Source organism: Ramlibacter sp. GCM10027632, assembly GCF_042675325.1.
In the GTDB taxonomy this organism is placed as follows: domain Bacteria; phylum Pseudomonadota; class Gammaproteobacteria; order Burkholderiales; family Burkholderiaceae_C; genus Ramlibacter.
Window position 1 is genome coordinate 57,672 of the sequence record NZ_JBHTGW010000002.1, and the last position, 111,104, is coordinate 168,775.

A 111,104-nucleotide genomic window follows, 5' to 3' on the forward strand; every position below is an offset into this window, starting at 1 on the left:
GCGCGCCGAGACGGCCAGTCCCGAGCTGCGCGCGCTGCGCGCCCGCCTCGAGGCCTCGCGCGAGGAGGTGGCCAAGGCCAAGGCCGGCCATGCGCCCACCGTCGACGCCTTCGTGCAGCGTTCGCGCAGCGAGAGCGAGAACGTCACCCGCATCAGCAGCATCTACGACCAGCGCCAGGTCGGCGTGCAGGTCAACATTCCCCTCTACCAGGGTGGCTACGTGAACTCGCAGATGCGCGAGGCCATCGCCCGCCGCGACCAGGTCGAGAGCCAGCTCGAGGCCGCCCGCCGCGACCTGGGCGTGCGCGTGCTGCGCGAGTTCCGCGGCGTCTCCGAGGGCGTGCTGAAGGTGCGCGCGCTGGAGCAGGCGGTGCGCTCGGCCGAGGAGCTCGTCACCTCCAACCAGCGCTCCTTCCAGGCCGGCGTGCGCACCCGCGTGGACATCCTGAACGCCGAGCAGCAGCTGGCCACCGCCCGCCGCGACCTGGCCCAGGCCCGCTACGTCTACCTCGCCTCCAAGGTGCGGCTCGCCGCCCTGGCGGGCCAGGACAGCACGGCGGCCATCGCCGACGTGTCGAAGGCCCTGGCGCCCTGAGGTCCCGAGGGCCGGCCTGGGGTGGCCGGCCCCGTGCGGCCAGCCCGGCCAGCCCGGCCACCCCGGCCACGCCGGATTCCGGCCGCGCCCGGGGCCTGCGGCGGCCCGGCCCCCGCGGCCCGGCCGGCGGTGCGAAAATCGCCCGCTCTGCTCCAGCCCGCCGCATGCTCCTTCCCCTCATCCTCAGCTGCGTCATCGCCTCCCTGGCGTGCGCCTTCCTGCTGAGGTTCGGCGCCGCCAGCGCCTCCCGCTACAGCCTCGCCATGCCCCAGCGCTTCCACGCCGGGGACGTGCCCCGCATGGGCGGCGCGGCGATGCTGCTGGCCTGCGTCGGCGGCTGGGCGCTGCTGGGGCTGCCGCCCGGCGTGGCGCTGGCCTGGTGGGCCGTGGCGGTGATCGCCGCCGGCACCGGCCTGGCCGAGGACCTCACCCTGCGCGTGCCGGTGCGCTGGCGCCTGCTGCTCACCCTGCTGGGCGGCGCGGTGGCCACCCTGTCGCTGGACCTGCACATCGGCCCGCTCGGCCTGCGGGCCCTGGAGTCCCTCTGGATCGCGGCGCCCTGGCTGGGCACGCTGCTGGCGGTGGTGGCGGTGGGCGGCCTGCCCCATGCCTTCAACCTCATCGACGGCTACAACGGCCTGGCCGGCAGCGTCGCCCTGATCTGCTGCGGCGCGATCGCCCTGGTGGCGCTGCAGCTGGGCGACGCCCAGCTCGCCGGCATCGTGCTGGTGGCCGCGGGCGCCACGGCCGGCTTCCTGGCCTGGAACTACCCCCGCGGCCTGATCTTCGCGGGCGACGGCGGCGCCTACCTCTGGGGGGCGGTGATCGCCGTCGCCTCGGTGCAGCTGGTGCAGCGCCATGACGCGGTCTCGCCCTGGTTCCCCGCGCTGCTGCTGATCTACCCCGTGTGGGAGACGGTGTTCTCCGCCTACCGCAAGCTGGCCCGCGGCCAGTCGCCGGGACTGGCCGATGCGCTCCACCTGCACCAGCTGGTGTTCCGCCGCATCGTGCGCGGCGTCGACCACGAGGACCCGGCCGTGCGCATGCGCCTGCGCAACAACCGGACCGCGCCGTACTTCTGGGCCCTGGCCCTGCTGGCGGCCGTGCCGTCCACGCTGTTCTGGCGCTCGACGCCCGTGCTCATGGCGTTCTGCGCGCTCTTCATCGTCTCCTACGTGGCGGCCTACCTGAGCATCGTGCGCTTCAAGGTGCCCGGCTGGCTGCGGCGCTGAGCGCCTGGCCGGGGTGCCGGGGCTGGCACAATTTCGCATCCTTTTTCCGTCCGCCCGACTGCCCTCCCATGCCCGACGCCACCCCCATCGCCCCCCGTGACAAGGCCGAGATCCTCGCCCAGGCCCTGCCGTACATCCGCAAGTTCCATGGCAAGACCATGGTCATCAAGTACGGCGGCAATGCCATGACCGACCCGGCCCTGCAGGCCGCCTTCGCCGAGGACGTGGTCCTGCTCAAGCTGGTGGGCATCAACCCGGTGGTGGTGCACGGCGGCGGCCCGCAGATCGAGACCGCGCTCAAGCGCCTGGGCAAGAAGGGCGAGTTCATCCAGGGCATGCGCGTCACCGACGCCGAGACCATGGAGGTCGTCGAGTGGGTGCTGGCCGGCGAGGTGCAGCAGGACATCGTGGGCCTGATCAACCAGGCGGGCGGCAAGGCCGTGGGCCTGACCGGCCGTGATGGCGGCCTGATCCGCGCGCGCAAGCTGCGCATGGTCGACCAGAACGACCCGACCCGGGTGCATGACGTCGGCCAGGTCGGCGACATCGTGCGCATCGAGCCGGCGGTGGTGAAGGCCCTGCAGGACGACCAGTTCATCCCCGTCGTGAGCCCGATCGGCTTCGGCGAGCACAACGAGAGCTACAACATCAACGCCGACGTGGTCGCCGCCTCCCTGGCTACCACGCTGCAGGCCGAGAAGCTCCTGATGCTGACCAACATCCCCGGCGTGCTCGACAAGCAGGGGCAGCTGCTGCCCGAGCTGGACATGCCCCGCATCGACGCCCTGGTGGCCGACGGCACCATCTCCGGCGGCATGCTGCCCAAGATCGCCGGCGCGCTGGACGCGGCCCGCAGCGGCGTGAACGCCGTCCACATCATCGACGGCCGCGTGCCGCACGCCCTGCTGCTGGAGATCCTCACGGACCAGGCGTTCGGCACGATGATTCGCGCCGCTTAATTCAAAATGACTCTTTTCTGACGCCGACTCGTCTGCTACTGTAGTGCGAAAGGAGGGGTGGTCATGAGACTCCTGCTGGTGGAAGACGATGTCATGGTGGCCAGCGGCATCAAGCTCGGCCTGACCGACGCGGGCTATGCGGTCGACTGGGTCGGCAGTGGCGAGCGGGCGGAGGAGGTGCTGCGCACCGACACCTTCGACTGCGCCATCATCGACATCGGCCTGCCCAACATGGACGGGCTGGAACTCACCCGCCGGCTGCGCAAGCCGGAGACGGCCAACGCCTCGATGCCGGTGATGATCCTCACCGCCCGGGATGCGCTGCACGACCGCGTGCAGGGCCTGGACCTCGGGGCCGACGACTACATGGTCAAGCCCTTCGAGCTGCCCGAACTGCTGGCCCGGCTGCGCGCGCTGCTGCGCCGCTCGCAGGCCGCCACCTCCTCGGTGCTGAGCTTCGGCCCGATCGAGCTGGACACCGCGACCCGCCGCGCCGGCGCCCGCAAGGACGCCGAGACCTTCGTGCCCATCGAGCTCGGCCCGCGCGAGTGGAAGGTGATGGAGTACCTGCTGCTCAACGCGCCCAAGCCCGCCAGCAAGGAGAAGATCCTGCAGGCCCTCACCGGCTGGGACAAGGAGATCACGCCCAACGCGGTCGAGGTCTACATCTCGCGCCTGCGCGGCAAGCTGGAGCCGCACGGGGTGGCGCTGCGCTCGATCCGCGGCTTCGGCTACCGGCTCGAGACCGTCGAGACGCCGACGCCGTGAGGGCCACGCCCGTCGCCGCGGCCGGTGGGGGCGGCGGGCACATGCTGCTGGGCCTGCGCCGGCGCCTGCTCATCATGATCATCGGGCCGCTGCTGGCCCTGGCGCTGCTCAACGCCTGGTTCGAGTACGAGTCGGCCGACAACGTCGCCGAGCTGCAGGACCAGCGGATGGCCGAGCTGCTGCCCCTGCTGGCGGACTCTGTCATTCCCAGCCCCAGCGGGGGCGAGCACGCCTCGGTGCTGCTGCTGGTGCCGGCGGTGGAGCAGTTCCTCGAGGCGCGCCGCAACACCTCGGCCTACGCGGTCATCGACGCCGACGGCCGTGTCATGCACGGCAGCGCCTGGCTGGCCGGGCTGCCGCTGGCGTCGTCGGGCACCGAATTCCATTCCGAACCCTACGCCGGGGTGAACTGGCGCATTGCCCGCGAGCGCCAGCAGACCGTGGTGGGCGAGGTGGTGGTGGCGCTGGCCGACGGCTCCAACCCGCAGCAGCAGTGGCTGCGCTCCATCCTGTTCAAGGTGCTGCTGCCGCACCTGTTCATGGTCGCCGCCGCGGCCTTCACCGTGCGCTGGGCGGTCGACTGGGCGCTGCGTCCCCTGCTGGCGCTGACCGACGTCGTCACCCGCCGCTCCCCGCACGACCTCAGCCCCATCGATGACCAGTTCTCGCCGGTCGAGGTGCGCCCCATGGTGGCCGCGCTCAACCGTCTGCTCGGCCTGGTCGATGCGCAGGCCGAGAGCCAGCGCCGCTTCATCGCCGACGCGGCCCACCAGCTGCGCACCCCGCTGGCCGGCCTGCAGGCGCAGGTGGAGGCCTGGGCCCAGGCCGCCCGCCGCATCGCGCCGCCGGGCGGGCCGGGCACCATGCTGCTGCCGGTCGAGCAGATCGAGAAGCTGCGCGGTGCGACCCGCCGCACCTCGCAGCTCGCCAACCAGCTGCTCGCGCTCTCCCGGGCCGACTCGCGCGTCATGGCCGCCCAGCCCATGCAGCCGGTGGAGCTCAAGGCGCTGTGCGAGTCCATCCTGGAGGCGCACCTGGACGCCGCCAGCGCCAAGTCCCTGGACCTCGGCCTGGAGGCCGCCCCCTGCAGCGTCCCGGGCCACGAATGGCTGCTGCGCGAGCTGCTGGCGAACCTGGTCGACAACGCGGTGAAGTACACCCCGCCGGGCGGCACCGTCACCATCCGCTGCGCGCCGGTGGGGCGGGGCGCCTCGCTCGAGGTGGCGGACGACGGCCCCGGCGTGCCCGCCCAGGAGATGCCGCACCTGATGCAGCGCTTCTACCGCGTGCCCGGCACGCCGGGCGAAGGCAACGGCCTGGGCCTGGCCATCGCGCAGGAGATCGCCCGCGTGCACCGCAGCCAGCTGCGCCTGCACCAGGGCGCCGGCGGGCGCGGCCTGAAGGTGAGCCTGCTGCTGCCGGGGTGAGGTCTTTCCCAGGTAAGCGGGCGCTCGCTCCTGTCATCTGGCTGTGCGAGAATGCCGCGAACCCATCCGCTGAGCCCGCCATGTCCGACGCCGAAACGCCCAGTCTGCCTGCCGCTTCCGACGACGCTCCCGCCGCGGCCGAGCCCGCGCGCAAGCGGCCCAAGCCGGGCGAGCGCCGCGTGCAGATCCTGCAGGCGCTGGCCACGATGCTGGAGCAGCCGGGCGCGGAGCGCATCACGACCGCCGCGCTCGCCGCCAGGCTGTCGGTCAGCGAGGCCGCCCTGTACCGGCACTTCGCCAGCAAGGCGCAGATGTTCGAGGGACTGATCGATTTCATCGAGCACAGCGTCTTCTCCCTCGTCAACCAGATCCAGGAGCGCCACGCCAGCGAGCCGGCGCGCGCCGCCGCGGCCATCGCCGCGATGCTGGTGCAGTTCGCCGAGCGCAACCCCGGCATGACGCGGGTGATGGTGGGCGACGCCCTGGTCTTCGAGAACGAGCGCCTGCAGCAGCGCATGAACCAGTTCTTCGACAAGATCGAGGCGGCCCTGCGCCAGTGCCTGCGCGGCGAGGGCGTGGGCGATGACCCGGCCACGCCGTCGGTGAATGCGCAGGTCAAGGCCTCGCTGCTCACCGCCTTCCTCGCGGGCCGCCTGCAGCGCTTTGCCCGCTCCGGCTTCCGCCGCCTGCCCTCCGAGCACCTGGACGCCTGCCTCGCGCGCATCGTCTGAGAGATCGGTGCCCTCGGCGCGGCAGCCGCCCGGCATCCGGGTGTAAATCCCTAGGAAAAGTTCGCCCCAGCCCATGGGGCGACTCTTTTTTTGCCAGAAAATAGAACGACCGTTCGTTTTATAGCCACCATGTCCGACCGATCCCTCCCCAAAGGCCAGCAGACCAAGGCCGCCATCCTCGACGCCGCCCTCTCGCTGGCCGGCAACGTGGGCCTGGAGGGCTTGTCCATCGGCGCGCTGGCCGAGGTCACGGGCATGAGCAAGTCGGGCGTGTTCGCCCACTTCGGCTCGCGCGAAGAGCTGCAGATCTCGGTGATCCGCGAGTACCACCGCCGTTTCGAGGACGAGGTGTTCCGCCCCGCGCTCCAGGCCCCGCGCGGCCTGCCGCGCCTGCGGGCGCTGTTTGCGCGCTGGATGCAGCGCAGCTCGCAGGAGATCGACTCGGGCTGCATCTACATCAGCGGCGCGGTGGAGTTCGACGACCGGCCCGGCCCGGTGCGCCAGGCGCTGGTCGACACCGTCAACACCTGGCTGGCCGCCCTGGGCCGCTGCATCGCCCAGGCCAAGGCCGAGGGGCACCTGCGCGAGGACACCGACGACGCGCAGGTGCTGTTCGAACTGCACGGCCTGATCCTGGCGCTGCACTACGAGGCGCGCTTCCTGCGCGCGCCCGGCTCGGTCGCCCGCGCCGAGTCCGGCTTCGAGAACCTGTTGCGCCCGCGGCTCGCGCCGGGCGAGGCGCCGCCCCCGGCGCGCCCATGACCCGCCCCTGATCCCCACCCCGATCCCCACCCACTCCGGAGACTGTCCATGCCCACCTACACCCCGCCCTTGCGTGACATGCAGTTCGTGATGCACGAGGTCCTGAAGGTCGCCGACGAATTCAAGGCCATGCCCCGGCATGCCGAGACCGACGCCGACACCATCAACGCGATCCTGGAGGAGGGCGGCCGCTTCGCCAGCGAGGTGGTGCAGCCGCTCAATGCGGTGGGCGACGCCGAGGGCTGCCGCCTGGACCGCGAGACCCACGAAGTCACCACGCCCACCGGCTTCAAGGAGGCGTACGCGAAATACGTCGAAGGCGGCTGGCCCTCGCTCGCGGCCGACCCTGCCTACGGCGGGCAGGGCCTGCCGGTGGTCGTCAACGAGTGCTTCTACGAGATGCTCAATAGCGCCAGCCAGGCCTGGACCATGTACCCCGGCCTCACGCACGGCGCCTACGAGTGCCTGCACGCGCACGGCACCGAGGCGCAGCAGCGCCTCTTCCTGCCGAAGCTCACCTCGGGCGAGTGGACCGGCACCATGTGCCTGACCGAGCCGCACTGCGGCACCGACCTGGGCCTGCTGCGAACCAAGGCCGAGCCCCAGGCCGACGGCACGTACCGCCTCACCGGGCAGAAGATCTTCATCTCTGCGGGCGAGCACGACTTCGTCCCGAACATCGTGCACCTCGTGCTGGCGCGCCTTCCCGACGCGCCCCCGGGCAGCAAGGGCATCAGCCTGTTCGTGGTGCCCAAGTTCCTGGTCAATGCCGATGGCTCGCTGGGCGCGCGCAACGGCATCCACTGCGGCGCCCTCGAGCACAAGATGGGGATCCATGGCAACGCCACCTGCCAGATGGTGCTCGATGGCGCCGTCGGCACCCTGGTGGGCCAGCCGCACAAGGGCCTGCAGGCGATGTTCGTGATGATGAACGCGGCCCGCCTGGGCGTGGGCATGCAGTCGCTGGGCCTGACCGAGGTGGCCTACCAGAACGCGCTGGCCTATGCGAAGGACCGCCAGCAGATGCGGAGCCTGTCCGGCCCCAAGGCCAAGGGCCAGCCGGCCGACCCGATCATCGTGCACCCCGACGTGCGCAAGATGCTGCTCACCGCCAAGGCCTACGCCGAGGGCGGCCGCGCGCTGAGCCTGTTCTGCGCGCTGCTGCTCGATCGCGAGAGCGCGCACCCCGACGAGAAGGTGCGGCAGGACAGCGCCGAACTGGTGGCGCTGCTCACGCCCATCGTGAAGGCCTTCCTCACCGACAACGGCCACATCGCCACCCATGCCTGCCTGCAGGTGTTCGGCGGCCACGGCTACATCCGCGAGTGGGGCATGGAGCAGTTCGCCCGCGATGCCCGCATCAACATGATCTACGAGGGCACCAACACCATCCAGTCGCTCGACCTGCTGGGGCGCAAGGTGCTCGCGAACAACGGCGCCACGCTGAAGAAGTTCGGCCGCCTGGTCGCGCAGCTGGTGGAGGAGGAGGGCGTCAACGAGAAGATGGCCGAGTTCATCAACCCGCTCGCGTACCTGGGCGACCAGATGACCAAGTTCACCACCGAGATCGGCTTGCGCGCCTTCCAGGACCCCGATGAAGTGGGCGCCGCGGCGGTGGACTACCTGCGCGTCGCCGGCCACCTGGTCTTCGGCTACTTCTGGGCCCGCATGGCGCAGGTGGCGCTGCGCCAAGTCCAGGCCGGCAACCCCGACCCGTTCTACCGGGCCAAGCTGCAGACGGCGCGCTTTTACTTCGCGCGCCTGTTCCCCGAAACCGCGACGCTGGTGCGCACCGCCCGCAGCGGCGCGCGCGTGCTGCTCGATACCCAGGAGGCCCTCGCATGAAGCGATTCCAGGTGAAGAAGGTCGCCGTGCTCGGCGCCGGCGTGATGGGCGCGCAGATCGCCGCCCACCTCGTGAACGTGCAGGTCCCGGTGGTGCTGTTCGACCTGCCGGCGAAGGAAGGGCCGAAGAACGGCATCGTCACGCAGGCCGTCGAGGGCCTGAAGAAGCTCAAGCCCTCGCCCCTGGGCCTGGCCGACGACGCGGCCCTGATCCAGGCCGCCAACTACGAGGAGCACCTGGAGCTGCTGAAGGACTGCGACCTGGTGATCGAGGCCATCGCCGAGCGCATGGACTGGAAGCTGGACCTGTACCGAAAGATCGCGCCCTTCGTCGCGCCGCAGGCCATCGTGGCCTCCAACACCTCGGGACTGTCGATCACCAAGCTCGCCGAGGCGCTGCCGGCGTCGATCCGCCCGCGCTTTTGCGGCATCCACTTCTTCAACCCGCCGCGGTACATGTTCCTGGTGGAGCTGATTCCCACGCCGGCCACCGACCCCGCCATCCTCGACGACCTGGAGACCTTCGTCACCACCGGCCTGGGCAAGGGCGTGGTGCGCGCCAAGGACTCGCCCAACTTCATCGCCAACCGCGTCGGCGTCGCCGGCATGCTCTCGGTGATGAGGGAGGCGCAGGCCTTCGGCCTGGGCTTCGACGTGGTGGACGACCTCACCGGCCGCAAGCTGGGCCGCGCCGCCAGCGGCACCTTCCGCACCGCCGACGTGGTGGGCCTGGACACCCTGGCCCACGTGATCCGCACGCTGCAGGACAACTTCACCGAGGCCACCGACCCGTTCTACGCGAGCTATGCCACGCCCGAGGTCCTGTCCACCCTGGTCGGCCTGGGCCACCTGGGGCAGAAGGCCAAGGCCGGCTTCTTCCGCAAGGCGGGCAGCGACATCCTGCGCTTCGACGCGTCCCGCAAGGACTACGTGCCCGCCGGCGAGAAGGCCGACGAGGTCTATGCCCGCATGCTGAAGAGACCCGCCGCCGAGCGCCTGAAGCTGCTGCGCGAGTCCGAGGGGCCGCAGGGGCAGTTCCTCTGGGCCATCCTGCGCAACGGCTTCCACTACGCCGCGGTCCACCTGGCCGCCATCGCCGACACCGCGCGCGATGTCGACCTCGCCATGCGCTGGGGCTTCGGCATGCAGCAGGGGCCGTTCGAGCTGTGGCAGGAGGCGGGCTGGCTGCAGGTGGCGCGCTGGGTGCAGGAGGACATCGACGCCGGCAAGGCGCTGTCGCGGGCGCCGCTGCCCGCCTGGGTCTTCGAAGGCCCGGTGGCCGAGGCCGGTGGCGTGCACACGCCGCAGGGCTCGTGGAACCCCACCACCGGCCGCTTCGAGCCCCGCCGCCTGCTGCCGGTGCATGCGCGCCAGCATTTCCCCGAGAGCGTCCTGGGCAGCCAGGCGCCGCGCTTCGAGGCCGCGGGCCGCACGCTCCATGAGGACGCCGGCCTGCGCCTGTGGACGCTCGATGGCGAGGTGCTGGTCGCCAGCCTCAAGACCAAGATGCACGTGATGGGTCCCGAGGTGCTCGCCGGCCTGGACCGCGCGGTCGACCTCGCGCAGGCGCAGTTCCAGGGCCTGGTGGTCTGGTCCGGCGACGAGCCGTTTTCCGCGGGTGCCGACCTGCAGGCCCTGATGCCGGCCTTCATGGCGCGCGGCGTCGCGGCCATCGACGAAGCCGAGCGGTTCATGCAGCAGACCTTCCTCAAGGTGCGCTATGCGCAGGTGCCGGTGGTGGCCGCCATCCGCGGCATGGCCCTGGGCGGCGGCTGCGAACTCGCGGTGCACTGCGCGCGCCGCGTCGCGGCCATGGAAAGCTACGTGGGCCTGGTCGAGGTCGGCGTGGGCCTGGTGCCCGGCGCCGGCGGCCTGACCTACATCGCCCGCCGCGCCGCGGAGAACGCGCGCCTGTCGACGGGCAAGGACCTGCTGCCTTTCCTCACCGAGGGCTTCACTGCCGCGGCCATGGCCAAGGTGGGCACCAGCGCGCTGGAGTCGCGCCAGCTGGGGTACCTGCTGGAGTCCGACGTGATCGTCCCGAACAAGGACGAACTGCTGCATGTGGCGCTGCAGCAGGTGCGCGCCTTGGCCGACGCCGGCTGGCGCCCGCCGCAGCGCCGGCCCTTCCCGGTGGCAGGGCGCGGCGCCAAGGCCACCATCCAGGGCCAGCTGGTGAACATGCGCGACGGCGGCTTCATCAGCGCCCACGACTTCCGCATCGCCAGCCTGATCGCCCATGTGGTCACCGGCGGCGACGTCGACGCCGGCACCCTGGTCACCGAGGAGTACCTGATGGCCCTGGAGCGCCAGGCCTTCTGCCAGCTCGTGACCCACCCCAAGACCCAGGAGCGCATCCTGGCCATGCTGTCCACCGGCAAGCCGCTGCGGAATTGAGGAACGGAGGGACCCGAGATGACCAAGCAACTGCAAGACGCCTACATCGTCGCCGCTACCCGCACGCCGATCGGCCGCTCGCACCGCGGCTACTTCCGCAACACCCGGCCCGACGACCTGCTGGCCACCGTGATCCGCGCCGCGCTGGCGCAGGCCCCGGGGCTGGACCCCGCAGCCATCGAGGACGTGGTGTGCGGCTGCGCCATCCCCGAGGCGCAGCAGGGCCTGAACGTGGCGCGCATCGGCGCGGTGCTCGCCGGCCTGCCCAAGACCGTGGGCGGCATCACCGTCAACCGTTTCTGCGCCTCGGGCCTGTCGGCGATCCAGATCGCCGCGGACCGCATCCGCGTGGGCGAGGCCGACGTGATGCTCGCGGCCGGCACCGAGAGCATGTCCATGGTGCCGATGATGGGCAACTCGCCCTCGCTCTCGCCCGCCATCTTCGCCAACCCCGACGACCTCGAAAGCTACGGCATCGCCTACGGCATGGGCCTGACCGCCGAGAAGGTGGCGCAGCAATGGAAGGTGGGCCGCGAGGCGCAGGACCGCTTCGCCTTCGACTCGCACATGAAGGCCGTCGCCGCCATGAAGGCCGGCGAGTTCGCCGACGAGATCACGCCGGTGGAGGTGCAGGAGCGCGCGGTGGACCTGGCCGCCGGCAGCGTCGCCGTCACCGCCCGCACGGTGAGCCTCGACGAGGGCGCGCGGCCCGACACCACCCTCGAGGGGCTGGCCAGGCTCAAGACCGTGTTCGCTGCGCGCGGGACCGTCACTGCAGGCAACAGCTCGCAGACCTCCGACGGCGCAGGCGCGCTGCTCCTGGCCAGCGAGGCCGCGATCAAGCGCTTCGGCCTGGTGCCGCTGGCGCGCTTCGTGAGCTACGCCAGCCGCGGCGTGCCGCCGCACATCATGGGCATCGGCCCGGTCGAGGCGATCCCGGTGGCGCTGCGCGCCGCCGGCCTGAGGCAGGACGACCTCGGCTGGATCGAGCTGAACGAGGCCTTCGCGGCACAATCGCTGGCGGTCATGAACACGCTGGGCCTGGACCCGGCACGGGTCAACCCGCTGGGCGGCGCGATCGCCCTGGGCCACCCACTGGGCGCCACCGGCGCGATCCGTGCGGCCACGGTGGTCCACGGCCTGCGCCGGCGCAACCTGAAATACGGCATGGTCACGATGTGCGTGGGGATGGGGCAGGGCGCTGCCGGCATCTTCGAGCGCGTGTGACCCTGCCACAGACAACGAAACGACACGACATGAGCGACATCCTCGTCCACGCCGAATCCGGCGTCTTCACCATCACCTTCAACCGCCCGCAGCGCAAGAACTCCATCACCGCCGCGATGTACGCTGCCCTGGCCGACGCGCTGGAGGCCGCGCGCGCTGACGAGGCCGTGCGGGTGGTGGTGTTCCAGGGCAACGAGACGGTCTTCTCCGCGGGCAACGACATCGCCGACTTCCTGGAGACGCCGCCGTCCTCGCACGACGCCCCGGTGTTCCGCTTCCTGCGCGCGCTGGCCGGCTTCCCCAAGCCCGTGGTCGCCGCGGTGTGCGGGCCGGCCGTGGGCATCGGCACCACGATGCTGCTGCACTGCGACCTGGTCTACGCCGGCGACAACGCGATGTTCTCGCTGCCCTTCGTGAACCTGGGCCTGTGCCCCGAGGCCGCCTCCAGCCTGCTGCTGCCCCGCCTGCTCGGGCACCAGCGCGCCGCCGAGGCCCTGATGCTCGGCGAGCCCTTCATGGCCGAGGCGGCCCTGGAGGTGGGCCTGGTCAATCGCGTCGTGCCGCCCTCCGAGGCGGCGGCCCTGGCCCAGGCCCAGGCGCGCAAGCTGGCCGCCAAGCCGCGCACCTCGCTGCAGGAGACCAAGCGCCTCATGAAGCAGGGCCAGGCCGCCCTCGTCGCGCAGCAGATGCAGGAGGAAGGTGCTATCTTTGGCCGCATGCTCACCGAGCCCGCGGCCAAGGAGGCCTTCGGCGCCTTCCTGGACAAGCGCAAGCCCGATTTCTCCCGGGTCTGAAGCGCCCGCCACCGGGCGCGCCGGCGGGCAGGAAAGGCCGGCCATGCCCCACACCCGCTGCTGCCTGTGGTTCGACACCGAGGCCGAGGAGGCCGTGACGCACTATGTCTCGGCCTTCCCCAATTCCCGAGTCACCGCCGTCACCCGCCACGGCGCGGGCGGGCCGCTGCCGCAGGGCGCGGTGCAGACGGTGGATTTCGAGCTGGACGGCCAGCCCTTCGTGGCCCTGAACGGCGGCCCGCCTGCCGGCTTCACGTCAGCCCTGTCCCTCGTGATCGACTGCGATTCGCAGGACGAGGTGGACCACTACTGGGCGCAGCTGTCGGCCGACCCGGCCGCCGAGCGGGGCGGCTGGCTCCGGGACCGCTGGGGCGTGTCCTGGCAGGTCGTGCCCACCGAACTGCGCGAGATGCTGCAGCACCCTGACGCGGCGCGCCGCCAGCGCGTGCTGGCGGCGGTGCAGGCCATGGGAAAGCCCGACATCTCCCGGCTGCAGGAGGCCTTCGACATTCCCTGACCCGGCCCGCCGGCACCGGGACCCGCCAGGAATGGCAAGGGGCGCCGAGCGCCCCTTGCGTGAACCTGCGTCAGTGGGTGACCACCGGCGGCGCCTCGTCGGGCTCGTCGACGTGGTTCATCTCGGCGAGCTTGGCGGCGGCCTCCCGCTTGCCGAGCTTGCGCGCGGCGGCAATGGCCTGCAGCTGGCTGGCCCGGGGACGGGCCTTGCCGTCCTCCCATTTGTAGACGGACTGCGCGGTCACCCCCAGCAGGGCACCCATGGCCGCGGCGGACAGGCCCAGGCGCTGGCGCAGCTTGGCGAAGCCCTTGGCGGAAAACCGCAGCGGGTGGGCCTCGGCCTCGCTCGGGTCGATCTCCACCAGCGCCTTGGGCCGCGGCGCGCGGGGCGCACGCGGGGGCAGGGCCTTGGCCGGTTCATCGCGCAGTCGCTCCAGCAGGCGCTCGAGCATCTCGACGCGGCGCTGGAGGGCGGCGATCTCTCGGTGGTAGCTGGCGGTGGCTTTCTTGAATTGCTGCGCCTCGTCGCGCAGGGCCTTGTGGGCCACCAGGGTGATCTCGCTCTTGAGAGCGTTCGCCAGATTGGTCATGTCAGGGCCTTTCCTTTGTCTGGTATGTAGCCGCTTCGGTCTAGGAGGCAGGTCAACAACAGATTTGTGGAACGTTAAGTCTGACCCAATGATAGACGAGATCACATGATCATGGGGATGGCGTGGGCGAAAAATCGCCCCTTCGATGACAGTTACGAAGTAGTCAAGGCCGGCGCTGCGACGGCCGTGCAGGCCGCTTTCCGGTCAGGCGCCGGGGCTGCCGCCGTCCGGGCGGCGGCGCAGGCCGGAGAGGAGGTTCCAGGCCACCAGGAACATGGCGGCGATCACCGGCCCGATCACGAAGCCGTTGATGCCGAAGACGGCGATGCCGCCCAGGGTGGCCACCAGCACCAGGTAATCCGGCATCCGGGTGTCCTTGCCCACGAGGATCGGCCGCAGGAAGTTGTCGACCAGGCCGATCACGAGCACGCCCCACAGGGTCAGCCCGAGGGCGGACAGGACCTGCCCGTTGAAAACGAACCAGGCCGCGACCGGCCCCCAGACCATCGCCGCGCCCACCGCCGGCAGCAGCGACAGCAGGGCCATCAGCGTCCCCCACAGGAGCGCACCGGGCAGGCCCAGGAAGGCGAAGGCCACGCCGCCGAGCAGGCCCTGGACCAGGGCGATCAGGAGGTTGCCCTTGACCGTGGCCCGCACCACGGTGACGAACTGCGCCATCAGCTGCCGGACATGGTCGTCCTCCAGCGGCGCGGTGCGCACGATCCGCGCGGCCAGCTGGCGGCCGTCCCGCAGCAGGAAGTACAGCACGTACAGCATGACGAACAGGGCCACGACGAAGTCCAGCGTGCCCTGGCCCAGGCCCACCAGGTGGGTGGTGATGAACTGGCCGCTGCCGGCCAGCAGGGTGGACAGCTGCCGCTGCAGCGCCGCGAGGTTGAACAGCCCGAACCGGTCCATGATGGAACGCACCCAGGCGGGCAGGGCATCGAACAGGGCCTGGATCTGGCCCGCGAAGTCGATCTGGCCTGAGCGCACCCGCTGCACCACGTCCGCCGTCTCCTGGACCACCGCGGTGGCCACCATGATCAGGGGCAGGATCACGATCAGCACCACCAGCGTGAGGGTGAGGAACGCCGCCAGGTTGGGGCTGCGCCCGCCCACCTGCTGCTCCACGCGCCGGTGCAGCGGGTCGAAGACGATGGCGATGAACACCGCCCAGAGCACCGCGCCGAACAGGGGCCAGACGATCAGGACGAAGCCCGCCGACAGCGCCATGGCCAGCCAGGCCAGGTTGCGGTGTTCCAGGGACGGCGGGCTGTGGGGGTCGGGGCGGGACATGGCCGGCAGTATCGGGCAACCGGGGCGTCAGGCGGCCGGGGCGGCCGGCAGGGGCCGCGGCTGGCCGCGCTCGTCGATGGCCACGTAGGTCAGCCGCGCCTCGGTCACCTTGACGAAGCGGCCCTGGGCGCCGAAGGCCTCGGCATAGACCTCGACCTTGATCGTGACCGAGGTGCGGCCGGTGCGCACCACCTCGGTGAAGAAGGAGAGGATGTCGCCCACCCGCACCGGGTGCTTGAACAGGAACTCGTTCACCGCCACCGTGGCCATGCGGCCCTGGGTGATGCGCGCGGCGGCCACCGCGCCGGCGATGTCCACCTGCGCCATGACCCAGCCGCCGAAGATGTCGCCGTTGGCGTTGGTGTCGCTGGGCATGGGCGTGACCTTGAGGGCCAGCTCCTGGCCCGTGGGCAGGGGCGCGTAGGGGCGGGCGGTCGGGGGCTCGCCGGGGCGGCCGGCAGGGTCCAGGGGCGGCGCGGACATGGGCACAATCTCCATTCAATTCACCTGAGCAGATTCTCCGCCATGCGCCGCTACGGCGATTCCACCCAAGCCCTTCCCGTCCCCGGCCAGCCGCGCACCCGCAGCGACTGGACGACGCTGCGCCGGCTGGCGCCCTACCTCTGGCAGTACCGCTGGCGCGTGCTGGCGGCCCTGGCCTTCATGGTCGGCGCCAAGCTGGCCAACGTGTCCGTGCCGCTGGTGCTCAAGGACCTGGTGGACACCATGACGCCGAAGCTCGGCCCCGCCGCCGTGATGCTGGCGGTGCCCGCGGGGCTGCTGGTGGGGTACGGGATGCTGCGGCTGTCGACCTCGCTGTTCACCGAGCTGCGCGAGCTGGTTTTCGCCAAGGCCACCCACGGCGCGGCGCGCAGCATCGCGCTGCAGACCTTCGAGCACCTGCACGCGCTGAGCCTGCGCTTCCACCTCGAGCGCCAGACCGGCGGCATGACCCGCGATATCGAGCGCGGCGTGCGCGGCATCGAGTCGCTGATCTCCTACTCCCTCTACAGCGTGGTGCCCACGCTGATCGAGACCGCGCTGGTGCTCACCATCCTGGCGGTGAAGTTCGACCTGTGGTTCGCCGGCATCACGGTGCTGGCGCTCGCGGTCTACATCGTCTTCACCGTGACCATCACCGAGTGGCGCACCAAGTTCCGGCGCGAGGCCAACGAGTTCGACTCCGCGGCCCACACCCGCGCGGTCGACTCCCTCCTGAACTACGAGACGGTCAAGTACTTCAACAACGAGGGCTTCGAGGCCCGCCGCTATGACGAGAGCCTGGAGCGCCTGCGCCGGTCGCGGCTGAAGTCGCAGACCACGCTGTCCATCCTCAACACCGGCCAGCAGCTGATCATCGCGGTGGCCCTGGTGGCGATGCTGTGGCGGGCCACGCAGGGCGTGGTCGAGGGGCGCCTGACGCTGGGCGACCTGGTGATGATCAACGCCTTCATGATCCAGCTGTACATCCCGCTCAACTTCCTGGGCGTGCTGTATCGCGAGATCAAGCAGAGCCTCACGGACCTGGACCGCATGTTCGCGCTGATGGAGCGTGAGCGCGAGGTGGCCGACCGCCCCGGTGCGCCGGCGCTGGCGGGCCTGCACCAGCCCACGGTGCGCTTCGAGCATGTGCGCTTCGGCTACGAGCCGGCACGCGAGATCCTGCACGACGTGAGCTTCGAGATCCCGGCCGGCCGCACGGTGGCGGTGGTCGGGCCCTCCGGCTCGGGCAAGAGCACCCTGGCGCGCCTGCTCTATCGCTTCTACGACGTGCAGGGCGGCTGCATCCGCATCGCCGGCCAGGACATCCGCGAGGTGACCCAGGCCAGCGTGCGCGCCGCCATCGGCATCGTGCCGCAGGACACGGTGCTGTTCAACGACACGGTCGAATACAACATCGCGTACGGCCGCCCCGGCGCCTCGCATGCCGAGGTGGAGGCGGCGGCGAAGGCGGCCCACATCCACGCCTTCATCGCCGCCACGCCCAAGGGGTACCAGACCATGGTGGGCGAGCGCGGGCTCAAGCTCTCGGGCGGCGAGAAGCAGCGCGTGGCTATCGCCCGCACCTTGCTGAAGGACCCGCCGATCCTGATCTTCGACGAGGCCACCTCGGCGCTGGACTCGGCCAACGAGCGCGCCATCCAGGCCGAACTGAAGTCGGCTGCCCGAGGCAAGACGGCGCTGGTGATCGCGCACCGGCTGTCCACGGTGGTCGACGCGCACGAAATCCTGGTGATGGACGCCGGCCGGATCATCGAGCGCGGCACCCACGCGCAGCTGCTGGCGCTGGGCCAGCGCTATGCCGCCATGTGGGCGCTGCAGCAAAGCCAGCGTGAGCAGGGCCAGGAGGCCGAGGCTTAACATCCGGCCATGGAAACCAAGTGGCTCGAGGACTTCGTCAGCCTGGCCGAGACGCGCAGCTTCAGCCGCTCCGCGCAGCTGCGGCACGTGACCCAGCCCGCGTTCTCCCGGCGGATCCAGGCGCTGGAGGCCTGGGCCGGCTGCGACCTGGTGGACCGCAGTTCCTACCCCACGCGGCTGACCCCCGCCGGCCAGACCCTGTACGCGCAGGCGCTGGAGATGCTGCAGACGCTGCAAAGCACCCGCGCCATGCTGCGCGGGCAGTCGGCCGCGGGCAAGGACGTGATCGAGTTCGCCGTGCCCCACACCCTGGCCTTCACCTTCTTCCCGGCCTGGGTCTCCAGCCTGCGTGAGCGCTTCGGCCCCATCAGGAGCCGGCTGATCGCGCTGAACGTGCACGACGCGGTGATGCGCCTGGTCGAGGGCGGCTGCGACCTGCTGATCGCCTACCACCACGAGGCCCAGCCCCTGCCGCTGGACGCCGACCGCTACGAGATGGTCAGCCTCGGCCAGGAGATCCTGGCCCCCTTCTGCAAGCCGGACGATCAGGGCCTGCCGATGTTCCCGCTGCCCGGGCGCGCCGGCCACCCGCTGCCCTACCTGGGCTATGCGCCCGGCGCCTACCTCGGCGGGGTCGCCGACCTGATCCTGAAGAATGCGCCCACCCCCGTCCACCTGGACCGGGTCTACGAGACCGACATGGCCGAGGGCCTGAAGGTGATGGCCCTGGAGGGCCATGGCGTGGCCTTCCTGCCTGCCAGCGCGGTGCGCCGCGAGCTGCGCGAGCGGCGGCTGGTGCATGCCGCGCCGCCGGGCGAGCCGGCGGCGCTGGAGATGGCGATGGACATCCGCGCCTACCGCGAGCGCCCCGCGGCCGGCCGCGAACCGGCCAAGCGCAGCGCGCAGGGCCTGTGGGACTTCCTGGCCGAAGGCGGGGGCGCGGCGGCCCGATAACCTTCCGGCATGGGGGGCAGCCGAAGCGGCATTGGCCAGCCGGTCCGGGCGGGCCTACAGTTGCCTCACCGGCCAGCACGGAGGTGGCCCGCCATGACCCAGAACCCGCCCGCAGGCTTTCGCATCGAGCACGACTTCCTGGGCGACAAGCCCATCCCCTCCAGTGCCTACTGGGGCGTGCACACCGCCCGCGCAGTGGAGAACTTCCCGATCTCCGGCACCACCGTTTCGGCCATGCCGGACCTCATACGCGCCTTCGGCCACGTGAAGAAGGCGGCGGCGCGCGCCAACCTGCAGCTGCGGGTGCTGGACGAGGCGCGGTGCTGGGCCATCCTGCACGCCTGCGACCGCCTCATCGCCGGCGAATTCCACGACCAGTTCGTGGTCGACGTGATCCAGGGCGGCGCCGGCACCTCCACCAACATGAACGCCAACGAGGTCATCGCCAACCTCGCGCTGGAGAAGATGGGGTTCGAGAAGGGGCGCTACGACGTGCTGCACCCCAACGACCACGTCAACGCCTCCCAGAGCACCAACGACGTCTACCCCACCGCGGTGCGGCTGGCGCTGTGGGCCGGCATCGACCGGCTCCTGGTGTCGATGGCCGACCTGCGCCAGGCCTTCGAGGCCAAGGCGGAGGAATTCAAGGACATCCTCAAGATCGGCCGCACCCAGCTGCAGGACGCGGTGCCGATGACGCTGGGCCAGGAGTTCTCCACCTATGCGGTCATGCTCGAGGAGGACGAGGACCGCCTGCGCGAGGCGCGCGCCCTGATCCAGGAGATCAACCTGGGCGCCACCGCCATCGGCACCGGCATCAACGCGCCCCACGGCTATGCCGACCTGGCCTGCAGCCTGCTCGCCGAGGTCAGCGGCATCCCGGTGGTGAAGTCGAAGAACCTGGTCGAGGCCACGCAGGACACCGGGGCGTTCGTGCAGCTGTCCGGTGTGCTCAAGCGGGTGGCCACCAAGCTGTCCAAGACCTGCAACGACCTGCGCCTGCTGTCCAGCGGGCCGCAGGCCGGCTTCGGGGACATCCGCCTGCCGCCCCGGCAGGCCGGCTCGTCGATCATGCCGGGCAAGGTCAACCCGGTGATCCCGGAGGTCATGAACCAGGTGGCCTTCGAGGTGATCGGCAATGACATGACCGTCACCATGGCCTCCGAGGCCGGCCAGCTGCAGCTCAATGCCTTCGAGCCGATCATGGGCTGGAGCCTGTTCAAGAGCATCGAGCACCTGGCCAATGCCTGCCGCACGCTGCGCGAGCACTGCGTGGTGGGCATCGAGCCGAACCTGCCGCTGCTGGAGCGGCGGGTGCGTGACTCGGTGACGCTGGTGACGGCCCTGAACCCCATCATCGGCTACGAAAAGGCGGCCCTGATCGCCAAGACCGCCATCGCCACCGGCCGGCCGATCGACGAGATCGCCGAGGCGCTGGGCATCCTCACCCGTGCCCAGGTCGAGGCCCTGCTGGTGCCCGAGAAGCTCACCCAGCCCTTGCGGGACGAGGGGTGATCGGGCCAGGGTGAACCAGGGGGATCGAGGCACGACTCCTGCTATAAGCTTGCGGTTCTTTCCCGATTCCGCCGGTTGCCGCGGATATCGAACGTTCCTACTAGGAGAAGATGATGAAGAAGCAGATCCTCGCCCTCGCAGTGGCCACCCTCGCCACCGGCGCGGCCTTCGCCCAGGCCAACGACACCCTGGCCAAGGTCAAGGCCTCGGGCGTCATCACCATGGGCGTGCGCGATTCCTCCGGCGCGCTGTCGTTCACCCTCGGTGACGGCAAGTACGCGGGCTACCACGTGGAGATCTGCCAGCGCATCATCGGCAACGTGGAAAAGGCCGTGGGCCGCAAGCTGGACGTGAAGTACCAGCCGGTCACCTCGCAGAACCGCATCCCCCTGGTGCAGAACGGCACCGTCGACATCGAGTGCGGCTCCACCACCAACAACGCCACCCGCCAGAAGGACGTGGCCTTCGCCCTGACCACCTACGTCGAGGAAGTGCGCATCGCGGTCAAGGCCGCCTCCGGCATCACCTCGATCGCGCAGCTCAAGGACAAGAACGTCGCCACCACCACCGGCACCACCTCCGTGCAGCTGCTTCGCAAGCACGAGCGCGCCAACAACGTCGACTTCAAGGAGGTCTTCGGCAAGGACCATGCCGACAGCTTCCTGCTGCTGGAGTCCGGCCGCGCCGATGCCTTCGTGATGGACGGCCAGATCCTGGCCGGCAACATCGCCACCGCCAAGAACCCGGGCGAGTTCCGCATCGTCGGCGAGGTCCTGAGCGTCGAGCCCATCGCGATCATGCTTCGCAAGGACGACCCGGCCTTCAAGAAGGTGGCCGACGACACCATCCGCGACCTGGCCCGCACCGGCGAGATCGCGAAGATCTACGACAAGTGGTTCATGCAGCCGATCCCCCCGAAGAACACCCGCGTGGGCCTGCCGGCCAGCGAGGCCACCAAGTCGGCCTGGGCTGCCCCCAACGACAAGCCCGTCGAGGACTACGCCAAGAAGTGATCCTGGCCTGACCCGCGAGCCGAGGCCCCGCCCGCCACTTGCGCCGGCGGGGCTTTTTGTTTCCACTCCATACACGACGGACGCCCCGACGGAGGCCAGAGCACATGACATGGGATTGGCAGGTATTCCTCAATGACGACGGCAGCGGCCGCACCTACCTCGAGTGGATGTTCGAGGCCTGGCGCTGGACCCTCGCGGTCGCCGGCTGCGCCTGGGTGGTGGCCGTGGTCACCGGCGCGGTGATCGGCACGCTGCGCACGCTGCCGAACAGCCCCTGGCTGGTGCGCCTGGCCAATGCCTGGGTCGAGTTGTTCCGCAACATCCCGATCCTGGTGCAGCTGTTCATCTGGTACTTCGTGCTGCCCAAGGCCTTCCCGGCGTTCCAGCAGGTGCCGGGCTTCCTGCTGGTGGTCTTCGCCCTGGGCTTCTTCACCTCGGCGCGCATCGCCGAGCAGGTGAGGGCGGGCATCCAGGCCCTGCCGCGCGGCCAGCGCTATGCCGGCATGGCCATGGGCTTCACCACCTGGCAGACCTACCGCTACGTGCTGCTGCCGATGGCGTTCCGCATCATCCTGCCGCCGCTGACCAGCGAGTCCATGAACCTGCTGAAGAACTCCTCGGTGGCCTTCGCGGTGTCCATCGCCGAGCTCACCATGTTCGCCATGCAGGCGCAGGAGGAGACCTCGCGCGGCATCGAGATCTACCTGGCGGTGACCGGCCTGTACGCGCTGTCGGCCTTCGCTGTGAACCGGGTCTTCGCCTTCGTCGAGAAGCGGCTGGCCATCCCCGGCTTCATCGTCGCCGGCGGCACCGGGGGAGGGCACTGACATGAGTCCCCACGCTCGCCACTTCGTGTGTTTCGCTGCCCCCCGGGGGGGCGCAGGCCTGCCTTGGGGCGGCCCTACGGAGGCCTGACATGGGCAACCTCGACCTGAGCTTCGTGAGCTGGGAGGTCATCTCCAAGTTCGTCGTCAACGGCTTCATCTTCAGCGTGCAGCTGACGGTGATCGCCACGCTGGGTGGCATCTTCTTCGGCACGCTGCTGGCGCTGATGCGGCTGTCCGGCCGCAAGGCGCTGGAGATCCCGGCCACCATCTACGTCAACGGCATGCGCTCCATCCCGCTGGTGATGGTGATCCTGTGGTTCTTCCTGCTGGTGCCCCTGATCATCGGCCGCCCGGTGGGCGCCGAGGCCTCGGCCATCATCACCTTCATCGCCTTCGAGGCGGCCTACTTCAGCGAGATCATGCGCGCGGGCATCCAGTCGATCCCGCGCGGCCAGGTGTTCGCCGGGCAGGCCCTGGGCATGACGTACGCGCAGAACATGCGTCTGGTGGTGCTCCCCCAGGCCTTCCGCAACATGCTGCCGGTGCTGCTCACGCAGACCATCATCCTGTTCCAGGACACCTCGCTGGTCTACGCCATCGGCGCCTACGACCTGCTCAAGGGCTTCGTCACCGCCGCCAAGATCTACGGGCGGCCCGAGGAGGCCTACCTGCTGGCGGCACTGGTCTACTTCGCCGTCTGCTTTGGCCTGTCGACCCTGGTGCGCCGCCTGCAAAAGCGCATCGCCATCATCCGCTGAGACCGGAGCTTCGCAAACATGATCGAGATCAAGAACGTTTCCAAGTGGTACGGCCCGGTGCAGGTGCTCAATGAGTGTTCGGTGAGCATCGCCAAGGGCGACGTGGTGGTGGTGTGCGGGCCCTCGGGCTCGGGCAAGTCCACCCTGATCAAGACCGTCAATGCGCTGGAGCCGATCCAGAAGGGCACCATCACGGTGGACGGCGTGCAGGTCAACGACCCCAAGACCGACCTGCCGAAGCTGCGCAGCCGCGTGGGCATGGTGTTCCAGCACTTCGAGCTGTTCCCGCACCTGTCGGTGACCGAGAACCTCACCCTGGCCCAGGTCAAGGTGCTGGGGCGCAGCCAGGACGAGGCCAAGGCACGCGGGCTGAAGATGCTCGATCGCGTGGGCCTGATGGCGCACAAGGACAAGTTCCCCGGGCAGCTCTCGGGCGGCCAGCAGCAGCGCGTGGCGATCGCACGCGCGCTGTCGATGGACCCGGTGGTGATGCTGTTCGACGAGCCCACCTCCGCGCTCGACCCGGAGATGGTGGGCGAGGTGCTGGACGTGATGGTGGGCCTGGCCAAGGAAGGCATGACCATGATGGTGGTCACGCACGAGATGGGGTTCGCGCGCAAGGTGGCCAACCGCGTGATCTTCATCGACGTGGGCGGCCGCATCCTCGAGGACTGCACGAAGGACGAGTTCTTCGGCAACCCCGAGGCGCGCCAGCCGCGCACCAAGGAATTCCTGGCGAAGATCCTGGCGCACTGAGGCCGCCGCCGGCCGCGGTCAGCGTCGCGGCCTCACGCGGCCAGCGTGGCCAGCGTGGCCAGCGCCGCCTCGGCGCTGGCGAAGCGGGGCCGCTTCGTCAGCGCGGGTGCCGCCAGGTGCAGCCCCCGCAGCGGCCGGCCGGCGCGGTCCACCCCGCACAGCAGGGTCTCGATGCCCTGGACGGCGATGCGCTCCATCGCGTGGTCGAGGGCATGGAGGGCGGTGAGGTCCAGGTAGTGCGTGCGCGAGAGGTCCATCACCACGTGCGTGGTGCCCGCGGGCAGCCGCGCCAGGGCCTGCGTCAGGCCGCTGACGTTGCCGAAGAACACCGCCTCCCCCACCCGCAGCACCTGCACCTTCGCGCGGCCCAGCCCGGTCATCACCGCCTCGCAGGCCGCGAAGCGGTCGCGCCAGCGCCGGCCCGCCGGCGTGCCGGCCGGGTGCCGGCGCGGCAGGTTCCACAGGAACAGCAGCACCTCCAGGGCCAGGCCCAGGCCGATGCCCAGCACCACATGGCCTGAGACGGTGAGCCCCGCGACGGCGGCGATGACGCCCAGGTTGGCTGCCGCCTGCCAGCGCGCCGGCCCGCGCCACGCCCGTCCCGCCAGCGCGGCGATGCGGCTGTCGATGGTCCGCGCGCCGCTGACCACCAGCACGCCCGCGAAGGCCGCCAGCGGCAGCTGCCCGATCGAGCCGGTGGCCGCCACCGCCGCGACGAGCAGGAAGCCGCAGGCGAGCACCGCCAGGCGCGGATAGGGCGCGAAGCGCACCGCCAGCAGCGACAGCGGCGCGTTGGTGCACACCGGCAGGGCGCCCAGGCCGCCGCACAGCACATTGGCCACGCCCTGCGCCTGCAGCACCCGGTACAGGTCGGTGCGGGTGGCGAGCACGGTGCCCAGCGAGGCGGCGGTCACCGCGCCGTTCATCGCTGCCTGGAAGGCCAGCACCAGCGCGAAGGGCAGCACCTCCAGCAGCGCCGGGCCGAGCCACTCGGGGGACGACAGGTAGGCCGGCAGCACCGCCGAGCTCCAGGCCAGGCCGGCGGCCAGGTCCACGCTGCCCAGGGTCGGCCCCACCCAGGGCAGCGGACCGGGCAGCCCGTCCAGCGCGTGGTGCAGCGCGGTGCCGGCCGCCAGCGCCGCCAGCGGCCCGTAGGCGCCATGGCGGTGGCGCGGCGCGCGCCAGGTGATGAGGGCCGCCACCCCGCCCACCAGCAGCGCGCCCGGGCGGATCGACCCGGCCGCCGCCGCCAGCGCCGCCCCGTCCTGCAGCAGCCCGGGCCGCCCGCCCAGGAGCGAGGGCACCTGCGTGTCGATCACGAGCAGGCCGATGCCGCTGATGAAGCCGATGCTCACCGGCAGCGGCAGGTAGTGGACCGCGTCGCAGGCCCGCAGCGTGCCGGCCAGGATCAGCAGCATCCCGCAGACCACCACGCACAGCGACAGCAGGGCCCAGACCTCCGGCGCCGGCCGGCCGGCGAGGGTCGCAGCCAGCCCAGCGTAGATCACCGCGATCGAGGAGGAGGGGGCGGTGACCTGGGCCCGCGGCGCGGCCAGCAGCGTCACCAGCAGACCGCCGGCCAGCGCCGAGACGATCGCGGCGGCCACGCCCACCGGGGTGAGCGCCGGCCCGAGCGGACCGGCCGCGAGCGCCCCCACGCCCAGCATCCAGCACAGGGTGATCAGCGCCATCGTGCCGGCGCCGACCACGGCCTTGTGCACATCGACCTGCATGCCCACCTCCTCGGACGGGCGGGTCTGCGGAATGCCGCGGCGTGCGCCAGCTACCCCCGTCAAATTGATGAGCTTATGGGGCGGCGGAGGGGGCGGATGTAGGACGGCTCCGACTGAAGGCGACCCTGCCCGGCGGGGCCTCGCCGTCGTGCCGCGCCATGAAAAAAAGCCCCGCGATGCGGGGCTTTCCAGGGATGCGGCGCGATCAGCGCTTGCGGGCGGCGATGGCCTTCTCGGCGGCGTTCACCAGGTCGGCGCCGATCTGCGGCTTCCACTTGTCGTACACGCCGCGGGTGGCCTTGACGAAGGCCTCGCGCTCGGCGGCGGACAGCTCGGTCACGGTCACGCCGGAGGCGGCCACGTCCTTCAGCAGCGGCTTGCCGGCTTCCACCAGGCCCTTGCGGGCCAGGGCGATCTGCTCCTTGGCGGCGTCCAGGGCGGCCTGGCGCACGATGGCCTGGTCGGCCGGGGTCCAGGAGTTCCAGACGTCCTTGTTCACCACGAACACCAGCGGGTCGGCCATGTAGCCCCACATCGTCAGGTGCTTCTGGCCCACGGTGGGCAGCTTGGCGGCGATGAAGATGGACAGCGGGTTCTCCTGGCCGTCCACCGCCTTGCTCGCCAGCGCGGGCTGGGCGTCGGCCCAGCTCATTTGCGTGGGGTTGGCGCCCAGGGCGGTGAAGGTGTCGATGAACAGGGGCGAGCCGACCACGCGGATCTTCATGCCCTTCAGGTCCTCGGGCTTGCGGATGTCCATCTTGGAGTTGGAGATCTCGCGGTAGCCGTTCTCGCCCCAGGCCAGGGGCAGCACGCCGGCGCTGTCGATGGCCTTGAAGATCTGCGCGCCCACCTCGCCCTGGGTCAGGGCGTCGACGGCGGCGTAGTCAGGCATCAGGAAGGGCAGCGAGAACAGGTTCAGCGCCTTGACCTGGGGCGACCAGTTGATGGTCGAGCCCACGGCCAGGTCGATCACGCCCTGGCGGATGGCGGTGAACTCGCGGGTCTGGTCGCCCTGGACCAGGGAGGTGCCCGGGTACAGCTTGATGTTGATGCGGCCCTGGGTGCGCTCGCGCACCTTGTCGGCCCAGATCTCGGCGCCCTTGCCCCAGGGGAAGGCGGTGCTGACCACGATGGACAGCTTGTACTCGGGCTTGTAGGTCTGGGCCGGGGCGACGGCGCTGGCCGCGAGGGCCACGGCCGCCAGGGCAGCTTTCAGGAAGGAACGGGTCTTCATGGGTTTCGGTCTCCTTGGGTCAAGAAAGGGTCACGGGACTCAGTAGCCGAGGGCGCGGGGCAGCCACAGGGCCAGCGGCGGCCAGGCGATCACGGCCACCATCACGAGGAACATCGAGAACAGCATCCAGCCGACCCAGGGCACGGTCTGCTCCATGCGCACGCGGGCGATGCGGCAGGAGACCATCAGGTTCACCGCCAGCGGCGGGGTGAACTGGCCCAGGGCCACCTTGAGGGTCAGGATCACGCCGAACCACACCGGGTCCCACTGGTAGTGGTTCACGATCGGCATCAGCAGCGGCACGAAGATCAGGAAGATGGACACGCCGTCGAGGAACATGCCCACGGTGATCAGCATCAGGATCAACAGCGCCATCACGCCCCACTCGCCGAGGCCCGAGTTGACGATGGCCTTGGTGATGGGGTCGATCACGCCCAGCGTCGACAGCGAGTAGGCGAAGATGCCTGCCAGCGAGACCACGATCAGGATCACCGCCGACAGCTCGCCCGACTCGCGCAGGATGGTGAACAGGTCGCGTACCTTGATCGTGCGGTGGATCACCATGCCCACGAACAGGCCGTAGAACACCGCCACCACGGCGGCCTCGGTGGGCGTGAACCAGCCGGCGCGCATGCCGCCGAGGATCAGGACCGGCGCGGCCAGGCCCCAGATCGCCTCGACGAAGCTTTTCAGCAGCGGCGGGCGGGGCAGCGAGGCCTCCAGCGCGCCCATCCTGTGGCGGCGGGCCATCCAGACGGCGGGGATGATCAGCGCCAGGCCGGCCAGCACGCCCGGCACCATGCCGGCGGCGAACAGCGCCGGCACCGAGGCGCCGGGCACCAGCACCGAGTAGACGATGAAGGCCACCGAGGGCGGGATCAGGATGTCGGTGGCGGCGGCGGCGCCGACCACGCTGGCCGAGAACGGCGCCGGGTAGCCGGCGCGGCTCATGGCGGCGATCATCACCCCGCCGACGGCGGCGGCGTTGGCCGGGCCCGAGCCGGAGATGCCGCCCAGGAACATGGCCACGACGATGGCCACCAGGGGCAGCATGCCGGGGCCGCGGCCCACCAGCGCGATGGCGAAGTTCACCAGGCGCAGGGCCACGCCGGAGCGGTCGAAGATGGAGCCGACCAGCACGAACATCGGGATCGCCAGCAGCGGGTACTTGCCCAGGCCGGCGTAGAAGTTCTGCGGCACGGCCAGCAGGCCGAACCACTGCGTGCCGGCGTTGGCCAGGCCGATGGCGGCGGCGCCGGCAATGCCCAGGGCCACGCCGATCGGCACGCCCGCCAGCATCATCGCGATGAACAGGACGAACAGGAGGGTCGCGATCATCGGGCGTCCTCCCCGGCCTCCGCGGCCCGGCGGCCGCGGCGCACGAACAGGCCGATGGCCCGGCCCATGATGGCGAAGGACACCAGCGGCAGCCACACCGAGTACCACCACTGCGGCACGCCGATGCCCGGCGAGGTCTCCTCGAAACGGAAATCGTCCCAGACCACGCGCACGCTGAGGACGCCGATCAGGCCGAACAGCAGCGCCACCATCGCCGCCGAGAAGCGCACCAGCCGGCGCTTGCGCTCGGCGCTGCCGCCCTCGGTGAAGTACTCGATGCGGATGTGCTGGTCGCGCGCGAAGGCGGCCGAGCCGGCCACCAGGGCCAGCAGGATCATCAGGAAGACCGAGATCTCCTCGGTCCAGGCGAAGGAGGCGCTGGTGAAGTAGCGCACCAGCACGTTGGCGAAGGTGATCAGGGCCAGGGCGGCCATGATGATCACGGTCAGCCAGTCTTCGATCGCCAGGGGCACTCGGGCGGGCTCGTCGGGGAATTCGACGACGGGTTCGGCAGCGTCGCCGGGTCTTTCTTCTTCGGGGCGGGACATCGGGGCGTGTGGGGCTGGGGGCCGGCCGGCGCTGGCGCCGGGCAAGCTGATGAGTATACGAACCGGGTCTGGCCCGGACGGCGGCCGCTCGGCCGTGGCCTGCCGCTGCGCCTGGCCGCACCGCCGCCGCCCGTTCCCCGCCCGTTCCCCGCCCGTTCCCCGCCCGCCACGCCCGCCACGCCCGCCACGCCCGCCACGCCCGCCACGCCCGCCACGCCGGTCGATGTCCTGTCCGGGCGCCCTCGCGCCGCGTCAGGTGGCCGCGTAGACCGCGTCGAGCAGGGGCCGGGGGGCGCCGAAGGCCGAGGCGGTACGCTTTTCCTCGGCGCGGGCGGCGTGGCGGCGCCAGGCGTGGCCGTCGCGCAGCCGCTCCCACAGGTAGCGGTGCCAGCGGCGAGCCTGCTGGGCCTGGCGCAGCGCGTCGCTCGGGGCCCAGGGCGCCTCGGGCGCCGGCGCCGGGGACCGGCGCAGCACCACCCGCAGGTTGCCCCGGCTGGCGAAGTTGTCGGCCTCCACCTCGAAGCCCGCGGCGTGCGCCACGGCGCGCAGCGAGTGCGGGCTGAAGTACAGCGTGTGGGCCCGGAAGAACGTGTTGCGCGGCGCGCTGGTCCCGGCCGCGTCCGGCACCTCGATGAACAGCCGCCCCTGCGGGGCCAGCAGCCGGGCGATCGCCCGCAGCGTACCCAGCGGGTCCGTGAGGTGCTCCAGCACGTGGAACATGCTCACCAGCTCGAAGCCCCCGTCGGGCAGGTCCGGCAGGTGCTGCTGCAGGGTGCCGGCGGCCACGTCCAGGCCCAGCGCGTCCCGGGCAAAGCGCGAATAGCCGGCGTGCGGCTCGATGCCGCGCGCCGCCACCCCCCGCCGGCCGAGCAGGTAGACGAACTCGCCGCTGGACGCGCCGATGTCCAGCGCCCGCGCCGGCGGGGTGAAGCCGGGTCGGGCCGCCAGCCAGTCCCAGCGCGCCCGCGCGATCCGGGCCGCCCGCAGCACGTGGCGCAGGTGGGGTACCTCGGCGGCCTTGTAGTCCTGCCGGTACTGGTGCGTGTACCAGGCTTCCAGCGTCTCAGCGGTCGGCATCGGGTGCACATGGCCGAGGCCGCAGCCGCCGCACTCGACCACGGTCAGCGGTTCCCCGGTCTTGCCGTCGCGGTCGCTGAGCACATGACCCCGGTCGGCCCCGCAGGCCGGGCAGGAAGTGCGGACGAGGGTTTCCGTCATGCTTACAATTTGTAAGGAATTGAGGCCGCGCAGGATAGCGCGGCCGTATGACGCCCTGAGGCGTCGCCGGGAATGCCCATGGCCGGTCGGCGACAATCCCCGGGTTTTCCCCTGACCCACCGGACCCGGCATGACCCAGCAGCTCACCATCACCCGCCCCGACGACTGGCACCTGCACCTGCGCGACGGCGACGCCCTTGCCACCACCGTGCCCCACACCGCGGCGCAGTTTGCCCGCGGCATCGTCATGCCCAACCTCAAGCCGCCGGTGACCACCGCGGCCCAGGCCGTGGCCTACCGTGAGCGCATCCAGGCCCAGGTGCCGGCCGGCGTGGCCTTCGAGCCGCTGATGACGCTGTACCTGACCGACAACCTGCCGCCCGATGAGATCCGGCGCGCCAAGGACGCCGGCGTGGTCGCCCTCAAGCTCTACCCGGCCGGCGCCACCACCAACAGCGACGCCGGCGTGACCGACCTGCGCAAGACCTACGCCACGCTGGAAGCGATGCAGCGCGAAGGCGTGCTGCTGCTGGTGCATGGCGAGGTGACCTCGAGCGACATCGACCTGTTCGACCGCGAGGCGGTGTTCATCGAGCAGCAGCTGATTCCCCTGCGCAAGGACTTCCCGGGCCTGAAGATCGTGATGGAGCACATCACCACCCGCGAGGCCGCGCAGTACGTGGCCGAGGCGGGCCCCCTCACCGGCGCCACCATCACCGCGCACCACCTGCTGTACAACCGCAACGCCATCTTCACCGGCGGCATCCGCCCGCACTACTACTGCCTGCCGGTCCTCAAGCGCGAGGTGCACCGCCAGGCCCTGGTGGCCGCGGCCACCTCGGGCGATGCGCGCTTCTTCCTGGGCACCGACAGCGCCCCGCACCCGGCGCACCTGAAGGAGCACGCCTCCGGCTGCGCCGGCTGCTACACCGCGCCGGCGGCGATGGAGATGTACGCCGAGGCCTTCGACGCCGTCGGCAAGCTGGACAAGCTCGAGGGCTTCGCCAGCTTCTTCGGCGCCGACTTCTACGGCCTGCCGCGCAACACCGGCACGCTGACGCTGCGCCGCGAGGCCTGGCAGCTGCCCGAGGCCTATCCCTTCGGCCAGGCCGAGATCAAGCCGCTGCGCGGCGGCGAGTCGCTGCCCTGGAAGGTCGTCGCCTGAGCCCGCACGAGGCGGCTGGCGCGGCCGGTGCAGCCGGCCTCCCCGGGGGGCGGGTGGAGGGCCTGGACGTGGATTGGTCCGCGCCCTGGTACCTGCCGTGGCGCGAGGCGGGGGAGGGCCCGGCCCGCGCCGTCGCCGCCGGCCGGCCCGTGCACGCGGCGCTCGATGCCTGGCCCGGCGCGCCGGTGCGCTTCGTGCCGCAGGACGCCCTGCCCGAGGGCCGGGCCTACGAGGACTTCATCTTCTCCAGCGGCCAGTGCCCCACGCGCGACAACGCGCACGACTTCTTCAACGGCCTGTGCTGGCATGCCTTCCCGCGCACCAAGCGCCGGCTGAACCAGCTGCAGGCCGCCGAGATCGCCGCGCGCGGCGTCGGCGCACAGCGCGGACCGGTGCGCGACGCGATCACCGTCTTCGACGAGAACGGCGCCCTGCTCCAGGCGCCGCCGGTGCTGTGGGAGGCGCTTCTGGCGCGCCAGTGGCGGCGGCTGTTCGTGGAGCTGCGCCCGCTGTGGGCGCAGGCGCGGCTGGTGGTGTTCGGCCACGCGCTGCTGGAGAAGCTGGCCGCGCCGCGCAAGGACATGACGGCCCATGTCTGGCGCGCCGACGCCCCGCTGGCCCGCCTGGCCGACGCCGACGCCTGGCTGGCCGGCGAGCTCTCGGCGCCGGCGCTGGCGGCCAAGCCCTTCACGCCGCTGCCGGTGCTCGGCGTTCCGGGCTGGTGGCCCGGGAATGCCGACGCGGCCTTCTACGACGACGCGCAGGTCTTCCGGCCGCCCCGCGCGCCGGCGGCAAGACCGTAGACTGCGTCCGTGAATCGGCGGCCCCCTCTTGCAAAGCCCGGCCGGGCCCTTATCTTCGCGCCGGGTGATCCTTCGCCCCCCTGACTTCCACTCTCCGGAGCCTGAATGAAACGCATCTTCCTGTTCGTCGCCACCAACCTCGCTGTCGTGGTGGTGCTGGGCATCGTCGCCAGCCTGCTGGGCGTCAACAAGTACCTCACGGCCAACGGCCTGAACCTCGGTGCGCTGCTGGGGTACGCGCTGGTCATGGGCTTCGGCGGCGCGATCATCTCGCTGCTGATGTCCAAGACCATCGCCAAGTGGTCCTCGGGCGTGCACCTGATCACCGGCCAGGAAGGCCCTGACGAGCGCTGGATCGTCGAGACCGTGCGCGGCTTCGCCGACAAGGCCGGCATCGGCATGCCCGAGGTCGGCATCTTCGAGGGCGAGCCCAACGCCTTCGCCACCGGCGCCTTCAAGAACAGCGCCCTGGTGGCCGTGTCCACCGGCCTGCTGCAAGGCATGACCCGCGAGGAGGTCGAGGCGGTGATCGGCCACGAGGTGGCCCACATCGCCAACGGCGACATGGTCACCATGACCCTGATCCAGGGCGTGATGAACACCTTCGTCGTGTTCCTCTCGCGCGTGATCGGCTACGCGGTGGACAGCTTCCTGCGCCGCGGCGACGACCGCTCCAGCGGCCCGGGCGTGGGCTACATGGTCACCACCATCGTGCTGGACATCGTGCTGGGCTTCCTGGCCGCCATCATCGTGGCCTGGTTCTCGCGCCAGCGCGAGTTCCGCGCCGACGCCGGCGCCGCCCAGCTGATGGGCCGCAAGCAGCCCATGATCAACGCCCTGGCCCGCCTGGGCGGCATGGTCCCCGGCCAGCTGCCGCAGGGCCTGCAGGCCTTCGGCATCACCTCGGGCGTGGGCAAGCTGTTCTCCACCCACCCGCCGATCGAGGAACGCATCGCGGCGCTGCAAGGCGCCTGAGCGGGCCGCCGGCCCGTCCCGCGAACCAGGCCGCCTCCGGGCGGCCTGTTCGTTTGGGGCCCCCCGCGCCGGCCGGGGCACTATGCTCGAGCGGTTCAACCCGACCCGCGCGATGGAGCATTCGACCCCCCTTCCTTTCCTCAGCGAGACCCTGCTGTTCCTCGTGCTCGCAGGGCTGCTGATTCCCTTGCTCCAGCGCTTTCGCATCAACCAGGTGCTGGGGTTCCTCACCGCGGGGCTGCTGCTGGGGCCGCACGCGCTGGGCGCGCTGGTGCCGCAGGCGCCCTGGCTGAAGCACCTGACCTTCACCGAGGTCGGCGGGGTCCAGGCCCTGGGCGAGCTGGGGGTGGTGTTCCTGATGTTCCTGATCGGCCTGGAGCTCTCGCCCGAGCGGCTGTGGGCGATGCGCCGCTGGGTCCTCCTGGGCGGGGGCGTGCAGGTGGGCGCCACCGCCGTGGTCCTGGGCCTGCTGGCATGGGCCTTCGGCAACACCGTGCCGGCCGCCATCGTGCTGGGCCTGGTGCTGTCGCTGTCGTCCACCGCGGTGGTGATGCAGCTGCTGTCGGAGCGGCGCGCGCTGGCCACGCCGGTGGGCCAGGCCGGCTTCGCCATCCTCATGCTCCAGGACTTCGCCGTCGTGCCGGTCCTGATCCTCGTCGACCTCCTGGGCCAGCCGACCTCCTCCGGCTTCGCCCTCGTGCTGGGGACGGCCGCCCTGAAGTCGGGCATCGCCATCCTGCTGATCTTCCTGCTCGGGCGGCGGGTGCTGGTGCCGGTGTTCCGCTACTTCGCCGACCGCCGCCAGCCCGAGGTCTTCATGGCCTTGACCCTGCTCGTGGCCCTGGGCACGGCGGGCGCGACCGGGGCCGCCGGCCTGTCGCCGGCGCTGGGTGCTTTCCTCGCCGGCCTGCTGCTGGCGGAGACCGAGTACCGGCACGAGGTCGAGGTGACGATCGAGCCGTTCAAGGGCCTGCTCATGGGCTTGTTCTTCATGTCGGTGGGCATGGGCATCGACCTGGCCGAGGTGGGGCGGCACCCGGGGTGGATCCTGGCGTCGGTGCTCGGCCTGATGGCGATCAAGGCGGTGGTGGCGGCCGGGGTCCTGCGGGCCGGCGGGCTGTCGTCCGGCCGCGCGGTCGAGGGCGGCCTGCTCCTGAGCCAGGGCGGCGAGTTCGCCTTCGTGGTGATCGGCGCGGCGCTGGGCACAGGCCTGCTGGAGCGGCCGGTCGGCCAGTTCATGCTGCTGGTGGTGGGCTTCAGCCTGATGCTCACGCCGGCCGCCAGCCGCCTGGGCCGGTGGTGGGGGCGGCGGCTGGATGCCCGGGCGCCGGCACCGCAGGACGCCGGGGCCGGGGAGGCCGACCTGCCGGAGACGCTGGCGGGCCATGTGGTGATCGCCGGGTTCGGCCGCGTCGGGCAGCTGCTGGCGGACGTGCTGGAATCGCAGGGCGTGGCCTATGTGGCCGTGGAGCAGGACGCGCGCGCCGCCGCCCGCCTGCACCGGGAGGGGCGGCCGGTGTACTACGGCAACGCGTCGCGGCCGGAGATGCTGGTCAAGTTGCACACCCGCGACGCGGCGGCCCTGCTGGTCACCATGGACCAGCCCGCCGCCGCGATGCATGCGTTGCGTTGCGCCCGCGCTGCCTGCCCGGACCTGCCGATCTACGTGCGCTCGCGCGACGAGCGCCACGCCCGCGAGCTGCGCGAGGCCGGCGCCACCGGCGTGGTGCCGGAGACGCTGGAGGCGGGGCTGCAGCTGTCGGCGATGGCGCTGCAGGCCGCCCGGGTGCCGTCGGCCCGGGTCGCGGAGGCGCTGGTGCGGGAGCGGGAGGCGCGGACCTAGCGCGGGCCTGGGGCGGACCTAGCGCGGGATGGCGAGCGCCACCGCCTCGCCGACCTTGATGCCGTCGACACCGGCCGAGAGGATGCCGCCGGCATAGCCCGCGCCTTCGCCGGCGGGGTACAGGCCCTTGACGTTCAGGCTCTGGAAGTCCTCGCCGCGCGTGATACGCAGGGGCGAGGAGGTGCGTGTCTCCACCCCGGTCAGCACCGCGTCATGCCGGTCGAAGCCCTTGATCTTGCGGCCGAAGGCCGGGAAGGCCTCGCGCATCGCCTCGATGGCATAGGGCGGCAGCGAGGGATGCAGGTCACCCAGCTTCACGCCCGGCTTGTACGAGGGGACCACCTCGCCCAGCGCGGTGGAGGGGCGGCCGGCGATGAAGTCGCCCACCAGCTGGCCCGGCGCCTCGTAGTTGCCGCCGCCCAGAACGAAGGCGCGCGACTCCAGCTCGCGCTGCAGGCGCATGCCCGCCAGCGGGTCGGTGCCGGGGTAGTCGGCCGGGGTGATGCCCACCACGATGCCGGCGTTGGCGTTGCGCTCGTTTCGCGAGTACTGGCTCATGCCGTTGGTGACCACGCGCTCGGGCTCCGAGGTCGCCGCCACCACCGTGCCGCCCGGGCACATGCAGAAGCTGTAGACGGCGCGCCCGTTGGCCGCGTGGTGCACCAGCTTGTAGTCGGCGGCGCCGAGCAGCGGGTGGCCGGCATGCTTGCCCCAGCGGGCGCGGTCGATCATGCCTTGCGGGTGCTCGACCCGGAAGCCGATGGAGAAGGGCTTGGCCTCCAGGTACACGCCGCGCTCATGCAGCTTCTCGAAGGTGTCGCGCGAGCTGTGGCCCAGGGCCAGCACCACGTGGTCGGCGCGCAGCTCGTGCGACTGGCCGGTGGCCTGGTCCAGCACGGTCAGGCCGCGCAGCTGGCGGCCGGCGGGGCCGTCCTCGATGTGGAAGTCGGTGACCTTCTGCTGGAAGCGCACCTCGCCGCCGAGGGCGATGATCTGCGCGCGCATGTTCTCCACCACCTTCACCAGCTTGAAGGTGCCGATGTGGGGGTGGGCGACGTAGAGGATCTCCTCGGGCGCGCCGGCCTTCACGAACTCGCCCATGACCTTGCGCCCCAGGTGGCGCGGGTCCTTGATCTGGCTGTAAAGCTTGCCGTCCGAGAAGGTGCCCGCGCCGCCCTCGCCGAACTGCACGTTCGACTCCGGCTGCAGCACGTGCTTGCGCCACAGGCCCCAGGTGTCCTGCGTGCGCTGGCGCACGGTCTTGCCGCGTTCGAGCACGATGGGCCTGAGGCCCATCTGGGCCAGCACCAGCGCCGCGAAGATGCCGCAGGGGCCGAAGCCGATCACCACCGGGCGGGGCTCGGGCGCGCGGTCGGCCAGTACCGGCGGGCGCCAGGTCATGTCGGGCGTGGCGGCGACATGCGGGTCCTTCTCGTGGCGGGCGAGCAGGGCGGCCTCGCGGGACGGGTCGGCCAGGGTGATGTCGACGATGTAGACGGCCAGCAGGTCGGCCTTGCGCGCGTCGAAGCTGCGCTTGAAGACATCGACGCGTTCGATGTCGGCGGGCTGCAGGGACAGCACCGCGCAGGCGGCCTCGCGCAGGGCGGCGTCGGGGGATTCGGCGGCGGCCAGGGGCAGCCGGAGCTCGGACAGGCGGATCATGGTCTTGCGGGCCCGTGTCGATCGGGCCAAAGCCGTTGCAGGAAGGCCGGGATTATCGCCGGCGCGGCTCAGAAGCGCTCGTGAGGCTGCAGCGCGCGCCACTGGCCTGCCGGCAGGCCTGCCAGCGGCAGCCGCCCCAGGCGCAGGCGCCGCAGCTGCGTGACCTGCAGGCCGACCTGCTCGCACAGCCAGGGCACGGCCTGCGGCGGCAGCGCCTTGAAGGCGAGCCGCAGCCGCCGCTCGCTTTGCCAGCTGGCCTTCACCGGGGGCAGGGGGCGGCCTTCCATCGGCAGGCCCCGCGCGAGCCGCGCGAGGCCGCCCTCGGCCAGGGTGCCGGTGACGTCGGCGACCAGCTCCTGCTCGATGAACGCCGCATCCTCGGTGAGCCGGCGCAGGATGCGCCGGTCCTGGCTGTAGACCGCGAGGCCGCCCGCGCCGCCGGGCAGCGGCATCAGCGGCTGGAGCTGGCGCAGCTGGCCGCGGGTGACGCGCTGGCCGCCGGCCTCGTGCGGCCAGCGGTTGTCCAGCGTGGGCAGCAGCGGCGGCTCGCCGGCGGGCTGGTGCAGCAGCACCGTCAGCGGCGCCAGGGCCAGCAGGCTCGCGCCCGGGTCGAGGGTGACCGCCTGGTGCGGCTCGACGCGGGCCTGGGGCTCGTCCACCACCGCGCCGTCGACGCGCACCCAGCCGCCGTCGATGTAGCGCTCGGCGTCGCTGCGCGAGCACGGCACCAGGGCGGCGACGCGCTTGGACAGGCGGACCGCGTCGGGCGGGTTCGGGGAGGTGGGGACGGACATGTCGGCGGCGCGCGGCGCGTGGCGTGGTCGGGCGGCGATAATAGCCCCGTGGAGCCCGCCAGACCGCCGCTGGTGCAAGGCCCGAAAGGGTGCACTGGAGGAACGTCCGGACTGCGCAGGGCAGCGTAGCAGGTAACACCTGCCCACCGTGAGGTGAGGATCAGAGCAACAGAGACGAGTCCTCACGGGGTCTTCGGATCCCGCGAGGGGTGAAACGGGCAATCTCTACGCGCAGCAATACCAAGTAGGCCAGCGTCGACCTGTGTCCCGGGGAGCTGGCGGGTAGGTAGCATCGAGCCGTTGCGGCGACGCACGGCCCAGAGGAATGGCGGTCACGTCACGGGCAACCGTGATGCACAGAATCCGGCTTACCGGCGGACTCCACACTTTCTTCCAGGCGCTGGACGCGCTCCCCCGTGCCGGGGTGCGTCGAGAGCCATCCCGCGAGCCGGGCGCGGGGCTTGTCGTCGAGGCGAGCCAGCAGGCGCGCCAGGGGCTGCGGCGGCACGCCGGCGCGGCGCATCAGCGCCCGGCCGTAGCAGTCCGCCTCGCGCTCATGTTCGCGCCGGTACGACAGGTGGGCCAGCGTGGACGCGGCGGTCGTGAGCGCGCCGGCCACGTCCCCCATCACCAGCGTGCTGCCCGCCGCCATCACGACCTGCTGCACCAGCAGCTGCGTGCCGTGGCGGTGCATGCCGTGGCCGATCTCGTGCGCCATCACGCCGGCAATGGCCTCGTCACCGAGGCCGAGCCGGTCCGCCTCCTGCACCAGTCCGTCGGTGACGATGACCGTGCCTCCCGGCAGCGCGAAGGCATTGGCGCCCAGGCCGCGGCGCCAGTGCAGGACCCAGTGCGGCCGGTACCCGCTCCCTGGTGTGCCGGCGTGCGCGAGCAGGGCCTCGAAGCGCGCCTGCAGCGCCGCCTGCCGGTCCGCGGGCAGGCGTGACGGCAGCAGCCACGCGCCATCGAGATGCGCGAGGGCCTGCCGCGACAGCGCCTGCTCCCAGGCGGCAGGCACCTCGTGCGCCACCCGCGCCGCCACCCAGGGCAGGCCCCAGCGGTACAAGGCCAGCAGCAGCGCCGCTGCCGCGGCCGCGGTGGCCAGGAGCAGCGGCCAGCGGGCCTGCAGCCGCTGCGCGATCGAGGGAGCCGCGCCGGCGGCGGCCACCGCGGCCTCCCAGGCCGAGGCGTCGGGCAGGTGCAGGCAGCCCTGGCCGCGCAGTTCCAGCACCAGGGCCCGGGGCCGCGCGCTCACGCAGGGCCAGGGCTCGGGCCAGTCGACCGCCTTCCCCTCGAACTGCGCCAGCAGGGGGCAGCGCCCCTGCGTCGCGTGCAGGCGCAGCTGCGGGCCGCGCGCGCCCCGGGCCAGGGCCACGAGGACCGGCCGGCCGCGGCTGCTGCGGCCGTCGAACCAGCGGCCGGCGAGCAGCGCGGGGACTTCAACCGACAAGTTCCAGCCCCATCAGCTCGGCCACCGCATCGCCCAGCGCCTCCTGCTGGCGCTCGAGGTCCCCGGTGATGTGGTCCAGGCCGCCCTTGACGTGGAGCGTCACCGACTCGACGCGCATGCGGTATTGGCGCACCGCGGCCCACGGCGACCACAGGCCCAGCGTCACCGCGCAGAGCATGGCGTTGCGCACGCACAGGCGCACGTAGGGGCCGGCCTCCAGGTCGCAGCGCACGCGCGCGACGGAGCTGATGGCCAGGTGGTCCCAGGTCAGGCGGAAGATGCGCGCGCGGCGCAGGCCTGCGGCGGCGGCCCAGCTCGCCCAGGCCACCGGCAGGCTGGCCATGGCGGCGATGACGCCCAGGGTGCCGGGCGCGGCCCGGCCCGTGAGCGCCAGGCCGGCGAGGCCGGCGCCGACGAAGATCACCAGGAAGGCCGCGAACTGCAGGACGGCGAACAGGGCCGCCGCCTGCAGCCAGGCGCGCAGGAAATCGGTATAGCGCGGCGCGCCCGGCCGCCAGTGGCAGGGGAGGTGGCCGACCTGGGTACGCTGCACGAGGAGCCGGGTGCCGTTGCAGTCGAGGCGGGCGGCCAGGAGCAGGAGCAGCGCGAGGCCGCCGGCGAAGGTCGCCACCAGGGGCGCGGCCCGCATCGCCCCGGCCTGGGACGACTCGACGAAGTGCTGCGCCAGCAGCGGCGTGAACAGCAGCAGCGCCGCCAGCGGCAGCAGCGGCCACAGGGCGAAGTAGGTCTCGGCCCAGGTCGCGGTGAAGCGCAGGCGGATGCCGCGCCAGCGCGTGTGGGCCAGGCGGAACCGCCAGCGGCTGCCCCAGGCCCAGGGCGTGAGCAGGGCGATACCGGCCAGCAGCGCCTGCACGGCGCCCGCCTGGCCGCTGTGGCTGGCGATGCTGTAGGCCAGGTACAGCCCGGCCACGACGAGGAAGCCCTTGAGCATGCTGCGCCAGGGGCCGGTGAATTCCAGCGGGCTGCCGGCGACCTCGGTGAGGCCCAGGAAGTAGCGCAGCCGGCGGCGGCGCGCGAAGGGCGTGTACAGGCCGAAGGTCAGGACCGTGAGGATCAGGTTGGTCGACCAGATCCTGCGGTACTCGTGTTCGCTGCCTTCGAAGCGGACGGCGAACGACTCGATCGGCTCGTCGGCCGGGGTGTCCAGGGGTGGGTTGTGCATGCGGCCTCCGCGTCCCGGGATGGGACGAAAAGGCGCGAGGCTATTGCTTTGGTATTAATGCGCCAAGCCCAGCGTCAGCAGGCGATCAGCGTGGGCCTGCAGCGAGCGGCGCGCCACGGGCCAGAGGGCGGGCGCGACGTCGTCGTAGGCCAGGGGCAGCCAGTCGTCCAGGCTGCCGCCGGGTCGCGCGCGCATCGCGGCCAGCACCTTGGCCTCGCGCTGCAGGCGGTGGGCCTTGAGCCGGGCGATCGCCTCGGGCGCGCCCCCCAGCACGTGACCATGGGCCGGCAGGATGAAGCGGATGCCGTGCGTGCCGCACAACCCCGCGAGGCGGTCGAGCGAGTCGAGGTAGTGCGTCATGTCGCCATCGGGCGGGGCGACGACGGTGGTGCTGCCATTGAGGATGTGGTCGCCCGAGAACAGCAGGCCGTCCTCCTCGAGCACCAGGCAGACATGGTTGGCCGCGTGGCCCGGCGTGTGGACGGCGGACAGGGTGTGCGTGTGCCCGTCGCCGGCGAGCACGAGGCGCTCGCCGTCGGCCAGGACGCGGTCGGGCGCGAAGGCGCTGTAGGCGCGGGCGGTGGGCCGCGAGGGCAGGCCGAGCACCGGGGGCCGGCCCGCGCAGCGCGCCTGCAGCGGCCGGGCGGCGGGTGAGTGGTCGGGGTGCGAGTGGGTGCAGACGATGGCGCGCACGTCGCCGCCGGTGGCCTGCACGATGCGCTCCACGTGGGCCGCGTCGTCCGGTCCGGGGTCGATCACGATCCAGCCGCAGCCCGGCTCGCCCACGAGGTAGGTGTTGGTGCCGGGCCCGGTCATCACGCCGGGGTTGGCGGCGGTCAGCCGCTGCACGTGCCGCAGCAGGGGCACGGGCTGCGCGTGCTGCCAGTCCAGCGGGTGCAGGGGCTGGCCGTCGGGGCAGACGAGTTCGAGCTCGCCGAAGGCCGGCTCGTGCTCCATCAGGCGCACGCGGCGGCCGCCGCGCAGGCCGCTGCGCGGGCAGCTGGTCCACAGGGGCAGCTCGCCGGAGCAGGCGTCGAGCACGTCCTGCACGCTGCGCCAGCCTTGCAGGCGCTCCAGTGTGCGTACCGTGGGGAAGATCATGGCGAAACCGCCCTGCGCATGGCGGGCCAGGGCGTCGGCGGGGCGTACCCACACCGGCTCGAACTGCTCGCCCTCGTCGGCCACCGGCTCCTGGCCCGCGGGCATGCGGGCCACCAGGAAGGGGACATCGAACCGCTTGGGTTCGTCGCGGTCGGCGATCCAGCGCGCGAGCTTGAAGACCTCGTCGGCGGCCAGGGTCAGGCCGCGCGCGGCGCACTGGGCGAAGAAGTCGCCCTGCCGGTCGAGGGCGGCGATGTCGGCATCGGTGGCCATGCGGCCGGAGGCATCGCGCGCGAGCAGCACGCCCAGCTCCTCGAAGCTCTCGCGGATGGCGGCGATGCACTCGGTGAGCAGGTCGTCGGGCTGGGTGGGGCGGCGCGCGGCCAGCGCGTGGGCGCGGGCGTCGGCCGCATCGATGCCGCCGCCGGGAAAGACATAGGCGCCGGGCGCGAAGCTGGCCTGGTCGGAGCGGCGGGTCATGAGGACCTCGAGTCCGCGGGCGGTGTCGCGCAGGAGGAGGACCGTCGCAGCGAAGCGCGTGGCTACGGGTTCTCGCGGGGGGTGCAGCAGGTGCGTCGCTCGTACCATGCGCGCCATTACAACATGGAGACACGCAGTGAAATTCGCAGTGGCAAGCACGCGGCGGGCCCTCGCCGCCTTCGGCCTGGCCCTCGTCGCCGGCGCCGCCTTCGCGCAGGCCGGGGGCGCGGCGGGTGACTGGCCCCGCCGCCAGCCGATCAAGCTGGTGGCGGTGTTCCCCCCGGGCGGCTCGGTGGACCAGGTGGCGCGCGTGCTGGCGCCGGTGCTGCAGCAGCAGCTCGGGCAGAACGTGATCGTCGAGAACCGCGGCGGCGCCTCGGGCGCCATCGGCACCGCCGCCGTGGCGCAGGCCCCGGCCGACGGCTACACCCTGGCCGTGGTGTTCGACACCCACGCGGTGAACCCCAGCCTGATCCCCAACCTGCCCTTCGACACCCGCAAGGACCTGGTGCCCGTGGCCCTGGTGGGCACCTCGGCGATGGTGCTGGCGACACACACCAGCACCGAGTACAAGACCTTCACCGACGTGGTGGCCGCGGCCCGCGCGAAGAAGCCCCTGAACTACGGCACCATCGGCAACGGCAGCCTGGGCCACCTGGCGATGTCGCTGCTCGGGAAGAACGGCGGCATGGAGTTCACCCACGTGCCGTACCGCGGCGGCGGCCCGCTGATGCAGGACGCGGTGGCCGGCCATGTGCCGCTGGCGATCGGCTCGGTGTTCCTGGTCAAGCCGCACATCGACGCCGGCCGCGTGCGCCCGCTGGCGGTCACCACCCCGCGCCGCGCGCCCGACCTGCCCAACGTGCCCACCATCGCCGAGAGCGGCTTCGCCGGCTTCGAGGCGCCGGCCTGGTGGGCGGTGCTGGCCCCGGCGAAGACGCCGCCCGAGATCGTGCGCCGCCTCAACGAGGAATTGAACAAGGCCCTGAAGAACCCCGAGGTCGCGAAGAAGCTCGACGCCCAGGGCATCGACGTGGTCGGCGGCACGGTCGAATCCGCGCAGCGCTTCATCGACCAGCAGGTCGAGACCTGGGCGCGGGTGGTGCGCGAGAACGGCATCAAGGCGGACTGAGCGCCCTGGCGCCCGCCGGCCCGGCCCGCTCCGGCCGGGCGCCGGCCGTTCAGGCCTCGGGCGTCACGCCCAGGGCCACGAGGAAGCGCGCCACCATGTTGTAGGTGGCGATGGCGGCGGTCAGCTCGACCAGCTCGGTGGTGGAGAAGCGCTGCTTCATCTGCGCGAACAGCGCGTCGTCCACCTTGACCTGCTGGGTCATCTGGGCGGCGTAGCGCACGATCAGCGCGCCGTCGGCGTCCAGGCCGGGCGGCACGGCCCCCGCGGTGTCCTGGCAGAACCGGCCGAGCGCGTCGAGCTCGCCCTGGGTGCCGCCGGCGGCCAGGAAGTCCGGCGCATGGTGGTGGTACTCGTAGTGCGCGCCCGTGAGCAGGGCCACCGCGCAGATGCCCAGTTCGCGCAGCTTGCGGCTGGTGGGCAGGCCGGTGCGCACGTTCTTCAGGTAGGTGTTCCAGCCGCGGGCCACCGGCTCGCTCCAGAGGAGGGCCAGGTCGAGGTTGATGAACTGGCCGCCGCGGCGCTCCAGGATGGCGTCGACCAGGTCCTGGGGCTGGGGGTGGGCTTCGGGGGTCCAGGCGGGAATGCGCATGGGGCGGTGTCTCCTTGGGTGTCTGGTTTCTCGGGGGGCGGTCCGGCGCGAGCATAGCCTGCCGGATAATCCCGGCCATGCGAATCCGCTTCACCAAGATGCAGGGCGCCGGCAACGATTTCGTCGTGCTCGACGAGACCCGCGGCCCGCTGGGCCTGACCCCCGCGCAGTACCGGTGGCTGGCCGATCGACACTTCGGCATCGGCGCCGACCAGATCCTCTGCGTGCGCCCCTCGCCCGCCCCGGGCGTGGACTTCGCCTACGCGATCCACAACGCCGACGGCGGCGAGGTCGAGCACTGCGGCAACGGCGCGCGCTGCTTCGTGCGCTTCGTGCGCGAGCGCGGGCTGACCGACAAGTCGGTGGTCAAGGTACAGACCGTCAACAAGCTGATCGAGCTGCGCATGCTCGAAGACGGCCGCGTCACCGTGGACATGGGCGCGCCGGTCTTCGACCTGCCCGCCATCCCGTTCGACCCCGCCGGCCTGCAGCCGCAGCCCGCGGGGAACTGGCAGCAGTGGCCGGTCGCCGTCGACGGCGCGGCCTGGCCGGTGGCGGTGCTGTCCATGGGCAACCCGCACGCGGTGCTGCTGGTGGACGACGCCGAGGCCGCGCCGGTGACCACGCTGGGCCCGCGCATCGAGACGCACCCGGCGTTCCCGCGCAAGGTCAACGTCGGCTTCCTGCAGGTGCAGGACCGCGGCACGGTGCGCCTGCGCGTGTGGGAGCGCGGCTCCGGCGAGACGCTGGCCTGCGGCACCGGCGCCTGCGCCGCGGTGGTCGCGGGCATCCGCCTGGGCCGCCTGGACCGGCGCGTCGACGTGCACACGCACGGCGGCCTGCTGACGATCGAATGGGGCGGTGAAGGCCACCCGGTGCTCATGACCGGCCCGGCCACCACCGTCTTCGAGGGCGAGGTGGAGATTCCTGAATGAACAACGACCAGATGAACCCGATCACCGAGGACGACATCGCCAACTACCTGGCGAACACGCCCGACTTTTTCCTGCGCCACGCCGAGCTGCTGGCGAGCGTGCAATTGAACAGTCCCCACGGCAACCGCGCGGTGAGCCTGCAGGAGCGCCAGGCCGAGATGCTTCGCGAGAAGATCAAGGTGCTGGAGATGCGCGTCATGGAGATGATGCGCAACGGCAATGACAACATGGTCATCGCCGACCGCCTGCACCGCTGGGCCCGCCAGCTGCTGCTGGTGCGCGATGGCAAGGCCCTGCCCGCCGCCATGGCCGCCGAGATCCGCAGCCAGTTCATGGTGCCGCAGGTGGCGCTGAAGGTGTGGGGCGTGACCGGTCCCTACCTGGACGAGCCCTTCGCCCTGGGCGTGAGCGAGGATGCGCGAAGCTTCGCCTCCTCGCTGACCCAGCCCTATTGCGGCGTGAATTCCGGCTTCGAAGCCGTGGGCTGGCTGGAGGACCCGGCCACCGCGATGTCGGTGGCCATGATCCCGCTGCGCGAGGGGCCGATCACCGGGACCACGCCGGCCTTCGGCATGCTGGTGCTGGCCTCGCCCGACCCGCAGCGCTTCTCCAGCGGCATGGGCACCGACTTCCTCGAGCGCATGGCCGAACTGGCCAGCGCCGCCCTCTCGCGCCTGCGCACGGCGTAACGGGCACCGCCATGCAGGCCGAGGACGCGGCACGGGTCGAGCAGTACCTCGAACACGTGCGCGTCGAAAGGCGCCTGGCGCAGCGCACCGTCGAACTCTATGCGCTGGACCTGCACAAGCTGCAGGCCTTCGCCCGTGACGCCGGCGTGGACCTGCTGCGGGTCCAGGTGGCCCACATCCGGCGCTGGGTGGCCCAGATGCACGGCGCCGGCCGCAGCGGCCGCGGCATCGCCCTGATCCTTTCCGGCTGGCGCGGTTTCTATGCCTGGCTCGGCAAGCGCGGCGAGGTGCCGACCAACCCGGTGACCGGCGTGCGCGCGCCCAGGTCGCCGCGCCCGCTGCCCAAGGCGCTGAGCGTCGACGACGCGGTGCAGCTCGCCGCCTACGACGACGACGGCGCCGATGCCTGGACCGAGGCGCGCGACGCCGCCATCGTCGAACTCATGTACGGCTGCGGCCTGCGCGTGGGCGAGCTGGTGGGGCTGGACGCCGCCGCCAGCGCGCAGGCGCTGGGCTGGGTGGACCGCGAGGCCGGCGAGGCCCAGGTGCTGGGCAAGGGCTCGAAGAAGCGGCTGGTGCCGGTGGGCGCCAAGGCGCTGGAGGCGCTGGACGCCTGGCTGGCGGTGCGCGCCGGGCGCTGCCCGCCGGGCGAGGCGGCGCTGTTCCTCGGCGCGCGGGGCGGGCGCATCACGCCGCACGCGGTCTGGAAGATGCTGCGCGAACGCAGCCTGCGCGCCGGCCTGGCCACGCCGGTGCACCCGCACATGCTGCGCCACTCCTTCGCCAGCCACGTGCTGCAGTCCAGCGGCGACCTGCGCGCGGTCCAGGAGCTGCTGGGGCACGCAAGCATCTCCACCACGCAGGTCTACACCCGGCTCGACTTCCAGCACCTGGCCCAGGCCTACGACGCGGCGCACCCGCGGGCGCGGCGCAAGGGGTAGTTCACCAAGGCGCCGCGGCCTCGGCGACGCAGTCCGCGAAGCCGGCCAGGCGCAGGCGGTCCGCCGGCGGCAGGAAGTCGAGGGCCTGCGCCAGGGCCCGCGCCTGCCGCGCGCATGTCCCGGCCGGCCCCAGCGCCTCCCCGAAGTCGGCCAGCCGCCGCACCTGCCCGGGGGTGGCGCCCGCGGCGATGGCGCCGATTTCCAGCGCAAGGCGGCCGCCCGGGGCGGCTGGCCGTTGCGTGCCGGGGGGGCCGGCCATGCCGTTGGCCCAGTGCGCCCAGGCGAGGGCGTCGACCAGCCGGGCGGCGGTGGCGTCATCCAGCCCCGGCACGGGGTGGGCGAGCAGCTCGAAGCCGGCGTTGAGCCACGTGGCGGCGGCGTCCGCCACGTGCGCGTCGATGGGCCGACCCCCCGCGGTGCCACGACCCCAGGGGGCCTCGCCGTCCAGCGCGAGTGACGCGGCGTGGAGGATCGCAGGCAGCGCCACGGCTACCGGGGCCTCGCGCGGATCGCGGCCGAAGGCCTGCATCAACAGGCACACCAGCAGCGGGCGGAGCAGGGCGCCCCCGAGGGCGGGGGCGCTGCGGCATGGCGCCGCCCAGGCCGCCTGGAGCGCCTCGTGGGCTGCCGCGGGCAGGCAGCTGCCGGCCGCGCGATCGATGAAGCCGGGGTTGGACAGCGTATCGAGCAGGTCGAGCACGGCGTCGCGGCACCACGCCGACCACTGCCGGCGGAAGCCGTCGAAGGCGAGGGCGGCGCCGGCCGGGGCCTGCCCGGGGCGGGGGCGGGCGGCGGTCAAGCTGCGGCCTGCGGGGAGGGGGCGGCTTCGGTGCCGGCTTCGAAGTGCGCCGCGAAGCGCTCCAGGGCCAGCGCGCCGGCGGGTGCGAGCCGTGCCGCGCGCCGGACGGCCTGGTCGCCGCGTGCTCGGGCTTCGGCCCGCAGGGCGGCGCGGTCGGCCGGGCCCGGGTGGCGCAGCCCCGGTTCGCATGAGGCGAAGCGGCCGGCCCCGAGCCGCCGCGTGTCGCCGCGCGCCAGGGCACCCAGGCGCAGCGCCGTGCCCAGGGCGTGGCCTGCGTGCGTCCACCCCGCGCGCCCGGCGCGGTCGACGCCCGCGCACAGCGCGGCGGCGTGGCAGGCCAGCCCGAAGCCCCGGGTCCCCGCGCACAGGCCCAGGTGCCGCGCCAGGGCGGCGGCCGACGTGTCGGCCGGCGGGTGGCCCTGCGCCCACAGGTCCAGCGTGCGGCCGAGGCCCTGCACGAAGAGGCTGCGCGAGAACGCCGCCACCAGCGCGCGCCGCGCCTCCCCCGCAAGGCTCGGGCAGGCGCGCGCGGCGAGGACCGGCGTGAGCTGGCCCAGGTGGCGGGCGAGGGCTGCTGGGTCGGGGTGATCGGCGTGGCCGGGCGTCGCCGCGCGCGGGGCGCCGGCGGCGGGGGCTGGCGCATCGCTGGCGGCATCCAGCAGGAGTGCGGCCAGGTGGTGCAGCTCCACGAGGGCCAGCACGTCGGCATGGCGGGTGGGGTCGGCGCCGAGCGCCTCCATCAGCTGGGCCGCCAGCGCCGGGCGCAGGCGGGCGTCATGCCGCGCGGCCCACTGCGCGAGGGGGACCAGGAGGCCGCGCGCCAGCGTTTCCCGGTGCAGGCCGGGGTGGCGCAGGTCGGTGAGCGAGGCCAGCCAGGCGCCGCCAGGTACCGGCGGCAGGTGCTGCGCCAGCGAGCGTTCGGCCAGCCGGCGCGCGGCGTCCAGGGTCAGGCCCATGCTGCGCGGGCGGCACCGCCGGCGGGTGCGTCATCGATCCATGCGGTCAGGTCGTTCAAGGTCTCCTCCCCGCGCACCTGGCGCATGGGCCGGAGAGGGAGGTTACGGCCCGGGCAGCCTGTCCCGGCCGCCGGACGTCCTAGCCGACGGCGGCGCCCGTCGGCTCTCAGCGTCCCGGGTCGCGCACGCGTTCGAAGCGGTCGAACTCCACGTTCACCAGCTGTCCGCCCACCTTCTCGACCCGGCGGATGTAGACGGTCTGCACCACGTCGCGGGTCGCGGCGTCGATCTCCACCGGGCCGCGCGGGCTCTCGAGGACCAGGCCCCGCAGCGCCGCGACCAGCCGTTCGCCCGAGGTGTCGCCACGGGTCTTCGCCATCGCCGCGGCGAGCGCGCTCATGCCGTCATAGGCGGTGACGGCGAAGTAATTCGGCCGCAGGCCGGCGCCGGCCTCGGCCTCGAAGTTGCGGACGAACTGCCGGTTGCGCGCGGCCGGGTGGGCGTAGGAGTAGTGGTGGCTGGTCACCAGGCCCAGGGCGATGTCGCCGGTGGCCTGCAGGAAGGAATCGTCGGTGGCCTCGCCGGTGGCGAACAGGCGGATGCCCGCGGCGTCCATGCCGCGTTCCTTCCAGGCCTTGAGGAAGGCGGGCGGCATCACGCCCGAAGGGAGGAAGAAGAACACCGCCTGCGGCTTCGCGTCGCGAATGCGCTGGAGGAACGGCGCGAAGTCCAGCGTGGACATCGGGGTGCGCAGGCCCCCTGTGACCTGGCCGCCGGCCGCCTCGAAGGCCTTGCGGAAGGCGGCCTCGGCATCGTGGCCCGGCGCGTAGTCGGCGACCACGGTCCACGCGCGGCGCAGGCCCTGGCGCGCCATCCAGGTGCCCATCGGCGCCGAGACCTGGCCCACGGTGAACGACAGGCGCGCGAGGTAGGGCGAGGCCGCCGGGATGCCCGACGAGGCGGCGTTGAGCACCAGGCCCGCCACCTTCGCCTGCGTGAGCACCGGCGCGACGGCGTAGGCGTTGGGGCTGAAGTCCAGGCCGGCGATCAGGTCCACCTTCTCCCGCACCACCAGCTCCTGCGCGGCGCGGCGCGCCACCTCGGGGGCGGCGCCGGGGGTGTCGCGGCGCACGATCTCCACCGGGCGGCCGGCCAGGCGGCCGCCGTTCTCGCGCAGCCAGGTGGCGATGCCGGCGTCGAACTGGCGGCCGTAGTCGGCGTAGGGGCCGGAGTAGCTGGCCATCAGGCCGATGCGCACCGGCGCAGGCTCCTGGGCCGGCGCCGCCAGGGGCGCCAGCGTGGCGGCGAGCAGGGCGCGGCGTGACAGGTGCGTGGGCATGGTCATGTGGTTCTCCCCCGTGGATCGAGGCCGCGATTGTGGCGTCCAGCGGCGACAATCGGGGCATGAAAGTCATTCGCCTGAAAGAGGGCAAGGAGCGCTCGCTGCAGCGCCGCCATCCGTGGATCTTCGATTCGGCCATCGCCAAGGGCGGCGGCGACGCCGGCGAGACGGTCCGCGTCGAGTCCCACGACGGCCAGTTCCTGGCCTGGGCCGCGTTCAGCCCGGCCTCGAAGATCCGCGCGCGGGCCTGGAGCTTCCGCGCCGAGCAGCGCATCGACGCCGCCTTCTTCGCCGACACGATCCGCCGCGCCGTCGCGGCGCGTGCGCGTTTCCCGATCGCCAGCGACAGCCTGCGCCTGGTGCACGGCGAGTCCGACGGCCTGCCCGGGCTGATCGTGGACCGCTACGGCGACACCCTGGTGGCGCAGTTCCTGTCCGCCGGTGCCGAGCGCTGGAAGGCGGTGATCGCCGACGCCCTGCTGGCCGAGACCGGCCTGGCCCGCCTGTACGAGCGCTCCGACGCCAGTGCCCGCCAGCTCGAGGGCCTGCAGCCCGCCACCGGCTGGCTGCGCGGCGAGGGCGGGACCGCGCTGACCATCACCGAGCACGACTGGCGACTGACGCTCGACGTGGCCACCGGCCACAAGACCGGCTTCTACCTGGACCAGCGTGACAGCCGCCACAAGTTCAGCCAGTACACCCGCCGCCTGGGCTTCCAGCGCGTGCTCAATTGCTACTGCTACACCGGCGGCTTCAGCGTGGCGGCCCTGGCCGGCGGCGCGGGCCACGTGACCTCGATCGACTCCTCCGGCCCGGCGCTGGAGCGCGCCCGCGCCCACGTGGCCCTCAACGGCTTCGACCCGGCCCGTGCCGAGTTCATGGACGCCGACGTCAACGCCTCGCTGCGCCGGTTCATCCAGGAGGGGCGCACCTTCGACGCCATCATCCTGGACCCGCCCAAGCTGGCGCCCACCGCGGCCCACGCCGAACGCGCGGCGCGCGCCTACAAGGACATCAACCGGCTGGCCTTCAAGCTGCTGGAGCCGGGCGGCGTGCTGTTCACGTATTCCTGCTCGGGCGGCATCAGCGCCGACCTGTTCCACAAGATCGTGGCCTCGGCCGCGATCGACGCCGGCGTGGACGGCTACATCACCGAGCGCCTGGGCGGCGCGCCAGACCATCCCATGACCCTGGTCTTCCCCGAGGGCGAGTACCTCAAGGGGCTGGTGGTCCAGGCCAAATCCTGAGCCCGCGGCCGTCACCCGACCCCGGCATTGCCCGCTACACTCCCGCACCTTCGAAAAGCGAACCCGACCATGAGCCTGATCCCCGCCACCATCCTCACCGGCTTCCTCGGCTCCGGCAAGACCACCCTCCTCAAGCGCGTGCTCACCGAGGCGCACGGCCAGAAGATCGCCGTGATCGAGAACGAGTTCGGCGCCGAGAACATCGACAGCGACATCCTGGTGTCCGACACCGAGGAGCAGATCGTGCAAATGAGCAACGGCTGCATCTGCTGCACCATCCGCGAGGACCTGCGCAAGACGCTGCAGCTGCTGGCTGCCAAGAAGCGCAAGGGCCTGCTGGACTTCGACCGCGTGGTGATCGAAACCACCGGCCTGGCCGATCCCGGCCCGGTGGCCCAGACCTTCTTCATGGACGACGAGATCGCCGAGTCCTTCCTGCTGGACTCGGTGCTCACGCTGGTCGACGCCAAGCACGCCGCGCAGCAGCTCAATGACCGCCAGGAGGCGCGCCGCCAGGTGGGCTTCGCCGACCAGATCTTCATCAGCAAGACCGACCTGGTCGCCGCCGACGAGGTGGAGGCGCTGATGCACCGCCTCAAGCACATGAACCCGCGCGCGCCGCAGCAGAAGGTGCATTTCGGCGAGGTGCCGCTGTCGCAGGTGTTCGACCTGCGCGGCTTCAACCTGAATTCCAAGCTGGAGATCGACCCGGACTTCCTGAAGGAGGACGACCACGATCACCACGACCATGACCACGAGCACGGCGAGCACTGCGACCACCCCTCGCACGCCCACGGCGGCCATGGCCACCACCATCACCACGACGACGACGTCAAGAGCTTCGTCTTCAAGTCCGACCGCCCCTTCGACCCGGCCAAGCTGGAAGACTTCCTGGGGGCCATCGTCAACATCTACGGCCCGCGCATGCTGCGCTACAAGGGCGTCCTGAACATGAAAGGAACCGAGCGAAAAGTGATCTTCCAGGGTGTGCACCAGCTGATGGGGAGCGACCTCGGGCCGAAATGGGCCGAGGGCGAGACCCGAACCAGCAAGATGGTGTTCATCGGGATCGACCTGCCCCGGGACATCCTCCTGCAGGGCCTGGAGCAGTGCCTGGACTGACCGGCTGGCTTGAAATAAGGACGCTGCCTAAATTGAGGTAGGCTTGCGCGGTTTCACCGATGGCGGAGGGTTCGATGCTTGTCTCGCTACTGCAAATGATGGGGTTTCCCGCCGGGCAGGAGCGTGGACGGGCCGGTGAGCCCGGCAATCAGGGTATAACTCCGCTTGATCGGACTTTGAAGCCGACGCAAAAGAAACGGCTGGAGGGCGGCACAGGGCAGCCTTCCGGGGCCGAAGCCGCGAGGAGGCAGGAAGTGAAGCCGCAACCCAAGGCCGCCGCAAAGGCGCAGAAACCGGCCCCCAAGGCCAAGACCGTGAAGCCGGCGGCCAAGTCGCCGGCCACGAAGACGAAGGCCACCCAGCCGGCTGCGAAGCCGGCGGCCAGGTCGTCTTCCACGACATCTGCCGCCAAGCCCGCAGCCAAGGCCGCCGCCGCTGCCAAGCCTGTCGCCAAGGCCGTCGCAAAGCCCGTTGCCAAGCCGGCTGCAAAGGCCGCCGCCAAGCCTGTGGCGAAGGCCGCCGCCAAGCCGGTCGCCAAGGCCGCCGGCAAGCCCGCCGCCAAGTCTCCAGCCAAGTCCCCCGCCAAGGCGCCGGCCAAGGCGCCGGCCAAGCCGGCCGCCAAGGCCAGCGCCAAGCCTGCGGCCAAGCCCGCCGCCAAGGCACCCGCCAGGAAAGCCGCCGCGAAGCCCGCGCCGAAGGCGGCCCCTCCTGCCAAGCCCGCCGCCAAGGCGGCCACCGCCGCTGCCCCGGCCCAGCCCGTGGCAGCCAAGGTCCCGGCCAAGAAGACAACCACCGCCAAGAAAGCCACCGCCCCCAGCGCCCCCGTGGCGTCCGCCGCCCCGGCGCAAGCTCCCGTTGCTGTCCCGGCAGTCGCCGTGGCCAGACCCCCTGCCACCCCCGTAGCCGCCCCTGCCATGCCGCCGCGTGCCACCCGGCCCTCGGCCCGCCTGGCCCAGATCACGGTACCGTCGATGGCCCAGGCCGTCGCCTCCACCGCGCCCAAGGCGAGCTACATCCAGACCCCCAGTTCTCCCGTGCTGACACCTCCTCCCTTCGTCGCGGTCAAGAAAGACCCCAAGCTCGCCAACAACTGGAAGACCAAGACGGCCGACCAGCTGCTGGACGCCGAAGTCCTGGCCATGCCGGACTCGGAATACATGAACGACAAGCAATTGGCGTTCTTCCGCCTGAAGCTCGCACAGCTCAAGCAGGACATCCTCAACAGCGCCGGCGAGACCACCGAGCACCTGCGCGAGGACACCGTCATCGTCCCCGATCCGGCCGACCGCGCCACGATCGAGGAAGAGCACGCCCTCGAGCTGCGCACGCGAGACCGCGAGCGCAAGCTGCTCAAGAAGATCGAGCAGTCCATCGCCCGCATCGACGCCGGCGACTACGGCTACTGCGACGAGACCGGCGAGCCGATCGGCGTGGGCCGGCTGCTCGCGCGGCCCACCGCCACGCTTTCGCTCGAGGCGCAGCAGCGCCGCGAGCTGAAGCAGAAGATGTTCGGCGACTGAGGACGGCCCCGGCCGCACCCGGAGACGCGACATGCCAACGCCCAAGGGCGACCACGACGGCCTGTTGTCCAGGGTGGTGAAGTTCGTGCGCAGCTCGACTTCGAGCGCGGGCGAGGCCGACGTGTCCGAGGGCGGCCCGGACAGCGGCTACTCGCGCCAGATGCTCAAGGAAATGATCGAGCGCAAGCGGCGCAACGACTTCGTGCGCAAGCGCGAGTTCGACATGCTGCGCAAGCTGCGGCGTGCCGAACCCGCGCCGCCGCCCGGCGCCACCGCGCGGCCCTCGTTCTTCCAGAGCTCCATGCCCTCGCGGCCCGACGACCGGGCCAGTACCCTCAAGAAGATCGACGAGATCGAGGCCCAGATGTCGCAGCAGTGGTGGAAGACCCGCGGCGGCACCGAGGTCACGCGCCATGGCGGCTTCGACCCGACCGGCACGATGACCCTGGGCGGCTTCGACAGCCCCACGCTGCCGCCCTCCCAGGCCGACGTGGGCGCCGCCATGTCGGCGCTCGCCAGGACCCTGCCCGCCGCGCTGCCGGCGATGGAGCTCGTGCCGCCCACGCTGTCTCCGGGCGACTCGCTCCTCGACGACTCGCCCTCCACCAGCTTCTCCGCCTCCAAGCAGTCCGCGGTCGACGTGGCCGAGTTCGCCCACGACCCGGCCATCGAGGAGGCCGCGATCCGCTTCGCCAACGGTGACGACGCCGGCGCCGAGGCGGCGCTGCGCCTGCTGCTCGCCCCCGGCGCGGCGCGCGAGCAGCACGAGGAGACCTGGCTGGTGCTGTTCGACCTGTACCGGGCCATCGGCGAGAAGGCGCGCTTCGAGGAGGCGGCGATCGCCTTCGCCACCCGCTTCGGCCGCAGCGCCCCGCAGTGGCAGTCGCTGGACGCGGCGACGCCCGCCGGCGAGGCGGGCGAGGCCGTTGCGACGGCCGGCGAGGCCTTCCTGTGGACCTGCCCCGCGAGCCTCGGCCCGTCGCAGGTGTCGGCCCTCGCGGCGCTGGCCGCCCGCTCGCCCGCACCGTGGCGCCTGGACTGGTCGCGGCTGTCCGCGATCGAGCCCGGCGCGGCCATGCCGCTGCAGCAGCTGTTCGCGCAGTGGGCCTCGCAGCCGGTGCGCCTGGTGTTCGGCGGCGCCGAGGCGCTGGCCCGCCAGCTCGCCGGCGCCACGCCCTCGGGCGATGCCGGCCAGGACCCGGCCTGGTGGAGGCTGCGCATGGACGGCCTGCGCCTCATGGGCCGGGCCGACGAGTTCGAGCTCGCGGCCCTGGACTACTGCGTGACCTACGAGGTCTCGCCGCCCGCCTGGGAGCGGCCTCGCGCGCAGGTCGAGTCGCTGGGGCCGGGCGGCGGCCCGGCCTTCTCCAGCACCGTGACCGAAGCCTGGCGGGACTCCACTCCCCGCAGCATGGCGGCGGCCAGCGGCTTCGGCGCGCCCCACGGCGAGCTGGCCGGTGCGGTGCAGGGCGACGCGGCGGGCGCGCTCGCCGCGCTCGACGACCCCCGGGCCGGCCCGGGGCCGCTGGTGGTCTGCTGCGCACGGCTGGCGCGCGTCGACTTCGCGGCAGCGGGTACGCTCCTGAACTGGGCGATCGCCCGTGGCGCCGAGGGCCGGCCGGTCCACTTCACCGAAGTGCACCGGCTGGTGGCGGCGCTGTTCAACGTCATCGGCCTCGGTGCCCAGGCGCGCGTCTCGCTGCGCCGCGACTGAGGCCTTCCACCTTTTTTCTTGCATCGGGGCCGACCGGCCCCACCTCACACCGATGGAACAATTTCATGGCACGACCATCGTCAGCGTGCGCCGCCGCAATGCGGACGGCACCTGGCAGGTGGCAATCGGCGGCGATGGCCAGGTGACCCTGGGCAACGTCGTCGTCAAGGGCTCCGCGCGCAAGGTGCGCAAGCTGTATCGCGACCAGGTGCTGGCCGGCTTCGCCGGGGCCACCGCCGACGCCTTCACGCTCTTCGAGCGCTTCGAGGGCAAGCTGGAGAAGCACCAGGGCCACCTGGTGCGCGCAGCCATCGAGCTCACCAAGGACTGGCGCACCGACCGCGTGCTGCGCCGCCTGGAGGCCATGCTGGCCGTGGCCGACAAGGACGCCTCCCTCATCATCACCGGCAACGGCGACGTGCTCGAGCCGGAGCACGGGATCATCGCCATCGGCTCGGGCGGCGCCTACGCGCAGTCCGCCGCCAAGGCCCTCCTGGACAACACCGAGCTGGGCGCCCGCGACATCGTGAAGAAGTCGCTCGAGATCGCCGGCGAGCTGTGCATCTACACCAACATGAACCACACCCTCGAGACGCTGGGGTAACCACGCCATGTCCGCCATGACCCCCCAGGAAATCGTGTCCGAGCTGGACCGCCACATCGTCGGCCAGCACGAGGCCAAGCGCGCCGTCGCCATCGCCCTTCGCAACCGCTGGCGCCGCCAGCAGGTCGACGAGAAGCTGCGGCCCGAGATCACCCCCAAGAACATCCTCATGATCGGCCCCACCGGCGTGGGCAAGACCGAGATCGCGCGCCGCCTCGCGAAGCTGGCCGATGCGCCCTTCATCAAGGTCGAGGCCACCAAGTTCACCGAGGTGGGCTACGTGGGCAAGGATGTCGACTCCATCATCCGCGACCTCGCCGAGATGGCCGTCAAGCAGACCCGCGTGGCCGAGATGCGCAAGGTGCGCACCCGTGCCGAGGACCATGCCGAGGAGCGCGTGCTCGACGCGCTGCTGCCCGGCTCCGGCACCGACACCGCCAACCCCACCCGCCAGGCCTTCCGCAAGAAGCTGCGCGAGGGCCAGCTCGACGACAAGGAGATCGAGATCGACCTGTCCGAGCCGCGCCCGCAGCTGGAGGTGATGGGCCCCGCCGGCATGGAGGACATGGCCGAGCAGCTGCGCGGCATGTTCAGCCAGTTCGGCAACGGCAAGCGCAAGACGCGCAAGCTGCGCATCGCCGAGGCCCTGCGCCTGCTGGTCGACGAGGAGGCCGCCAAGCTGGTCAACGAGGACGAGATCAAGACCCAGGCGATCCAGAACGCCGAGCAGAACGGCATCGTCTTCATCGACGAGATCGACAAGGTCTGCTCGCGCGCCGAGGGCAGCAGCGCCGAGGTCTCGCGCCAGGGCGTGCAGCGCGACCTGCTGCCGCTGGTGGAGGGCACCACCGTGTCCACCAAGTACGGGCCGATCAAGACCGACCACATCCTGTTCATCGCCAGCGGCGCCTTCCACCTGGCCAAGCCCAGCGACCTGATCCCCGAGCTGCAGGGCCGCCTGCCGATCCGGGTGGAGCTGCAGTCGCTGTCGGTGCAGGACTTCGAGGCCATCCTCACGCAGACCCATGCCTCGCTGGTCAAGCAGTACGAGGCGCTGCTGGCCACCGAGGGCGTGACCCTGTCCTTCACGCCCGACGCCATCACCCGCCTGGCGGCCATCGCCTACGAGGTCAACGAGCGCACCGAGAACATCGGCGCGCGGCGCCTGTCCACGGTGATGGAGCGGCTGCTGGAGGAGGTGAGTTTCGACGCCACCCGCCTGGGCGGGCAGACCGTCGCCATCGACGGCGCCTACGTCGATGCACGGCTGAAGGACCTCAGCCGAGACGAGGATCTCTCCCGCTACATCCTTTGAGCTAGGAGGGGGCTTCAGAGATCACTTTCAGAGGCTCCGCTAAGTGCTTAATTTAGAACGGTTTTTGGCGCAGATCAGCTCTCAGAAACCGCTCTAAGTCATTGATTTCATTGCGAATTTTTCGTGAGTGCGCACTTGCGTGGCTGAGTTTTCCTGCTACAGTGGGATTAAGTGCAGTTTCGTGGGAAAAAGTGTCCTTTTCCCCCCGGAACGCAGGCTTCCCCAGCAGGAAAAAACGCGGTGTTCCAAGGCGCCTCCAGTCTCAGTCTCGATGCCAAGGGTCGGCTTTCCGTGCCGACCCGGCACCGTGACGTGCTGAGCGCGAACGCCGGCAACCAGCTCACCATCACCAAGCACCCGCACGGCTGCCTGATGATCTTCCCGCGCCCCGAGTGGGAGAAGTTCCGCGAGCGCATCGCGCAGCTGCCCATGTCGGCGCAGTGGTGGAAGCGGATCTTCCTGGGCAACGCGATGGACGTCGAAGTCGACGGCAGCGGCCGCGTGCTGGTCTCGCCCGAGCTGCGCGCCGCCGCCGGCATCGAGCGGGAAACCATGCTCCTGGGCATGGGCAACCATTTCGAGCTGTGGGACAAGGCGACCTACGATGCGAAGGAAGCCGAAGCGATGGCGGGCGACATGCCCGACGTCTTCAAGGATTTCTCTTTCTGACGGCGGCGGTGGTGGACAACGCATGGACCCACACCACCGTCCTGTTGCACGAAGCGGTCGATTCGCTCGTCACCAGGATGGATGGCACCTACGTGGACGCGACCTTCGGGCGCGGCGGCCACTCCCGGTTGCTGCTGTCCCGGCTGGGGCCACAGGGACGCCTGGTGGCCTTCGACAAGGACCCCGAGGCGATCTCCGAAGCGGCGCGCATCAACGATGCGCGTTTTTCCATCCGCCACCAGGGCTTTCGCGACATCGGCGAGCTGCCGGCGCGCAGCGTCACCGGCGTGCTGATGGACCTGGGCATCAGCTCGCCCCAGATCGACAACCCCGCACGGGGCTTCTCTTTCCGCCACGACGGCCCGCTGGACATGCGCATGGACCCCACGCGCGGCCAGAGCGCGGCCGACTGGCTGGCCACGGCCGAACAAGGCCAGATTGCGCAGGTGATTCGTGACTATGGCGAAGAACGGTTTGCTGTTCCGATTGCAAAGGCGATTGTTTCTCGCCGACAGGAACGGGGCCCTCTTGCAACCACCGCCGAGCTGGCCCAGCTCGTGGCTGGCGCGGTCAAAACCCGCGAGCCGGGCCAGGACCCTGCAACGCGCACATTTCAGGCTCTTCGGATTTTCGTCAATGCCGAGCTTGAAGAGCTCGAGCAGGCGCTAGAGGCGGCCTTGGACATCCTCGAACCCCAGGGCCGGCTCGTGGTGATCAGCTTCCACTCGCTGGAAGACCGCATCGTCAAGCAGTTCATCGCGAAGCACTCGCGCGAGGTGGTGGACCGCCGCGCGCCGTTTGCGCCGCCCGCCCCGCTGAAGCTGCGCGCGCTCGGCCGCGTCAAGCCCTCGGCCGAGGAAGTCGCCGCCAACCCGCGTTCGCGCAGCGCGGTGATGCGGGTCGCCGAGAGGACCGATTCCTGACATGGCGCGCCTCAACCTCGTCCTGCTGCTGGCGGTGATCGCGAGTGCCCTGTACCTGGTGCGGGTGCAGTACGACTCGCGCCGCCTGTACATGCAGACCGAGAAGGCCCTGTCCGAGGCCCGCCAGCTCGACACCGACCGCGAGCGCCTGCTCGCCGCCAAGCGCGGCCAGGCCACGCCGCTGCGCGTGGAGGACATCGCCAAGAACCAGCTGCAGATGCGCCCGGCCACGCCCGGCATCACCCAGTACGTGACCCAGGGCGCCGCACCGGCGCTGGCCGCGGAGGGCGCGAAGTGACCCGCAGCGTGCTGTACACCTCCAGCCCGCTGCTGGCGAGCAAGACGCCGGTGTGGCGTTCCAAGTTCGTCATGGCGGCGATCGCGCTGGGCTTCGTCGGCCTGGCCGGCCGCGCCGCCTGGGTGCAGGTGATCGGCAACGACTTCTTCCAGCGCCAGGGCGAGGTGCGCTTCGCCCGCACCCTCGAGCTGCCTCCCAGCCGCGGCCGCATCCTGGACCGCAACGGCATGCTCCTGGCCACCAGCGTGCCCGCGCCCTCGATCTGGGCCATCCCCGAGGACGTGGACCGCAGCGACAAGTCCAAGCTGGCCCGCATGGCCAAGCTGCTGGAGATGCCGCTGGCCGAGCTGGAGAAGAAGCTCGAGAACGAGGAGAAGACCTTCGTCTGGGTCAAGCGCCAGGTCGACGAGCCCATCGCCAAGCAGGTGATGGAGCTGGGCATCAAGGGCGTCTACCAGCGCAAGGAATACAAGCGCCAGTACCCCGAGGGCGAGGCCGCCGCGCACATCGTGGGCTTCACCAACGTCGAGGACCAGGGCCAGGAAGGCATGGAACTCACGTTCAACAAGGAGCTGGCCGGCCGCCCCGGCTCGCGCCGCGTGATCAAGGACCGCCTGGGGCGCATCGTCGAGGACGTGCGCGAGCAGGTGCCGCCGGTGGACGGCCGGGACCTGCAGCTGTCCATCGACAGCAAGGTCCAGTTCTTCGCCTACCAGAAGCTGCGCGACGCCGTGCAGCAGCACAAGGCCGCCAGCGGCAGCGTGGTCGTGCTCGACGTGCAGACCGGCGAGGTGCTGGCCCTGGCCAACTACCCCAGCTACGTGCCGGACAAGCGCGTCAACCTCAGCGGCGCGCAGCTTCGCAACCGCGCGCTCACCGACACCTTCGAGCCGGGCTCGACGATGAAGCCCTTCGTCGCCGCGCTGGCCCTGGAGAAGGGCCTGGTCAAGCCCGAGACCCCGATCCAGACCGCGCCCGGCCGCATCACCATCGCCAATGCCACCATCACCGACGCGCACCCGCACGGCGTGCTCACCGTCAACGAGGTGATCCAGAAGTCCTCCAACGTGGGCACGGTGAAGATGGCGATGCAGCTGCCGGCGCGCGAGATGTGGGAGATGTTCAGCGCCGTCGGCATGGGCCAGCGCCCGCAGCTGCCGTTCCCTGGCGTGGTCAGCGGCCGCCTGCGGGCCTGGAAGACCTGGCGCCCGATCGAGCAGGCCACCATGAGCTATGGCTACGGCCTGTCGGCCAGCCTGTTCCAGCTGGCGCGCGCCTACAGCGTGTTCGCGCGCGACGGCGAGCTGGTGCCGGTCACCATGATGAAGACCACCACGCCCGCCCCGGGCGTGCGCGTGTTCGACGCCCGCCACGCCGGCGCCGTGCGGCAGATGCTGTACATGGTCACGCAGCAGGGCGGCACCGCGCCCAAGGCGCAGACCATGGGCTATTCCACCGGCGGCAAGACCGGCACCGCGCGCAAGCAGGAGGGCAAGGGCTACGCCGCGGGCAAGTACCGCGGCTTCTTCGTGGGCCTGGCCCCGGTGGACAAGCCGCGCATCGTCGTCGCCGTGATGATCGACGAGCCGCGCGGCGGCAGCTTCTACGGCGGCGAGGTGGCCGCCCCGGTGTTCTCCACCACGGTGGCCCAGACGCTGCGCCTCATGGGCGTGCAGCCGGACGTGAACGTCAAGCCGCAGGTGGTGGTGGGCGTGGAGGAGTCGTTCTGATGATCACCTTCCACAGCCCCCGCGACGCCGCCGACTGGCTGGCCGCCCGCGTGCAAGGCGGCCTGGGCTGCGACAGCCGCCGGGTCGGCGCGGGCGACGGCTTCATCGCCTGGCCTGGCGCCGCCACCGACGGCCGCCGCTACGTCGCCGGCGCGCTGGCGCAGGGCGCCGCCGCCTGCCTGGTCGAGGCGCAGGGCGCCGAGGCCTTCGGCTTCGGCGACGACGAGCGCATCGCCGGCTACGACGGCCTGAAGGCCGCCACCGGCCCCATCGCCGCGGCGTACTACGAGCAGCCCTCGCAGCGCCTGGACGTGCTGGCCGTCACCGGCACCAACGGCAAGACCTCCACCGCCTGGTGGCTGGCGCAGGCGCTGGCCGCCGCGCGCGGCACCGGCTGCGGCCTGGTCGGCACGCTCGGCGTGGGCTGTCCGCCGCAGGTGGAATACACCGGCCTGACCACCCCCGACCCGGTGCTGCTGCAAGGCTGGTTCCGCCGCTTCGCCGACGCGGGCCTGTCGGCCTGCGCGATCGAGGCCTCCTCCATCGGCATCGTCGAGCGCCGCCTCGACGGCACGCGCATCCGCGCCGCCGTCTTCACCAATTTCACCCAGGACCACCTGGACTACCACGGCACCATGCAGGCCTACTGGGACGCCAAGCGCGCCCTGTTCGACTGGCCCGGCCTGCAGGCCGCGGTGGTCAACATCGACGACGAGAAGGGCGACGCGCTCGCCGCCTCGCTCGCCGGCGGCGCGCTGGACCTTTGGACCGTGTCCTGCGAGCGCCCGGCCCGCCTGGCCGCCCGCGACATCGCCTACGGCGCCGCCGGCCTGGAGTTCACCGTGGCCGAGGGCGAGGCCGCCGAGCGCCTGGCCACCCGCCTGATCGGCGCCTACAACGTGGCCAACCTCCTGGGCGTGATCGCCGCGATGCGCGCCGTCGGCGTGCCGCTGGCCCGCGCGGTGGACGCCTGCCGCCACCTGCTGCCGGTGCCGGGCCGCATGGAGTGCCTGCAGCGCGAGGGCGCGCCGCTGGTGGCCGTGGACTACGCCCACACCCCCGACGCGCTGGACAAGGCCCTGGCGGCCCTGCGCCCGCTGGCCGCGCAGCGCGGCGGCCGCCTGTGGTGCGTGTTCGGCTGCGGCGGCGACCGCGACCCGGTCAAGCGCCCGCTGATGGCGGCGGTGGCCGAGAAGAACGCCGACCGCGTGGTCGTCACCAGCGACAACCCGCGCAGCGAGAAGCCGGAGGCGATCATCAGCCAGATCCTGCTGGGGCTGTCGCACCGCGACGAGGTGGTGGTCGAGTCCGACCGCGCCGCCGCCATCGTGCTGGCGGTGCGCGAGGCTGCCGCGGGCGACGTGATCCTGCTGGCCGGCAAGGGCCACGAGACCTTCCAGGAAGTCGCCGGCGTGAAGCACGACTTCGACGACCGCGTCCACGCCGCGCAGGCGCTGCAGGGGAGGGCGTCCGCATGATGTTCCACCTGCAACAGGCCCTGGCCTGGCTCGAGGGCGCCACGCTCAAGGGCGAGGGCGCCACCGCCATCGCCCGCGTGCACACCGACACCCGCAGCCTGCAGCCGGGCGACCTGTTCGTCGCGCTCAAGGGCGAGCGCTTCGACGCCAACGACCTGCTGGCCGAGGCCGCCGCCAAGGGCGCAGCCGCCGTGCTGGCGCACCGCGGCCGCATCCCCGCCGGCCTGAGCGGCATCGAGGTGGACGACACCCGCCTCGCGCTGGGCCGCCTGGCCGCCGGCTGGCGTTCGCAGTTCAGGCTGCCCCTGGTCGCCATCACCGGCAGCAACGGCAAGACCACCGTCACGCAGATGGTGGCCGCGATCCTGCGGGCCTGGCACGGCGAGGCCGCCCTGTCCACGCAGGGCAACCTGAACAACGACATCGGCCTGCCGCTGACGGTGCTGCGCCTGGACGCCTCCCACCGCGTGGGTGTGCTCGAACTGGGCATGAACCACCCGGGCGAGATCGCCTACCTCGCCGGCATCGCCAAGCCCACGGTGGCCCTCGTCAACAACGCGCAGCGCGAGCACCAGGAGTTCATGGCCACGGTCGAGGCCGTGGCCCGCGAGAACGGCTCGGTGTTCGAGGCGCTCGCCCCCAACGGCACGGCGATCTTCCCCGCCGGCGACGAATTCAGCGCGCTGTGGGCCTCGCTGGCCGGGCCGCGCGCCTGCCTCACGTTCGGTGCCGCCGACGGCGCCGACATCCTTCTGGCCGGGTCTGAATGGCAACACGGACACTGGGTGGTACGGGCGAAGACCCCGGCCGGCCCGGTCGATTTCCAGCTCCATATCGCCGGCCGCCACAACGTCGTCAACGCCCTGGCCGCCACCGCCTGCGCCCTGGCCGCGGGCGCGCCGCTGGCCGCCATCGCCGCGGGCCTGTCCGCGTTCGAGCCGGTCAAGGGCCGCTCGCGCGCGCTGTCCGTGGTCGTGGGGGGCCGCGAGCTCACCGTGGTGGACGACACCTACAACGCCAACCCCGATTCCGCGCGCGCCGCCGTCGACGTGCTGGCCGACCTGCCCGGCCCGCAGCTGCTGGTGCTGGGCGACATGGGCGAGGTCGGCGACCAGGGCCCGCAGTTCCACGCCGAGGTGGGCGCCTATGCCCGCGAGCGCGGCATCCCCGCGCTGTTCACCCTGGGCGAGCAGTCGCGCGCCATGGGCGGCACGCATTTCGAGCGCATCGAGGCCCTGCAGGCCGCGGTGCTGCAACACCTTCCGCAAGCCGCCAGCGTGCTGGTCAAGGGCTCGCGGTTCATGAAGATGGAGCGGGTGGTCGACGCGATCACCGCCCGCGCCCGAGAAGAAAAGGAACAGGCCTGATGCTGCTGAGCCTCGCCATCTGGCTGCAATCGATCTCGCCGGAATTCGGCTTCCTGCGGGTCTTCCAGTACCTCACCTTCCGCGCGGTGATGGCCGCCCTGACCTCGCTGCTGATCGGCCTGGTCGCGGGCCCCTGGGTGATCCGCCGCCTGACCGAGCTGAAGATCGGCCAGCCGGTCCGCGGCTACGGCATGCAGTCGCACCTGTCCAAGAGCGGCACGCCCACCATGGGCGGGGTGCTGGTGCTGCTGTCGATCGCCGTCGCCACGCTGCTGTGGTTCGACCTCGCCAACCGCTTCGTCTGGATCGTGCTGATCGTCACCCTGGGCTTCGGCATGATCGGCTGGGCGGACGACTGGCGCAAGGTCGTGCGCAAGGACCCGGAGGGCATGCGCTCGCGCGAGAAGTACTTCTGGCAATCCGTCATCGGCCTGATCGCCGCGGTCTACCTGGTGTTCTCCATTTCCGAGAGCTCCAACCTGAAGGTGGTGGAGCTGTTCTTCACCTGGGTGAAGTCCGGCTTCGACGTGGACCTGCCGCCCAAGGCCGGCCTGCTGGTGCCCTTCTTCAAGGAAGTGAGCTACCCCCTGGGCGTGTTCGGCTTCGTGATCATGACCTACCTGGTCATCGTGGGTTCGAGCAATGCGGTGAACCTCACCGACGGCCTGGACGGCCTGGCCATCATGCCGGTGGTCATGGTGGGCTCGGCGCTGGGCGTGTTCGCCTATGTCACCGGCAGCTCGGTCTACTCCAAGTACCTGCTGTTCCCCTACATCCCCGGCTCCGGCGAGCTCCTGATCTTCTGCGCCGCGATGGCTGGCGCGGGCCTGGCCTTCCTCTGGTTCAACGCCTACCCGGCGCAGGTCTTCATGGGCGACGTCGGCGCGCTGGCCCTGGGCGGCGCGCTGGGCACCATCGCGGTGATCGTTCGCCAGGAGATCGTGCTGGCCATCATGGGCGGCGTCTTCGTGGTCGAAGCCCTCTCGGTGATGGCCCAGGTCATGTACTTCAAGTACACCAAGAAGCGCTACGGCGAGGGCCGCCGCATCCTGAAGATGGCGCCCCTGCACCACCACTTCGAGAAGAGCGGCTGGAAGGAGACCCAGGTCGTGGTCCGCTTCTGGATCATCACCATGCTCCTGTGCCTGGTCGGCCTGTCCACCCTGAAGCTGCGGTAAGAACATGAGTCTCCAGGACCGCCACTGCCTCGTCCTCGGCCTCGGCATCTCCGGGCTGGCGATGGCGCGCTGGTGCGCCCGCCAGGGCGCGCGCGTGACGGTGGCCGACACCCGCGAGGCGCCGCCGCACCTGCAGGCCCTGCGCGAGCAGGTGCCGGGCGCGGCCTTCGTCGCCGGCGCCTTCGATGCGGCGCTGGTGGACGGCGTGGACGCCGTCTTCCGCAGCCCCGGCCTGTCGCCCCAGCAGGTGGCCCCGGTGCTCGACGCCGCGCGCGCGCGCGGCCTGCGCACCGGCGGCGAGCTGGACCTGTTCACCGAGGCCCTCGCCGCGCTGCGCGCCGAGGGCGGCTACCACCCGGCGGTGCTGGCCGTCACCGGCACCAACGGCAAGACCACCGTCACCTCGCTGACCGGCCAGCTCGTCGAGCGCGCCGGCCGCAGCGTCGCGGTGGCCGGCAACATCGGCCCCTCGCTGCTGGACACGCTCACCGCCAAGCTCGAGGCGCAGGCCCTGCCGCAGGCCTGGGTGCTGGAGCTTTCCAGCTTCCAGCTCGAAGGCGTGGCCGGCTTCGAGCCCACCGCCGCCACCGTGCTCAATATCAGCCAGGACCACCTGGACTGGCACGGCGGCATGGACGCCTATGCCGCGGCCAAGGCCCGCATCTTCGGTGCCGAGGGCACGATGGTGCTCAATCGCGAGGACCCGGTGGTCATGGCCATGCTGCCCGCGCCGGTGCGCCTCAAGGGCGGCAAGTACGAGCAGCGCGCCCACGTCACCTTCGGCGGCGACATGCCCCGCCGCCCCGGCGACTTCGGCATCGAGGTCGTGAACGGCATGGCCTGGCTGGTGCGCGCGCAGGACGCCGATGAAACCCTCAAGCGCCGCCGGGGCGAGGAGGAAGAGATCCACATCCAGCGCCTGATGCCGGCCGAGGCGCTTCGCATCCGCGGCCGCCACAACGCGATCAACGCCCTGTCGGCGCTGGCCCTGGCCAGCGCCGCGGGCTGCCCGCTCGCGCCCATGCTGTACGGCCTGCGCGAGTACCGCGGCGAGCCGCACCGGGTCGAGCCGGTGGGCATCCTCAACGAGGTCGAGTACTTCGACGACAGCAAGGGCACGAACGTCGGCGCCACGGTCGCCGCGCTGGCCGGCCTGGGCGCCGAGCGCAAGCTGGTGGTGATCCTGGGCGGCGAGGGCAAGGGCCAGGACTTCTCGCCGCTGGCCGGGCCGATCGCCCGCCATGCCCGCGCCGTCGTCCTGATCGGCCGCGACGCGCCCCTGATCCGCGCCGCGCTCGAAGGCGCGGGCGTGGCCCTGGTCGACGCCGCCTCGATGGAGGACGCCGTGCGCGCCGCCACCGAGCGCGCCCACGCCGGCGACGCGGTGCTGATGTCGCCCGCCTGCGCCAGCTTCGACATGTTCCGCGACTACGGCCACCGCGCCGAGGTCTTCCGCGCCGCGGTCGAGGCGCTGGCCGACGAGGCCGGGACGATGCTCGGGGGGGACGAATGAATTTCATCCCGGCCCGCCTCGCGCAGTGGATCGCCGGCGCCCCGCGCGACGACATCCCCATGCCCGTGCGCGGCACAGGCTTCGCCCGCCCCGGCGCCGGCGTGCGGGTCGAGCTGTTCGACCAGGCCCTGGTCTGGATCGTGGTCGGCCTCATGGCCTTCGGCCTGGTGATGGTCTATTCCGCCTCGGTGGCGATGCCGGACAACCCCCGCTTCGGCCGCTACACCAACACCTACTTCCTGGTCCGCCATTCGATGGCGCTGGCCATGGCCTTCGTCGCCGCGCTGATCGCCTTCCAGGTGCCGGTGGCCACCTGGGAACGCTACGCGCCCTGGCTGTTCGTGGGCTCGCTGGTGCTGCTGGTCGCCGTGCTGGTCCCCGGCATCGGCACCGTGGTCAACGGCGCGCGCCGCTGGATCTCGCTGGGCATCATGAACTTCCAGCCCTCGGAGCTGGCCAAGTTCGCCACCGTCCTCTACGCGGCCAACTACATGGTCCGCAAGATGGAGGTCAAGGAGCGCTTCTTCCGCGCGGTGCTGCCGATGGCGGTGGCCGTGGCCCTGGTCGGCGTGACCCTGCTGGCCGAACCCGACATGGGCGCCTTCATGGTGATCGCGATCATCGCCATGGGCATCCTGTTCCTCGGCGGGGTGAATGCCCGCATGTTCTTCCTGATCGCCGCGGTGCTGCTGGTGGCCTTCGGGATGATGATCGCGATGTCCGAGTGGCGGCGCGAGCGCATCTTCGCCTACCTGAATCCCTGGGACGAGAAGCACGCCCTGGGCAAGGGCTACCAGCTGTCGCATGCGCTGATCGCCATCGGCCGCGGCGAAGTCTTCGGCGTCGGCCTGGGCGGCAGCGTCGAGAAGCTGCACTGGCTGCCCGAGGCGCATACCGACTTCCTGCTCGCCGTGATCGGCGAGGAGTTCGGCTTCGTCGGCATCGTCGCGGTGATCCTCGCCTTCTTCTGGCTGACCCGCCGCGTCATGCACATCGGCCGCCAGGCCGTCGCCATGGACCGCCTCTTCGCCGGCCTGGTGGCCCAGGGCGTGGCCATCTGGATCGGTTTCCAGGCCTTCATCAACATGGGCGTGAACCTCGGCGCGCTGCCCACCAAGGGCCTCACGCTGCCCCTGATGTCGTACGGCGGCTCGGCCATCCTGATGAACCTCGTCGCGCTCGCGGTCGTCCTGCGGATCGACTACGAGAACCGCGTGATCATGCGGGGAGGGCGGCCGTGAAAACCGCGAACCTCTCCCGCACCGCGCTCGTGATGGCCGGCGGCACCGGCGGCCACATCTTCCCGGGCCTGGCCGTGGCCGAGGCCCTGCGCGCCAGGGGCTGGTCCGTGCACTGGCTCGGCGCCCCCGGCAGCATGGAAAGCCGCCTGGTGCCGCCGCGGGGCTTCGCCTTCGAGCCGGTGGCCTTCGGCGGCGTGCGCGGCAAGGGCCTCAAGACCCTGGTGCTGCTGCCGCTGCGCCTGCTGCGCGCCTTCTGGCAGAGCCTGCAGGTGGTGCGCCGAGTCAAGCCCGACGTGGTGATCGGCCTGGGCGGCTACATCACCTTCCCCGGCGGGATGATGGGCGTGCTGCTTGGCAAGCCGCTGGTGCTGCACGAGCAGAACTCGCGCGCCGGCATGGCCAACCGGGTGCTGGCCGGCGTGGCCGACCGCACCTTCACCGCCTTCCCGAACGTGCTGCCCAAGGCCGCCTGGGTCGGCAACCCGCTGCGCGAGGGCTTCCTGAACCAGCCCGCGCCGGCCGAGCGCTTCGCCGGGCGCAGCGGCCCGCTGAAGCTGCTGGTGGTCGGTGGCAGCCTGGGCGCCAAGGCGCTCAACGACCTGGTCCCCCAGGCCCTGGCCCTGATCCCCTCCGGCCACCGCCCCCATGTGCTGCACCAGAGCGGCAGCCAGCAGATCGACGCGCTGCGCGCCAACTACGCCGCCGCCGGCGTGCTGGCCGAGTGCACCCCCTTCATCGAGGACACCGCCTCGGCCTTCGCCGAAGCGGACCTGATCATCTGCCGCGCCGGCGCCAGCACCGTGACCGAGCTCGCGGCGGTGGGCGCCGCCGCGGCCTACGTGCCTTTCCCCCATGCGGTGGACGACCACCAGACCACCAACGCGAAGTTCGTGGTCGACGCCGGCGGCGGCTGGCTGCTGCCGCAGGCCGAACTGACCGCCGAGGCCATCGCCCGCCTCGTGCAAACCGTGACCCGTGAAGAACTCGTGAAACGCGCCGAAGCCGCCAGGACATTGAGCAAGACCCACGCCACCGACGACATCGTGGCCGCCTGCGAGGAGCTCGCCGCATGAAGCACGCGATCAAGCACATTCATTTCGTCGGCGTGGGCGGCTCGGGCATGTCCGGCATCGCCGAGGTGCTGCGCAACCTGGGCTATGCCATCTCCGGCTCCGACATCGCCGACAGCGCCACGCTGCGCCGCCTGCAGGGCCTGGGCATCACCACCTACGTGGGCCATGCCGAGGCCAACATCGCCAGCGCCGACGCGGTGGTCACGTCGACCGCGGTGCAGGCCGACAACCCCGAGGTGGTGGCCGCGCGCAAGCGCCACATCCCCATCGTGCCGCGCGCCATCATGCTGGCCGAGCTGATGCGCCTGAAGCAGGGCATCGCCATCGCCGGCACGCACGGCAAGACCACCACCACCAGCCTGGTGGCCAGCGTGCTGGCCGAGGGCGGGCTGGACCCGACCTTCGTGATCGGAGGCCGCCTGAATTCCGCCGGCGCCAACGCCAAGCTGGGCGCGGGCGACTACATCGTGGTCGAGGCCGACGAGTCCGACGCCTCGTTCCTGAACCTGATGCCGGTGATGTCGGTGGTGACCAACATCGACGCCGACCACATGGAGACCTATGGCCATGACTTCGGCAAGCTGAAGAAGGCCTTCGTCGACTTCCTGCACCGCATGCCGTTCTACGGCACCGCCATCCTGTGCGTGGACGACCCCGCGGTGCGCGAGATCCTGGAGCAGGTGAACTGCCCGGTGACCAGCTACGGCGTGAGCGAGGACGCCCAGGTGCGCGCCGTCGACATCCGCGCCGTGGGCCCGCAGATGCATTTCACCGTGCAGCGGCGCAACGGCGTCACGCTGCCGGACCTGCAGGTCCGGCTCAATCTGGCCGGCCACCACAACGTGCTGAACGCGCTGTCCGCGATCGCGGTGGCGGTGGAACTGAGCATCCCCGACGAGGCCCTGCTCAAGGCGCTGGCCGAGTTCCGCGGCGTGGGCCGCCGCTTCCAGAGCTATGGCGACCTGCCGGTGCGCGCGGCCAATGGCGGCGGCACGTTCCATGTGATCGAGGACTACGGCCACCACCCGGTCGAACTCGCGGCCACGCTGTCCGCCGCGCGCGGCGCGTTCCCGGGCCGCCGCCTGGTGCTGGCCTTCCAGCCGCACCGCTACACCCGCACGCGCGACTGCTTCGAGGATTTCGTGAAGTCCATCGGCATGGCCGACGCCGTGCTGCTCGCCGAGGTCTATGCCGCCGGCGAAGCCCCGATCGTGGCCGCCGACGGCCGCTCGCTGGCCCGCGCGGTGCGCGTGGCGGGGAAGGTGGAGCCGGTCTTCGTCGACGACATCGCCGACATGCCCGGCGCCATCCGGGAGATGGCCCGCGACGGCGACGTGGTCATGTGCATGGGCGCAGGATCGATCGGCGGGGTGCCCGCCAAGTTGGTTGAAATGGGAGGCGGCGCATGACCGTCAACGCGCAGGTCAATGTGCAGGATTTCGGCAAGGTCGCCGTCCTGATGGGAGGGCGCTCCGCGGAGCGCGAGGTGTCGCTCATGTCCGGCAGCGGCGTGCTCAAGGCCCTGCAGGGCAAGGGCGTGGACGCCCATGCCTTCGACCCCGCCGAGCGCGACCTGTCCGAGCTCAAGGCCAAGGGCTTCGCCCGCGCCTTCATCGCGCTGCATGGCCGCTTCGGCGAGGACGGCACGGTGCAGGGCGCGCTGGAGCTCCTGGGCATTCCGTACACCGGCTCGGGCGTGATGGCCTCGTCCATCGCCATCGACAAGACCATGACCAAGCGGGTGTGGATGCACGAAGGCATCTCCACGCCGCGCTACGTGCTGCTTCGCAAGGGCGCCTACACGCCGGCCCAGGTGGCGGCGGTGCCGGGCGAGCTGGGCCTGCCCCTGATCGTCAAGCCGGCGCGCGAGGGCTCCTCGATCGGCCTGGCCAAGGTGACCGACGCGGCGCAGATGGCCGCCGCCGTCGAGGCCGCCGCGGCGCTTGATTGCGACGTGCTGTGCGAACAGTTCATCGCCGGCGACGAGGTCACCTGCCCGGTGCTGGGCACCGGCGACGGCGCCCGCGCGCTGCCGGTGATCCGCATCGTCGCGCCCGGCGGCAACTACGATTACCAGAACAAGTACTTCAGCGACGACACGCAGTACCTCGTGCCCTGCGGCCTGCCCGCGGGCGAGGAGGCCGCCATCCAGGCGATGGTGCTGCGGGCCTACCAGGTGCTGGGCTGCCGCGGCTGGGGCCGCGTCGACGTGATGATCGACGCCGCCACCCGCACGCCCTACCTGCTGGAGATCAACACCTCGCCGGGCATGACCGGCCACTCGCTGGTGCCCATGTCGGCGCGCGCCGCCGGCATCAGCTACGAGGACCTGTGCGTGCAGCTGCTCGCCTCGGCCTCGCTCGACCAATCCGCCCGGGAGGACGCCGCGCCGTGACCGCTGCCGCCACCCCCCAGCCGCTCGACGTGCGACTCATGAACGCCACCGCCACGATCCTGTTCGTGGCCTGCGGCGCGCTGGTCGTCGCGGCGCTGGCCTGGTGGGCGCTGCGGCACCCGGCGTTCGCGCTGGGCCGCATCACGGTGGTGGGCGACGTCACCCACAACAGCGTCGCGACGGTGCGCGCCAACGTGGCGCCGCGCATCGCCGGCAACTTCTTCACCGCCGACCTGCGCGCCGCGCGCGAGGCCTTCCTGCAGGTGCCCTGGGTGCGCGAGGCCACGGTGCGCCGCGAGTTCCCCAACCGCCTGCGCGTGGTGCTGCAGGAGCACCGGCCGGTGGCCTTCTGGGGCGCCGAGGGCGAGACCACGCTGGTGAACAGCTTCGGCGAGGTCTTCGAGGCCAACCCCGGCGACATCGAGGACGAGGACCTGCCGCGCCTGGCCGGCCCGCAGGACCAGTCGGCCCAGGTGCTGGCGATGTACCGGGCGCTGGCGCCGGCGTTCGAGCCGCTGGACCTGGAGGTCTCGCAGCTGGTGCTCACCGCCCGCGGCAGCTGGCAGGCCCGGCTCGACACGGGCGCCACCATCGAGATGGGCCGCGGCACGCAGGACGAGGTGCTGGCGCGCGTGCGCCGCTTCGTCGACACGATCACGCAGGCGGCCTCGCGCTACGGCCGCCGGGCCGAGGCGGTGGTCGCGGCCGACCTGAGGCATGCCGACGGCTATGCCATCCGATTGAGGGGCGTCAGCACCGTGAGTGCGGACGCGCAGAAGAAATAAAGAGGACCAGCAGAGGGATCTATGGCAAAGGAATACAAGGACCTGGTCGTCGGCCTGGACATCGGCACCGCCAAGGTGATGGCGGTGGTGGCCGAGGTCATGCCCGGCGGCGAGCTCAAGCTCGCCGGCCTGGGCGTGGCGCCGTCCAACGGCCTCAAGCGCGGCGTGGTGGTGAACATCGACGCCACCGTCCAGAGCATCCAGCAGGCGCTGAAAGAGGCCGAGCTGATGGCGGACTGCAAGATCACCCGGGTCTACACCGGCATCACCGGCAGCCACATCCGCGGCATCAACTCCAGCGGCATGGTGGCGGTGAAGGACAAGGAGGTCACGCCGGCCGACGTGGCCCGCGTGGTCGAGACCGCCCGCGCCATCAACATCTCCACCGACCAGCGCCTGCTGCTGGTCGAGCCGCAGGAGTTCGTGATCGACGGCCAGGACGTGAAGGAGCCGATCGGCATGAGCGGCATCCGCCTGGAGGCCAAGGTGCACATCGTCACCGGCGCGCAGAGCGCGGCGGAGAACATCATCAAGTGCGTGCGCCGCTGCGGCCTGGAGGTCGAGACGCTGCTGCTGAACCCGCTGGCCTCCAGCATGTCGGTGCTCACCGCCGACGAGAAGGAGCTGGGCGTGGCGCTGGTGGACATCGGCGCCGGCACCACCGACGTGGCGATCTTCACCGGGGGCGCGATCCGCCACACCGCGGTGATCCCGATCGCCGGCGACCTGATCACCAGCGACATCGCGATGGCCCTGCGCACCCCGACCAAGGATGCCGAGGACATCAAGGTGGAGGCCGGCTTCGCCAAGCAGCTGCTGGCCGACCCCGAGCAGCAGGTGGAAGTGCCCGGCCTGGGCGACCGCGGCCCGCGCATGCTGTCCAAGCAGGCGCTGGCCGGCGTGATCGAGCCGCGCATCGAGGAGATCTACTCGCTGGTGCAGCAGGTGATCCGCGAGTCCGGCTACGAGGAGGTCCTCGGCTCGGGCATCGTGATCACCGGCGGCTCCAGCGTCATGCCGGGCATGGTGGAACTGGGCGAGGACATCTTCCTCAAGCCGGTGCGCCGCGGCGTGCCGAAGTACGCCAGCGCCCTGTCCGACATGGTGGCCCAGCCGCGCGCGGCCACCGTCATGGGCCTGCTCGAGGAAGCGCGCCTGGCCCGCGTGCGCGGGCAGAAGGTGGCGCAAAAGAGCGGCTCGGTGAAGACGGCCTTCGGCCGCCTCAAGGAATTCATCGTGGGGAACTTCTGATGCCGCAAGCCCGCATCTGGCTCGCGCGCGGAAGCCCGCCGGTTCGACGACGGCGGGGGCGATGTTGCCCTGCAGCACCCCCCGCCCCGGCCTGACGGCCACCCTGGTTACCCGAAAAACAATCTAGTCCAACCGGCAACTGCAAGCATTCGAGGAGTTAGCAATGAGCATCGAGATGATCGAAGTCGAGGAATTCAACATGGGCACCCAGATCAAGGTGATCGGGGTGGGCGGCGGCGGCGGCAACGCCGTCGAGCACATGATCGAGCGTGCGGTCCAGGGCGTCGAATTCATCAACGCCAACACCGATGCCCAGGCCCTGGCGCGCACCGCGGCCCACAAGACCATCCAGCTCGGGCAGACCGGCCTGGGCGCCGGCTCCAAGCCCGAGAAGGGCCGTGAGGCGGCCGAGGCCGCCGTCGAGAGCATCCGCGAGGCGATCTCCGGCGCGCACATGCTGTTCATCACCGCCGGCATGGGTGGCGGCACCGGCACCGGCGCCGCGCCGGTGATCGCCCGCGTGGCCAAGGAAATGGGCATCCTGACCGTGGGCGTGGTGACCAAGCCCTTCGACTGGGAGGGCGGCCGCCGCATGACCAACGCCGACAACGGCCTGGCCGAACTCGAAGCCAATGTCGACTCGCTGATCGTGGTGCTGAACGAGAAGCTGCTCGAGGTGCTGGGCGACGACATCACCCAGGACGAGGCCTTCGCCCACGCCAACGACGTGCTGAAGAACGCGGTCGGCGGCATCGCCGAGATCATCAACGTCCCCGGCCACGTGAACGTGGACTTCGAGGACGTGCGCACCGTGATGGGCGAGCCCGGCAAGGCCATGATGGGAACCGCCGTGGCCTCCGGCCCGGACCGCGCCCGCCTGGCCGCCGAGCAGGCCGTGGCCTGCCCGCTGCTGGAGGGCATCGACCTGTCCGGCGCCAAGGGCGTGCTGGTGCTGATCACCGCCGCCAAGGGCAGCCTGAAGCTGTCGGAGTCCAAGCTGGCCATGACCACCATCCGCGCCTGCGCCTCGCCGGACGCCCACGTGATCTACGGCACGGCCTACGACGACAGCCTGGGTGACCAGGTCCGCGTGACCGTGGTGGCCACCGGCCTGTCCCGCCAGGGCCAGGTCCGCCGCACCGCGCCCCCGCTGCAGGTCCTGCGCACCGGCACCGACAACGTGCCGTTCCAGGTCTCCGGCATGGGCGGCATGGGCAGCGTGGGCGTCCAGCCCGCCTCCGGCCTGGCCACCGCCGCGACCGCCGCCGCCGGCAACGACTACGGCAACCTGAGCGTGCCCAGCGTCTGGCGCACCAACCGCACCACCGCCGCCGCCAAGGTCGACGCGCTGGCCTCCGGCGGCATGGACGACTACGAGATCCCGGCCTTCCTGCGCAAGCAGGCGGACTGATCGCCGGGGGCCCCCTTCCGCGAGGAAGGGGGCTATCGCCGTGATCAATTCCCTTGCCGGGGAAGGTTAGTGCCTCCTCATTAAAATCGCGGGCATGCTGCAGCAACGTACCCTCAAGACCCTCACCCGCGCCGTCGGCGTGGGCCTGCACAGTGGCCAGAGGGTCGAGCTGACGCTGCGGCCGGCGCCGCCGGACACGGGCATCGTGTTCCGCCGCGTCGACCTCGCCCAGCCGGTGGACATCCCGGTGTCGGCCACCGCCGTGACCGACACGCGCATGGCCTCCACCATCTCGAATGGCGGTGCCAAGGTCCACACCATCGAGCACCTGATGTCGGCGGCCTGCGGCCTGGGCCTGGACAACCTCTACGTCGACATCACCGCCGAGGAAGTCCCCATCCTCGACGGCTCCTCCTCCTCCTTCGTCTTCCTGCTGCAAAGCGCCGGCATCGAGCTGCAGAAGGCGCCCAAGCGCTTCATCCGCGTGCTGCAGCCGGTGGAAGTGCGCGAAGGCGAGGGCGACAACCTCAAGTGGGCGCGCCTGGAGCCGTACCACGGCTACAAGCTCAGTTTCGAGATCGACTTCGCGCACCGCGTGGTCGACGCCACCGGCCAGCGCTACGAGTTCGACCTGGGGCGTGACAACTACAGCCGCGACATCGCCCGTGCCCGCACCTTCGGCTTCACCAAGGACGTGGAGATGCTGCGCGCCAACGGCCTGGGCCTGGGCGCCGGCCTCGACAACGCGGTGGTCATGGACGACTGGCGCGTGCTCAATGCCGACGGCCTTCGCTACGACGACGAACTGGTCAAGCACAAGATCCTCGACGCCATCGGCGACCTGTACGTGGTCGGCAAGCCCCTGCTGGCGGCCTACACCGCGTTCCGCTCCGGCCACGCCATGAACAACAAGCTGCTGCGCGCGCTGCTCGCCCAGCCCGCCAGCTACGAGATCGTGAGCTTCGAGGACGAGCGCCAGGCCCCCGCCGGCTTCGCCCAGCCCGCCCGCGCCTGGTGAGGCGCCAAGGACCGCGGCCATGCTTCTGTTCCGCTGGTCCCTGATGCTCCTGCTGCTGGCAGCGGGCGTGTGCTTCGCGTTCTACGCCGGCACCGGCCAGGTCCGCTTCCGGCACTGGGGCCTCGTCATCCTCAAGTGGACGCTGATCGCGGCGTTCGGTTTCTTCGCGGTCCTCATCCTCGAGCGGCTGGCCTGACCGGCCGGCTACCCCCCCTGCCCGTGACTTCCTGCGCACGTCCCGCGCGGCCGTGCCGAGCGTTGCGCGTGTAACGCACGCCCGCGCAAAACTCGCCCCATCCCCCTCGCTCCTTCACCGGGTCGCCCTGGCCGACCCCGGGCGGCCGGCTGCCTGCGTGTCCCCGCGGCCGTCCTTCAACCCCTTGAAGAAACGAGGTCTCCATGAAGACAGGCTCCCATCCCGGCGCGCGGCTGTGGCGATGCAACGCGGTGTGCGCGGCCGTCCTGCTGGCGCTGGCCGGTTGCGGCGGCGGAGGCGGCCCTCCGGGCGAGCCGCCGGCCGAGGCGATCGCCAAGGCCGCGGCCACGCGCACCTTCATCGTCCTGCTGCGGGAGGGCTCGGTCACCGGCGCCGACCTCTCGGTCTCCGCGGTGCGGCCCTACGGCGGGGAGGTGACCTTCACCTACGCCGTCGCCGTCAACGGCTTCGCCGCGCGGGTGCCGGCGCAGCGCGCCGACGACTTCGTGGCGGACATGCGCGCCCACGCCGAGGTGGTGCTGGTCGAGGAGGACCAGCCGATGTACGCGAGCCAGTCGGTGCAGCCCAATCCGCCCTGGGGCCTGGACCGCATCGACCAGCGCGCGCTGCCGCTGGACCAGCGCTACACCTACACGGCCACCGGTGCCGGCGTGCGGGCCTACATCCTGGACACCGGGCTGTTCGCCGGGCACCAGGACTTCGCCGGCCGCACCGCGCCGGGCTTCACCGTGATCAACGACGGCCGCGGCACCAGCGACTGCGTGGGCCACGGCACGCACGTCGCGGGCACGGTGGGCGGCACCACCTATGGCGTGGCCAAGCAGGTGATCCTGGTGCCGGTGCGCGTCCTCGGCTGCGGGGGCTCGGGGTCCACCAGCGGCGTGATCGCCGGCGTCGACTGGGTGGCGGCCAACGCGCCGCGGCCGTCGGTGATCAACATGTCGCTCGGCGGGGGCGCGTCGACCGCGCTGGACTCGGCCATCGCCCGCGCCACCGCGCGCGGCATCACGGTGGCCGTGGCCGCCGGCAACTCCAACGCCAACGCCTGCAACGGCTCGCCCGCGCGCGCGCCCTCGGCGCTGACGGCGGGCGCCACCGCCAGCAACGATGCGCGAGCCTCGTTCTCCAACTACGGCGCGTGCGTGGACGTGTTCGCGCCGGGGGTCGGCATCCGCTCGGCCAGCAGCACCTCGCCGACCGGCAGCCTCCTCATGAGCGGGACCTCGATGGCTTCGCCGCATGTGGCGGGCGTCGCGGCGCTGGTGCTGCAGGTGCGGCCCGGCGCCTCGGCCGAGGAGGTCGCCGCCGTCATCACCGGCACCGCCACGACGGGCGTGGTGGGCAACCCGGGGCCGGGCTCGCCGAACCGGCTGCTGTACTCGCTGGGCGTGGGGGATGCGCCGCCACCACCACCCCCGCCGCCGCCGCCGCCGCCGCCGCCGCCGCCGCCACCGCCACCGCCACCGCCACCGCCACCGCCACCGCCACCGCCACCGCCACCGCCACCGCCACCGCCACCGCCACCGCCACCGGCGCCTCCGCCGCCGGACTGGCACCCGCCCGGCAAGCCGCCCGGCTGGCACCCCCCGGGCAAGGCCCCGGGCTGGGTGCCGCCCGGCAAGCGCTGACGCAAGCGCTCAGGCAAGCGCTCAGGCAAGCGCGTGGCCGTGGCCGGGCCGCGGCGGGGGTCAGACCGCGCGGCCGGCCTTGTAGGCGCCGGTATTGCGGCGCACGCGGTCGGCGGCCTGCGCGAGCCGGGCGATGGCCTGGCCGGCATGGGCGTGGGTGACGGCCAGGCCCAGGGCATCGGCCGCGTCCGGGCCGGGCAGGCCGGGCAGGGTGAGCAGCCGCTGCACCATGGCCTGCACCTGCGGCTTGCCGGCGCGCCCGTGGCCGGCGATGGCGCGCTTCATCTGCAGCGCGGTGTACTCGGCCACCGGCAGCCCGCCCGCCACCAGGGCGGTGATGCAGGCGCCGCGCGCCTGGCCGAGCAGCAGCGTGGACTGCGGGTTGGCGTTGACGAAGACGATCTCGATCGCCGCCTCGTCGGGCGCGTAGCGTTCGCGCAGCTGGGAGATGCCGTCGAACAGCACCTTCAGCCGCGCCGGCAGGTCGCCGCGGGGCAGGTGGGTAGTCTGGATGGTGCCGCTGCCCACGTAGCGCAGGGCGTGGCCGTCCACGTCGACCACGCCGAAGCCGGTGGTCTGCAGGCCGGGGTCGATGCCGAGGATGCGCATGCCCGGGATTGTGGGGCATGGTTGATGCACCTCATTCGTGGGCGGCGGCGAGCCGCGACAATCGCGGGCATGAGTACCGAGGACATCGACGACGACACCCCCGAGGGCGAGACCCCGTTCAGCTTCATCGGCGGCGAGCCGGCGGTGCGCGCGCTGGTGGACCGCTTCTACGACCTGATGGACCTGGAGCCGCGCTACGCCGCGCTGCGCGCCAGCCACGGCCCCGACCTGGCGAGCGCCCGCGACAAGCTGTTCCTGTTCCTGTGCGGGTGGCTGGGCGGGCCGCAGCTGTACGTCGAGAAGCACGGCCACCCGATGCTGCGCGCGCGGCACCTGCCGTTCGCCATCGGCATCCAGGAGCGCAACCAGTGGGTGGCGTGCATGGACCAGGCCATGGGCGAGGTCGGCATCGAGCCGCAGCTGCGTGAGCGCCTCTACGACGCCTTCATGCAGACGGCGGACTGGATGCGCAACCGGCCGGGCTGAAGCCTGCCGGCCGCCGGGCCCGCCAGCCGGTCAGCCCGGGCCCTGCGACGGCCGCAGCAGCACCACCAGCGCCCCCGCGCCGCCCTCGGACGCGCGGGCCTGGACGAAGGCCAGGACCTGGTTCTTCTGGGTCAGCCAGCTCTGCACCCGGCCCTTGAGCACCGGCGTCTTCCCCGGCGAGCCCAGGCCCTTGCCGTGCACCACCCGCACGCAGCGGATGCCCTGGCGGTGCGACTCGCGGATGAAGTGCGCCAGCGCCTCGCGCGCGTCCTCGCGGCGCAGGCCGTGCAGGTCGATCTCGCGCTGGATGCTCCACTCGCCCTTGCGCAGCTTGCGCGTCACGTCCAGCCCCACGCCGGGGCGGCGGAAGCTCATCGCGTCGTCCACGTCGAGCAGGGTGGTGGCGTCGAACTCGTCGGACAGCGCCTCGTGCAGCACGCGCTGCTCGTCCAGCTGCTGCTGGACCGCCACCGGCGCGGGCGGGCGGCGGAACGGGTCGATGCGGCCGTCGTGCGGCAGCCGCTGCACCACGCCGGCGGCGCGCTGGAACAGGTTCTTCTCCGCCTCGGCGCGCCGCTGCGCCTCGCGCCGGGCGGCCTCCTCGGCGGCCACGCGCTGGCGCTCGCGCGCCAGGTGCGCCTGGATCGCCTTCAGGTCCTGCAGGGAGTTCGCCTTCACAGCCACCCCCGCTCGGCCATCGACAGGCCCTGGCCGGGGCCGACGATCACATGGTCGACCACCCGCACGTCCACCAGCCCCAGCGCGCTGCGAAGCAGCTGGGTGAGCGCCGCGTCGGCCGGGGAGGGCTGGACATGGCCCGTGGGGTGGTTGTGCGCCAGGACCACCGCCGCCGCCCGGTGGTGCAGGGCGCGCACCACCACCTCGCGCGGGTAGACGCTGGTCTGCGTGAGCGTGCCGCGGAACATCTCCTCCAGCGCCAGCAGGTGGTGGCGGTTGTCCAGGAACATCACCGCGAACACCTCGTGCGGCAGGTGCGCCAGGTGCAGCTGCAGGTACTCCATCACCGACCGGGGCGACTCGAAGGCCGGACGCTCGCGCAGCTGCTGCTGCATCGCCCGGCGCGCCAGCTCCAGCACCGCCATCAGCTGCGAGCGCTTGGCGGTGCCGCCCAGGCCCTTGACGCGCTGCAGGTCGGCGGCGCCGGCGCGCAGCAGGCCGGCCAGCCCGCCGAAGGTCTCCACCAGCTCCTGCGCCAGCGCCAGCACGCCCTTGCCCGCCAGCCCGGTGCGCAGCAGCAGGGCGAGCAGCTCGGTGTCGGAAAGGGCGCCGGGGCCGCGGGCCAGCAGCTTCTCGCGGGGTCTTGCGTCGGCGGGAAGTTCGAGGACGGGCATGGCTTTCTACAATGGAGGGTCAGTTTATCGGGACTCCCATGGCCTCCAGCGCACCCCGGATTGCACCGGGCTCCTTCCTCACGCTGCACTACCGCCTCGCCGGTCCGGCAGGCGACATCATCAACACCTTCAGCGGCAAGCCCGCCACGCTCACCCTGGGCTCGGGCGAACTCGCGCCCGCGGTGGAGGAGCGGCTGATCGGCCTGGAGGAGGGCGCTCACGTGACCTTCGAGCTGCCCGCGGGCGCCGCCTTCGGCGAGCGCAACCCGGAGATGGTGCAGTGGGTCGCCCGCAAGCTCCTGAACCAGATGGGGGACCCCGACGAGCAGTACCGCCCCGGCGACGTGGTGGAATTCCCCACGCCCGACGGCCTGGGCAGCTACGCCGGCGCCGTACGCCAGGTCGGCCACGAGGGCGACCCGCAGGCCGTGCTGTTCGACTTCAACCACCCGCTGGCCGGCCAGCCCGTGACCTTCGAGGCGCGGGTCATCGGGGTGCTCTGAGATGACGGTCCCCACCGGCGAGATCCTGCTGGCCGAGCCGCGCGGCTTCTGCGCCGGCGTCGACCGCGCCATCGACATCGTCGAGGCCGCCCTGGCCAAGTTCGGCGCGCCGATCTACGTGCGCCACGAGATCGTGCACAACACCTTCGTGGTCAACGACCTCAAGGCCAAGGGCGCCATCTTCATCGAGGACCTCGCCGAGGTGCCGCCCGGCGCCACCCTGGTCTTCTCCGCCCACGGCGTGAGCAAGGCGGTGGAGCGCGAGGCGCATGACCGCGGCTTCTCCGTCTTCGACGCCACCTGCCCGCTGGTCACCAAGGTCCACGTGGAGGTGGCCAAGCTGGCCAAGGAGGGCTACGAGTTCCTCATGATCGGCCACAAGGGCCACCCCGAGGTGGAAGGCACCATGGGCCAGCTGGACTCGGGCATCCACCTGGTGGAGGACGTGGCCGATGTCGCCCGCGTCAGCCCCGCCCAGGAAGACAAGCTCGCCGTGGTCACGCAGACCACGCTGAGCGTGGACGACGCCGCCGAGATCATGGCGGCGGTGGTGGCCCGCTTCCCGAACGTGCGCAAGCCCAAGCAGCAGGACATCTGCTACGCCACGCAGAACCGGCAGGACGCGGTCAAGGTCATGTCCCGCCAGGTCGACGTGGTGATCGTCGTGGGCAGCCCCACCAGCTCCAACAGCAACCGCCTCGCCGAAGTCGCCCGCAAGCTGGGCGTGCCCGCCTACATGGTGGACAACGCCGGCGAGCTGCAGCCGCAGTGGCTGGAGGGCAAGGCCCGCGTTGGCCTCACGGCCGGGGCGTCCGCGCCGGAGGTGCTGGTGCAGGAAGTCATCGCCCGCATCCGCGAGCTCGGCGCGGTGGCCGTGCGGCGCATGGAGGGCATCCAGGAGACCGTGAAGTTCCCGCTGCCCAAGGGCCTCAAGCTGTACGCCTGAGGCCCCGGCGGCCCTCGAGGCCGCACCGCCTCGTCAGGTGTTGCGGCGGCCCGGGCTGCCCTGGCCCATGTCCTGGCGTGAGCCGCCGGGGTTGCTGCGGTCCTCCTGGCGGCCCTGGCCGCCGGAGGGCTGGCGCTCCCAGTCCTGCTGCTGGCCGCCCTGCTGGCGTCCGCCGCTGGCCTGGCCGCGCCCCTGCTCCTGCTGGAGCTTGTCGCGGTCCTGCTGCGTGCCGGGGTTGTCCATGTCCTGGCGGCCGCCCCCCTGCTGCTGTTGCTGCTGCGGTTCATTCGGCATGGCGAAGTCCTTTCGGGAAAGTTGGAAGAGGCCCGCAGCCTAGGCCGCGGTTGCGGCTGCGCATGTCGGCGGCGCCCGACGGGGGGCGTGGGCACCGGCCTACCCCGGGGCCGGCCGCCTAAAATCGGCGGATGCTTGACATCAGCCTGCTTCGCAAGGACCTCGACTCGGTCATCGCCCGCCTGAGCGCGCGCAAGAGCCCCCAGCCCTACCTCGACGTCGAGGCCTTCCGCCGCCTCGAGGCCGAGCGCAAGACCCTCCAGACCCGCACCGAGGAACTGCAGTCCCAGCGCAACGCGCTGTCCAAGCAGATCGGCCAGCTCAAGGCCAAGGGCGAGTCGGCCGACGCGGTGATGGCCCAGGTTGCCGCCATCAAGACCGAGCTGGAGGCTTCGGCCGCCCGGCTCGAGCAGATCCAGCCCGAGCTGCAGGCCCTGCTGCTGGCCGTGCCGAACCTGCCGCACGAGAGCGTGCCCCCGGGGCAGGACGACGCCGGCAACGTGGTGGTGCGCGAGTGGGGCGAGCCCCGCGCCTTCGACTTCCCGGTCCGCGACCACGTGGACATCGGCGAGAAGATCGGCCTGGACTTCGAGACCGGCGTGAAGCTGGCCGGCGCCCGCTTCACCGTGATGAAGGGCCCCATCGCCCGCCTGCACCGCGCGCTCGCCCAGTTCATGCTGGACGTGCAGACCGAGGAGCACGGCTACACCGAGTGCTACACCCCCTACATCGTCAACGCCGACAGCCTGCGCGGCACCGGCCAGCTGCCCAAGTTCGAGGGTGACCTGTTCGCCGCCAAGAAGGGCGGCCAGGAGGGCGAGGTGGCCGAGGACGCGGCGCTGTACCTGATCCCCACCAGCGAGGTGCCGCTGACCAACTTCGTGCGCGACGAGATCGTCGCCGAGGCCGACCTGCCGATCCGCCTGACCGCGCACACGCCCTGCTTCCGCTCCGAGGCGGGCAGCGCCGGGCGCGACACGCGCGGCATGATCCGCCAGCACCAGTTCGACAAGGTCGAGATGGTGCAGGTCGTGCACCCGGAGAAGAGCTACGAGGCGCTGGAGCAGATGACGGGCCATGCCGAGGCCATCCTGCAGAAGCTGGGCCTGCCCTACCGCGTGATGCTCCTGTGCACCGGCGACATGGGCTTCGGCGCGGCCAAGACCTACGACCTGGAGGTCTGGCTGCCGGCGCAGGACACCTACCGCGAGATCAGCTCGGTCTCCAACTGCGAGGCCTTCCAGGCCCGCCGCCTGCAGGCGCGCTTCAAGACGGCGGCCGGCAAGAACGAGCTGGTGCACACCCTCAACGGCTCCGGCCTGGCGGTGGGCCGCACGCTGGTGGCGGTGCTGGAGAACTACCAGAACGCCGACGGCTCGGTCACGGTGCCGGAGGTGCTGCGTCCCTACCTGGGCGGCCTGGCGGTGATCGGGGGCTGAAAGGAACTGGGCGCGGAATGCGCTAGAATCGAGGTCTTCGCACCACGCGAGACCGAATAAAACGGAGCGGTGGCAGAGTGGTCGAATGCGCCGGACTCGAAATCCGGTATACGGTTATACCGTATCGAGGGTTCGAATCCCTCCTGCTCCGCCAGCACACAACCCCGCCGGGCCCACGCCCGCGGGGTTTTCTCTTTCCATGACGACGCAGACCTCCACCCCCTCCCGCCGCGCCGAGTTCGCCGAGATCGAGATCGGCCAGAAATTCTTCGACCTGATCAGCGCCGAGTACTTCATCAAGACCTCGGACACCACCGCCGCCATGGTGCGCTCGGGCGTGGGCGACCCGTCGAAGGCCGACGAGTTCGAGCCGGACGACGTGGTGCGGGTGGACGAGTAAGTCTGCCGTCCCGCCCGGTTCGCGCGCCTGGACATCGGCGAGGAAGGCCGGCTGCATCAGCGCCGCGCGCGCCTGCTCCGGCGTGCCGCCGGGCAGTTCGCCGTAGACCTTCTGCCATGCGGTGAGCAGACAGGGTGCGAAGAGCTGGTGGCCGACGATGGCGCGCGGCGCGGATCGCGTCGACCACCGTGCCGGCCTCGGAATCGGCTTGCAGGTAGGGGGGTAGGGGAAGCCGGACTTCGCGAAGCCCAGGGCGTCGCTGGCCACCACCGCATCGCCCTGGCCGGCGGACATCGCCGCGAGCAGGACGGTCTCGCCGTCCTGCGGGTTGGCCAGGGTGCGGGGCTTTTGTACGTCCGTCCCTTGGCGTAGGCCACCTGCACGTCGCACGCGGCGGCCCCGGCGAGGGCGCGCAGGCCGGTCAGCTTGATCTGCAACCTTCTGCAAGCGGCCCCTCGGTGCGACCACCGGGCCGCGCCAGCCTCGGCAGCGTCCGCTCGCCCGTCCGCTCGATATGCCGCCGCGCCGCCTTCTCCGCGCGGTGGCCGTCGCCGGCCAGCACGGCGTCGGCGATCTCGCGGTATTCCAGCGTCATCGCGTCCAGGTCGGCCCTCGTGAGCAGGGTGAAGAACTGGGTGCGGAACAAGTGGGCCTGCCAACTGGGCAGGGCCCGCACCAGCTCCGGGTTGCCGGCGATCTCGAGCATCACCTGGTAGAAGCGGGCGCGCTCCTCGAGCAGCTGCGGCAGGTCCGCGGCGGGGCGCGGCTCGACCAGGGGCTTCGCCGCCGCGGTGAAGGCGGCCGCATGGCCCTTGAGGTCGATGCGGCCGGCCGCCAGCCGCGCCGCCAGCCCGGTCAGCACCTCCAGCACCGCGAGCAGGTTGCGCGCGTCCTCGGCGGTCAGCCCGCGCACCACCGCGCCGCGGTGCGGAATGATCTCCACCACGCCATGCGAGGCCAGGATCTTGAGCGCCTCGCGCACCGTGCTGCGGCCCACGCCCAGGCGGGCCGTGAGGTCGGCCTCCACCAGCCGCTGGCCCACCAGGTACTCCCGCCGCAGCAGGCCCCGGGTGATGACCGCGGCCACCCGGTCCGGGCTGCTGGCGGGCAGGGTCTTGGCGGCGGGCGCCGGGCGGGCGGGGGCGGAGCGGGGCATCAGGGCGTCTCGCAGGGGACAGAAAATTCTAGGCGGAATTGTCTGACAATTTGACGTCTCAAGAGTAGTGAAGATAATGGCCTGATTGTCAGACAATCCGGCCCCGCCTGCTGGCGGTCCGGTGTCCAAGAAAGGCCTGTCTTGTTCGAACTCCCGCCCCATGTCGTCGCCCTGCGCGAGCGCCTGCTCGCCTTCATGGACGAACATATCTACCCCAACGAGCGCCGCTACTACGAGGAGGCCGAGCGCCTGGGGCCCTGGGCGGTCTACCCGGTCATCGAGGAGCTCAAGCCCCTGGCGCGAGCGGCGGGCCTGTGGAACCTGTTCCTGCCCGAGAAGGGCCATGGCGCCGGCCTCACCAACCTGGAGTACGCACCGCTGTGCGAGGTCATGGGCCGCGCCCACCTCGCGCCCGAGGTGTTCAACTGCTCGGCCCCCGACACCGGCAACATGGAGGTGCTCGCCCGCTACGGCACGCCCGAGCAGCAGGCGCGCTGGCTCACGCCGCTGCTGGCCGGCGAGATCCGCTCCTGCTTCGCCATGACCGAGCCGGCCGTGGCCTCCAGCGACGCCACCAACATCGAGGCCTCCATCGTCCGCGACGGCGACGACTACGTGCTCAATGGCCACAAGTGGTACACCACCAACGGCACCGACCCGCGCTGCAAGATCGCCATCTTCATGGGCAAGACCGACCCGCAGAACCCGGACCGCCACCGCCAGCAGTCCATGATCCTGGTGCCCATGGACGCGCCGGGCGTGCGCGTCGTGCGCCCGCTGGCGGTGTTCGGCTTCTACGGCGTGCCCGACCGCGCCTCGGAGGTGGTCTTCGAGAACGTGCGCGTGCCCGCCTCCAACATGCTGCTCGGCGAGGGCCGCGGCTTCGAGATCGCGCAGGGCCGGCTCGGCCCGGGTCGCATCCACCACTGCATGCGCCTCATCGGCCTGGCCGAGCGCTCGCTGGAGATGATGTGCGAGCGCGGCCTCTCGCGCGTGGCCTTCGGCAAGCCGGTGGCCCTGCAGGGGCCGTGGGGCGAGCGCATCGCGCAGGCCCGCATCCTGATCGAGCAGTCGCGCCTGCTGACGCTGCAGACCGCGCACCTGATGGATACCGTCGGCAACAAGGAGGCCAAGGCCCACATCGCCATGATCAAGGTGGCCGTGCCGGCCATGGCCTGCCAGGTCACCGACTGGGCCATCCAGATGTTCGGCGGCGGCGGCACCAACAACGACCTGGGCCTGGCCAGCGCCTATGCCACCGCGCGCCTGCTGCGCCTGGCCGACGGGCCCGACGAAGTGCACCGCCAGCAGCTCGCGAAGCTGGAACTGGCCAAGCACAAGAAGGCAGCGGCATGACTGGCGCACCGGCCCCCGGCATCGACCTGCGCGCGCTCGACGCGTGGCTCGCCGGGCGCGTGGCGGGCCTCGCGCCGCTGGCCGGGATCCGGCAGTTCCAGGGCGGCCAGTCCAATCCCACCTTCCTCCTCACCGACGCCGCGGGCCGGCGCTACGTGCTGCGCAAGAAGCCCGACGGCGTGCTGCTGCCCTCGGCCCATGCCATCGACCGCGAGTACCGCGTGATGCAGGCCCTGGCCGGCACCGCGGTGCCGGTGCCGAAGGTGCTGTGCTACTGCGACGAGCCGGGCGTGATCGGCGCGCCGTTCTACCTGATGGATTTCGTCGAGGGCCGCATCTTCTGGGACCCGGCCCTGCCCGAGCTGCAGGCGCCGCAGCGCGCCGCGATGTACGACGAGATGAACCGCGTGATCGCCGCGCTGCACACGGTGGACCCGGCGGCGGTGGGCCTGGGCGACTACGGCCGGCCCGAGGGCTTCTTCCAGCGGCAGGTCGAGCGCTGGACGAAGCAGTACCGCGCCTCGGCCACCGGGGAGATCGAGGCGATGGAGCGGCTGATCGAGTGGCTGCCGCAGCATCTTCCCGCAACCTCGCTGTCCGGCGTCTTCCATGGCGACTTCCGCCTCGACAACCTGATCTTCCACCCCACCGAGCCGCGCGTGCTCGCGGTGCTCGATTGGGAGCTGTCCACGCTGGGCGACCCGCGCGGCGACTTCGCCTACCACCTGCTGCCCTGGCGCCTGACCTCCGCCGAATTCCGCGGCATGGCCGAACGCGACCTCGCGTCGCTGGGCATCCCCAGCGAGGCCGACTACGTGCGCCGCTACGCCGAGCGCACCGGGCGGGAGGTGGACCCGGCCGACCACGAGTTCGGCGTGATCTACAGCATGTTCCGGCTCGCGGCCATCCTGCAGGGCATCCTCAAGCGCTCGCTCGATGGCACGGCCGCCGACCCGAAGGCCCATGAGACCGGCCTGAAGGCCCGCGGCGTGGCCGAGGCGGCGTGGCGGCAGGTGCAGGCCCACTGGCCCGGCGCCTGAGTCCACCCGCACCAAGACAACGGCACGCGCGAACCGAACCGCCGAATCCAGGAGACCCGATGCCCGACACCCGAATCGAACTGCAGGCCGGCCGGCTGGTGCGGGCCTACGCGTCTCGCCCGGCGAACGTGGCCGACCTGCTGCACGCCAGCTTCGCCGGGGCGGGGGAGGCCACCGCCATCGTCGACGGCGCGCGCCGCGTCAGCTACCGCGAGCTGTCCGCGCTGGCCGGCACGGTGGCTGCCAACCTCGCCGCCGCGGGTGTGCGCGCCGGCGACCGGGTGGCGGTGATGCTGCCCAATGGCCTGGACGCGATGGTCTCGGTGGTCGCCATCGCCTGGCTCGGCGCGGTGATCGTGCCGATCGGCACGCGCCTCAAGCGTCCCGAAATCAGCCACATCTTCGGCGACAGCGAGCCGGTGGCCGTGGTCTACGCGCCCGAGTTCGCGCCCGAGCTGCCGTCCGAAGGCCCGGCCCTGCGCCTGGCCGCCGGCAGCGCCGCCTGGGCCCGCCTCGACGAGTCACAGGGCGCGCCACTGCCCACGCCCGCCCTCGCGCAGGACGACCTGTTTGGCATCCTCTACACCTCCGGCACCACCGGCCGCCCCAAGGGCGCGATGCTCACGCACTTCAACGTGGTGCACTCCTGCCTGCACTGGCCCGCCGTGCTGGGCCTGGGGCGCGGCGAGCGCACCGTGCTGTGCATCCCCTGGTCGCATGTGGCCGGCCTGTGCGGCGTGGTGCTGCCGTTCCTGGCGATCGGCGCCACGCTGGCCATGATGGCGGAATTCAAGCGCCGCGAGTTCCTGCAGCTCGCGCAGGCCGAGCGCATCACCCACGCGCTGATGGTGCCGGCCATGTATGGCCTGTGCCTGCTGGAGCCCGACCTCGCCTCGTTCGACCTCGGGTCCTGGCGCCTCGGCGTGTACGGCAGCGCCCCCATGCCCGAGCCCACCATCCGCCGCTTCGCCGAGGCCTTCCCGCAGCTGCAGATGTGCAATGCCTACGGCGCCACCGAAACCACCTCGCCCACCACCATCATGCCGCCCGGCGACGGCGTGGCGCACTCGGAGAGCATCGGCCGGGTCGTGCCCTGCGGCGACATCCGCGTGATGGACGAACAGGGCCGCGAGCTGCCCCCCGGCGAGGAGGGCGAGCTGTGGATCGGCGGGCCGATGGTGGTCCCCGGCTACTGGCGCAACCCGCAGGCCGATGCGGACGCGTTCGCCGGCGGCTACTGGAAGTCGGGCGACATCGGCGCCATCGACGCGCAGGGCTACGTGCGCATCGCCGACCGCAAGAAGGACATGATCAACCGCGGCGGCTACAAGGTGTACCCGGCGGAAGTGGAGAACGTGCTCACCGGGCTGGCCGGCGTGGTCGAGGCCGCGGTGGTGGGCCGACCGGACGACATCCTCGGAGAACTCGTGGTCGCCTTCCTCAACGTCAACCAGCCGCTGGACGCCGCGCAGGTGCGCGCCTTCTGCGCCGAGCGCATGGCCGACTACAAAGTGCCGGGCCGCGTCGTCATCGGCCAGCAGCCGCTGCCGCGCAACGCCAACGGCAAGATCCAGAAGGCCGACCTGCGCCGCATGGCGCTGGAGCTGCCCGCCGAAGGAGGCCGCGCGTGATGGACCTGGACCGCACCCCCGTCCTGGTGGGCATCGGCACCGCCACCCAGCGCGAGGAGGACTTCCGCCGGGCCCTGGAGCCGATGGACCTGATGCTGCAGGCCGTGCGCGCCGCCGGCGCCGACACCGGCAGCGCCGCGGCCCTGCCCGGCGCGCAGTGGATCGCGGTGCCGCGCGGGCGATGGCGCTACACCAACCCCTCGGGCGAGATCGCCCGCAGCATCGGCGCGAAGGAGGCCACCAGCGTCTTCACCACCGTCGGCGTGCTGCAGCAGACCCTGATCGGCGAGGCCTGCGGCCGCATCGCCCGCGGCGAATCGCACACCACCCTGGTGGCGGGCTCCGATGCCGGCTACCGCCTGCTGCGCGCCCAGATCGCCGGCGAGACCGCACCCGAGCGCAGCGAGCAGGGCGCACCCGACGTGCTGCTGGAGCCCAAGGAGGAACTGCGCCACCCGGTGGAGCGCCGCGCCGGCCTGAAGATGCCGGTGGGCCTGTACGCGCTGATGGAGAGCGCCTTCCGCCATGCCCAGGGCTGGAGCGTGGAGGAACACCGCGACCGCCTGGCCGCCCTGGTCGCGGGCTTCAGCCGTGTCGCCGCCGACAACCCGCACGCCTGGACCCGCCGCGTCGTCGAGGCGGCCGAGATCCGCGAGGCCGGCCCGCGCAACCCGATGCAGGCCTTCCCCTATGCCAGGCTGCACTGCTCGTCGTGGAACGTGGACCAGGCGGCGGCCTTGCTCTTTTGCTCGGCGCGCCGGGCGCAGGAACTGGGCATCCCGCGCGAGCGCTGGGTGTTCCCGCTGGCCAGCACCGAGTCCAATCACATGGTGGCCCTGGCCGCGCGCGAGAAGCTGCACGAGTGCGAGGGCGCGCGCGTCGCCGGCGAGGCGGCCCTGGCCGCGGCCGGCCTGCGCGCCGAGCAGGTGGACCTGGTGGAGCTTTACAGCTGTTTCCCCATCGCGGTGCAGGCCTACGCGCGGGCCCTGGGCCTGCCGCTGGACCGCCCGCTCACCGTCACCGGCGGCATGAATTTCGCGGGCGGCCCCTACAACAACTACCAGCTGCAAAGCACCGCCCGCGCCGCCGAACTGCTGCGGGCCGGGCAGGGCCGCACCGCCCTGGTGTCCTGCGTCTCCGGCATCCTGACCAAGCAGGCCTTCGGCCTGTGGTCCACCGAGCCCGGCGCGGGCTTCGTGCAGCAGGACGTGAGTGGCGAGGTGGCCCGCCGCACCGGCGTGCTGCCGGTGGTGGACGGCTACACCGGCGCGGGCTGCGTGGCCGGCTGCACCGTGCTGCATGGCCGTGACCAGGCGCCGCGCGGCGTGCTGCTGGTGGACACGCCCGAGGGCCGGCGCGCCCTGGTCACGAGCACGAACCCCGCCCTCGTCGACGCGCTCCAGCGCGAGGAATTCGTGGGCCGTGCGGTGCAGGTGGTGAACGACGAGGTGACCGCATGACCAAGACTGTGGAGGAACTGCTGGTCACCACCTGCGGGTGCGCCGCGCGCACGCCATACCCCTGAGGGCCTCAGGCCGGCGGCCAGTCCCCGACCAGGCCCAGCGTGCGCGAGATGTCCTCGGCGGTCCCGCGCACCATGCGGCGGATTGAGGACAGGTGCGGCGCCATGCGCGCCGCCGGGCCGCCGGCGCTGACCGCGGCCATCACCCGGCCGCTGGCGTCGAAGATCGGCGCGGCGACCGACATGACCTCGGCGACCGTGCCGCTGTCGGTCACGCTCACCTGCTCCTCGCGTACCCGGGCCAGGGCGGCCAGCAGGGCCTTGCGCGAACCCACGGTCTTGCGCGTGAGCTTCTCGAAGTGCACGCGCTCCAGGATCGCCTCGACCTCGGCCGGCGGCAGGTAGGCCAGCATGGCGTGGCCGGTGCCGGTGGCATAGGAGGGCTTGAGGGAATCCGGCAGCACGCTGAATCGCAGCCAGTTGCCCGACTCGATCACCGAGACATAACGGCAGTTCATGCCGTCCGCGGTCAGCACCGCGAGGAAGCTGGTCTCGCCGGTGCGCCGGCTCAGGCTCTGCAGGCTCTCGCGGGCGCACTCCGGGAAGTTGCGCCGCGCGCTCGCCGCCATCGCCGCGCCCAGGGCAACGGCGAGGGGGCCAAGCCGGTACACGCCGGACGCCACCTCCAGGTGGCCCGACCCCTGCAGGGTCCTGAGCATCGTGAACAGCGTCGTCTTGGGAACGCCCAGGGCCTCGCACAGCTGGCCGAGGGTGCGGCCCTGCGGGTGCTCCGCGAGGTGGCCCAGCACCTGCATCACGCGCAGGATCGCGCGCGGGCCGGGGGCGCTGCCTTCCAGGGCCTGCAGCTCGAACACGGGGGCCTCGATCATGCGCCGGCCCGCTTACTCGGGCTGGATGCCGGCCAGGGCCACGTTGCGGCCCCAGATCTCGAGCTGGCGCTTGACCAGGTCGTTGAAGGCGCGCGGGTCCGAGGGCGTGGGCTCGGCGCCCAGGCCGGTGATGCGCTCGCGCACCTCGGGCTTGGCCAGTGCGCGCTGCAGCGCGCCGGAGACCTTCTCCACCACCTCCGCGGGCAGGCCGGCGGGGCCGAACATGCCGGTCCAGGCGGCGAGGTCGAAGTCCTTCAGGCCCAGGGCCTCCTCCACGGTGGGCAGCTCGGGGGCGAGCGCCGAGCGCTTGGCCGAGGTCACGGCCAGCGGGCGCAGGCGGCCGGACTGCAGGTGCGGGCGGGCCGAGGCCAGGTCCACCACGATGAACTGGGCCTGGCCGCCCACCACGTCGGTCAGGGCCGGCGGGCTGCTCTTGTAGGGGATGCCGACCGCGCCCATGTTCATGAGGCGGTTGATCGCCTCGGCCGGAATCTGCACCGTGGGCGTGCCGTAGGCGTAGTTGATCTTGCCCTTGTTCTGCTGCGCGTACGTCACCAGCTCCTGCGCGGTGCGCACCGGCAGGCTGGCGTTGACCGCGAGGATGAAGGGGAAGTAGGCCACGCCGCCCAGGGGCGTGAACTCGGCCACCGGGTCGTAGGGCAGCTTCTTGAACAGGTGCGGGTTGACCGAGTGCGTGGTGTTCGAGGTGAGCATCAGCGTGTAGCCGTCGGCGGGCGACTTGGCCACCGCGGTGGCGGCGATCTGCGCCGAGGCGCCGGGGCGGTTGTCCACCACGAAGGGCTGGCCCAGGGCCTGGCGCAGTTCCTCGGCGACCAGGCGCGAGATGATGTCGGTGCCGCTGCCCGGGCCGAAGCCGATGATGATCTTCACCGGATTCCTCGGGTAGCCGCCGGCCTGGGCGGAAGCGGTCGCGGGCAGGCCGCCCAGGCCGCCGAGGGCGGCGGCGGACAGCAGCTGGTTGAAGTGTCGGCGTTGCATCGTTGTCTCCTGTGTCGGTGTTGTCGAAGCGGTGAAGGGGGCTCAGGCGGCGGGCGCCCGCACGGCGCCGGCCGCGACGAGCGCCGCGCGGCGCCCGCTGTCATACCCGAGTTCCTCGAGGATCTCCAGGCTGTGTTCCCCGAGCACGGGGGCGGGGCCGGCCCAGGGCACGGGCTGGCCGTCCACGAGCCAGGGCAGGCGCACCAGCGGCACGCCCTCGCTGGGCATGAAGGTGCCGCGCTCGGCGGCGATGTCGCTCACCACCGCCTGCTCCAGGCCGCTGGCCTGCGTCACCGGCACGCCGGCGCGGGTGAAGCGCTCGACCCAGGTGGCCACGTCCTCGGCGCCCAGGCGGGCGTTGATCTCGGCCTCCAGCGCCTTCACGTGGCGCGTGCGGGCGGCCAGGGTCTGGAAGCGCTCGTCGGCGGCCAGCTCCGGGTCCGCGAGGGCCTGCACCACCGCCTCCCACAGGCGCTGGCTCGGCGCGGCGATCATCAGATCGCCGTCGCGCGCCCGGTACACCTGGTAGGGCGCGGCGATGGGGTTGCCCGAGCCGGCCTTGGGCGGGCGCTGGCCGCTGAGGCGGGCGGCGGTGGCCTGGTAGGGGATGACGCTGAAGGCCGTGTCGATGAGGGCGGTCTCCATGCGGCCGATGCGGGCGCCCTGGCTGCGCGCGAACAGCGCCGCGAGGATGCCCATGGCGATCCACTGGCCCGTGCCCAGGTCGATGAGGGAGGGCGCGCAGCGCGTGGGCGGCGAGCCCTCGTGGCCCGTCATCTGCATGATGCCGCTGAAGGCCTGCACCAGCGGGTCGTAGCCGGGCATCGATTGGCCGCGCGGCCCGGCGCCGAAGGCGTTGAGGTCGTAGTACAGCACCTGCGGGTTGGCGCGGCGCGCCGCGGCCTCGCCGATGCCCAGGCGGTCGGCCACGCCGGGGCGCATGCTTTGCAGCACCACGTCGCTGCGGCCGACGAGGGCCAGCGCCACCTCCACCGCCTCGGGCTTCTTCAGGTCCAGCGCGAGGCCGCGCTTGCCCGCGCCCATGTGGCGGTGGGTCAGGCTCTTGCCGTCCACCAGGGGCGGCCAGGCGCGGGCGTCGTCGCCCTCGAGCGATTCGACCTTGACCACGTCGGCGCCGAGCTGCGCCAGGATCATGGTGGCGAACGGGCCGGCCATGTTGGAGCTGAAGTCGGCGATGCGCACGCCGCGCAGCGGCTGCAGGGGAGGGGTGTCGGGGCGGGCGGTCACGGCAGCACCTTGGCGTCGCGCAGTCGTTGCAGTTCGTCGTCGGCGTAGCCGAGGCTGCGCAGCAGGGCGTCGGCGTCGGCGCCCACGGCGGGCGGGGCGCCGGCGGGGCCGGCGGGGGTGGCGCTGAAGTCGACCGGCGTGGCGACGCCGTTGGCCGCCTCGGGGGCCGCGCCGCCCGCGGCCTCGGGCACGCGCACGAAGGCGCCGGCGGCGATGGCCTGCGGGTCGGCGATGACCTCGTCGATCGAGTTCACCGGCGCCCACCAGACGTCCTGCGCGCGGAAGATCCCGGCCCACTCGGCGCGGCTGCGGGTGGCCAGCGCGGCGTCGATGGCGGCGACCAGCTCGGGCGCGTTGCGGCGGCGGTCGCGCGGGGTCTTGAAGCGCTCGTCCTCCACCAGGTGGGCCAGGCCCAGGGCCTGGGTGATCACCGGCCAGTGCCGCTCCGATTCCGCGCCCACCAGCCAGAACCACTTGCCGTCGCCGGAGCGGTACAGGTTCATCAGCGGGTTCTGCGGCTTGGTGCGCGGCGGCGGCGAGGCGGCGCGGCCCAGGCCGATGCGCGAGGACACGTCCATGCCGATGGCGTAGATGCCGGTGCGCAGCAGCGAGGTCGCCACCAGCTGGCCCTGGCCGGTGCGCTCGCGGTGGAACAGCGCGGCGCAGATGCCGGAGACCAGCGAGAGCGCACTCACGTTGTCGCCCAGGCCGCCCGGCAGGATCGGCGGCTGGCCGCCCTCGGGCGTGGCGCGCTCGGCCAGGCCGCTGCGGCCGGAGAAGGCCGCCATGTCGTAGCCCGGCGCGTCGCGGTCCGGGCCCTCCAGGCCGTAGGCGGTGAGGCTGGCGTAGACCAGGCGCGGGAAGCGCCGGCGCAGCGTGTCGGGGTCGAGGCCCACGCGCTCGAGGAACTGCGGGCGCATGTTGGTGATGAACACGTCCGCCGTGGCGAGCAGCCGCTCCATCAGCACGCGGCCCTCGGGCGCGTTGACGTCCAGCGCGAGGCTCCTCTTGCCCCGGTTGTACAGGTCGAAGGGCGGGCAGCGCGCCTCCCTGGAGCCGGAGAGCGCGGAGAACAGCTTGCGCATCGGGTCGCCGCCGGGCATCTCCACCTTCACCACCTCGGCGCCCCAGTCGGCCAGGATGCCGCCGGCGGCGGGGCCGGCGACCCACAGGCCCATCTCGACGACGCGCACGCCGGCGAGCGCGCCGCCCGCGTGTTGCGCCGCGGTCTCTTGCGCCATGCCGGTCATGCCTTCTTCCTCCCGCGGAACACCGGCGGGCGTTTCTCCATGAAGGCGCGCGGGCCCTCCTTGGCGTCGTCCATCGCCGCGTTCTCCTTGGTGCACTGGGTCTCGATGGCGAAGGCCTCGTCCAGCGGCAGGCCGCTGCTGCGGACCATGACCTCCTTGGTCTTTTCCAGGGCCACCGGCGCGCCCAGGCTCACTCGGCGGGCGATGTCCAGGGCCTTCTCCAGCACCTGGTCCTGCGGCACCACCCAGTTCACCAGGCCCATGGCCTGCGCGCGCTCGGCGGAGACCGGCTCGCCCAGCATCAGCAGCTCCATCGCATGGGCCCAGGGCACCTGGCGCGGCATGCGAACCAGCGAGCCGCCGCTGGCGATCAGGCCGCGGCGCACCTCGGTCACGGCGAGCGTGGCGTTGCCGGCCATCACCCGCAGGTCGGTGGCCAGCACGAACTCGGCGCCGCCGGCATGGGCATGGCCGTTGATGGCGGCGATCACCGGCTTGTAGAAGCTGGCGCCGCGCAGCAGGGCGCGGCCCAGGGCCTTGCGGTCGGCGGCGAAGCGCTCCTCCCACTCGCCCTCGGGCGGGCGGGTGCGCATCATCAGCGGGATCAGGCTGCCCATGTCGCCGCCGGCGCAGAAGGCCTGGTCGCCGGCGCCGGTGACGACCACGGCGCGGACGTCGTCGTCCTTCGCGACCTCGTCCCAGAAGTCGGCCAGCTTGACCACCATCTCGGGCGAGAGGGCGTTGCGCTTCTCGGGGCGGTTGAGGGTGACCAGGGCCACGTCGCCCCGGCGCTCCACGATCAGGTGGGACATCGTTCTTTCTTCCATGGGATTCAGGGGGCGGTCCGCGCGCGCACGGCCTCACCGGCGCCGCTGCGCAGGCCGAGGTAGTCGGCCTTGCCGTTGGGGCCGCGCCCGACGGAGTCGACGAAGACCACATGGCGCGGCACCTTGTGGCCGGCCAGGCGGTCGCGTACGTGCTGGATCAGGGTCTCCGCCGCCAGCTGCGCGCCGGCCGCCAGTTCGACCACCGCGGCCACGCTCTCGCCGAAGCGCTCGTGGGGGATGCCGACCACCACGGTGTCGCGCACCTGCGGCAGCAGCTTGATGCACTCCTCGACCTCCTCCGGGAAGACCTTCTCGCCGCCGGAGTTGATGCTGACGGAGCCGCGCCCCAGCAGGGTCACCGAGCCGTCCGCCTCGACCCGGGCGAAGTCGCCGGGGATGGCGTAGCGCACGCCGTCGATCACGGGGAAGGTGGCGGCGGTCTTCTGCGGGTCGCCGTAGTAGCCCAGGGGCACGCCGCCGCGCACCGCGATGCGGCCGACCTCGGGGCTGCCGGGGGGCAGGGGGCGGCCCTCGGCGTCGAGCACCACTGCGTTCTTGCCGAGCTTGAAGCGGGCGGCCTCGCTGGCGCGCTCGCGCGAGGAGACCGCGCGGCCCATGCCGCTGGCCTCGCTGCTATTGAGGAAGTCCACCAGCACCGCGTGGCGCGCGTGCTCCAGCAGGCGCTGCTTGTTGGCGGGGCTCCACATCATCCCGGAGGAGGAGACGGCCTTGAGGCTGGACAGGTCCCAGCGCGCGGGCTCGGCGTCGAGCGCGTCCACCATGGGGCGGCAGAAGGCGTCGCCGACGATGCACAGCTCGGTCACGCGGCGGTCCTGCACGGCGTCGAGCAGCTCGGTCATGTCCAGCGTGCGGCTCGTGAGCGTGACCACGGTGCCGCCGCGATTGAGGATGGTGGAGGCGAAGACATAGGCCGTGCCGTGCATCAGCGGCGCGGCGGGCAGGCCCACGGGGGCGGCGCTGTCCGGATCGGTCACGCGCCGGCGCACGTGGCCGAGGTCGGCCTGCGCCGGGTCGGCGGTGGTGTTGGAGGCGATGTACAGGTCATGCTGGCGCCACATCACGCCCCGCGGATGGCCGGTGGTGCCGCCGGTGTAGACCAGGACCAGGTCGTCGCCGGAACGCGGCCTGGCGCCCTGGGGCCGCTCGGCGCGGGGCGGGGCCGCCGCGGCGAGGGCGCTGGCCCAGCCCGGGCAGAGCGCCGGGTCGCCCACGTAGAGCCAGGCGCGCACCTTGGGGCACTGCGCGCGGATCTCCTCGATGGTGGCAGTGAAGCTGGCGTCGAACACCACGGCGCTGGCGTCGGCGTTGTCCCAGAGGAAGCGCAGCTCCTGCTGCTTGTAGCGGTAGTTGGTGTTCACCGGCACCAGCGAGACCTTCAGGCAGGCAAAGGCGGCCTGAAGGTACTCGGGGCCGTTGTACAGGTACAGGGCCACCTTGTCCTGGTGCCGGCAGCCCGCGCGCAGCAGCCAGTCGGCGATGCCGTTGGCGCGCTGGTCGAACTCGCGCCAGGTCAGGGTGAGGCCGCCGTGCACCTGGGCCGGGCGCTCGGGGCAGGCCTGGGCGACGGCTTCCCAGACGTCGGCGAAGTTCCATTCGGCCGCGGGGGCGCCGGGGTCCGGGGGGCGGGGGCCGGTGGCGGTCGGTTCCATGCCGGTGATTCTGAATGGGGCTGTCTTTGTTCCGAATGCGGAATTGCCCTTGCATGTCCGGGGTGGTGATGACAAGAGATCAATAATTCAAGTAATATTGAATCATGGAAGAAGATGCAGTCATCAAGGCCCTCGCCGCCCTGGCCCAGCCGGCGCGGCTGAAGGTGTTCCGTGCTCTGGTGGTCACCGGCGTGCAGGGGCTGACCCCGTCGGTGATGGCCGAGGGCCTGGGCATCTCCCCCAGCGCGCTGTCGTTCCACCTCAAGGAGCTGCTCAACGCCGGGCTGGTCACGCAGGAGCGCGCCAGCCGGCACCTGATCTACCGCGCCAGCTTCGACCGCATGAACGCGGTGCTCGGCTACCTCACGCAGAACTGCTGCGAGGGCGAAGCCTGCGCCGTCGAACCGGCGGCTGCGGCCTGCGGCTGCTGAACCCGCCTTTTTCACAAGGAGCCCCCCATGAAGCGTTTCCATGTGCACACCCATGTCCCCGACCTGCAGGCGGGCATCGCCTTCTACTCCAAGCTGTTCGGCGCGGCGCCGGCCCGCGTCGAGGCCGACTACGCCAAGTGGATGCTGGACGACCCGCGCCTGAACTTCGCCATCTCCACCCGCGGCGAGGCGCCGGGCATCGACCACCTGGGCTTCCAGGTCGACTCCGAGGAGGAACTCGCCGGCCTCAAGGCCCGGGCCGAGGCCGCCGACATGGCGCTGCTCGACGAGGGCAGCACCACCTGCTGCTACGCCCGCAGCGACAAGCACTGGGTCGTCGACCCGGCCGGCATCGCCTGGGAGCATTTCCACACGCTGGGCGACATCCCCGTCTTCAGCGAGAAGCAGGCGGCCGAGCCCGCGCCTGCCGCCCCCGCCTGCTGCGCGCCGCGCGGCAAGCCGGTGGGCATCGCTGTCAAACCGGCGTCATCCTGCTGCTGACACTGTCGACATGACCGAACCGACCTACAACATCCTGTTCGTCTGCACCGCCAACAGCGCGCGGTCGATCATCGCGGAGGCCCTGACCAACGCGCTGGCCGCGGGCCGCTTCAAGGCCTGGTCCGCCGGCAGCCAGCCGAGCGGCGCTGTGCATCCGATGGCGCTCCAGGAATTGCGCCGCCTGGGCATCCCCGTCGACGGCCTGCGAAGCAAGGGCTGGGCGGAGTTCGCCGCGCCGGGCGCGCCGCAGATGGACTTCGTCTTCACCGTGTGCGACCAGGCGGCCGGCGAGGCCTGCCCGGTGTGGCCGGGCCAGCCGGTGACGGCCCACTGGGGCATGCCGGACCCCGCGGCGGCCCAGGGCAGCGAGGAGGCCCGCCTGCGCGCCTTCCGCGACGTCGCCGTGATGATGAAGCGCCGCCTCGAGCTGCTCCTGGCGCTGCCCGTCGAGCGGCTGGACCGCATGGCGATGCAGCACCATGTCCGCGAGATCGGCCAGTCATGACCACCCACATCCTGATCCTGTGCACCCACAACTCGGCGCGCAGCGTCCTGGCCGAGGGCATGCTCAATCACTGGGCGCGCAAGCTGGGCCGCGACGTGCGGGCCCACAGCGCGGGCAGCGCGCCGAGCGGCCGCATCAACCCGCACGCGCTGCAGGCCCTGGGCCAGGCCGGCGTCGACACCGAGGGCTACCGCAGCAAGAGCTGGGACGAGTTCACGCAGCCCGGCGCGCCGCCCATGCGCCTCGTGATCACCGTGTGCGACAGCGCCGCGGCCGAACAATGCCCGTACTGGCCCGGCGGCCCGGTGAAGGTGCACTGGGGCTACCCCGACCCCTCCGGCGCCGCCGAGGCCGACAAGCCCCGGGCCTTCGAGCTCACGCGCCAGGCCATCGGCTACCGCATGCTGCAGCTGCTGCAGCTGCCGCTCGAATCGATGGACGACACCTCCCTGCGACAGGCCCTGGCCGAAATCGCCCGCCACTGACATGAACGACACCCTCACCCCGGCCGCGGCCGCCCCGGCGGCCCGGCCCGCCATCGGCTTCTTCGAGCGTTACCTCACCCTGTGGGTGGCCCTGTGCATCGTCGCCGGCGTGGCGCTGGGCCAGGGGCTGCCCGGCCTGTTCAAGGCCGTCGCCGCCCTCGAGGTGGCGAAGGTCAACCTGCCGGTGGGCCTCCTGATCTGGGTGATGATCATCCCGATGCTGCTGAAGATCGACTTCGCCGCCCTCGGGCAGGTGAGGGCGCATGCGCGCGGCATCGGCGTGACGCTGTTCGTGAACTGGGCGGTCAAGCCCTTCTCGATGGCCCTGCTCGGGTGGATCTTCATCCGCCACGTGTTCGCGCCCTGGCTGCCCGCCGACCAGGTGGACAGCTACATCGCCGGCCTGATCCTGCTGGCCGCCGCGCCCTGCACGGCGATGGTGTTCGTCTGGAGCCAGCTGTGCAAGGGCGACCCGTACTTCACCCTCTCGCAGGTGGCGCTGAACGACGCGATCATGGTGGTGGCCTTCGCGCCCATCGTGGCCCTGCTGCTGGGGCTGTCGTCGATCGCCGTGCCCTGGGACACGCTGATGGTCTCGGTGGGCCTGTACATCGTGGTCCCGGTGGTGATCGCCCAGGCCTGGCGGCGCGCGCTGCTGGCGCGCGGCACGGCGCACTTCGAGGCGGTGGCGGCGCGCCTGGGGCCGTTCTCGATCTCGGCGCTGCTGCTGACGCTGGTGCTGCTGTTCGCGTTCCAGGGCGAGGCGCTGCTGCGCGAGCCGCTGGTGATCGCGCTGCTGGCGGTGCCGATCCTGCTGCAGGTGGTGCTGAACTCGGGCCTGGCCTACTGGCTCAATCGCCGCTTCGGCGTCCAGCACTGCGTCGCCGGCCCCTCGGCGCTGATCGGGGCGAGCAACTTCTTCGAGCTGGCGGTGGCCACCGCGATCAGCCTGTTCGGCTTCCAGTCGGGCGCGGCGCTGGCCACGGTGGTGGGCGTGCTGATCGAGGTGCCGGTGATGCTGGCCGTGGTGGCGGTGGTGAACCGCTCGCAGGGCTGGTACGAGGGCCGCGCCGCCGCCTGAGGCGCTGCGACGCCGGGGCGCCGGGGCGCCGGGGCGGGCCCCCGGCCGGCTGTACGATTGCGGTCAGTTTGGATGCATAGATTCACGGCGCGGCCCGCGCCGTTTCCCTCGCGTGCGGGCCTCTCCCATCACAAAAGCCACGAGGAGCCCCATGAGCATCTACGACCAGGACCTGGACCCGAACCCCGCCAACCACGCGGCGCTCTCGCCGGTCAGCTTCGTCGAGCGCAGCGCCGAAGTCTTCGGCGACCTGCCCGCGGTGATCCACGGCAGGCGCCGCTACACCTGGGCCCAGATGCGTGAGCGCTCGGCCCGCCTCGCCGCGGCGCTGAAGGCGCTGGGCGTGGGCCGCGGCAGCACCGTCAGCGTGATGCTGCCCAACACCCCCGAGATGGTCGAGGCGCACTACGCGGTGCCGGCCCTCGGCGCGGTGCTCAACACCCTCAACACCCGCCTGGACGCCAGCCTGCTGGCCTGGCAGATGAACCACTGCGAGGCCTCGGTCCTGGTCACCGACAGCGAGTTCGCGCCGGTGATGGGCAAGGCCCTGGCCCTGCTGCAGTCGCAGCACGGGCGCACCGTGACCGTGGTCGACGTGTGCGACAGCGAGTTCGCCGGCCCGCACGAGCGCCTGGGCGCGCACGCGTACGAGGACCTGCTGGCCGCCCACGCGCCCCTGGACCGCCTGGAAGGCCCGCAGGACGAGTGGGACGCCATCGCCATCAGCTACACCAGCGGCACCACCGGCGACCCCAAGGGCGTGGTCACCCACCACCGCGGCGCCTACCTGAACGCGGTGTGCAACGCCGCCACCTGGACCCTGCCGCACTTCCCGCGCTACCTGTGGACGCTGCCGATGTTCCACTGCAACGGCTGGTGCTTCCCGTGGACGCTGGCGATGCTGGGCGGCACCCATGTGTGCCTGCGCCACATCAGCGCGCAGTCCATCCTCGAGGCGATGCGCGAGCACCGGGTGGACCACTACTGCGCGGCCCCCATCGTCCACAGCCTGATCTACAACGCGCCGGCCGAACTGCGCCAGGGCATCGACTGGCAGGTGCGCGGCATGGTCGCCGGCGCCGCGCCGCCGGCCGCGATGATCGAGGGCATGGCGAAGATCGGCTTCGCCATCACCCATGTCTACGGCCTGACCGAGGTCTACGGCCCCGCCGCGGTGGCGGTGCAGCGGCCCTCGTGGGCCGGCGAGAGCCTCTCGGAGCAGACCCGCCTGAACGGCCGCCAGGGCGTGCGCTACCCGCTGCAGGAGGGCATGACGGTGATGGACCCGGAAACGATGCGCGAGGTGCCGGCCGACGGCCAGTCCATGGGCGAGATCATGTTCCGCGGCAACATCGTCATGAAGGGCTACCTGAAGAACCCCGCGGCGACGAAGCAGGCCTTCGCCGGCGGCTGGTTCCACACCGGCGACCTGGCGGTCATGGAGCCGGACCGCTACGTCAAGATCAAGGACCGCAGCAAGGACGTGATCATCTCCGGCGGCGAGAACATCAGCTCCATCGAGGTCGAGGATGCCCTGTACCGCCACCCCGCGGTGCTGGCCTGCGCGGTGGTGGCCAAGCCCGACCCGAAGTGGGGCGAGACGCCGCTGGCCTATGTGGAGGTCAAGCCCGGCGCCACGGTGACCGCGCAGGACCTGGTGGCCCATTGCCGCGAGGTGCTGGCGCACTACAAGGTGCCGCGCGAGATCCGCTTCGAGGAGATCCCCAAGACCTCGACCGGCAAGATCCAGAAGTTCCAGCTGCGCGAGCGCGCGAAGTCGGCCTCGGCGATCGGGTGAGCCGCCGGCGCACCGGATGCCCACGACCACGACAGGAGACGAGACGATGCCCCAGGACACCACCCCCGGCCTGCCGGTGCTGCGCGAGGACGACGGCCGCGGCCTCGTCACCCTGACCCTGAACCGGCCGCAGGCGTTCAACGCGCTCGGCGAGGAGGTGCTGGCGGCGCTGCAGCGCGAGCTGGCGTCGCTGGCCGACGACGAGTCGGTGCGGGTGGTGGTCATCGCCGCCGCCGGCAAGGCCTTCTGCGCGGGCCACGACCTCAGGCAGATGCTGGCCGACCCGCGCGAGGCCTACTACCGCGACCTGTTTTCGCGCTGCGGCCAGGTGATGCTGGCCATCAACCGCCTGCCGGTGCCGGTGATCGCCAAGGTGCAGGGCGTGGCCACGGCCGCGGGCTGCCAGCTGGTGGCGCAGTGCGACCTCGCGGTGGCCTCCAGCACCGCGAAGTTCGCGGTCAGCGGCATCAACCTCGGCCTGTTCTGCGCCACGCCCAGCGTCGCGCTCTCGCGCAACGTGGGGCGCAAGCAGGCCTTCGAGATGCTGGTGACGGGCGAGTTCATCGACGCCGGGGAGGCGCGGGCGCGCGGGCTGGTGAACCGCGTCGCCGAGCCCGAGGCGCTGGACGCCGCGGTGGAGGCGCTGGTGGACAGCATCCTGGCCAAGCCGCGCGTGGCGCTGGCGATGGGCAAGCAGCTGTTCTACCGGCAGCTCGAGGCGGGGCTGGAGGCGGCCTACCAGGACGCGGTGCAGACCATGGCCTGCAACATGGTCGACGCCTGCGCGCAGGACGGCGTGCGGGCCTTCGTGGAGAAGAAGCCGGCGCGCCCCTGACCGCAGGAGGTCAGGACAGGCCGCCGCAACTGCAAGGGTGATGCGGCGCCTGCCCCTCAGACCCCGCGTCCCCCCGAGAGGTCGAACACCGCGCCGGTGCAGAAGGAGCACTCCTGCGAGCACATCCAGGTGATCATCGCGGCGGCCTCGTCCAGGCTGCCCGCGCGGCCCATCGGGATGCGCGCGAGGGCCGCCTGCATGTACTCCGGGGTCAGTTGCGACAGCAACTCGGTGGCGACCAGGGCCGGCGCGATCGCGTTCACCACCACGCCCGATCCCGCCAGCTCCTTGCCCATGGATTTGGTCAGGCCCACCAGTCCCGCCTTGGAGGCCGCATAGGCGGCGATGTTCTTCGGGCCCTCGTTGGCCGCCACCGAGGCGATGTTCACGATGTGACCGCCCTGGCGCCTCAGGTGGGGCAGGGCCGCCTGGCTCACCACCAGGGCCGCGGTCAGGTTGATCGCCAGGATGCGGTCCCAGGCGCTTCGCCTGACGTCCCAGAACGGGCCGTTGTCACCCACGATGCCCGCGCCGTTGACGAGGATGTCCAGCCGGCCGAAGTGCTGCGTGGCCTGCGCCATCGCGGCCTGCACGCGCGCGTCGTCGGTGACGTCGACCTGCTGCACGAGCACCCGCGGGCCGTGTGCGCCGTGCACGGCGTCCAGGCGGGCGGCGTCGATGTCCCAGACGGCCACGCGCGCGCCTTCCGCCACCAGCCGGTCGACCGTCGCTCGCCCCATGCCCGAGGCGCCTCCGGTGACCAGGGCCACCCGGCCTTCGAAGCGCCCGGGAATGATGCGGGGGGATGCGGGGGCGTGGACCATGGCTCGGAGTCTCCTGTTCGTTGGAATGGCCGGCACTATGCCCGGGCACGCCGGGCCGGGGAAATGGCGATTCCGCATGACCCATGTGTCCACGGGCATGGGCCGGCCAGGTATGGCCTGGAATGGATGGACCATGGGATAAGTTCATGGCGGCCGCCATGCCTTCGCCCGGATACTGCGCCGGCACAACGACAACGACCAGGAGACGACCCGCCGGGACCCGGCGTCCCGCGGCACCCCCATGCTCACGAAGTTCTCGGTCCTTCGGCGCCGCGCCGACCTCGACCCCGCGCAGTTCGCCCGCCACTGGCGCACGACCCACGTCCACGTGCTGGTCGACCAGGCCGGCCACAAGGCCTACAACCGCCGCTACGTCCAGAACCACTTCCTCCATGACGCCGGCATTCCCGGCCTCTCCCGGGACTTCGACGGCGCGGCCCAGATGCTGCCGCCCGGCGACGGCGTGCTCGCCCGCGGCTTCCAGGACGACCCGCTCTACGCGCGCTTCGTGCGACCCGACGAACTGCTGTTCCTCGACGTGCCCGCCTGCCGGGTCGTCTACTGCGACAGCCTGGTCCTGCGCGCCGACCCGCAGGCTGCCGGCGTCAAGCTGCTGGAGTTCACGCGCCGCGCGCCCGGCCAGTCGCATGCGCAGTTCATGCAGGCCTGGGCCGGGCCGCAGGCGCAGGCGCTCCTCGCGCTGCCGGGCCTGCGCGGCCTGGCGTTGCACGAGGTGCGCCAGGAGGCGTTGCGCGGCATGGCCGCCGGCGAGCCGGTGGACGCGCGCACCGCCTGGGACGGCGTGCTGGAGCTGCGCTTCGCCACGCTGGAGGACCTGCGCGCCGCGCTCGCTGACCACCCCCGCCCCGAGGACCCGCTCGTGATGCGCTTCGCCGCCCGCGAGGACCTGATCTACGACGACACCGCCACCCGCTGAGAAACCCATGACCCAAGCCGCCACTCCCGCCCGCCTGCCCGTCGCCGTCATCGGCGCCGGCGCCATCGGCCGCATGCACATCGAGCGCATCGCCACCCACCCGGACGTCAGCCTCGCCGGCATCGCCGACCCCACGCCCGCCGCGCGCGAGCTCGCGCAGTCGCTGGGCGTGGCATGGTACGCCGACCCGATGGAGCTGGCCGCCACCACCACCGCCCGCGCCGCCATCGTCGCCACGCCCAACGCCACGCATGCGGACATCGGCATCGCCTGCCTCGAGCGCGGCCTGGCGACCCTGGTCGAAAAGCCCATCGCCGACACCCTGGAGAACGGCCAGCGCCTGTGCGACGCCGCCACCCGCCTGGGCGTGCCCCTGCTGGTGGGGCACCAGCGCCGGCACAACCCCATCCTGCGCAAGGCCCGCGAGCTGGTGCAGGCCGGCGCGCTGGGCCGCGCCGTCTCGGCCACCGCCATGGCCACCTGGCTCAAGCCGGACAGCTACTTCGAGCTGGCCTGGCGCCGCCAGGCCGGCGGGGGCCCGGTCCTGATCAACATGATCCACGACATCGACCTGCTGCGTTTCCTGCTCGGGGACATCCGCACCGTGCAGGCGGTCAGCTCCAGCGCCGTGCGCGGCTTCGAGGTGGAGGACACGGCCGCCGTGGTGGTGCGCTTCGCCTGCGGCGCGCTGGGCACGCTCACCGTGAGCGACGCCGCCGCCGCGCCCTGGAACTGGGACCTCGCCGCCGGCGAGGCCGCCCACTACCCCAAGCAGGACGTGGACGCCCTCTTCATCGCCGGCACCGAGGGCTCGCTCACGCTGCCCCAGCTGCAGTTCTTCTCGTACCGCGGCAGGCGCGGCTGGCACGACCCGCTGACGCAGGAGCGCACGCCCGTGCACCGGCAGGACCCCTACGTCGAGCAGCTGCGCCACCTGCGCGCGGTCGCCGAGGGCCGCGAGTCGCCCGTGTGCTCCGGCCCCGACGGCCTGCGCACCCTGCAGGCGACGCTGGCGGTGCACGAGGCCGCGCGCAGCGGCGCCACGGTGCACCTGCCGGCATGAGCCCGGGCTTCCTGGCCCACGTCGGCGTGCGGCTGCAGGCCGGCGAGCCGGGTTTGGCGGCCTGCTCGCTGCGCGTCGGCCCGCCGCACCTCAACCCGGGCTCCCGCCTCCACGGCGCGGTGGTCATGACGCTGCACGAGGCCGCGATGGCGCAGGCGCTTCGGGCGGCCGCTCCCCCCGCGCCCGGCGCGCGCGTGCTGCCCCTCTCGAGCCACTACGAGTTCCTCGCCGCCGCGCAGCCGGGCGAGGAGGTCACGGCCCGCGCCCGCGTCACCCGCGCGAGCCGCACCGTGGTCTTCATCGACAGCGAACTCACCGGCCCGCAGGGCCTGCTGTCCACCGCGCGCGGCCTGTATGGCCTCACCAGCGCGCCGCCGGGCGAGGCCGTGCCTTCCGCGCTGCCCGCCGGCCATGTGCGCTCCCCGTCGCCGGCCGATGCCTTCTCGCGCCATGCCGGCCCGCTGTACGAGAAGCCCTGCGAGGGCGCGCGCAGCTTCGGCGCCGTCGAACTGCTGCCGCACCACGACTCGCCGGGGGCCTTCGGCGGCCCGCTCGACCTGCTGCGGCTGCTGGGGGATGTCTGCCTCGGCCGCGCCGCCGAGCGCGCCAGCGGCGGGCGGCCCGAGGTCACGCTGGCCCTCACCTTCCAGTACCTGGGCGAATTGCGCGTGGGCGACGTGGTGGCGGCCACCGCGACGGCGTGCGGCGTCACCCCGCTGGGCGCGGCCCTCACCGGTGAATTCCACGTGGGCGACCGGCTCGTGGCCACGGCCAGCGGCGCCTGGAAATACATCGGCACGCGCTGAGGGGGGCAGCCATGTCGCGCCAGGCATCCTCCATACGAATAGTTCATTGGATCGGTTATGGCTCGCGCTTCACACTGCGATGCAGCCGATGCCGGTGACCCTGGGAGTCCTCCCGGCGCAGGCATCAACAGAACGACACCTACGGAGACGACATGAGACACCCCGCCCGACCCGCCGCCGCGCCCTGACCGGCGCCGCCGCCTTCCCCTTCCCCTGATCCCGGGCCGCGAGGCCCATCACCGCGGAGCCCCGCTTCCGCACCTGCCTGCGCGCCGGTGCGGCGGGCAGGCTCACGCCTCGAGAGGACGTGTCACGTGTTAGTGAGCAACCTGTTCAACGGCCTGGTCTACGGCGCATTGCTGATCGTGATGTGCTCCGGCCTGGCCCTCATCTACGGCCTGCGCCGGGTGGTCAATTTCGCCCATGGCTCGCTGTACATGCTCGGCGCCTACCTGGGCTACACCATCGCCGCGCAGAGCAACTTCTGGGTCGCCCTGGTGGCCGCCCCGGCCGTGATGCTGGTGGTGGGCGTGCTGCTGGATCGCTATGGCTTCCGCCTGCTGCAGGACCGCGAGCCGCTGACCGTGGTGCTCGTCACCTTCGGGCTGCTGCTGGTCATCGAGGACATGGTGCAGACCGTCTGGGGCAAGGCCAACCTCTCGGTGCCCGCGCCCGACGCGCTGAACTTCTCGGTGAGCCTGCTGGGCGCGCAGGTGCCGGCCTACCGCATCGGCGTGATCGTGGTGGGCGCGGCGGTGGCGCTGGGCCTGACGCTGTGGCTGCGCCATTCGCGCGCCGGCCTCTTCGTGCGCGCCGCCTCCACCGACCCCACCACCACCGCGATGCAGGGCGTGAACACCGACCTGCTGTCCGCCCTGGTGGTGGGCGTGGGCACCGCGCTGGCCGGCCTCGCCGGCGTGGTTGCGGCGCCCTTCCTGTCGCTGTCGCCCTCCATGAGCGCCGACGTGATCATCGACTCCTTCGTGGTGGTGGTGATCGGCGGCCTGGGCTCGCTGGCCGGCGCGTTCATCGCCGCCCTGGTCCTGGGGATGGTGCAGGCGATCGGCGCGGTGTACCTGCCCGACACCGCGGTGCTGCTGCCGTTCCTGCTGATGGCGGCGATCCTGGTCTGGCGCCCGTCCGGGCTCGCCGGCAACCGCACCTGAGGCCTTTCCTGGGAAACGACGCATGAAAACCTCCCGCATGTGCCTGGCCACCGTGGCCCTGCTCGCCCTCGGCGTGCTGGTGCCGGTCGTGGTCACCTCCAACTCGATGGTCAGCCTGTTCACGCAGGCCCTGATCAACGCCGTCTTCGCGGTGGGCGTGGGCCTGCTGCTGAAACAGAACGGCATGGTCAGCTTCGGCCATGCCCTGTACTTCGGCGGCGCCGGCTACGTCATCGGCATCCTGGTGCAGACGAAGGCGATGCCCGCCGAAGTGGCCATCCTGGGATCGCTCGCCGTGATGACCGTGCTGGCCTTCCTCATCGGCCTGATCGTGGTGCGCGTGCCCGGCATCGCCTTCGGCATGCTGACCCTGGCGATCGGCCAGATGGCCTACCTCACCGCCAACCGCGCCCGCGGCATGACCGGCGGCGCCGACGGCATGAACATCGACTGGCCGGCCACCCTCTTCGGCATCCCGCAGTCCGTGCTGTTCAAGCCGCAGGCCATGTTCATCCTGAGCTGGTCCACCCTGGTCGTGGTGCTGTTCCTGCTCGCCCTGCTGCTGCAAAGCCGCTTCGGCTCGATCACCGAGTCCGTGCGTGACAACGAGGAGCGCGCCCGCTTCATCGGCATCAGCACGGTGCTGCCCCGTGCCGCGGTGTACGCGCTGTCGGCCCTGGTGGCCGGCATCGCCGGCGTGCTGTCGGCGATCAACACCGGCTTCATCTCGCCGGAGCTGCTGCACTGGAGCCTGTCCGGGATGGTCATGATGATGGTCGTGATCGGGGGCTTCAAGGTGCTGTGGGGCCCGCCGCTGGGCGCCGTCGTCTACTTCCTGTTCAAGGACGTGCTGGGCGACCACGCCACGCACTGGATGTCGATCTTCGGCATGGTGCTGATCGCGGTGATCGTGTTCTCCCCCACCGGCATTGCCGGCGCCCTGCAGCGCCTGGCCCGCCGCCGCGGCGGCCGCGCGCTCGCCGTGTCCCCCGTTGCCGTGGAGGCCCGCCCGTGACCGCCGCACCTGACGTGATCCTCCAGGCCGAGGATGTCGCCATCCACTATGGCGGCGTGAAGGCCCTCGATGGCGTCGCCATCACCTTGCGCAAGGGCCAGATCCGCGGCCTCATCGGCCCCAATGGCGCGGGCAAGTCCACCGTCATCGACGCCATCACCGGCCGGCGTCCGCTCACCCGCGGCAAGGTCACCCTGATGGGGGAGGACGTCAGCGCCCTGGGCGTGGTGGACCGCCGCCGCCGCGGGCTCTCGCGCTCCTTCCAGCGCACCTCGATCTTCGGCCAGATGAAGGTGCGCCAGCAGGTCGAGCTCGCCTCGCACAAGATGGGCGTGGCCGACAGCCATGCCGATGCCGAGGCGGTGCTGCGCGAGCTGGACCTGCGCCATCTCGCCGACGCCACCGCCGAGGACCTGGGCTACGGCGAGCAGCGCCGCCTGGACCTGGCCCTGGCCCTGGTGGGCCGCCCCGGCGTGCTGCTGCTGGACGAGCCCATGGCCGGCCTCTCGGTCAAGGAGTCGCTGGACCTGGCCCAGCACCTGAAGGCCCTGACCTCCCGCTGGGATGTCTCGGTGCTGCTGGTGGAACACGACATGGACGTGGTCTTCGGCATCTCCGACGCCGTCACCGTCTTCGAGCTCGGGCGCGTGATCGCCCAGGGCTCGCCCGCCGAGGTGCGCGCCGACCCGCGTGTGCGCGAGGCCTACCTGGGGAGCGCCGCATGACCACCCTGCTCAGTCTCGAGGGCGTCAACGCCTACTACGGCTCCGCCCACATCCTGCATGGCCTGGACCTGCGCGTGGACGCCGGCGAGCGCGTCGCCCTGATCGGGCGCAACGGCGTGGGCAAGACCACGGTGGTCAACACCATCCTCGGCCTGGCCCAGATGAAGTCGGGCCGGCTGCGCCTGGGGGGCAAGGCCATCGAGCGCCCGCGCGCCTACATGGCCGCCCAGCACGGCCTCTCGGTGGTGCCGCAGGGCCGGCGCATCGTGGCCAACCTCAGCGTCGAGGAGAACCTGCTGCTGGGCGCTGCCGTCGGCCGCAAGGGCCCGTGGACCGTGCCCGCCATCTACAAGCTGTTCCCGATCCTGCAGGAGCGCGCCCACACCCCGGGCACCGCCCTGTCCGGCGGGCAGCAGCAGATGCTGGCGGTGGGCCGCGCCCTCATGACCAACCCCGCCCTGATCCTGCTGGACGAGCCCACCGAGGGCCTGGCCCCGGTGATCGTCGACCAGCTCGCGACCATCTTCCGGGCCGTGGCCGACGAGGGCACCGCGCTGCTGCTGATCGAGCAGAACATGAGCCTGGTCACCCGGGTCGCCCACCGTTACCTGGCCATGGCCAAGGGCTCGGTGGTGGCGCAGGGCGAGGTGGAGAACTCGCGCGAGGGCCTGAAGGACCTCGAGGCGCACGTCATGGTGTGAATGACGTGGATTCCGGCCGCCGGACCGTTTCCGGTGCAAAGAGTGTGAGGAGACTTCCGTGTTGAAACTCAAGAAACTGCAGGCCCTGCTGGCGACGGCGACCCTGGCTGCCGCCATCCCGGTGACGGCGCTCGCGCAACTGAAGGACCCGGTCAAGGTCGGCCTGGTCTCGTCCAAGAGCGGCGTGTGGGCCGAGATGGGCGAGGAGACCATCCGCGGCATCCGCTTCGCGATCGACGAGGTGAATGCCAAGGGCGGCATCGAGGGCACCAAGGTCGAAGTGGCCGAGGGTGACGACGAGAGCACGCCCGACGGCGGCCGCCGCGTCGCCGAGAAGCTGGCGCGTGACGGCTTCAACCTGATCATCGGCCCGATCGGCTCGGCCACCTCGCTGTCCATCATGCAGAACCTGGACCGCTGGGACGCCGCCTACTTCGCCACCCTGAGCAAGTCCGACAAGATCACCGGCGACACGTGCAAGTCGCGCGCCTTCCGCACGGTGCAGTCCGACGCCATGGACATGGCCATGATCAACGCCTGGGCCAAGAACCTCAAGGGCAACACCTTCGGCGTGATCGGCGCCGACTACGCCTGGGGCCGCGAGTCCTCCGAGTCGTTCCGCAAGGCGGCCGAGGCGCTGGGCAAGAAGGTGCCGGTGATGCTGTTCGCCCCCCTGGGCACCAAGGACTACTCGCCCTACATCTCGCAGCTCAAGGCCGCCGGCGTGGACGCCGTGTGGGCCGCCATCCCGGGCCGCGACGGCATCGCCTTCATGAAGCAGGCCGCCGAATTCAGCCTGACGCCCAAGACCGCGCTGCTGGGGCACGCCATGCTGTCGGACTTCATGCTGCGCGCCACCGGCAAGGTGCAGGACGGGATGGCCGGAACGCTGGGCTACGCCTCCGACATCGACACCCCGCGCAACAAGGCCTTCGTCGCCGCCTTCAAGGCGAAATTCAACCGCCTGCCCACCGAGACCGAGGGCCTGGCCTACCACGGCGCCACGGTGATGCTGGAAGGCGCCCGCCTGGCCAAGAGCGGCAAGCCCGCCGAGGTGTCCAAGGCGCTGCGCGGCGCCACCATCGACTCGGTGTACGGCCCGATCCAGGTGCGCGCGGCCGACCACCAGGTCATGGTCCCCAACTTCATGGGCCGCGCCAAGGTGGCCGACGGCGGCATGCGCTCCTTCGCCGAGCACACCTACGCCCCGGCGCTGATCCCGGCTGCCTCGCCGCTTTGCAAGATGTAAGAGGGCCGCGCGGCCAGCCCGCGCATTCCTGAACCCAGCCCGCTCCCGATCCCGCTGCGGCGCCCGGCGCGTCGCAGCGCGGGGGCGGCTGTTCCCGAAAAGACGCAGACACATGAACCAAGCACAGACCCCCGCGCGCCGCGAGACCGTCGACGTCGTGGTGATGGGAGCCGGCGGCTCCGGCATGGCCGCGGCGATCGCCGCCGCCGAGGAGGGCGCGCGCGTCATCGTCCTGGAGAAGAACCCGCACGTGGGCGGCACCACGCGGCTGTCGGTGGGCTCGATCACCGCCACCGGCACCCGCTTCCAGAAGGCCAAGGGCATCGCCGACACGCCCGACGAGCACTTCGAGGACATGTCGCTGTTCCTCACCCCCGAGCTGGCCGCCAAGGAGAACCTGGCGCTGCGCCGCGTGCTGGTGGACCATGCCCCCGAGACGCTGGAGTGGCTGATCTCCATCGGCCTGTGCTTCTACGGGCCCATGCCCGAGCCGCCCCACAACAAGCCGCGCATGCACAACGTGCTGCCCAACTCCCGCGCCTATGCCTACTACCTGCACAAGGAGTGCCGCCGCCTGGGCGTGGACATCCGCCTGAACGCGCGCGTCGAGCGCCTGGTGGTGGAGGGCGGGACGGTGCGCGGCATCGTCGCCGACACCGGTGACGGCCCCACCGAATTCATCGCCGCCGGCGGCGTGGTGCTGGCCAGCGGCGACTTCAGCGCCAGCGACTCCCTCAAGCGCGAGCACGTGCCGCACGCGATGCACGTGGACGCCATCAACCCCGCCAGCACCGGCGATGGCCACCGCCTCGCGCAGCAGGTGGGCGCCTGGATCCGCAACCCCGAGGTGATGTGGGGCCCCAGCATGCGCTTCAAGGCGCCGCCGGTGGAGACCCTGCTGCGCCGCCTGCCTCCCTACCGGTGGATCACCAAGCCGATGCAGTTCGCGCTGATGAACCTGCCGCTGTGGATGTTCCGCCCCTTCGTCACGCGCTTCATGACGGCTTCGCTCGCGCCCGAGCCCTCGATGCTGCGCGCCGGCGCCGTCCTGGTGAACCAGCAGGGCGAGCGCTTCGCCGACGAGCTGGACCGGCCCGAGCTGCAGGTGGCCCGCCAGCCCGGGAAGCAGGCCTACCTGGTGTTCGACCACCGCGTGGCCAGCGCCTTCGAACAGTGGCCGAACTTCGTCTCCACCGCGCCGGGCGTGGCCTACGCCTACCTCAAGGACTACCGGCGCACGCGCCCGGACCTGTACTTCGAGGCGCCGACGCTGGAGGCCCTGGCGCGCAAGATCGACGTGCCGGTCGAGTCGCTGCGCCGCTCGGTCGAAGGCTACAACCGCGAGCTCGCCGGGCGCCCGGGCGATGCCCGCCAGCCCGTCTCGCAGGGACCGTTCTACGCGCTGGGCCCGGTCATGAGCTGGATCGTCTTCACCGAGGGCGGTCTGGCGGTGAACACCCGCCACGAGGTGATCGACACCGCTGGCGCCGCC

At 71.7% G+C, this 111,104-nt stretch carries 104 protein-coding genes, 1 tRNA gene, 1 other RNA gene and 1 pseudogene (2 of these 107 cut by a window edge); 78 read left to right on the forward strand and 29 right to left on the reverse strand.

Annotation, left to right across the window (positions count from 1 at the left end):
- The 12 genes from ACFQZY_RS03645 to ACFQZY_RS03700 all read left to right on the forward strand — a co-directional run.
- Nucleotides 1-595, forward strand: the end of a protein-coding gene (locus ACFQZY_RS03645) for a TolC family outer membrane protein (RefSeq protein ID WP_377412743.1). Its footprint begins 767 nt before the window's first position; only the last 595 of its 1,362 coding nucleotides appear in the window; its start codon lies off the left edge, out of view; it ends in the stop codon at nucleotides 593-595.
- Nucleotides 596-759: 164 nt separating this feature from the next.
- Nucleotides 760-1,827: a glycosyltransferase family 4 protein gene (locus ACFQZY_RS03650; RefSeq protein WP_377412746.1), complete on the forward strand. Its 1,068-nt coding sequence runs from the start codon at nucleotides 760-762 to the stop codon at nucleotides 1,825-1,827.
- 68 nt (nucleotides 1,828-1,895) lie between these two features.
- Nucleotides 1,896-2,786, forward strand: a complete 891-nt coding sequence (argB, locus tag ACFQZY_RS03655) for an acetylglutamate kinase (protein WP_377412748.1) — start codon at nucleotides 1,896-1,898, stop codon at nucleotides 2,784-2,786.
- Nucleotides 2,787-2,849: 63 nt separating this feature from the next.
- On the forward strand, nucleotides 2,850-3,554 hold the full coding sequence (locus ACFQZY_RS03660; protein WP_377412750.1) for a response regulator: 705 nt from the start codon (nucleotides 2,850-2,852) through the stop codon (nucleotides 3,552-3,554).
- A gap of 41 nt (nucleotides 3,555-3,595) precedes the next feature.
- Nucleotides 3,596-4,981 (forward strand): sensor histidine kinase, encoded by a 1,386-nt coding sequence (locus ACFQZY_RS03665; RefSeq protein ID WP_377413870.1) that lies wholly within the window; start codon nucleotides 3,596-3,598, stop codon nucleotides 4,979-4,981.
- A gap of 80 nt (nucleotides 4,982-5,061) precedes the next feature.
- Nucleotides 5,062-5,712: a nucleoid occlusion factor SlmA gene (gene slmA / locus ACFQZY_RS03670; RefSeq protein WP_377412752.1), complete on the forward strand. Its 651-nt coding sequence runs from the start codon at nucleotides 5,062-5,064 to the stop codon at nucleotides 5,710-5,712.
- A 129-nt stretch (nucleotides 5,713-5,841) separates the two neighbouring features.
- Nucleotides 5,842-6,474: a TetR/AcrR family transcriptional regulator gene (locus ACFQZY_RS03675; RefSeq protein WP_377412756.1), complete on the forward strand. Its 633-nt coding sequence runs from the start codon at nucleotides 5,842-5,844 to the stop codon at nucleotides 6,472-6,474.
- Nucleotides 6,475-6,522: 48 nt separating this feature from the next.
- A complete protein-coding gene (locus tag ACFQZY_RS03680) occupies nucleotides 6,523-8,319 on the forward strand; it encodes an acyl-CoA dehydrogenase C-terminal domain-containing protein (protein ID WP_377412758.1) in 1,797 nt (598 codons plus the stop codon).
- On the forward strand, nucleotides 8,316-10,715 hold the full coding sequence (locus ACFQZY_RS03685; RefSeq protein ID WP_377412760.1) for a 3-hydroxyacyl-CoA dehydrogenase/enoyl-CoA hydratase family protein: 2,400 nt from the start codon (nucleotides 8,316-8,318) through the stop codon (nucleotides 10,713-10,715). The genes ACFQZY_RS03680 and ACFQZY_RS03685 overlap by 4 nt, the downstream gene beginning before the upstream one ends.
- Nucleotides 10,716-10,733: 18 nt before the next feature.
- Nucleotides 10,734-11,942, forward strand: a complete 1,209-nt coding sequence (locus tag ACFQZY_RS03690; protein ID WP_377412761.1) for an acetyl-CoA C-acyltransferase — start codon at nucleotides 10,734-10,736, stop codon at nucleotides 11,940-11,942.
- 29 nt (nucleotides 11,943-11,971) lie between these two features.
- Nucleotides 11,972-12,736, forward strand: a complete 765-nt coding sequence (locus tag ACFQZY_RS03695) for an enoyl-CoA hydratase (protein WP_377412763.1) — start codon at nucleotides 11,972-11,974, stop codon at nucleotides 12,734-12,736.
- 43 nt (nucleotides 12,737-12,779) lie between these two features.
- On the forward strand, nucleotides 12,780-13,253 hold the full coding sequence (locus ACFQZY_RS03700) for a VOC family protein (RefSeq protein ID WP_377412765.1): 474 nt from the start codon (nucleotides 12,780-12,782) through the stop codon (nucleotides 13,251-13,253).
- Nucleotides 13,254-13,323: 70 nt separating this feature from the next.
- Here ACFQZY_RS03700 and ACFQZY_RS03705 read toward each other — a convergent pair whose 3' ends face one another.
- The 3 genes from ACFQZY_RS03705 to ACFQZY_RS03715 form a co-directional block, all read right to left on the reverse strand.
- On the reverse strand, nucleotides 13,324-13,842 hold the full coding sequence (locus ACFQZY_RS03705) for a helix-turn-helix domain-containing protein (RefSeq protein ID WP_377412767.1): 519 nt from the start codon (nucleotides 13,840-13,842) through the stop codon (nucleotides 13,324-13,326).
- Nucleotides 13,843-14,046: 204 nt separating this feature from the next.
- Nucleotides 14,047-15,141 (reverse strand): AI-2E family transporter, encoded by a 1,095-nt coding sequence (locus ACFQZY_RS03710; RefSeq protein ID WP_377412769.1) that lies wholly within the window; start codon nucleotides 15,139-15,141, stop codon nucleotides 14,047-14,049.
- Nucleotides 15,142-15,168: 27 nt separating this feature from the next.
- Nucleotides 15,169-15,624 carry an acyl-CoA thioesterase gene (locus ACFQZY_RS03715; protein ID WP_377412771.1) on the reverse strand — a complete coding sequence of 152 codons (456 nt, stop codon included), beginning with the start codon at nucleotides 15,622-15,624 and terminating at the stop codon, nucleotides 15,169-15,171.
- Nucleotides 15,625-15,666: 42 nt separating this feature from the next.
- Between ACFQZY_RS03715 and ACFQZY_RS03720 the strand changes: the two genes are divergently transcribed.
- The 7 genes from ACFQZY_RS03720 to ACFQZY_RS03750 all read left to right on the forward strand — a co-directional run bounded on the left by ACFQZY_RS03720 (nucleotide 15,667) and on the right by ACFQZY_RS03750 (nucleotide 23,325).
- Nucleotides 15,667-17,502, forward strand: coding sequence for an ABCB family ABC transporter ATP-binding protein/permease (locus ACFQZY_RS03720; RefSeq protein ID WP_377412774.1), 1,836 nt, complete (start codon nucleotides 15,667-15,669; stop codon nucleotides 17,500-17,502).
- Nucleotides 17,503-17,511: 9 nt separating this feature from the next.
- Nucleotides 17,512-18,456: a LysR substrate-binding domain-containing protein gene (locus ACFQZY_RS03725; protein ID WP_377412776.1), complete on the forward strand. Its 945-nt coding sequence runs from the start codon at nucleotides 17,512-17,514 to the stop codon at nucleotides 18,454-18,456.
- Nucleotides 18,457-18,549: 93 nt separating this feature from the next.
- A complete protein-coding gene (locus ACFQZY_RS03730) occupies nucleotides 18,550-19,971 on the forward strand; it encodes an aspartate ammonia-lyase (protein WP_377412778.1) in 1,422 nt (473 codons plus the stop codon).
- Between the two features lie 113 nt (nucleotides 19,972-20,084).
- A complete protein-coding gene (locus tag ACFQZY_RS03735; protein ID WP_377412780.1) occupies nucleotides 20,085-20,984 on the forward strand; it encodes a transporter substrate-binding domain-containing protein in 900 nt (299 codons plus the stop codon).
- Between the two features lie 104 nt (nucleotides 20,985-21,088).
- On the forward strand, nucleotides 21,089-21,811 hold the full coding sequence (locus ACFQZY_RS03740; protein ID WP_377412782.1) for an amino acid ABC transporter permease: 723 nt from the start codon (nucleotides 21,089-21,091) through the stop codon (nucleotides 21,809-21,811).
- Nucleotides 21,812-21,900: 89 nt separating this feature from the next.
- Entirely contained in the window at nucleotides 21,901-22,569 is a 669-nt protein-coding gene (locus ACFQZY_RS03745) for an amino acid ABC transporter permease (RefSeq protein ID WP_377412783.1), read from the forward strand.
- Nucleotides 22,570-22,587: 18 nt separating this feature from the next.
- Nucleotides 22,588-23,325, forward strand: a complete 738-nt coding sequence (locus tag ACFQZY_RS03750) for an amino acid ABC transporter ATP-binding protein (RefSeq protein ID WP_377412785.1) — start codon at nucleotides 22,588-22,590, stop codon at nucleotides 23,323-23,325.
- A 32-nt stretch (nucleotides 23,326-23,357) separates the two neighbouring features.
- Here the strand turns inward: ACFQZY_RS03750 and ACFQZY_RS03755 are convergent, their stop codons facing one another.
- The 5 genes from ACFQZY_RS03755 to ACFQZY_RS03775 form a co-directional block, all read right to left on the reverse strand.
- Entirely contained in the window at nucleotides 23,358-25,058 is a 1,701-nt protein-coding gene (locus tag ACFQZY_RS03755; RefSeq protein WP_377412787.1) for a SulP family inorganic anion transporter, read from the reverse strand.
- A gap of 205 nt (nucleotides 25,059-25,263) precedes the next feature.
- A complete protein-coding gene (locus ACFQZY_RS03760) occupies nucleotides 25,264-26,292 on the reverse strand; it encodes a DctP family TRAP transporter solute-binding subunit (protein WP_377412790.1) in 1,029 nt (342 codons plus the stop codon).
- A 39-nt stretch (nucleotides 26,293-26,331) separates the two neighbouring features.
- A complete protein-coding gene (locus ACFQZY_RS03765; RefSeq protein WP_377412792.1) occupies nucleotides 26,332-27,630 on the reverse strand; it encodes a TRAP transporter large permease in 1,299 nt (432 codons plus the stop codon).
- Complete coding sequence (locus ACFQZY_RS03770; RefSeq protein ID WP_377412795.1) at nucleotides 27,627-28,178, reverse strand: TRAP transporter small permease; 552 nt, start codon at nucleotides 28,176-28,178, stop codon at nucleotides 27,627-27,629. The genes ACFQZY_RS03765 and ACFQZY_RS03770 overlap by 4 nt, the downstream gene beginning before the upstream one ends.
- Before the next feature lie 252 nt (nucleotides 28,179-28,430).
- A complete protein-coding gene (locus ACFQZY_RS03775) occupies nucleotides 28,431-29,396 on the reverse strand; it encodes a class I SAM-dependent methyltransferase (RefSeq protein ID WP_377412797.1) in 966 nt (321 codons plus the stop codon).
- A gap of 130 nt (nucleotides 29,397-29,526) precedes the next feature.
- Between ACFQZY_RS03775 and pyrC the strand changes: the two genes are divergently transcribed.
- From pyrC to ACFQZY_RS03795, 4 genes are all read left to right on the forward strand, one after another.
- Complete coding sequence (gene pyrC / locus ACFQZY_RS03780; protein WP_377412799.1) at nucleotides 29,527-30,561, forward strand: dihydroorotase; 1,035 nt, start codon at nucleotides 29,527-29,529, stop codon at nucleotides 30,559-30,561.
- A gap of 62 nt (nucleotides 30,562-30,623) precedes the next feature.
- Nucleotides 30,624-31,364 carry a DUF3025 domain-containing protein gene (locus ACFQZY_RS03785; protein WP_377413872.1) on the forward strand — a complete coding sequence of 247 codons (741 nt, stop codon included), beginning with the start codon at nucleotides 30,624-30,626 and terminating at the stop codon, nucleotides 31,362-31,364.
- Nucleotides 31,365-31,469: 105 nt separating this feature from the next.
- A complete protein-coding gene (gene htpX, locus ACFQZY_RS03790) occupies nucleotides 31,470-32,339 on the forward strand; it encodes a protease HtpX (RefSeq protein WP_377412801.1) in 870 nt (289 codons plus the stop codon).
- Nucleotides 32,340-32,451: 112 nt separating this feature from the next.
- A complete protein-coding gene (locus ACFQZY_RS03795; RefSeq protein ID WP_377412803.1) occupies nucleotides 32,452-34,182 on the forward strand; it encodes a cation:proton antiporter in 1,731 nt (576 codons plus the stop codon).
- An 18-nt stretch (nucleotides 34,183-34,200) separates the two neighbouring features.
- On the opposite strand, the gene ACFQZY_RS03800 is transcribed toward ACFQZY_RS03795, so the two are convergent.
- Both ACFQZY_RS03800 and ACFQZY_RS03805 read right to left on the reverse strand, forming a co-directional pair.
- Complete coding sequence (locus tag ACFQZY_RS03800) at nucleotides 34,201-35,844, reverse strand: NAD(P)/FAD-dependent oxidoreductase (RefSeq protein ID WP_377412805.1); 1,644 nt, start codon at nucleotides 35,842-35,844, stop codon at nucleotides 34,201-34,203.
- 68 nt (nucleotides 35,845-35,912) lie between these two features.
- Nucleotides 35,913-36,638, reverse strand: a complete 726-nt coding sequence (locus tag ACFQZY_RS03805) for an RNA pseudouridine synthase (RefSeq protein WP_377412807.1) — start codon at nucleotides 36,636-36,638, stop codon at nucleotides 35,913-35,915.
- Nucleotides 36,639-36,688: 50 nt separating this feature from the next.
- Between ACFQZY_RS03805 and rnpB the strand changes: the two genes are divergently transcribed.
- Nucleotides 36,689-37,025, forward strand: an RNA gene (gene rnpB, locus ACFQZY_RS03810) — RNase P RNA component class A.
- 61 nt (nucleotides 37,026-37,086) lie between these two features.
- Here rnpB and ACFQZY_RS03815 read toward each other — a convergent pair.
- The 3 genes and pseudogenes from ACFQZY_RS03815 to ACFQZY_RS03825 form a co-directional block, all read right to left on the reverse strand.
- Nucleotides 37,087-38,013 (reverse strand): annotated as a pseudogene (locus tag ACFQZY_RS03815) (M48 family metallopeptidase); the annotation flags it as partial.
- A 64-nt stretch (nucleotides 38,014-38,077) separates the two neighbouring features.
- The gene (locus tag ACFQZY_RS03820) at nucleotides 38,078-39,271 is read right to left on the reverse strand and encodes a YjgN family protein (protein ID WP_377412809.1); all 1,194 of its coding nucleotides are present in this window, start codon (nucleotides 39,269-39,271) and stop codon (nucleotides 38,078-38,080) included.
- Nucleotides 39,272-39,325: 54 nt separating this feature from the next.
- Entirely contained in the window at nucleotides 39,326-40,960 is a 1,635-nt protein-coding gene (locus ACFQZY_RS03825; protein WP_377412811.1) for an MBL fold metallo-hydrolase, read from the reverse strand.
- Between the two features lie 28 nt (nucleotides 40,961-40,988).
- Here ACFQZY_RS03825 and ACFQZY_RS03830 point away from each other — a divergent pair, with 28 nt between their 5' ends.
- Entirely contained in the window at nucleotides 40,989-41,984 is a 996-nt protein-coding gene (locus tag ACFQZY_RS03830) for a tripartite tricarboxylate transporter substrate binding protein (RefSeq protein ID WP_377412813.1), read from the forward strand.
- A 49-nt stretch (nucleotides 41,985-42,033) separates the two neighbouring features.
- Here the strand turns inward: ACFQZY_RS03830 and ACFQZY_RS03835 are convergent, their stop codons facing one another.
- Nucleotides 42,034-42,573: a carboxymuconolactone decarboxylase family protein gene (locus ACFQZY_RS03835; protein ID WP_377412815.1), complete on the reverse strand. Its 540-nt coding sequence runs from the start codon at nucleotides 42,571-42,573 to the stop codon at nucleotides 42,034-42,036.
- A 77-nt stretch (nucleotides 42,574-42,650) separates the two neighbouring features.
- Between ACFQZY_RS03835 and dapF the strand changes: the two genes are divergently transcribed.
- The 3 genes from dapF to ACFQZY_RS03850 are packed head-to-tail and all read left to right on the forward strand — an operon-like array spanning nucleotide 42,651 to nucleotide 45,138.
- The gene (dapF, locus tag ACFQZY_RS03840; protein WP_377412817.1) at nucleotides 42,651-43,508 is read left to right on the forward strand and encodes a diaminopimelate epimerase; all 858 of its coding nucleotides are present in this window, start codon (nucleotides 42,651-42,653) and stop codon (nucleotides 43,506-43,508) included.
- Entirely contained in the window at nucleotides 43,505-44,197 is a 693-nt protein-coding gene (locus tag ACFQZY_RS03845) for a DUF484 family protein (protein ID WP_377412819.1), read from the forward strand. Before dapF ends, ACFQZY_RS03845 begins: the two co-directional genes overlap by 4 nt.
- A gap of 11 nt (nucleotides 44,198-44,208) precedes the next feature.
- The gene (locus ACFQZY_RS03850; protein WP_377412821.1) at nucleotides 44,209-45,138 is read left to right on the forward strand and encodes a tyrosine recombinase XerC; all 930 of its coding nucleotides are present in this window, start codon (nucleotides 44,209-44,211) and stop codon (nucleotides 45,136-45,138) included.
- 1 nt (nucleotide 45,139) lies between these two features.
- Here ACFQZY_RS03850 and ACFQZY_RS03855 read toward each other — a convergent pair whose 3' ends face one another.
- The 3 genes from ACFQZY_RS03855 to ACFQZY_RS03865 all read right to left on the reverse strand — a co-directional run bounded on the left by ACFQZY_RS03855 (nucleotide 45,140) and on the right by ACFQZY_RS03865 (nucleotide 48,238).
- Complete coding sequence (locus ACFQZY_RS03855) at nucleotides 45,140-45,937, reverse strand: hypothetical protein (RefSeq protein WP_377412823.1); 798 nt, start codon at nucleotides 45,935-45,937, stop codon at nucleotides 45,140-45,142.
- The gene (locus tag ACFQZY_RS03860) at nucleotides 45,934-46,893 is read right to left on the reverse strand and encodes a hypothetical protein (RefSeq protein ID WP_377412825.1); all 960 of its coding nucleotides are present in this window, start codon (nucleotides 46,891-46,893) and stop codon (nucleotides 45,934-45,936) included. The genes ACFQZY_RS03855 and ACFQZY_RS03860 overlap by 4 nt, the downstream gene beginning before the upstream one ends.
- Before the next feature lie 166 nt (nucleotides 46,894-47,059).
- Nucleotides 47,060-48,238 (reverse strand): ABC transporter substrate-binding protein, encoded by a 1,179-nt coding sequence (locus ACFQZY_RS03865; protein ID WP_377412827.1) that lies wholly within the window; start codon nucleotides 48,236-48,238, stop codon nucleotides 47,060-47,062.
- A gap of 59 nt (nucleotides 48,239-48,297) precedes the next feature.
- Between ACFQZY_RS03865 and ACFQZY_RS03870 the strand changes: the two genes are divergently transcribed.
- The 24 genes from ACFQZY_RS03870 to ACFQZY_RS03985 all read left to right on the forward strand — a co-directional run bounded on the left by ACFQZY_RS03870 (nucleotide 48,298) and on the right by ACFQZY_RS03985 (nucleotide 75,932).
- Nucleotides 48,298-49,482 carry a class I SAM-dependent rRNA methyltransferase gene (locus ACFQZY_RS03870; RefSeq protein WP_377412830.1) on the forward strand — a complete coding sequence of 395 codons (1,185 nt, stop codon included), beginning with the start codon at nucleotides 48,298-48,300 and terminating at the stop codon, nucleotides 49,480-49,482.
- Nucleotides 49,483-49,551: 69 nt separating this feature from the next.
- Nucleotides 49,552-50,604: a CobW family GTP-binding protein gene (locus tag ACFQZY_RS03875; RefSeq protein WP_377412833.1), complete on the forward strand. Its 1,053-nt coding sequence runs from the start codon at nucleotides 49,552-49,554 to the stop codon at nucleotides 50,602-50,604.
- A gap of 758 nt (nucleotides 50,605-51,362) precedes the next feature.
- A complete protein-coding gene (dksA, locus tag ACFQZY_RS03880) occupies nucleotides 51,363-52,124 on the forward strand; it encodes an RNA polymerase-binding protein DksA (protein WP_377413875.1) in 762 nt (253 codons plus the stop codon).
- A 31-nt stretch (nucleotides 52,125-52,155) separates the two neighbouring features.
- On the forward strand, nucleotides 52,156-53,838 hold the full coding sequence (locus ACFQZY_RS03885) for an STAS domain-containing protein (protein WP_377412836.1): 1,683 nt from the start codon (nucleotides 52,156-52,158) through the stop codon (nucleotides 53,836-53,838).
- Nucleotides 53,839-53,890: 52 nt separating this feature from the next.
- A complete protein-coding gene (gene hslV / locus ACFQZY_RS03890) occupies nucleotides 53,891-54,442 on the forward strand; it encodes an ATP-dependent protease subunit HslV (protein WP_377412839.1) in 552 nt (183 codons plus the stop codon).
- Between the two features lie 7 nt (nucleotides 54,443-54,449).
- Nucleotides 54,450-55,757, forward strand: coding sequence for an ATP-dependent protease ATPase subunit HslU (hslU, locus tag ACFQZY_RS03895; protein WP_377412842.1), 1,308 nt, complete (start codon nucleotides 54,450-54,452; stop codon nucleotides 55,755-55,757).
- 240 nt (nucleotides 55,758-55,997) lie between these two features.
- Nucleotides 55,998-56,426, forward strand: a complete 429-nt coding sequence (gene mraZ, locus ACFQZY_RS03900) for a division/cell wall cluster transcriptional repressor MraZ (RefSeq protein ID WP_377412845.1) — start codon at nucleotides 55,998-56,000, stop codon at nucleotides 56,424-56,426.
- An 11-nt stretch (nucleotides 56,427-56,437) separates the two neighbouring features.
- The gene (gene rsmH / locus ACFQZY_RS03905) at nucleotides 56,438-57,349 is read left to right on the forward strand and encodes a 16S rRNA (cytosine(1402)-N(4))-methyltransferase RsmH (RefSeq protein ID WP_377412848.1); all 912 of its coding nucleotides are present in this window, start codon (nucleotides 56,438-56,440) and stop codon (nucleotides 57,347-57,349) included.
- Nucleotide 57,350: 1 nt separating this feature from the next.
- Nucleotides 57,351-57,647, forward strand: coding sequence for a cell division protein FtsL (gene ftsL, locus ACFQZY_RS03910; RefSeq protein WP_377412851.1), 297 nt, complete (start codon nucleotides 57,351-57,353; stop codon nucleotides 57,645-57,647).
- The gene (locus ACFQZY_RS03915) at nucleotides 57,644-59,377 is read left to right on the forward strand and encodes a peptidoglycan D,D-transpeptidase FtsI family protein (protein WP_377412854.1); all 1,734 of its coding nucleotides are present in this window, start codon (nucleotides 57,644-57,646) and stop codon (nucleotides 59,375-59,377) included. The genes ftsL and ACFQZY_RS03915 overlap by 4 nt, the downstream gene beginning before the upstream one ends.
- Entirely contained in the window at nucleotides 59,377-60,855 is a 1,479-nt protein-coding gene (locus ACFQZY_RS03920; RefSeq protein WP_377412857.1) for a UDP-N-acetylmuramoyl-L-alanyl-D-glutamate--2,6-diaminopimelate ligase, read from the forward strand. Before ACFQZY_RS03915 ends, ACFQZY_RS03920 begins: the two co-directional genes overlap by 1 nt.
- Nucleotides 60,852-62,222, forward strand: a complete 1,371-nt coding sequence (gene murF / locus ACFQZY_RS03925) for a UDP-N-acetylmuramoyl-tripeptide--D-alanyl-D-alanine ligase (RefSeq protein WP_377412859.1) — start codon at nucleotides 60,852-60,854, stop codon at nucleotides 62,220-62,222. The genes ACFQZY_RS03920 and murF overlap by 4 nt, the downstream gene beginning before the upstream one ends.
- Complete coding sequence (gene mraY, locus ACFQZY_RS03930; RefSeq protein WP_377412862.1) at nucleotides 62,222-63,400, forward strand: phospho-N-acetylmuramoyl-pentapeptide-transferase; 1,179 nt, start codon at nucleotides 62,222-62,224, stop codon at nucleotides 63,398-63,400. Before murF ends, mraY begins: the two co-directional genes overlap by 1 nt.
- Nucleotides 63,401-63,404: 4 nt before the next feature.
- Nucleotides 63,405-64,913 (forward strand): UDP-N-acetylmuramoyl-L-alanine--D-glutamate ligase, encoded by a 1,509-nt coding sequence (gene murD, locus ACFQZY_RS03935; RefSeq protein WP_377412865.1) that lies wholly within the window; start codon nucleotides 63,405-63,407, stop codon nucleotides 64,911-64,913.
- Between the two features lie 59 nt (nucleotides 64,914-64,972).
- On the forward strand, nucleotides 64,973-66,154 hold the full coding sequence (ftsW, locus tag ACFQZY_RS03940; protein ID WP_377413877.1) for a putative lipid II flippase FtsW: 1,182 nt from the start codon (nucleotides 64,973-64,975) through the stop codon (nucleotides 66,152-66,154).
- A gap of 32 nt (nucleotides 66,155-66,186) precedes the next feature.
- Complete coding sequence (gene murG / locus ACFQZY_RS03945; protein WP_377413879.1) at nucleotides 66,187-67,227, forward strand: undecaprenyldiphospho-muramoylpentapeptide beta-N-acetylglucosaminyltransferase; 1,041 nt, start codon at nucleotides 66,187-66,189, stop codon at nucleotides 67,225-67,227.
- Complete coding sequence (gene murC / locus ACFQZY_RS03950; RefSeq protein WP_377412868.1) at nucleotides 67,224-68,636, forward strand: UDP-N-acetylmuramate--L-alanine ligase; 1,413 nt, start codon at nucleotides 67,224-67,226, stop codon at nucleotides 68,634-68,636. The genes murG and murC overlap by 4 nt, the downstream gene beginning before the upstream one ends.
- Complete coding sequence (locus ACFQZY_RS03955; protein WP_377412871.1) at nucleotides 68,633-69,622, forward strand: D-alanine--D-alanine ligase; 990 nt, start codon at nucleotides 68,633-68,635, stop codon at nucleotides 69,620-69,622. Before murC ends, ACFQZY_RS03955 begins: the two co-directional genes overlap by 4 nt.
- A 38-nt stretch (nucleotides 69,623-69,660) precedes the next feature.
- A complete protein-coding gene (locus tag ACFQZY_RS03960) occupies nucleotides 69,661-70,407 on the forward strand; it encodes a cell division protein FtsQ/DivIB (protein WP_377413882.1) in 747 nt (248 codons plus the stop codon).
- Nucleotides 70,408-70,428: 21 nt separating this feature from the next.
- Nucleotides 70,429-71,658: a cell division protein FtsA gene (gene ftsA / locus ACFQZY_RS03965; RefSeq protein ID WP_377412874.1), complete on the forward strand. Its 1,230-nt coding sequence runs from the start codon at nucleotides 70,429-70,431 to the stop codon at nucleotides 71,656-71,658.
- Nucleotides 71,659-71,821: 163 nt separating this feature from the next.
- Nucleotides 71,822-73,069, forward strand: coding sequence for a cell division protein FtsZ (gene ftsZ / locus ACFQZY_RS03970; RefSeq protein WP_377412877.1), 1,248 nt, complete (start codon nucleotides 71,822-71,824; stop codon nucleotides 73,067-73,069).
- Between the two features lie 94 nt (nucleotides 73,070-73,163).
- A complete protein-coding gene (gene lpxC / locus ACFQZY_RS03975) occupies nucleotides 73,164-74,087 on the forward strand; it encodes a UDP-3-O-acyl-N-acetylglucosamine deacetylase (protein WP_377412880.1) in 924 nt (307 codons plus the stop codon).
- 19 nt (nucleotides 74,088-74,106) lie between these two features.
- Entirely contained in the window at nucleotides 74,107-74,283 is a 177-nt protein-coding gene (locus ACFQZY_RS03980; RefSeq protein ID WP_377412883.1) for a hypothetical protein, read from the forward strand.
- Nucleotides 74,284-74,486: 203 nt separating this feature from the next.
- Nucleotides 74,487-75,932 carry a S8 family serine peptidase gene (locus ACFQZY_RS03985; protein WP_377412886.1) on the forward strand — a complete coding sequence of 482 codons (1,446 nt, stop codon included), beginning with the start codon at nucleotides 74,487-74,489 and terminating at the stop codon, nucleotides 75,930-75,932.
- 60 nt (nucleotides 75,933-75,992) lie between these two features.
- Here the strand turns inward: ACFQZY_RS03985 and ruvC are convergent, their stop codons facing one another.
- A complete protein-coding gene (gene ruvC, locus ACFQZY_RS03990; protein WP_377412889.1) occupies nucleotides 75,993-76,541 on the reverse strand; it encodes a crossover junction endodeoxyribonuclease RuvC in 549 nt (182 codons plus the stop codon).
- 69 nt (nucleotides 76,542-76,610) lie between these two features.
- Here ruvC and ACFQZY_RS03995 point away from each other — a divergent pair, with 69 nt between their 5' ends.
- Nucleotides 76,611-77,027 (forward strand): group II truncated hemoglobin, encoded by a 417-nt coding sequence (locus ACFQZY_RS03995; RefSeq protein ID WP_377412892.1) that lies wholly within the window; start codon nucleotides 76,611-76,613, stop codon nucleotides 77,025-77,027.
- 30 nt (nucleotides 77,028-77,057) lie between these two features.
- Here ACFQZY_RS03995 and ACFQZY_RS04000 read toward each other — a convergent pair whose 3' ends face one another.
- Nucleotides 77,058-77,705: a Smr/MutS family protein gene (locus ACFQZY_RS04000; RefSeq protein WP_377412894.1), complete on the reverse strand. Its 648-nt coding sequence runs from the start codon at nucleotides 77,703-77,705 to the stop codon at nucleotides 77,058-77,060.
- A complete protein-coding gene (gene radC, locus ACFQZY_RS04005) occupies nucleotides 77,702-78,379 on the reverse strand; it encodes a DNA repair protein RadC (protein ID WP_377412897.1) in 678 nt (225 codons plus the stop codon). The genes ACFQZY_RS04000 and radC overlap by 4 nt, the downstream gene beginning before the upstream one ends.
- 38 nt (nucleotides 78,380-78,417) lie before the next feature.
- Between radC and ACFQZY_RS04010 the strand changes: the two genes are divergently transcribed.
- Both ACFQZY_RS04010 and ispH read left to right on the forward strand, forming a co-directional pair.
- Complete coding sequence (locus ACFQZY_RS04010) at nucleotides 78,418-78,882, forward strand: peptidylprolyl isomerase (RefSeq protein WP_377412900.1); 465 nt, start codon at nucleotides 78,418-78,420, stop codon at nucleotides 78,880-78,882.
- A 1-nt stretch (nucleotide 78,883) separates the two neighbouring features.
- On the forward strand, nucleotides 78,884-79,828 hold the full coding sequence (gene ispH / locus ACFQZY_RS04015) for a 4-hydroxy-3-methylbut-2-enyl diphosphate reductase (RefSeq protein ID WP_377412903.1): 945 nt from the start codon (nucleotides 78,884-78,886) through the stop codon (nucleotides 79,826-79,828).
- Nucleotides 79,829-79,861: 33 nt separating this feature from the next.
- Here ispH and ACFQZY_RS04020 read toward each other — a convergent pair whose 3' ends face one another.
- On the reverse strand, nucleotides 79,862-80,122 hold the full coding sequence (locus ACFQZY_RS04020; RefSeq protein WP_377412906.1) for a hypothetical protein: 261 nt from the start codon (nucleotides 80,120-80,122) through the stop codon (nucleotides 79,862-79,864).
- A gap of 131 nt (nucleotides 80,123-80,253) precedes the next feature.
- Here ACFQZY_RS04020 and serS point away from each other — a divergent pair, with 131 nt between their 5' ends.
- The 3 genes from serS to ACFQZY_RS04035 all read left to right on the forward strand — a co-directional run bounded on the left by serS (nucleotide 80,254) and on the right by ACFQZY_RS04035 (nucleotide 81,961).
- Nucleotides 80,254-81,561 (forward strand): serine--tRNA ligase, encoded by a 1,308-nt coding sequence (serS, locus tag ACFQZY_RS04025; RefSeq protein WP_377412909.1) that lies wholly within the window; start codon nucleotides 80,254-80,256, stop codon nucleotides 81,559-81,561.
- 63 nt (nucleotides 81,562-81,624) lie between these two features.
- Nucleotides 81,625-81,715, forward strand: a tRNA-Ser gene (locus ACFQZY_RS04030).
- A gap of 45 nt (nucleotides 81,716-81,760) precedes the next feature.
- On the forward strand, nucleotides 81,761-81,961 hold the full coding sequence (locus tag ACFQZY_RS04035) for a hypothetical protein (RefSeq protein ID WP_377412912.1): 201 nt from the start codon (nucleotides 81,761-81,763) through the stop codon (nucleotides 81,959-81,961).
- Nucleotides 81,962-82,382: 421 nt separating this feature from the next.
- On the opposite strand, the gene ACFQZY_RS04040 is transcribed toward ACFQZY_RS04035, so the two are convergent.
- Nucleotides 82,383-83,117: a GntR family transcriptional regulator gene (locus tag ACFQZY_RS04040; protein WP_377412915.1), complete on the reverse strand. Its 735-nt coding sequence runs from the start codon at nucleotides 83,115-83,117 to the stop codon at nucleotides 82,383-82,385.
- 141 nt (nucleotides 83,118-83,258) lie between these two features.
- Here ACFQZY_RS04040 and ACFQZY_RS04045 point away from each other — a divergent pair, with 141 nt between their 5' ends.
- Genes ACFQZY_RS04045 through ACFQZY_RS04060 form a run of 4 tightly spaced genes read left to right on the forward strand, consistent with a single transcriptional unit; the run spans nucleotide 83,259 to nucleotide 88,604 of the window.
- The gene (locus tag ACFQZY_RS04045) at nucleotides 83,259-84,473 is read left to right on the forward strand and encodes an acyl-CoA dehydrogenase family protein (protein ID WP_377412918.1); all 1,215 of its coding nucleotides are present in this window, start codon (nucleotides 83,259-83,261) and stop codon (nucleotides 84,471-84,473) included.
- Nucleotides 84,470-85,513, forward strand: a complete 1,044-nt coding sequence (locus ACFQZY_RS04050; protein WP_377412921.1) for a phosphotransferase family protein — start codon at nucleotides 84,470-84,472, stop codon at nucleotides 85,511-85,513. Before ACFQZY_RS04045 ends, ACFQZY_RS04050 begins: the two co-directional genes overlap by 4 nt.
- Nucleotides 85,514-85,572: 59 nt before the next feature.
- Nucleotides 85,573-87,144, forward strand: a complete 1,572-nt coding sequence (locus ACFQZY_RS04055) for a class I adenylate-forming enzyme family protein (protein WP_377412924.1) — start codon at nucleotides 85,573-85,575, stop codon at nucleotides 87,142-87,144.
- On the forward strand, nucleotides 87,144-88,604 hold the full coding sequence (locus ACFQZY_RS04060; protein WP_377412927.1) for a hypothetical protein: 1,461 nt from the start codon (nucleotides 87,144-87,146) through the stop codon (nucleotides 88,602-88,604). Before ACFQZY_RS04055 ends, ACFQZY_RS04060 begins: the two co-directional genes overlap by 1 nt.
- A gap of 70 nt (nucleotides 88,605-88,674) precedes the next feature.
- Here ACFQZY_RS04060 and ACFQZY_RS04065 read toward each other — a convergent pair whose 3' ends face one another.
- From ACFQZY_RS04065 to ACFQZY_RS04090, 6 genes are read right to left on the reverse strand one after another with little or no spacing between them, the layout of a single operon-like run.
- Entirely contained in the window at nucleotides 88,675-89,496 is an 822-nt protein-coding gene (locus tag ACFQZY_RS04065; RefSeq protein ID WP_377412931.1) for an IclR family transcriptional regulator, read from the reverse strand.
- Between the two features lie 12 nt (nucleotides 89,497-89,508).
- A complete protein-coding gene (locus ACFQZY_RS04070; protein WP_377412935.1) occupies nucleotides 89,509-90,495 on the reverse strand; it encodes a Bug family tripartite tricarboxylate transporter substrate binding protein in 987 nt (328 codons plus the stop codon).
- 42 nt (nucleotides 90,496-90,537) lie between these two features.
- Nucleotides 90,538-91,743, reverse strand: a complete 1,206-nt coding sequence (locus ACFQZY_RS04075) for a CaiB/BaiF CoA transferase family protein (RefSeq protein WP_377412938.1) — start codon at nucleotides 91,741-91,743, stop codon at nucleotides 90,538-90,540.
- A complete protein-coding gene (locus ACFQZY_RS04080; RefSeq protein WP_377412942.1) occupies nucleotides 91,740-92,984 on the reverse strand; it encodes a CaiB/BaiF CoA transferase family protein in 1,245 nt (414 codons plus the stop codon). Before ACFQZY_RS04080 ends, ACFQZY_RS04075 begins: the two co-directional genes overlap by 4 nt.
- A 5-nt stretch (nucleotides 92,985-92,989) precedes the next feature.
- Nucleotides 92,990-93,805 carry an enoyl-CoA hydratase-related protein gene (locus ACFQZY_RS04085; protein ID WP_377412945.1) on the reverse strand — a complete coding sequence of 272 codons (816 nt, stop codon included), beginning with the start codon at nucleotides 93,803-93,805 and terminating at the stop codon, nucleotides 92,990-92,992.
- Between the two features lie 20 nt (nucleotides 93,806-93,825).
- The gene (locus ACFQZY_RS04090; protein ID WP_377412948.1) at nucleotides 93,826-95,490 is read right to left on the reverse strand and encodes an AMP-binding protein; all 1,665 of its coding nucleotides are present in this window, start codon (nucleotides 95,488-95,490) and stop codon (nucleotides 93,826-93,828) included.
- A 104-nt stretch (nucleotides 95,491-95,594) separates the two neighbouring features.
- Here ACFQZY_RS04090 and ACFQZY_RS04095 point away from each other — a divergent pair, with 104 nt between their 5' ends.
- The 7 genes from ACFQZY_RS04095 (at nucleotide 95,595) to ACFQZY_RS04125 (ending at nucleotide 101,126) form a co-directional block, all read left to right on the forward strand.
- Entirely contained in the window at nucleotides 95,595-95,921 is a 327-nt protein-coding gene (locus ACFQZY_RS04095) for an ArsR/SmtB family transcription factor (RefSeq protein ID WP_377412951.1), read from the forward strand.
- Between the two features lie 27 nt (nucleotides 95,922-95,948).
- A complete protein-coding gene (locus ACFQZY_RS04100) occupies nucleotides 95,949-96,422 on the forward strand; it encodes an ArsI/CadI family heavy metal resistance metalloenzyme (RefSeq protein ID WP_377412954.1) in 474 nt (157 codons plus the stop codon).
- A gap of 10 nt (nucleotides 96,423-96,432) precedes the next feature.
- Nucleotides 96,433-96,927, forward strand: coding sequence for an arsenate reductase ArsC (locus ACFQZY_RS04105; protein WP_377412957.1), 495 nt, complete (start codon nucleotides 96,433-96,435; stop codon nucleotides 96,925-96,927).
- Nucleotides 96,924-97,412 (forward strand): arsenate reductase ArsC, encoded by a 489-nt coding sequence (locus ACFQZY_RS04110; RefSeq protein WP_377412960.1) that lies wholly within the window; start codon nucleotides 96,924-96,926, stop codon nucleotides 97,410-97,412. The genes ACFQZY_RS04105 and ACFQZY_RS04110 overlap by 4 nt, the downstream gene beginning before the upstream one ends.
- A gap of 1 nt (nucleotide 97,413) precedes the next feature.
- A complete protein-coding gene (gene arsB / locus ACFQZY_RS04115) occupies nucleotides 97,414-98,493 on the forward strand; it encodes an ACR3 family arsenite efflux transporter (protein ID WP_377412964.1) in 1,080 nt (359 codons plus the stop codon).
- Nucleotides 98,494-98,644: 151 nt separating this feature from the next.
- A complete protein-coding gene (locus tag ACFQZY_RS04120; protein WP_377412967.1) occupies nucleotides 98,645-100,291 on the forward strand; it encodes an acyl-CoA synthetase in 1,647 nt (548 codons plus the stop codon).
- A 46-nt stretch (nucleotides 100,292-100,337) separates the two neighbouring features.
- Complete coding sequence (locus tag ACFQZY_RS04125; RefSeq protein ID WP_377412970.1) at nucleotides 100,338-101,126, forward strand: enoyl-CoA hydratase; 789 nt, start codon at nucleotides 100,338-100,340, stop codon at nucleotides 101,124-101,126.
- Between the two features lie 56 nt (nucleotides 101,127-101,182).
- Here the strand turns inward: ACFQZY_RS04125 and ACFQZY_RS04130 are convergent, their stop codons facing one another.
- Entirely contained in the window at nucleotides 101,183-101,950 is a 768-nt protein-coding gene (locus ACFQZY_RS04130; RefSeq protein ID WP_377412973.1) for an SDR family NAD(P)-dependent oxidoreductase, read from the reverse strand.
- A 241-nt stretch (nucleotides 101,951-102,191) separates the two neighbouring features.
- Here ACFQZY_RS04130 and ACFQZY_RS04135 point away from each other — a divergent pair, with 241 nt between their 5' ends.
- The 9 genes from ACFQZY_RS04135 to ACFQZY_RS04175 all read left to right on the forward strand — a co-directional run.
- Complete coding sequence (locus tag ACFQZY_RS04135) at nucleotides 102,192-102,887, forward strand: EthD domain-containing protein (protein WP_377412976.1); 696 nt, start codon at nucleotides 102,192-102,194, stop codon at nucleotides 102,885-102,887.
- A gap of 7 nt (nucleotides 102,888-102,894) precedes the next feature.
- Nucleotides 102,895-103,950: a Gfo/Idh/MocA family protein gene (locus ACFQZY_RS04140; protein WP_377412979.1), complete on the forward strand. Its 1,056-nt coding sequence runs from the start codon at nucleotides 102,895-102,897 to the stop codon at nucleotides 103,948-103,950.
- Nucleotides 103,947-104,756, forward strand: a complete 810-nt coding sequence (locus ACFQZY_RS04145) for a PaaI family thioesterase (RefSeq protein ID WP_377412982.1) — start codon at nucleotides 103,947-103,949, stop codon at nucleotides 104,754-104,756. The genes ACFQZY_RS04140 and ACFQZY_RS04145 overlap by 4 nt, the downstream gene beginning before the upstream one ends.
- 314 nt (nucleotides 104,757-105,070) lie before the next feature.
- A complete protein-coding gene (locus tag ACFQZY_RS04150) occupies nucleotides 105,071-105,922 on the forward strand; it encodes a branched-chain amino acid ABC transporter permease (RefSeq protein ID WP_377412985.1) in 852 nt (283 codons plus the stop codon).
- A gap of 22 nt (nucleotides 105,923-105,944) precedes the next feature.
- Nucleotides 105,945-106,937 (forward strand): branched-chain amino acid ABC transporter permease, encoded by a 993-nt coding sequence (locus ACFQZY_RS04155; RefSeq protein WP_377412988.1) that lies wholly within the window; start codon nucleotides 105,945-105,947, stop codon nucleotides 106,935-106,937.
- On the forward strand, nucleotides 106,934-107,662 hold the full coding sequence (locus ACFQZY_RS04160) for an ABC transporter ATP-binding protein (RefSeq protein WP_377412991.1): 729 nt from the start codon (nucleotides 106,934-106,936) through the stop codon (nucleotides 107,660-107,662). The genes ACFQZY_RS04155 and ACFQZY_RS04160 overlap by 4 nt, the downstream gene beginning before the upstream one ends.
- Nucleotides 107,659-108,363, forward strand: a complete 705-nt coding sequence (locus ACFQZY_RS04165; protein ID WP_377412994.1) for an ABC transporter ATP-binding protein — start codon at nucleotides 107,659-107,661, stop codon at nucleotides 108,361-108,363. Before ACFQZY_RS04160 ends, ACFQZY_RS04165 begins: the two co-directional genes overlap by 4 nt.
- 58 nt (nucleotides 108,364-108,421) lie before the next feature.
- Entirely contained in the window at nucleotides 108,422-109,612 is a 1,191-nt protein-coding gene (locus ACFQZY_RS04170) for an ABC transporter substrate-binding protein (protein ID WP_377412997.1), read from the forward strand.
- A gap of 112 nt (nucleotides 109,613-109,724) precedes the next feature.
- A protein-coding gene (locus tag ACFQZY_RS04175) for an FAD-dependent oxidoreductase (protein ID WP_377413000.1) crosses the window boundary here: on the forward strand, nucleotides 109,725-111,104 show its 5' portion. Its footprint extends 216 nt past the window's final position; only the first 1,380 of its 1,596 coding nucleotides appear in the window; it begins with the start codon at nucleotides 109,725-109,727; its stop codon lies off the right edge, out of view.

Bases quoted from the DNA above. Each gene is read 5' to 3' on its own strand.
- ACFQZY_RS04110 (WP_377412960.1), top strand. From the start codon at position 96,924: ATGACCACCCACATCCTGATCCTGTGCACCCACAACTCGGCGCGCAGC.
- ACFQZY_RS03710 (WP_377412769.1), bottom strand. From the start codon at position 15,141: ATGTCCCGCCCCGACCCCCACAGCCCGCCGTCCCTGGAACACCGCAAC.
- ACFQZY_RS04035 (WP_377412912.1), top strand. From the start codon at position 81,761: ATGACGACGCAGACCTCCACCCCCTCCCGCCGCGCCGAGTTCGCCGAG.
- murC (WP_377412868.1), top strand. From the start codon at position 67,224: ATGAAGCACGCGATCAAGCACATTCATTTCGTCGGCGTGGGCGGCTCG.
- ACFQZY_RS03695 (WP_377412763.1), top strand. From the start codon at position 11,972: ATGAGCGACATCCTCGTCCACGCCGAATCCGGCGTCTTCACCATCACC.
- htpX (WP_377412801.1), top strand. From the start codon at position 31,470: ATGAAACGCATCTTCCTGTTCGTCGCCACCAACCTCGCTGTCGTGGTG.
- ftsL (WP_377412851.1), top strand. From the start codon at position 57,351: ATGGCGCGCCTCAACCTCGTCCTGCTGCTGGCGGTGATCGCGAGTGCC.
- ACFQZY_RS03755 (WP_377412787.1), bottom strand. From the start codon at position 25,058: ATGCAGGTCGATGTGCACAAGGCCGTGGTCGGCGCCGGCACGATGGCG.
- ACFQZY_RS03680 (WP_377412758.1), top strand. From the start codon at position 6,523: ATGCCCACCTACACCCCGCCCTTGCGTGACATGCAGTTCGTGATGCAC.
- ACFQZY_RS03690 (WP_377412761.1), top strand. From the start codon at position 10,734: ATGACCAAGCAACTGCAAGACGCCTACATCGTCGCCGCTACCCGCACG.
- ACFQZY_RS03865 (WP_377412827.1), bottom strand. From the start codon at position 48,238: ATGACCATGCCCACGCACCTGTCACGCCGCGCCCTGCTCGCCGCCACG.
- ACFQZY_RS04050 (WP_377412921.1), top strand. From the start codon at position 84,470: ATGACTGGCGCACCGGCCCCCGGCATCGACCTGCGCGCGCTCGACGCG.
- ftsA (WP_377412874.1), top strand. From the start codon at position 70,429: ATGGCAAAGGAATACAAGGACCTGGTCGTCGGCCTGGACATCGGCACC.
- ACFQZY_RS03660 (WP_377412750.1), top strand. From the start codon at position 2,850: ATGAGACTCCTGCTGGTGGAAGACGATGTCATGGTGGCCAGCGGCATC.
- ACFQZY_RS03825 (WP_377412811.1), bottom strand. From the start codon at position 40,960: ATGGTACGAGCGACGCACCTGCTGCACCCCCCGCGAGAACCCGTAGCC.
- hslV (WP_377412839.1), top strand. From the start codon at position 53,891: ATGGAACAATTTCATGGCACGACCATCGTCAGCGTGCGCCGCCGCAAT.
- ACFQZY_RS04085 (WP_377412945.1), bottom strand. From the start codon at position 93,805: ATGTCCCACCTGATCGTGGAGCGCCGGGGCGACGTGGCCCTGGTCACC.
- ACFQZY_RS04060 (WP_377412927.1), top strand. From the start codon at position 87,144: ATGGACCTGGACCGCACCCCCGTCCTGGTGGGCATCGGCACCGCCACC.
- murF (WP_377412859.1), top strand. From the start codon at position 60,852: ATGATGTTCCACCTGCAACAGGCCCTGGCCTGGCTCGAGGGCGCCACG.
- arsB (WP_377412964.1), top strand. From the start codon at position 97,414: ATGAACGACACCCTCACCCCGGCCGCGGCCGCCCCGGCGGCCCGGCCC.
- ftsZ (WP_377412877.1), top strand. From the start codon at position 71,822: ATGAGCATCGAGATGATCGAAGTCGAGGAATTCAACATGGGCACCCAG.
- ACFQZY_RS04145 (WP_377412982.1), top strand. From the start codon at position 103,947: ATGAGCCCGGGCTTCCTGGCCCACGTCGGCGTGCGGCTGCAGGCCGGC.
- ACFQZY_RS03725 (WP_377412776.1), top strand. From the start codon at position 17,512: ATGGAAACCAAGTGGCTCGAGGACTTCGTCAGCCTGGCCGAGACGCGC.
- ACFQZY_RS03760 (WP_377412790.1), bottom strand. From the start codon at position 26,292: ATGAAGACCCGTTCCTTCCTGAAAGCTGCCCTGGCGGCCGTGGCCCTC.
- ACFQZY_RS03870 (WP_377412830.1), top strand. From the start codon at position 48,298: ATGAAAGTCATTCGCCTGAAAGAGGGCAAGGAGCGCTCGCTGCAGCGC.
- ACFQZY_RS03875 (WP_377412833.1), top strand. From the start codon at position 49,552: ATGAGCCTGATCCCCGCCACCATCCTCACCGGCTTCCTCGGCTCCGGC.
- pyrC (WP_377412799.1), top strand. From the start codon at position 29,527: ATGACCCAGCAGCTCACCATCACCCGCCCCGACGACTGGCACCTGCAC.
- ACFQZY_RS03675 (WP_377412756.1), top strand. From the start codon at position 5,842: ATGTCCGACCGATCCCTCCCCAAAGGCCAGCAGACCAAGGCCGCCATC.
- ACFQZY_RS03705 (WP_377412767.1), bottom strand. From the start codon at position 13,842: ATGACCAATCTGGCGAACGCTCTCAAGAGCGAGATCACCCTGGTGGCC.
- ACFQZY_RS04100 (WP_377412954.1), top strand. From the start codon at position 95,949: ATGAAGCGTTTCCATGTGCACACCCATGTCCCCGACCTGCAGGCGGGC.
- ACFQZY_RS03715 (WP_377412771.1), bottom strand. From the start codon at position 15,624: ATGTCCGCGCCGCCCCTGGACCCTGCCGGCCGCCCCGGCGAGCCCCCG.
- ACFQZY_RS03720 (WP_377412774.1), top strand. From the start codon at position 15,667: ATGCGCCGCTACGGCGATTCCACCCAAGCCCTTCCCGTCCCCGGCCAG.
- ACFQZY_RS04010 (WP_377412900.1), top strand. From the start codon at position 78,418: ATGGCCTCCAGCGCACCCCGGATTGCACCGGGCTCCTTCCTCACGCTG.
- ACFQZY_RS04165 (WP_377412994.1), top strand. From the start codon at position 107,659: ATGACCACCCTGCTCAGTCTCGAGGGCGTCAACGCCTACTACGGCTCC.
- ACFQZY_RS03800 (WP_377412805.1), bottom strand. From the start codon at position 35,844: ATGATCCGCCTGTCCGAGCTCCGGCTGCCCCTGGCCGCCGCCGAATCC.
- ACFQZY_RS04065 (WP_377412931.1), bottom strand. From the start codon at position 89,496: ATGATCGAGGCCCCCGTGTTCGAGCTGCAGGCCCTGGAAGGCAGCGCC.
- ACFQZY_RS04140 (WP_377412979.1), top strand. From the start codon at position 102,895: ATGACCCAAGCCGCCACTCCCGCCCGCCTGCCCGTCGCCGTCATCGGC.
- ACFQZY_RS03730 (WP_377412778.1), top strand. From the start codon at position 18,550: ATGACCCAGAACCCGCCCGCAGGCTTTCGCATCGAGCACGACTTCCTG.
- ACFQZY_RS04055 (WP_377412924.1), top strand. From the start codon at position 85,573: ATGCCCGACACCCGAATCGAACTGCAGGCCGGCCGGCTGGTGCGGGCC.
- murG (WP_377413879.1), top strand. From the start codon at position 66,187: ATGGCCGGCGGCACCGGCGGCCACATCTTCCCGGGCCTGGCCGTGGCC.
- ACFQZY_RS03995 (WP_377412892.1), top strand. From the start codon at position 76,611: ATGAGTACCGAGGACATCGACGACGACACCCCCGAGGGCGAGACCCCG.
- argB (WP_377412748.1), top strand. From the start codon at position 1,896: ATGCCCGACGCCACCCCCATCGCCCCCCGTGACAAGGCCGAGATCCTC.
- lpxC (WP_377412880.1), top strand. From the start codon at position 73,164: ATGCTGCAGCAACGTACCCTCAAGACCCTCACCCGCGCCGTCGGCGTG.
- ACFQZY_RS03745 (WP_377412783.1), top strand. From the start codon at position 21,901: ATGGGCAACCTCGACCTGAGCTTCGTGAGCTGGGAGGTCATCTCCAAG.
- mraY (WP_377412862.1), top strand. From the start codon at position 62,222: ATGCTGCTGAGCCTCGCCATCTGGCTGCAATCGATCTCGCCGGAATTC.
- ACFQZY_RS03845 (WP_377412819.1), top strand. From the start codon at position 43,505: ATGAACAACGACCAGATGAACCCGATCACCGAGGACGACATCGCCAAC.
- ftsW (WP_377413877.1), top strand. From the start codon at position 64,973: ATGCCCGTGCGCGGCACAGGCTTCGCCCGCCCCGGCGCCGGCGTGCGG.
- ACFQZY_RS03960 (WP_377413882.1), top strand. From the start codon at position 69,661: ATGAACGCCACCGCCACGATCCTGTTCGTGGCCTGCGGCGCGCTGGTC.
- ACFQZY_RS04040 (WP_377412915.1), bottom strand. From the start codon at position 83,117: ATGCCCCGCTCCGCCCCCGCCCGCCCGGCGCCCGCCGCCAAGACCCTG.
- slmA (WP_377412752.1), top strand. From the start codon at position 5,062: ATGTCCGACGCCGAAACGCCCAGTCTGCCTGCCGCTTCCGACGACGCT.
- ispH (WP_377412903.1), top strand. From the start codon at position 78,884: ATGACGGTCCCCACCGGCGAGATCCTGCTGGCCGAGCCGCGCGGCTTC.
- ACFQZY_RS03770 (WP_377412795.1), bottom strand. From the start codon at position 28,178: ATGTCCCGCCCCGAAGAAGAAAGACCCGGCGACGCTGCCGAACCCGTC.
- ACFQZY_RS03700 (WP_377412765.1), top strand. From the start codon at position 12,780: ATGCCCCACACCCGCTGCTGCCTGTGGTTCGACACCGAGGCCGAGGAG.
- ruvC (WP_377412889.1), bottom strand. From the start codon at position 76,541: ATGCGCATCCTCGGCATCGACCCCGGCCTGCAGACCACCGGCTTCGGC.
- ACFQZY_RS04155 (WP_377412988.1), top strand. From the start codon at position 105,945: ATGAAAACCTCCCGCATGTGCCTGGCCACCGTGGCCCTGCTCGCCCTC.
- ACFQZY_RS03650 (WP_377412746.1), top strand. From the start codon at position 760: ATGCTCCTTCCCCTCATCCTCAGCTGCGTCATCGCCTCCCTGGCGTGC.
- ACFQZY_RS04095 (WP_377412951.1), top strand. From the start codon at position 95,595: ATGGAAGAAGATGCAGTCATCAAGGCCCTCGCCGCCCTGGCCCAGCCG.
- ACFQZY_RS04070 (WP_377412935.1), bottom strand. From the start codon at position 90,495: ATGCAACGCCGACACTTCAACCAGCTGCTGTCCGCCGCCGCCCTCGGC.
- ACFQZY_RS03795 (WP_377412803.1), top strand. From the start codon at position 32,452: ATGGAGCATTCGACCCCCCTTCCTTTCCTCAGCGAGACCCTGCTGTTC.
- dapF (WP_377412817.1), top strand. From the start codon at position 42,651: ATGCGAATCCGCTTCACCAAGATGCAGGGCGCCGGCAACGATTTCGTC.
- ACFQZY_RS04020 (WP_377412906.1), bottom strand. From the start codon at position 80,122: ATGCCGAATGAACCGCAGCAGCAACAGCAGCAGGGGGGCGGCCGCCAG.
- hslU (WP_377412842.1), top strand. From the start codon at position 54,450: ATGTCCGCCATGACCCCCCAGGAAATCGTGTCCGAGCTGGACCGCCAC.
- ACFQZY_RS04130 (WP_377412973.1), bottom strand. From the start codon at position 101,950: ATGGTCCACGCCCCCGCATCCCCCCGCATCATTCCCGGGCGCTTCGAA.
- ACFQZY_RS03765 (WP_377412792.1), bottom strand. From the start codon at position 27,630: ATGATCGCGACCCTCCTGTTCGTCCTGTTCATCGCGATGATGCTGGCG.
- ACFQZY_RS03955 (WP_377412871.1), top strand. From the start codon at position 68,633: ATGACCGTCAACGCGCAGGTCAATGTGCAGGATTTCGGCAAGGTCGCC.
- ACFQZY_RS03805 (WP_377412807.1), bottom strand. From the start codon at position 36,638: ATGTCCGTCCCCACCTCCCCGAACCCGCCCGACGCGGTCCGCCTGTCC.
- ACFQZY_RS03775 (WP_377412797.1), bottom strand. From the start codon at position 29,396: ATGACGGAAACCCTCGTCCGCACTTCCTGCCCGGCCTGCGGGGCCGAC.
- ACFQZY_RS04090 (WP_377412948.1), bottom strand. From the start codon at position 95,490: ATGGAACCGACCGCCACCGGCCCCCGCCCCCCGGACCCCGGCGCCCCC.
- ACFQZY_RS04105 (WP_377412957.1), top strand. From the start codon at position 96,433: ATGACCGAACCGACCTACAACATCCTGTTCGTCTGCACCGCCAACAGC.
- ACFQZY_RS04080 (WP_377412942.1), bottom strand. From the start codon at position 92,984: ATGGCGCAAGAGACCGCGGCGCAACACGCGGGCGGCGCGCTCGCCGGC.
- ACFQZY_RS04120 (WP_377412967.1), top strand. From the start codon at position 98,645: ATGAGCATCTACGACCAGGACCTGGACCCGAACCCCGCCAACCACGCG.
- ACFQZY_RS03820 (WP_377412809.1), bottom strand. From the start codon at position 39,271: ATGCACAACCCACCCCTGGACACCCCGGCCGACGAGCCGATCGAGTCG.
- ACFQZY_RS03980 (WP_377412883.1), top strand. From the start codon at position 74,107: ATGCTTCTGTTCCGCTGGTCCCTGATGCTCCTGCTGCTGGCAGCGGGC.
- ACFQZY_RS03735 (WP_377412780.1), top strand. From the start codon at position 20,085: ATGAAGAAGCAGATCCTCGCCCTCGCAGTGGCCACCCTCGCCACCGGC.
- murD (WP_377412865.1), top strand. From the start codon at position 63,405: ATGAGTCTCCAGGACCGCCACTGCCTCGTCCTCGGCCTCGGCATCTCC.
- ACFQZY_RS03750 (WP_377412785.1), top strand. From the start codon at position 22,588: ATGATCGAGATCAAGAACGTTTCCAAGTGGTACGGCCCGGTGCAGGTG.
- ACFQZY_RS03885 (WP_377412836.1), top strand. From the start codon at position 52,156: ATGCCAACGCCCAAGGGCGACCACGACGGCCTGTTGTCCAGGGTGGTG.
- ACFQZY_RS03740 (WP_377412782.1), top strand. From the start codon at position 21,089: ATGACATGGGATTGGCAGGTATTCCTCAATGACGACGGCAGCGGCCGC.
- ACFQZY_RS03685 (WP_377412760.1), top strand. From the start codon at position 8,316: ATGAAGCGATTCCAGGTGAAGAAGGTCGCCGTGCTCGGCGCCGGCGTG.
- ACFQZY_RS03860 (WP_377412825.1), bottom strand. From the start codon at position 46,893: ATGGGCCTGACCCTGGACGCCGCGCGCCGGCTGGCCGAACGCTCGCTG.
- ACFQZY_RS04125 (WP_377412970.1), top strand. From the start codon at position 100,338: ATGCCCCAGGACACCACCCCCGGCCTGCCGGTGCTGCGCGAGGACGAC.
- ACFQZY_RS03850 (WP_377412821.1), top strand. From the start codon at position 44,209: ATGCAGGCCGAGGACGCGGCACGGGTCGAGCAGTACCTCGAACACGTG.
- serS (WP_377412909.1), top strand. From the start codon at position 80,254: ATGCTTGACATCAGCCTGCTTCGCAAGGACCTCGACTCGGTCATCGCC.
- ACFQZY_RS03985 (WP_377412886.1), top strand. From the start codon at position 74,487: ATGAAGACAGGCTCCCATCCCGGCGCGCGGCTGTGGCGATGCAACGCG.
- ACFQZY_RS03920 (WP_377412857.1), top strand. From the start codon at position 59,377: ATGATCACCTTCCACAGCCCCCGCGACGCCGCCGACTGGCTGGCCGCC.
- ACFQZY_RS04135 (WP_377412976.1), top strand. From the start codon at position 102,192: ATGCTCACGAAGTTCTCGGTCCTTCGGCGCCGCGCCGACCTCGACCCC.
- ACFQZY_RS03665 (WP_377413870.1), top strand. From the start codon at position 3,596: ATGCTGCTGGGCCTGCGCCGGCGCCTGCTCATCATGATCATCGGGCCG.
- ACFQZY_RS03835 (WP_377412815.1), bottom strand. From the start codon at position 42,573: ATGCGCATTCCCGCCTGGACCCCCGAAGCCCACCCCCAGCCCCAGGAC.
- radC (WP_377412897.1), bottom strand. From the start codon at position 78,379: ATGCCCGTCCTCGAACTTCCCGCCGACGCAAGACCCCGCGAGAAGCTG.